Source organism: Streptomyces sp. NPDC093111 (assembly GCF_040683955.1).
Lineage (GTDB): Bacteria > Actinomycetota > Actinomycetes > Streptomycetales > Streptomycetaceae > Streptomyces.
The window spans coordinates 335,856-446,915 of the sequence record NZ_JBFBNW010000005.1 but is presented as its reverse complement, the minus strand read 5'-3'; the positions used below and the strand labels follow the sequence as shown (position 1 = coordinate 446,915).

Genomic DNA, 111,060 nt, shown 5'->3' with positions numbered 1-111,060 from the left:
AGAACTACTACGCCAAGAACTTCAACTTCAAGGCGCCGGTCGTCTACGACCGCGACGGCTACCTGTCGCACATCTACTACGGCCAGCGCAAGGACAGCATCTTCTCCGCGACCGCCCCGGCCCGCGTCGGCTTCACCGTCGCCGAGCGCTGCTACGACGTCGCGGGTGTGACCTGCACCGAGGACAACTTCAAGTCGAAGGATCCCGGGCAGTACCGGCCCTGGTTCGACACCCCGGCCGACCTCCGTTGCGAGTCCGGCAAGAAGTGCTGGAACGCGGGCCCGTCCTTCTGGACCCGCAAGCGCCTCGACAAGATCACGACCTCGGCCCAGCGCCGCACCGACACCACGGCCCGCCAGGTCGTCGACGAGTACCAGCTCAAGCAGTCCTTCGCGTCGCTGAAGACCGGCCCGAACACCGCCCTGTGGCTGGAGTCCATCCAGCGCACGGGCTACGCCCGCAACGGCTCCACCGACGCGAGCGTCGCGCTGAACCCGGTGCGCTTCGAGCCCAACGCCGAGGACATGCCGAACCGCGTCCTCGCGGTCAACCCGCAGCGCCCCGGCTTCTCGCGCCTGCGCATCGCGCGCGTGATCAACGAGTACGGCGGCGAGACCTACGTCAACTACAAGCCCGTCGAGGGCGAGTGCAAGACCGGTCCGCTGCCCGGTAAGGCCGACACGGCGGCCCTGAAGGCGAACAACCGCCTGTGCTACCCGGTCTACTGGAACCCGGACCCGGAGTTCGAGGACATCGACTGGTTCCACAAGTACGCGGTCGAGTCGATCGAGGAACTGCCGAACATCGAGGGCTCGTACGCCACGAAGACGGCGTACCAGTACAAGAACCCGGCCTGGAAGTTCGCCGACGGCGAGTTCTCCAAGAAGTCGACGCGCACCTGGTCGCAGTTCGCGGGCTTCGAGCAGACCACGGTGCTCACCGGTTCCGAGGACCCGGCGATCCACAGCAAGCAGTCCAAGGCCGTCACCCGCTACTTCCGCGGCCTGGGCGACACGGTGTCCGTCAAGGACATCACCGGCGCCGAGATAGCCAAGGACCGGCAGCCCTTCGCCGGCCGCGTCGCCGAGGAGCTCACGTACACCAACGCGACCGACGCCGACACCGACTGGCTGACCCGCGGCGTCAAGGTCCCCGAGGCCACCGAACTGGCCAAGCGCGACCGCGACGACGGCCTCGAGCCGCTGCGGGCGTGGCGGGTCACGGAGCCCGAGGAGATCGCGTACACGAAGTCCTCCGGCACCAACGAGGACGACCCGCGCACGCTGCGCTCGGTCCGCACCCTGACGACGTACGACCCGACGTACGGCCTGCCGACGCAGGTCGAGTCGTTCGGCGACACGGCCAAGCCCGGTGACGAGACCTGCACCAAGCTGGAGTACCTGCACCACCCGGGCAAGAACCTCATCGGTCTGTCCAAGCAGGTCCTCGTCTCCCCCGGCACCTGCGCCACGGCCAACTTCGCCGATCTGAAGACGCTGACCAGCGCCAACCGCACGGCGTACGACGGCACGGCCTACGGCACCGCGCTCGCGGACACCACCCGTGGTCTGGCCACCGAGTCCTGGTCCCTCAACGGTGACGGCACCGGCTTCCAGACCAACGGCACCACCGGCTTCGACGCCGTCGGCCGTGTGGTCCGGCAGACCGACCCCGAGCAGAAGTCCGCCACGATCACCTACGACCCGCCCACGGGTCAGGTCTTCAAGGTGACCGAGAAGAACGCGCTGCTGCACGAGCAGACCCGCGAGCTAGAGCCCGGTCGCGCGGTCACGCTGAAGACGACCGACCCCAACGGCTACGTGAGCGAGGCGAAGTTCGACCCGCTGGGCCGTCTCGCCGAGGCATGGTCCCCGGGCCGTACGCCGACGGCGGGCGCCGTACCGGACTTCCGCGCCGAGTACACCATCCCGGCCGAGGAGACCGACCCGAACGACCCGACCGTCAAGACCCGCAAGCCCCCGTTCGTCACGACGTACGCGCGTGGCTACGAGGACCGGATCGAGACCTCGGTGACGCTGTACGACGGCCTCGGCCGTGAGCGGCAGTCGCTGGAGGAGGCCGACAACGACGCCGGCTGGCTCGTCACGGACACCCTGTACAACAGCTCCGGCGAGGTCTGGCAGACCAACAACTCCTATCTCACCCGGGACGCCAAGCCGGGCGAGCTCTTCACCCCGCTCGCCGACACCGCGATCCCGAACATCACGCGGTACGACTACGACGGCCTCGGCCGCGTGGTCAAGGAGACCCCGTACCTCAAGAAGGTCGACGCGGCCGGTGCGGCCTCGTCCGAACCGTTCGAGGACCGGGCCACGAAGTACGAGTACGGCCAGGACTGGTCGAAGGTCGTCCAGCCGCAGGGGGCCTCCTCCTACCAGGTCTTCACCGACGCGCTCGGCCGCACCGTCCGGACGAACACCTTCAACCCCGCCGCGCCCAAGGGCTACACGTCGATGTCGTACGAGTACGACACGCGTGGCCTGATGGTGAAGGCCACCAGTTCGGCCGACAAGGACCACCCGTGGTCCTGGACCTACGACCGGCGCAACCGTCTGGAGACGGCGACCGACCCGGACTCCGGCACCACGCGCACCACGTACGACGGTCTCGGTCGGCCGCTGACCAGCACCAACGCCCGTGGCACCAAGGTCTGGAACAGCTATGACGAGCTGTCCCGGCCGAAGCAGCAGCGGCTGAACGACGCCAACGGCACCGTTCTCGCCGACTTCACGTACGACACCGTTCCCGGCGGCAAGGGCATGCCCGCCACCGCCACCCGCTACACGGACGGCCTGGCGTACACGCAGAAGGTCAACGGCTACACCGAGGACTACGACCCGACCTCCACCACGCTGTCCCTCCCGCAGTCGATCGTCGACACCTGGGGTCTGAAGAAGGACTACACCTACGGGTACTCCTACTCGGACACGGGCGCGCTGGAGGAGGCGCAGCTTCCCGCGATCGGCAAGCTGGACGCCGAGAAGCTGGTCGTCCGCTACAACAAGGACGGCAACGCTCTCTCGCTGTCCGGCAAGGACTGGTACGGCGCGGAGACCGTCTACTCGCCGTACGGCCAGGTGCTCCGTTCCACCCTCGGCTCCCAGCCGTACCGGGTGTGGACGCAGAACTCGTACGACGAGGGCAGCGGCGCGCTCCAGGAGCAGTCGGTCTACCGCGAGAAGAGCGACGCCGGCCTGGTCGGCGGCAACCTGGTGTCGAACCGGGCGTACTCCTACGACCCGGCAGGCAACGTCACCTCGATCCAGGAGAAGTCCGTCGGGATCGAGGAGCGCCAGTGCTTCTCCTACGACCCGCTGGGCCAGCTGAAGTCCGCCTGGACCGCCAAGGACCAGACGGCCTGCTCCACCCCGAAGAACACCGACGGCACGCTCAACGTGACCGCCGGCAAGGACAACTCCGGCTACTGGCAGGAGTACGAGTACGACCTGCTCGGCAACCGCACCAAGCTGACCGAGAACGACCTGACCGGCGACACCACCAAGAACGCGGTCACCACGTACGCGTACGGCAAGAACGCCGCGAAGGACCAGCCGCACACCCTGACCAAGGTCTCCAAGACCTACAAGACCCCCGCGGGGGCCCAGGTCACGGCCGAGGCGACCCGTCTGTACGAGCTAACCGGCGACACCAAGTCGATCACCTCGATCCAGAACGGTGACAAGCAGGACCTGACCTGGACGTACGACGGCAAGGTCGACCGGATCACCGGTCAGGGCTCCGGCGGCAAGACCCCGTACGTGGGTCTGGGCCAGAAGTGCGTCGACCTGAAGTCGGGTCTCGCGAGCGCGGGCAACGCCATCCAGCTCTACCAGTGCAACGGCACGGTGGCGCAGGCCTGGCACTTCGACCCGGCCCCCGGCCAGGCCGACGCCAACCTCGGCACGCTCCAGGTGTACGACACCTGGTGCGTCCAGCCGACCGCCAACACGGCCGGCTCGGCCGCGGTGCTCCAGAAGTGCAACGGCACCACCGCCCAGCAGCTCAAGCGCAACGCGGCGGGCCAGCTCACCCACGTCGCCTCCGGCCTGTGCCTCGCGGTGCAGGGCGCGGCGAACGTGAACGGCACCGCCATCGTGCTCGCCACCTGCGACGCCGCCTCCGCGGCCCAGCAGTGGCTGCCGCAGAACGACACCCGTCACATCTACGGCCCCGACGGCAACCGCCTGCTCACCATCAAGGGCAAGCAGGCCACGCTGACCCTGGGCGACTCCGAGGTCACCGTCCAGCAGGGCGGCATCCTGGTCCAGACGCAGCGCACGTACTCCGTCCCCGGCGGCGCGGTCATGCGCTACGCCAGCGGAACGGGCGGGGAGACACTGCTCGCCCAGACCTCTGACCATCAGGGCAGCGCGTACGCGGAGGTCGGCCTCTACAGCGGCATGCCGGTCCGGATCCGCAAGCAGGACCCGTTCGGCAACCAGCGCGGCGCCGACACCGCGGGCCAGAACATCCAGAACCACCGCGGGTTCCTCGGCAAGGCGCGGGACGACGCCTCCGGCTTCCAGCCGCTGGGCGCCCGTCTGTACGACCCGGCGGTCGGACGCTTCCTGTCCGTCGACCCGGTGCTCGACCTGAACGACCCGCTCCAGTCCAACGGGTACGGCTACGCGCACAACAACCCGGTGACCTTCTCGGACCCCACCGGTCTGTCGATCAGCCTGACCGCCTCCGAGCGGGCCGCGGCCCTCGCGGGCGCCGGTCTGTCGGCGGCGCAGGTCGCGCAGGCGGAGGCCATGCAGGGCAAGTCCCTGACCTCGGTCATCCTCTCGGTCGCGTGGGAGACGCTGAAGGACTTCATCGGCATCAACGACGCCATGGCCTGCTTCGGCGGTGACCTGTGGTCGTGCGGCAGTCTCATCGTCGGCGCCATTCCGTGGTCGAAGCTGGGCAAGATTCCTTCGGTCCTGAAGGCGGTCAACCGCACCATCGACGCCGTGATGGCGTTCAGGGCCGCCAAGAAGGCCGCCGAGATCGTCCTCAAGGCCGCCAAGGCCGCCGAGGAAGCAGCCTTGAAGGCAAAGACCCTGGCCATCGAGAAGGCCAAGAAGGAGGCCGCGCAGAGAGCGCAGAAGAAGGCCGCCGAGGAAGCCAAGAGAACGGCCGACAAGGCGGTCCAGCAGACCAAGAAGACCGGTAACCCGGTCCAGAAGCAGGCTCAGGCCAAGTCGGCCCCGAAGGCGTCCTCGCAGTCCAGCAAGGGCGGCGGCGCCAAGAGTGGCGGCGGCGGCAAGGTCAGCACCAGCAAGCCCGGCGGCTCCTCCGGTGGCTCTTCCCGCGGCAAGGGCGGCACCAGCGGCGGCGGCGGCTCGGGCAAGGCCGACTCGCAGCGCAGCGGAAGCGGTGGCGGCGGAGGCTGCAACAGCTTCGTGCCCGGTACCAAGGTGCTGATGGCCGACGGCTCCACCAAGCCGATCGACCAGGTCAAGGCCGGCGACCAGGTCCTCGCCACCGACGAGAAGACCGGGGAGACCCGGGTCGAGACGGTCACGGCGGAGATCAAGGGCCAGGGCCTCAAGAAGCTGGTCAAGGTCACGATCGACGTCGACGGCGCCGAGGGCACGAAGACGTCCGTGGTCACCGCGACCGACGGGCACCCCTTCTGGGTCCCCGAGCTCGGCGAGTGGATCAAGGCGACCGATCTCCGGACCGGTCAGTGGCTCCAGACCAGCAAGGGCACCTTCGTCCAGATCGCGTCGGTCCGGCGCTGGACCGCGCAGGCCGCGACCGTCTACAACCTGACGGTCTCCGACGTCCACACGTACTACGCGCTCGCGGGTGCGACGCCGGTCCTGGTCCACAACGACGGCGGCCAGGAGCCGCACGTCTGCGAGATCACCGGCGAGGTGTCGGACGAGCTGCTCGACCACGCCGACGCCAACGTGGGCAACACCAACGTGGTCGCACAGGTCTTCACCGCTGACGGTGAGGCCTTCGGTCTCGGCATCAGCACGAACCGTACGCTCGCGGACCTGACCCCGAACGTCCGGACCGCCGTGCAGCTGACCGAGCACCACGGCGGCTGCGGAGAGATCGGCGCGCTGTGCGAGCTCGAACGCCGAGGGCTGCCGATCGGCGGCGCGAGGTCACAGGCCGCCGATGTGCGAGGCGGGTCCCAGGGGTACGGATGGGACCGCCACGGCGCCCTTCGCGAGATGTGCCCCTCATGCAGGACGCTGTTCACCTACCTGCTGACCGTCAACCACTAGCCCGCCACCCCTGAAAGGAACGCCCGGGTGAAACCGACAGCCGAGTCCGTCCGGTTCCTCAACGAGCACGTACGTGCTCCTCGTGGTCTTCGCGCGCTCACCTCGATCGCCTTCCCGTCCGAGACGGGAGCCCTGATCGACGTGCTCACGGAGGAGTGGGAGGGCTGCGTCCTGCCCTGCTACGGGGGGAACTACCACGGATGGAACCGGCTCGCGGTCTCCCCGGGCGGCTGGACCTCTTCCCCTTCGGGGGACGAGTTCGTGCGCGTCGCCGAGAACCACGACCTTCCCTGCGCGATCGTGCTGCGGCGCGACGGCAGGGTCGGGGTCTCCTGGAACGGTGAGTACACGGACATGTTCGCCGGCTTCACGGAGTTCGTGGAGACGGTGGCCCTGTGGTCGACGCTGCGTGGCTGGACGGCCCTGACGGGCTTCGGCCTCCGGTACGACGACGCCGTGGAGTTCGTCTCCGAGGGAAGGAGCCGCCCGGTGACGGGTGGAAGCCTCACCCGATGGACGCGCTTCGACGACGCGGTCGTCCTGGAGGAGCCGTTCCTGACCGGCGACCCGGACCGCCCGCCACGGGTTCATCTCGTGGTGGCGGATCCCGCGCCGCTCGCCGGATCCGACCTCGTCGGATCCCTGCCGCGTCCGCTGGTCTCGACCGTCGGGCAGGAGTTCCCCGAACTCCCCGCCCGATGGGTCTGAGACCCACCCACCCTGGAAGCCCCGCCGCATCCCTTCGGCGGGGCTTCCCGCGTTTCCGGCCCCGGGCACCCCGGCGGCCGGAAGCCGCCCGGAGCGGGTCAGACGCGGTCGGCCGCGATCAGCACGTACTGGAAGGAGCCGTCCTTGTACGAGTTGATGAAGGCCTCCTCGATGCCCGTGACCAGCGACGACGTGGCGCGCAGCTCCCAGTAGGGCAGGGTCTCGGGGGTGAGGTCGATGACCGCCTGCGGGACGAGGCGGTTGTCCGCCATGGCCTTCAGGTACTCCCGGCGCGAGTGGATGTTGCACTCGAAGTGCGCGTTGATCTGGGAGACCCACTTCGACGGCTGGCCGTAACGCGGGTTCCAGCAGCCGGTGATGGTGACGTACCGGCCACCGACCGCGAGGACGCGGGAGTGCTCGGCGAACAGGTCCTCCAGGTCGACGTACATGCTCGACTCGTTGTTCCAGGAGCCGGCGGCCTGCCCGGTCTCGAAGGGCATGTCGAGCATGTTGCAGACGCGGGCGTGCACGTGGTCGTCGATGCCGAGCTCGGCGGCGCGCCGGTTGGCGAAGTCGGCCTGCTTGGCCGAGAGGGTGACGCCCTCGACCTTGGCACCGAAGCGCTGGTGGGCCATCACCATCGAACCGCCGCGGCCGCAGCCGGCGTCCACGAGCGTGTCGTCGCGCCCGATGGAACCGAGGTGGTGCAGCAGGACCTCGGCCTGGGCCGACTCCAGGCGGTGCAGCTCGGCGATCAGCTTCTTCTCGTACTCGCTGTCCTGCACGTCGCCGAGGGCGGCGTGGTCGATGTCGCCGATGCCGTAGTGGTGGTGGTAAAGGCCGTCGACATCGCCGAGCTTCAGGTTGACCGGCCGGGCCTCCGCGTCCCAGTAGCGCGCGATGTCGCCCTGGTAAGGGGAGGCCGGAGACGGGACGAACGCGGCGGAGGAGGCGCTGTCGAGGGTGGTGAACTCGGTGCTGGTCACGGATGAATCCATTCTCTCAATTACCAGAAATCGGGAAGGCTGTATCGATAGGTGTTGGTCTGGTGCCAGTAGTGGTTGCCGTCGACCCACACGGCCACCCCGCGCAGGAAGCGCAGGACGGTCGGCAGGGGGCAGGCGGCGGCCAGCTGGGCGCTCTCGGCCTCGAAGGCGCGCATCAGGTCGTTGTGGACCTCGATGGCCTTCAGGTAGGCGTCCTTCTCGGAGAGGCCCTCGCGCTCGGCGATCACCACGGGCAGGTTCAGATGCCTGCCGGGTGTCGCCAGCTCCTTGGTGTAGGAGTAGAGGTCGTTGACGATGGTGCTGGCGTTCCCGGCGAGCGCGAGCACCCGCTGCATGGCGGGCTGGGCATGCAGGTCGGCCGGCAGTTCGTAGCCGCCGACGGTGTCGGTGATGGTGGGGCAGGGCCGGAAGTTGTTGAACTGGCGCATCGCCAGGTACTCCCACACCTCGGGCATGTGGTCCGTCTCGGCCCAGGCCCCCTCCGCGAGGTATCCCAGGTGCAGTCGGGCCATGTCGTGCCGGAAGCGGTCGGCCTGGGAGGAGGTGGACCGGTCGACGAAGTACTGCATGGCGGAGCGGTAGGCGCGCCGCGGGGCGTCCGAGCCGAGCGACTCGGCCCACCCCGTGTGGTATTCGGCCGGCAGGTGCAGCGGGTCGAGCGCGGTGTGCGCGAGCAGCAGGCGTCCGCCGAGGCCGACGGGTGAGCCCCCGTGGTTCTCGCAGTACATGTCGTCGACGGCGTTCTCGGCGACCATCAGGCGCGTGGCGAGCATCAGGTGCTCGACGGTGGGCGCGTCCGGGTGGCAGGCGACCATGTAGCGCCCGACGGAGAAGCCGTCGAACTCGCCCTCCCAGTCGTCGGGGAACAGGGCGACCTCGTCGACGGCCCAGTCCTTGATCCGGCGGCTGACCTCCGCCACCCGTACGGGGTCGGGCTCGGGTACGGGGTGGTAGTACAGGCCCGGGATGTGCAGCGCGTCCACCGGCGCCGCCGGCTCGGGCGACGCGGACGGTGCGGCGGGTACGGGCACGTCCGTCGGCTCCGTGACCGCGGCCGGCTCCGGTGCCGTGACCGCGGCCGGCTCCGGGCGCCGCGCCAGGGACAGCGTGCTCGTGCCGAGGCCGCTGGGCCCGCGCAGGATCCGCTCTATGGGTGAGAGCGGGGCCGGCGGGGAGGCGGGCGGAGGGGCGGGGAGGGAGACGGGGGGAAGGGGGGAAAGCCCGGGGTCGGGCATCCGTGACTCCTTGCTGAGGTGAGTGGGCTGTCCCCGGCTCCCGGACATGCTCGCCCGGCCCGGGAAGGTCCGGGCCGGGTCGCGGACGTCGGACGGATCCTGTGGTCGCGCCCTTCGGTCGCGCGGTGCCTTCGCGCCGCTCAGTCGCGGCGGCGGGCGATCTGGACGTTCTCCAGGACACCCAGCGCGTCGGGCACCAGGACGGCGGCCGAGTAGTAGGTGGTGACCAGGTACGAGATGATCGCCTGCTCGCTGATGCCCATGAACCGCACGGACAGGCCCGGCTCGTACTCCTCCGGCAGGCCGGTCTGGCGCAGGCCGATGACGCCCTGGTTGTCCTCGCCGGTACGCATGGCGATGATCGAGCTGGTGTTGTCCTTGCTGATCGGGATCTTGCTGCAGGGCAGGATCGGCACCCCGCGCCAGGCCGGGACGGCCTGTCCGCCGAGGTCGACGTGGTCCGGGTAGAGCCCGCGGGCGTTGAACTCGCGGCCGATCGCGGCGATCGTGCGCGGGTGGGCGAGGAAGAGCCTGGTGCCGCGGCGGCGGCAGAGCAGCTCGTCCATGTCGTCCGGGGTGGGCGGTCCGGAGTGGGTCTGGATGCGCTGCTTGAAGTCGGCGTTGTGCAGCAGACCGAACTCGCGGTTGTTGATCAGCTCGTACTCCTGGCGCTCGCGCAGCGCCTCGATGGTGAGCCTGAGCTGTTCCTCCGTCTGGTTCATCGGCCCGTTGTAGAGGTCGGCGACCCTCGTGTGGACCTTCAGCACGGTCTGGGCGACGGACAGCTCGTACTCGCGCGGCTTCAGCTCGTAGTCGACGAAGGCGCCGGGCAGGTCGTACTCGCCGACGTGGCCGGCCGACATCGCGATCTCGGCTTCGCCGTGCTTGTTCTGCCGCTGGAGCGGGAGGGAGCTGAACTCCTGGATGTGGGCCTGGAGGCTCGGCGCCGAGGAGAGCACGGCGGAGAAGTCGGCCCGGGAGAGCGTGAGCAGGGTGCCGGAGGTCTCCGCGGTCGCGGTGTAGTCCCACCTGGCGTCGGCGTCCAGGAGGGCGTTCTCGCCGAACGGCTCGCCGTCCGCGAGGACCGCGACGGCGATCTCGTCGCCGTACTTGCCGGCGGAGGTCTGGCTGATCCGGCCGTGGGCGATCAGGTGGATCTTGTCGGCGGGCGCGCCGCGCTCGACCAGCACCTCGCCGGCGCGGAACTCGCGCTGCTCGCAGCGGTCGGCGAGGGCGGTCAGGACGTCCACGTCGTCGAAGTCCCGCAGCAGGGCGAGTTCGCCGAGCTCCTGGGGGATCACCCGGACGGTGGCGCCGTCCTGGACGAACTCGATGCGCCCGTCGCCGACGGTGTAGCTCAGCCGGCGGTTCACCCGGTAGGCGCCGCCCTTGGTCTCGACCCAGGGAAGCATCCGCAGCAGCCAGCGGGAGGTGATCTCCTGCATCTGCGGGGCGGACTTGGTCGTGGTGGCGAGGTTGCGGGCAGCCGCGGTGCTCAGGCTGGACTGCGGCCGGGATGGCTCCAGCTGGGCTTCCGCGCCGGTGTCAACGGTCATCGGGCGAGCTCTCCTTCACGAAGGCGGTGTTCGGCACATTCCTGTACGGATCACCGGAAGAGGGGAACAGCGGTGGAAATCTCTGGGAATCGCCCCAGATCCCGGGGAACAGTAACGGCCAGGGAGACCGCCTCACCTCGTCGGACCGGGGGCATTACCTCGAACCGGTGATCTTGTGGCGTGCGGGGTTTAATTGAGTCGATGACGACATTCCGGCCAGCCGGCCGGAGCACCGGGGCACGGACCCGCGGCATAGTCCGGAAAACACCGGAGGGCCCGCCCGGGCCCATGCGCCAGATCCGGCCAGGGAGCGCGCGCGCATGCTTCACCCCACTCGAATGGCCATGCTGTGGCGCGGAGTTGCCGGGGGGCGCGTACGAGAGGCGCGCCGTACCGGCATACGCGGGCGGCACGAGACGTTTCCCGGGCCTTCACGTGGGACACCTTCCGGCTTGGCATGGACACTTCTACCCTTCGGTTGCACCGCCCCCCAGCCGTCCCCTCAACCGGAGGTAGCCGTGTCCGGCGCGCCCAGACAACGCCGCACCGCCCTTCTTTCCGCCCTCGGTCTCGCGGCCGCCTCGCTCGGCCTGTGGGCCGGTTTCGGCGGGACGTCCTCGGCCCAGGCCGCGGCGACCGTGCCCACCCCGGACCACGTGGTGGTCGTGGTCTTCGAGAACCACGCCTACAGCCAGGTCATCGGCAGCTCCAGCGCCCCGTACATCAACTCGCTGAAGACCGGCGGCGCCAACCTCACCCAGTCGTACGGCGAGACGCACCCGAGCCAGCCCAACTACTTCGCGATGTTCTCGGGTTCCACCCAGGGCATCACGGACGACAGCTGCTACACGCCCGGCTTCTCGTCCGCGCCGAACCTGGCCTCCGAGCTGATCGCCGCGGGCAAGACCTGGGCCAGCTACAACGAGACGCTGCCCAGCCAGGGTTCGACCACGTGCAGCAGCGGCAAGTACGCCCGCAAGCACAACCCGTGGTTCGGCTTCTCCAACGTGCCGACCTCGTCGGCGTACACCTTCACGCAGTTCCCGACCGACTACACCACGCTGCCGCAGGTCTCCTTCGTCGTCCCGAACCTGTGCAGCGACATGCACGACTGCTCGGTCGGCACCGGTGACACCTGGCTGAAGAACAACCTGGGCGCCTACGCGACCTGGGCGAAGACCCACAACAGCCTGCTCGTGGTCACCTTCGACGAGGACAACCGGCTCGCCGGCAACAAGATCCCGACCGTGCTCTACGGCCAGCAGGTCACCCCGGGATCGACCTCGGCGACGACGTACAACCACTACAACCTGCTCCGCACGATCGAGGACATGTACGGCACCTCGCACGCCGGACAGGCCGCCAACGCGACCCCGATCACGGGCATCTGGACTCCGTGACGTGTACGTAGCGGACAGTCGCGGCACTCCCGCGACACCGGCGCCCGGAGCACCCGCTCCGGGCGGCGGGCCGCCGTCGCCCCCACGGTCCTCGCGCTCGGCACGGTCAGCCTCGTCACGGACGTGTCCTCGGAGATGGTCACGGCCGTGCTCCCGCTCTACCTGGTCGCCGGACTCGGCCTCTCGCCGCTCGGCTTCGGCCTGCTCGACGGCGTCTACAACGGCTTCAGCGCCCTCGTCCGGCTGGTCGGCGGGCATCTCGCCGACCGCGGCGGACGCCACAAGACGGTGGCCGTCCTCGGCTACGGCCTGTCGGCGCTGTGCAAACCCCTGCTCCTGGTGGCGGGTTCACTGCCGCTGATCGGGGCCGTGCTGGCCGCCGACCGCACCGGCAAGGGCCTGCGGACCGCGCCGCGCGACGCCCTGATCTCCCTGGCCTCCCCCGCCGAGTCCCGGGGCCGCGCGTTCGGCGTGCACCGGGCGATGGACACCGCCGGCGCCCTGATCGGACCGCTGGTCGCGTTCCTGATCCTCCGCCAGGCCGTGGACGGCTACGACGCCGTGTTCACCGTCAGCTTCTGCGTGGCCGCGCTCGGCGTCCTGGTCCTGGTGCTCTTCGTCCCGTCGCGGCGGCGCCGGCCCGCCGACGCCGCCACCGACGCCCCGCGCGCCTCCCTGACGGCGGCGCTCGCCCTGCTCCGGGTCCACGAGGTCCGCCGACTCACCCTCTGCGCGCTCCTGTTGGGCCTCGCCACGGTCAGCGACTCCTTCGTCTACCTGCTGCTCCAGCGGCGGCTCGGCGTCGCCGACCAGTGGTTCGCGCTGCTTCCCCTGGGCACCGCCGCCGCCTTCCTGCTGCTGGCCGTGCCGCTGGGGCGGCTCGCCGACCGCGTCGGGAGCCGACGCGTCTTCCTCGGCGGGCACGTCGCCCTGCTCCTGGCGTACGTCACGCTGCTCAGCGGCTGGCAGGGCACCGCGCTCCCGTACCTGGTCCTCGCCCTGCACGGCGGCTTCTACGCGGCGACCGACGGCGTCCTGATGGCCGCGGCCGCCGGGGTCGTACCGGCCGGACTGCGCTCCTCCGGGCTCGCGTTGGTCCAGACGGGCCAGGCGCTGGCCCGCTTCGGCTGCTCGATCGCCTTCGGCGCCGCCTGGAGCGCGTGGGGCGACCGCACCGCGCTCGGCACCGCGACGGGCGCGCTCGCGGTGTGCGCGGCGGCGGCCTTCGCCCTCCTCCCGACGCCCTCCCGGGGCACCGCGACGGGCCTCCCGACGGACGCGCCGCACACGACGGACGCGACGCGCTCGACGCACTCCACGGACTCCCCGGACTCCCCGGACTCCCCGGACTCCCCGGACTCGACCGAGAGGCCCGCATGACCCTGCGCATCAAACTGCTCGTCCTGCTGACGGCGCTGGCCGTGCTCGGCGGTGTGGCCGCGGCCTCGTTGCTGCACGCCTCGGACCGGGCCGCCGAGAAGGACCGCGCGCAGGCGGGCGGCCCGCCGGTCGCGTCCGGGAAGGTCGCCCTGACGCCCGACGCGACCCGCCGGATCGTGTTCCGGAACATGGCCTGGGGTCCGCACCGCGACGAGCTGGCCACCGTGCCGGCCGCCGCGCCGGGCGGCCCGCGCACGGCGTCCGGGGTGAAGTGCCTGCGCTTCCACGCCGCCGCCGGAACGGGGATCTGCCTCCAGGCCGAGCGCGGCACGGTGGAGGACGCGTACCGGGCGGTGGTCCTGGACGCGGGGCTCAAGGAGCGGGCGCGCTACGCGCTGCCCGGCATCCCGACCCGGGCCCGGGTCTCCCCGTCGGGCCGGTTCGTGGCGTGGACGGTGTTCGTCGGCGGCGACTCGTACGCGGGCACCGACTTCTCCACCCGTACCGCCGTCCTGGACACCGGGACGAACCGGCTCACGGCGTCCCTGGAGGAGTTCGCGGTGATCAAGGACGGCAAGGAGCACCACGCCGCCGACACCAATTTCTGGGGGGTCACCTTCTCCCGTGACGACCGGCACTTCTACGCGACGATGGCGACCGGCGGGAAGACCTACCTGGTGCGCGGCGACCTCCGGGCGCGCACCGTCACCGCCCTCCACCAGAACGTCGAGTGCCCGTCGCTCTCCCCCGACGAGACCCGGATCGTCTACAAGAAGCGGGTCGCCGGCGCACCGGCCGACGCGCCGTGGCGGCTGTACGCCCTGGATCTGTCCACCTTCCGCGAGACGCCCCTCGCCGACCGTCGCAGCGTCGACGACCAGGCGGTCTGGCTGGACTCCCGGACGGTCGCCTACTCACTCCCGGGCGACTTCGGCGCCGACCTGTACACGGCCCGCGCCGACGGCTCGGGCGCCCCGGCCCGTCTTCTGACGGCCGGCCTGGCACCGGTCGTGCTGGGCGGGTCGGCGGCGGTGGGCGCGGCGGCGCGGTAGGACGCGGAAGGCCGCTCTCCCGTGCGGGGAGAGCGGCCTTCCGGGGTGGCTCAGGCGCGGCTCTTGGCGGCGGCCAGGGCCTCCCTGACCTCGCGGGCCACGCGGGCCGCGTCGGCGGGGACGTTCACGACGTCGGTGCGGTTCATGTCGATGACGAGGACCTCGCTGGCCGAGTAGTGCTTGTGCACCCAGTCGTCGTAGCCGGACCACAGCACCCGGTAGTACTCGACGAGCGCCTCGTCCTGCTCGAAGTCGCGCCCGCGCAGACCGATGCGCCGCAGCACCGTCTCGAAGTCCGCCTTGAGGTAGACCATGAGGTCGGGGGCCTTGCGGTACGGCAGGCCGTCGATCTCGCGCATCATCTCGTTCAGCAGGCCCTCGTACACCCCCATCTCCAGGGAGCTGATGCGGCCCAGGTCGTGATTGACCTTGGCGAAGTACCAGTCCTCGTAGATGGAGCGGTCGAGGACGTTGTCGCCCTGCTTGTACGCCTCCTTGATGGAGGCGAACCGCGTCTGCAGGAAGTACAGCTGGAGCAGGAAGGGGTAGCGCTTCGCCTGGATCTCCTCGGCGCTCGCCGTGTAGAAGAGCGGCAGGATGGGGTTGTCGTCCACGCTCTCGTAGAAGACCTCGCTGCCGAGCTCCTTGGCCAGCAGCTCGGCCACACTCGTCTTGCCGATGCCGATCATGCCGCCGACGCAGATCACTGACATTCCTCACTTCTCCCTGGGGACCTCTGTTCGCGGGCGGGACGGGCTGCCCGCACCACGGGGACAGTCCGCGACCGGCCCACCACCGGAGAAACACGAAAGGCCGTCCTCTCGTGAACGAGAGAACGACCTCCGACTGCGTTTCCGCACAGTCGGGACGACAGGATTTGAACCTGCGACCCCTTGACCCCCAGTCAAGTGCGCTACCAAGCTGCGCCACGTCCCGGTGCCCGTCTGACCTGGGGTTTCCCCGGCCGAACGCGCATGAGAACCATACCGCACTTCCCCGGGTGGTCACGAACCAGTTCGACCCTTGACCTCAAGTGCGCTTGAGGTAGCACGGTGTACGTCATGACGAACACGACGTACACACCGTCCGCGCCGTTCCCGTCGGCCGAACCCGGGGACGCCGTCCGCGAGCTGCACCGGCTGATGTCCCTGATGACCGGGGACGAGAAGCACTCCACGGCCGCCACCTCCACCCTCGACGCGCTCTGGGTCCTCTACGACCGCGTCCTGCGGGTCTCGCCCGGAACCGTGGACGATCAGGGGCGGGACCGCTTCCTGCTGTCGAAGGGGCACGGGCCCATGGCGTACTACGCGGTGCTGGCCGCCAAGGGCTTCCTCGGCGAGGAGCTACTCGGTGGTTTCGGGGCGTACGGGTCCCCGCTCGGGTACCACCCGGACCGGACGCTCGTGCCGGGCGCCGAGATCAGCAGCGGGTCGCTCGGCCACGGGCTGCCGCTCGCGGTGGGGAGCGTGCTCGGGCTGCGGGCGCAGGGGCTCACCGACCCGCGGGTGTGGGTGCTGATCGGCGACGCGGAGCTCGACGAGGGCAGCAACCACGAGGCCATCGGCTACGCCGGGCCGGCCGGTCTCGAACAGCTGCACACGCTGGTGATCGACAACAGCTCCGCCACCTACGGCTGGCCCGGCGGCATCGCCTCGCGTTTCGAGGCGGCCGGGTGGTCCGCCGAGACCGTGGACGGGCGTGACCACGAGGCCCTGTACGCCGCCTTCACCGCCCCGCACCCGGGACGGCCGCGCGCCGTCGTCGCCCGCGTCGAGGCACAGGACGCGTGACGGCCGCCGGCCGCCCCTGACATCTCTGACACCCGTGGCACCCGTGACACCCGTGACACCCGTGCCGTCTCTGGCGTCCCCCACACTTCCAGCCCCCCAGCCCCAGCCCCAGCCCCTGAGCACCCCCGAGGAGACCCGCCCCCATGGACACCATGCGTGAACGTTTCATCGCCACCACCACCCGTCTGCTCGACGACGACCCCCGGCTCGCGGTCGTGCTCGCCGAGATCAGCTGGGCCGCGTTCCAGGAGGCCGCGCAGCGGCACCCCGACCGGGTGCTGAACGTCGGGATCCGCGAGCAGCTGCTGATCGGGGCGGGGGGCGGGATCGCGCTCACCGGGATGCGGCCGCTCATGCACACCTTCGCCAGCTTCCTGGTCGAGCGGCCCTTCGAGCAGCTGAAGCTGGACTTCGAGCACCAGGGCGTGCACGGCGTGCTGGTCAGCGCCGGCGGCTCGTACGACTCGCCGGCCGCCGGCTTCACGCACATGGCGCCCGGCGACGTGGCCCTGATGGACACCCTGGACGGCTGGACCGTGCACGTGCCGGGGCACCCCGACGAGGCGGAGGCCCTGGTGCGGGAGGCCGTGGCGGGCGAGGGGTCCGTGTACGTGCGCCTGTCGGTGCACGCCAACGCCCAGGCCCGGCCGCGCGCCCGGAGCGGGTTCAGCGTGCTGCGGGAGGGCTCGCGGGGCGTCGTCGTCGCGGTCGGGCCGATGCTCGACAACGTGCTGGCGGCGACGGAGGGGCTTGACGTGAGCGTGCTGTACGCGACGACCGTGCGCCCCTTCGACGGGGAGACGCTGCGCCGGGCGGTGGGCGCCGCCCGGCCCGACGTCGTCCTGGTGGAGCCGTATCTCGAAGGGACCTCGACGGCGGCGGCGAACGACGCCCTGGCCGAGGTGCCCCACCGGGTGCTCGGGCTCGGCATCGGGCGCCGGGAGCTGCGCCGGTACGGGACGATCGAGGAGCACCTGACCGGTCAGGGCCTCGACCCGGCCGGCCTGCGGGCCCGGATCGCCGCCTTCCTCAGGTGAGCCCGCCGTACTCGGGGTGCCGGTCGAGCAGCGCGCGGGTCGCGGCCTGGCGCCAGGAGTCGGCGAGGATCGCCCGCAGCTCCTCCTCGTCGTCGAGGGCGTCGAGCCGGACCCTGATCCAGGCGTACCCGTCGTCGTGCCCCTCGCGGAGGAAGAACTTGTCGGGTTCGGCCGCGATCAGCTCCGCCCTGTCCTCCTTCGGACACTTCACGCCCATCACTTGATCGGTGTCGTCCAGCGAGGCGAACATCCGGCCCCCTTGGCCGGCCCGGAAGGTGGGCATGCCCCAAGCCGTCTTCTCCACCGCCTCCGGCAGGGAGAGGGCGATCCTGCGCACGTCATCAGAAGTGGCCATGTCCCGACCGTACGGCCTCTCGGCGGGCGAGGGGCGCAGAGCGGCGCACGCGCCCGCGCACACTCCGTCACTGACACCCCCTACGCTCAGTGACGCGCTGCTGCGCCCGTCAATGCCTCTGTGCGCCCCTTCCGGCGTGCGCGAGACTTGCCCGGGAGCCGCGAAGGGCCCACAGGCCTTGCGGTTCCTGGCCTCACGCCCTTCGGGGGCACTTCCGGAATGCCGTCTCTTTGGTGCAGAAGTGACGCATGTGGCGATCCGAGGGGCCTCGCCGCCATATGCCCACGAAACCTTTGCCGTTGGCATGTGGCAGAAAGATGCCCTCGGGGAATGACCTTCGGGCCGGACTGAGCAGGCCAACATCGCGCACAACACAGTCGGAAACAATCGTCAACCGTTCCGGTTTCGGACAAACTTGGTGGCGATATTGATCCGCCCGAGAAAGATCAACACCATGAAGTGGTCGGCCTGCTCGGGACGGGACCACTGCCGATGCACCACCTGCTCGAACCACTAGGCGAGCAGGCGTTTCGCAGGGGAGGGACTCGTATGGACGGCTACTTCAGCAGCCGACTGCATCATCAACTCCGAGAGACGGTGCGGCACTTCGCGGAGAGTGAGGTTCGGCCACGGATACCCGAGATGGAGGCGTCACGCTCGGTCCACCACGAACTGTCCCGGCTGATCGCCGCGCAGGGCTGGCTGGGCGCGACTATCAGCCATGAGTACGGCGGGATGGGCGCGGGCCATCTGGCCAAAACCATCATCATCGAGGAGCTGTCCCGGGTCAGCGGCGCGATGGGCGCCATGGTCCAGGCCTCGCAACTCGGCACGGCGAAGATCGTGCACTTCGGCAGCGACGAGCAGCGCAAGACCTGGCTTCCGGCCATCGCGGCCGGCGAGTGCCTGCCGACCATCGCGGTCACCGAACCGGAATCCGGGGGGCACGTCCTCGGCATGTCCGCGACCGCGGAACGCGACGGAGACGACTACATCCTCAACGGCAACAAGGTGTACGTCGGCAACAGCCATGTCGGCGACCTGCACGGTGTCGTGGTCAGGACAGGTCCGGGATCGAAGGGACTCACCGCATTCCTGGTCGAGTCCGATCGCCCCGGGTTCAGGACCGGTCCCCAGCAGTCGGCCATGGGCCTGCACGGGTTCAGTTTCGGCGAGCTCATCTTCGAGAACTGCCGTGTCCCGGCCTCCAACCGGCTCGGCGACGAGGGGGACGGCCTGGCCGTCGCGTACTCCTCGAGCGTCCTCTACGGCAGGGCCAACCTGACGGCCGTGTCACTGGGCATTCATCAGGCCATTCTGGAGGAGACCACAAAGTTCGCCACCGAACGCATCCGCTACGGCAACCCCCTGTCCGAACTCCCCACCGTCAAGCTGAAGTTGGGCCAGATGCAGTCGCGTCTGATGACGGCCCGGCTCGCCGCCTACCATGCCGTACACATGCTCGACCAGGGCATGTCCTGCGACACCGAGCTGATGAACGCGAAACTGGTCAACGTCGAGTCCGCCATCGACTCCGGCCGCAACGCCATGGAGATCCACGCCGCCGCGGGCCTCTTCGCCGACCGCCCCATCGAGCGGTACCTCCGCGACGCGCACCACATCTTCGCCCCCGCCGGCACCTCCGACATCCAGCTCCTCCGTCTCGCCGAGGTCGCCCTCGGACAGGACAAGGGAAGCTGGTCGGAGCGCCTGTCCGACGTGGTCCGCATGGAACCAGCGGGCTGCTGAGGAAGTCCACCGAAGAACCGTGCCCCGGAGTCCGGCGAAGGAGCCGAACACCGGGGCACCCGTACGAGGTGACGGCGGGTGCCGTCAGATCATGCCCTCCTCACGGCGGTGGATCTGCTCCACCAGCTCGGCCGCCATCGCCTTGATCGTCTCCAGGCCGGCCCGTCCCCAGGGACGTACGTCCGTGTCGACCACGCAGATGGTGCCCAGCGCGACCCCGGTCCGGTCGATCAGCGGGGCGCCCATGTACGAGCGGATGCCGATCTCGTCCACCACCGGGTTGCCCGCGAACCGCGGGTAGTCGCAGACGTCCTCCAGGACCAGGGCCTTGCGGCGCACCACCACGTGCGGGCAGTAGCCGTGGTCGCGGGCCATGAAGCGGCCGACGCCGCCGCTGCCGGCCGCCGCCGCACCGAGGTCGGAGCCGGAGTGGGTGCCGGCCGGGGTGTGCAGTCCGGCGAAGAACTGCCGGTTCTCGTCGATGAAGTTGACCATCGAGAAGGGCGCGCCGGTCACGTCGGCGAGGCGGCGGGCGAATTCGTCGAAGGCCGGGTCGGGCTGCTCGCCGAGGCCCAGTTCACGCAGGCGGCGGACCCGGGCGGGCGCCTCGTTGTCGACGGGAGTGAGCAGCATATGACCGGTCGGGTCGTAGGTCATGTCGTGGCTCCGTAGCTCGGCACGGCGGCCGGGAAGGTGGTGAGGAGGTGCTGGACGAGGGTCAGCAGGGTACGGATGCCGGAGCTGGATATCCGGGCGTCGCAGAGCAGGACCGGCACGGTCGGCTTGAGGTCGAGGGCCGACCGGATCTCGTCGGGGTCGTAGCGGTGCGCCCCGTCGAACTCGTTGACGGCCACCACGAACCCGATGCCGCGCCGCTCGAAGAAGTCGACGGCGGAGAAGCATGCCTGGAGGCGGCGGGTGTCGGCGAGGACGACCGCGCCGAGGGCGCCCTCGGACAGCTCGTCCCACATGAACCAGAAGCGCTCCTGGCCGGGGGTGCCGAACAGGTAGAGCACGTTGCGGTCGTCGAGGGTGATCCGCCCGAAGTCCATGGCGACGGTGGTCGTGGTCTTGGACTCCACGCCCTCCAGGCTGTCGGTGGCCGCGCTGACCGAGGTCAGCAGCTCCTCGGTGCTGAGCGGTTCGATCTCGCTCACCGCGCCCACGAAGGTGGTCTTGCCCACCCCGAACCCGCCCGCCACCAGGATCTTCAGCGCGGTGGGAAAGGGGTCGCCGGCGAAGCTCTCGTGGCGCTCAGAGCCGTTGTCGTAGGCCATCGAGCACTGCCTCCAGCAAGGAACGGTCGGTTGGATTGGCGTGGAAGCGGGGCGCGCGGGCGGTGATCGCCCCGCAGTCCACGAGGTCGGAGAGCAGGACCTTGGTGACGACGGCCGGAAGCCGTAAGTGCGCCGCGATCTCCGCCACCGAGGTGGGGCCGCCGCACAGCCCGAGAGCCAGGCTGTGCTCGGGTCCCATGTGCGGCTGCGGGCTGCTGCCGGTCGCCATCACCATCGACAGCAGGTCGAGCGCGGCGGTCGGCTTCGTCCGGCCGCCGCTGACGGTGTACGGACGGATCAGCCGGCCGGCCGCGTCGTCGAGCCAGGGTCCTTCCTGGTGGGACCCCATACTCAATGTCCCGCACTGCCCGCCGCGCCGGCGGCCTGTCTGGCCGGGGTGACCAGGTACGGCCGCACGCTCTTGACGAGCATCGCCATCTCGTAGCCGAGGACGGCGGCGTCCGCCTCGCGGCCCGCCAGGACGGCGAGACAGGTGCCGGACCCGGCGGTGGAGACGAAGAGCAGGGTGGAGTCCAGCTCGACCACGACCTGGCGCACCTCGCCGCCGTCGCCGAACCGCGCGCCGGCGCTGCGCCCGAGCGAGTACAGCCCGGAGGCCAGCGCGGCCATGTGGTCGGCCGCGTCGGGGTCGAGGCCGTGGACGGACTTCACCAGGCCGTCGGAGGAGAGCAGAACGGCGTTACGGGTGTACGGGACCCGCTGGACCAGACCGCTCAGCAGCCAGTCGAGATCCGAGGAATGGCCGTTCGGCACATTGCTCGCCATGGTGCATCTACTCCTTGTGCTCGTCGCCTGGACGCAGCGGTTCACGGGGGGCGGGCTGGGATTCTGCGAGTCCGATGCCGCGCTGGAAGGCGGCCATCAGGCCCGGGTCGTGCAGGGCGTGCTCCTCGGGCTTGCGGGCCGTGGGCTCGTCGCGCAGCTGCGGGACGAGGTGTTCCTGGGCGCGCCGCTTGGGGAGGACGGGCCTGCCCGACGCTCCGGCGCGCGGGGCCGGGGGGACCTCGGACGTCGGGGCGGGGAAGGATCCGCCGGGCCGTGCGGGCTCGGCGTGGCTGGGCTGGGGCGGGACGCCGGGCAGGCCGGACGCGGCGGGGGCCGCTTCGGCGTAGACCGGGAGGGGCGGGATGTGTGCCTGCCCGTACGCCGGGCCCTGCGTGGGTGCCTGCGTCCGCGTCTGCGCGTGCACCGGTACGGGCGCCGGGGCGGGTACGTGGGCGGGCGCGGGCGCCATCGGGGCCGGGGCCTGCACGGGGGCGCGGTGGGGGGCCGGGGCGTGGAGCGGGGCCGGGGCGGGGGCCGCGGCCGGGGTGACCGCCGGGATCGGGGCGGGTGCGGGGACGGGCCGGGCCGCCGGGGGTGCGGCCTGGGCCTGCGGGACGGCGGCCGGAGCCGGTGCGGTGTTCCGGTTCTCGGTGCGGGCGAGGCCCTCGGGGTCGGCGCCGAGGAGTCCCTGCGGCAGGACGAGGACGGCCTGGACGCCGCCGTAGATGTTGGACTGGAGCCGGACGGCGATGCCGTGGCGCCGGGCGAGCGCGGAGACCACGAAGAGTCCGATGCGCCCGTCCTGGAGCAGGTGCGCGACGTTGACCTGGTCGGGGTCGGCGAGCAGGGCGTTCATCTTGTTCTGCTCGGTGACGGGCATGCCCAGGCCGCGGTCCTCGACCTCGATGGCGAGGCCGGCCGTGACGTACTGGGCGCGCAGCAGCACCGTGGTGTGCGGCGCGGAGAACACGGTGGCGTTCTCGACCAGCTCGGCGAGCAGGTGGATGACGTCGGCGACGGCATGGCCCCGGAGCGTACCGTCGATCGGCGGGACCAGCTTCACCCGCGGGTACTGCTCGACCTCGGCGATGGAGGAGCGCAGCACCTCGGTCATGGTGACCGGGTTGGACCACTGGCGACGGGAGATGGCGCCGCCGAGGACGGCGAGGTTCTCCGCGTGCCGGCGGATGCGGGTCGCGAGGTGGTCGACGTGGAACAGGCCCTTGAGAAGCTCGGGGTCCTCGACCTCGTTCTCCAGCTCGTCGAGGAGCTGGATCTCGCGGTGGACGAGGGACTGGAGCCGGCGGGCGAGGTTGACGAAGACCTCGACCTTCTGTTCGTTCCCGACGCTGCTGGAGAGCCGGGAGGCCTGCACGACGGCGCTGACGGCGGCTTCGTGAGAACGCGTCAGTTCGTGGGCGAGCAGGTCGAATTCGTCACTCGATCCGGTGCCGGCCGGGGCCGTGGTGCGGGGTTCCGGCGTCTCGCCCCTGCGCAACTGTTCGACGACCGTACGCAGTTCGCTCTGGCCGCGGGCGCTGCTGCGGCGCAGTGCGTTGGCGCGGTCGATGACCGCCTTGGCCGCCCGGTCGGCACCGAGGGCGGCGGCGGTCACCGAGGCGACCGTGAGCGCGGCGGCTCCGGTGAGCGCGGCCCAGAGGCCCGGCGTGACCTCGGCCCCGGAGGAGCGGATGGTGAAGAGCACGGCGGCGGCGCCGCCGAGCGCGACCGCGACGGCCGGGAGCACGGAGGTGCGCAGGAGTTGAGGCCGTATGCGCGCCTCGGCCGGAAGCTGCGCGGGTGTCTGTGCGGAGCCGGCGGCGGTCGGGCCGGCGGTGTTGCGGGCGCCCGACCGGCCGTGGCGCCCGCCCTCGCGGCGTTCGGACCGCGCGGCGGGTGCGCGAAGTTGAGACATGAGTGTCCTTGGTACGTGCCCAGGAATCGGCGTACTACGGGGGGTGCGCTACGAGGAGGAGAACTACGTGGGTGTGATGAGCCTACCGATGATCACCAGGCAGCCACTGTAGTGGTCAACCGTTCATGTGCGGTGCGCAGTTGGCAAACTTACCCCGTCGGGAGCCCGGGTCTGCTAGCACCCTTCACACGACAGGCCGATACCTGTCGGCCGAAACCCGTCGGAGGGGTAACGGAGGCGGGAACGGAAGGGGGCGGAGGTGTACATACACCTCCGCCCCGCGCGGAATGCGCCCCCGACCGGAATCCGATCCGGGGGGCGCGGACTAGGGAGTGGGAGCGGCCTCCTGCGCGCTCCGCCCGCTGCCCGCACGCCGCTCCTCCGCCGCGTTCACGCCGCCCGTCTTCGCGTTCGCGTTCGCGTCGGCCGTCTTCGCGTTCACGTCCGCGTCGGCCGCCCCGGTGTCCGCGCCGACCCGGGTGGCACCGTCGAGGGCGTCCCAGCCGCCCTCGGGGGCGTGCGCGACCGTCCGCCACCAGGGGGCGTCGGGCAGTGCCGCCGCGCCCGGCTCGAAGGGCTCCCCGGGCCGGGGCAGCGCGAGCCGCTGCCCGGTCTCGGCGCCGGCGGCGACGGTGCCCTCGCCCGGCTCGGCCCACGGGTGCGGGGCGAGGTTGAAGGTGCCCCAGTGGATGGGCAGCATGACGCCGTGCGGGCTGCCGCCCTGGAGGTCGAGGTGGGCGCGCACGCCCTCGGCGGGGGTCATGTGGATGTCGGGCCAGTACTCGGAGTACGCCCCGATCTGGATCATGGTGACGTCGAAGGGGCCGTGGGCGGCGCCGATGTCCTTGAAGCCGGAGAAGTAGCCGGTGTCGCCGCTGTGGTAGATCCGGTGCCCGGGCCCCTCGACGGCCCAGGAGGCCCACAGGGTGTGCTGCTGGTTGCGCAGGCCGCGCCCGCAGAAGTGGCGGGCCGGGGTCGCGGTCAGCCGCAGGTCGTGGATCTCGGTGGACTCGTTCCAGTCCAGCTCGCGCAGCCGGGAGGCGGGCACGCCCCAGCGCTCCAGGTGGGCGCCGACGCCCAGCGGCACCGCGAAGTGGGTGTCCGTGCCGGCCAGCGCCTTGATCGTCGGCAGGTCCAGGTGGTCGTAGTGGTCGTGGGAGATCACCACGACGTCGACCGGACCGAGCGCCGCCAGCGGTACGGGCACCGGATGCAGGCGCTTGGGCCCGGCGAAGGCGAAGGGCGAGCAGCGGTCGCCCCAGACCGGGTCGAAGAGGACCCGGCGGCCGTCGATCTCGGCGAGGACGCTGGAGTGCCCCATCCAGGTGATCCGGAGCCCGGAGGCGGGCGGGCGGGCCAGGTCGGCGAGGGTGGTCGGGTGGACGGGGATCGTGCCGGTGGGGGCTCGGCGCGCCCGCGCCTCCTTCTCGAAGTAGATCTTCGCGAACTCGACCGTCGAGCCGGTCGGCCGGTGCCGGGCCTCCTCCGGGTTCCGGAAGACGCCGTCCGCGAAGTTCGGGGAACGGCGGATGCGCGCCAGGCGCTCCCCCGTGGGGTCGGCGCCGAATGCCTCGGGGCGCAGCGCGCGCAACCGTGCCCGCAGTGAGTGGTCGGGGCCAGTGCCGGTCACAGGACCTCCTGAAAGTCGAGGATCTTTTCATTATGGGCGGCCCGCGGGGTCCGGCGCCCGGACGATCGGTGATACTGAACCATCATTCAGTAGGACCGGAAGTACCGAGGAGTACGCCGATGAGCACCGCCCCGCTGTTGAGCGTCGGATGGACCGACCACGTGACGGGCCGCCGCGGCCATCTGGTCGTGGACCGGCTGGTGCGCGGGGTGGCCAGCGGCGGTCTGCGGATGCGCGAGGGGTGCACGGCCGAGGAGGTCGCCGGCCTGGCCCGCGGGATGACCATGAAGGAGGCCCTGCACTACGACCCGTCGGCGCGCTACGTGCCGCTGGGCGGCGCCAAGGGCGGCATCGACTGCGATCCGCGGTCCCCCGAGGCGTACGGGGTGCTCGTGCGCTACCTGCGGGCGATGCGGCCGTACATCGAGCGCTTCTGGACCACCGGCGAGGACCTGGGTCTCACCCAGGACCTGGTGGACCGGGCGGCGGCGGAGGCGGGGCTGGTCTCCTCGATCCAGGCGGTGTACCCGCTGCTCGACGACGAGGCGGCGGCCCGCGCGCGGCTCGCCGACGCGTTCGCCCTGGAGGTGGACGGGATCGGTCTGGACGAGCTGGTCGGCGGCTGCGGGGTGGCCGAGGCGGCCCTGGCGGCCCTCGACCGGGCGGGGACCCCGTACGCGGGAGCCCGCGTCTCGGTGCAGGGCTTCGGGACGATGGGCGGGGCCACCGCGCGCTTCCTGGCCCGGGCGGGGCTGCGGGTGGTCGCCGTGGCCGACGTGCGGGGCACGATCGTGAACCCGGACGGCCTGGACGTCGAGGCGCTGCTCGCGGCGCGGGACGCGCACGGCGCGGTGGACCGGGTGGTGCTGCGGCCCGGGGACCGCGAGGAGGCCGGGGACGCGTGGCTGGCGGTGGACGCGGAGGTGCTGGTGCCGGCCGCCGTGTCGTACGCCGTGGACACGGGGAACCAGCAGCGGGTGCGGGCCCGGCTGATCGTCGAGGCGGCCAACATGCCGGTGCTCCCGGAGGCCGAGCGGCTGCTCGCGGCGCGCGGGACCGTCGTCCTGCCGGACGTCGTGGTCAATTCGGGCACGAACGCCTGGTGGTGGTGGACCCTCTTCGGCGATGTGAAGGCGGACGCGGAGGCGGCTTTCGCGCAGGTCAGGCGGGCCATGCGAGAACTGGTGGGCCGGATGCTCGACCGGGCGGAGGCGGACGGCACCACCCCGCGCGCGGCGGCGCACGCGCTGGTGGAGGAACGGCTGCCGGAGATCGCCCAGCGGTACGGCTGGTACTGACGGGACGGGTGGGTACGGAGCATGGCGCGTGTGAGGCTGGATGCGGCGGAGCGGCGCGAGGCGCTGCTCCGGGCGGCCGTCGGCCGGATCGAGGCGAAGGGCGTCGCGGCGGTCCGGATCGCGGACGTGGCGGCGGAGCTCGGGGTCAGCAACGCGCTGGTCCTGTACCACTTCGCGACCAAGGAACAGCTGGTCGCGGCGGCCTTCGCGCACGCGGCCGAGGAGGACCTGGCCCGGCTGCGGCGGGTGCTGGGCCGCCGGACCACGGCGCTGCGCCGGCTGCGGGCGGCAGTCCGCTGGTACGCGCCGACCGGCCAGGCCAAGGGCTGGCGCCTGTGGATCGAGGGCTGGGCGGCGTCCCTGCGCGAACCCGCGCTGCGCGAGGTCGCCGGGGCGCTGGACCGGGAGTGGAAGGCCGCCCTGACCCGGGTGATCGCCGAGGGCGTGGCGGCCGGGGAGTTCGGCTGCCCCGACCCGGCCGCCTCGGCCTGGCGGCTCACCGCCTTCCTGGACGGCCTGGCCGTCCAGACGACCGCGTACGCGGGCGCACTCCCCCGCGCCACGCTGCTGGAGTGGGCGGACGGGGCGCTCGCCCGGGAGCTGGGAGTGGCCTCGTTCGAGGCCGCGGGGGCGGGCGCGGGGGCGCCCTCGGAGGCGGCCGAGGACGCGGTGGAGGGGGCGGCGCCCGGCCCTGAGGCCGGTTCCGCCCCGCCGTCGTCGCCTCAGACCAGCTCGTAGACGGCCGAGACCGTCACGTGCTCCTCGATCTCGCCGGGGGCGAGGGGGACGCTCGCGCCGCCGTCGGCGGGGGCGCTCGGGAGTGCGCCGGGGGTCGGGCGGACGCTGTCGCCCTCGGTGAGCGAGACCAGCCGGCCCAGGCGGTGACCGCTGAGTTCGGCGTACCGGGCGGCCTTGGCGCGCGCGTCGCGGAAGGCGGCGTCGCGGGCCTGGGCGCGCAGCGCGGTCGGGTCGGAGACGTCGAAGGAGACGCCGTTGACGCGGCCCGCGTCCCCGGTGGCGTCGCCGACCGCGCCGACGACCTGTCCGGCCTTGTCGATGTCACGGACCTTCACGGAGAAGCTCTGCCCGGCCTGATAGCCCGTCACCTTGCTCTCGCCCTCGGCGGTCTGGGTGTAGACGGGCGAGAGGGACAGGCTCTCGGTGCGGATGTCCCGGTCGGCGACGCCCTGCCGCTTCAGGGCGTCGAGGAGGGCCGTGGCCGCCGCGCTCTGGGCGGCCATCGCCTCCTTGGCGGTCTTGCGGGTGGCCTCGACGCCGACCGAGACCACGGCGATGTCGGGCGCGGCGGACGCCCGGCCGCTGCCGCTGACCGAGACGGTGGTGGGCGCGGCGGCCCGTACGGCGGCGTGGCGGGCCGTCCCCCCGGACCCGGCGGCGACGGCGGGGGCCGCGGCGCCGAGCAGCACGCCGCCGAGGGCGGCGCCGACGGCGAGCGCGCGCACGGTGCGGACGGGGGTGCGGGCGGTCTTGGTTCCGGGGCGACGGGGCGTCATGGGTGGTCCCTTCGGGGATGGTGGTCGGCGCGCACATCCCACCAGGCGGCGCCCTCACCGGCGCAGCGCCACTCCTGGGACGCCCGTGTCCTTCACCTCTCCGGACGCCTGCCGCCGGGTCAGCAGGCGAGCGCGAGCGGCGGACGCCACACCTGGCCGTCGCCGGCGACGCCCGGCGTGGGGGTGTAGGACAGCGGGACGAGGTGGGTGGCGGCGGCCGTCTCGTTGCGGGTGCCGAGCCAGAGGTCGATGATCTGCCAGGGCTGTCCGTCGAGGACGGTCACGGTGCGCGGCTGGCCGCCGCAGCTGGTGCCGTCGAAGACGCGGCGTCCGTTCGGGGGCGCGCTCCAGCCGACGTTGCCGGGGGCGGTCCACCCGGAGTACAGCGAGGGGGCGGTGGCGTAGCCGATCGAGGTGCCCGCGCAGTAGCCGCAGGCGCGGTCGGCGTAGGTGAGGACGTAGCGGCGCGCGACGGGGTCCCACCAGCCGCCGGGGCCCTCGACGTCGCCCAGTCCGGCGACCTTGCGGACGCCGACGCCCCGGCCACCGCTGCCCCACTGGTCGAGTTCCTCGATGTTGAGCTGGGCGGCTCCGGGGAGGGTGCAGACGACGGCGGGGCGGCCGCCGGGGCTGCCGGACTGGATGAAGCCGAAGTCGCCGTTGCCGGCGCAGATCTTGAGGGTGGGTTTGTTGTACGAGCCGTTGGGGGTGACGCCGGGGCCGCAGGGCCCGGCCGCGGAGGCGCAGCCCATCGCGTTGTAGGCGTTCGTCCGGTTGTCGACGGAGTAGTGCCGGGGGCTGTTGAACCAGAGGATGAAGACGCCGTCGTCGCGGCCCCATCCGGAGCGGCGGATCATGCGCGGGTTGAAGCAGCCCTGGCCGGTGCCGCCGCAGGTGACCTGCCAGGAGTCGTCGCTCCAGGGGTCGACGGTGGTCGGGTCGAAGAGAGCCTTGGGGGTGCTCCACGGCCCTTGGGGCGTGGGGGCGGTGGAGACGCCGAAGCCGCACCAGGGGGTGTTGGCGACGTACCACTCGTAGCCGCAGGCGTACATGGAGCCGTACATGTAGTAAGTGTCGCCGAAGCGGGTGATCTGCGTGTCGTGGAGGTCGAGCCCCGTGATGGTGAACGAGGGCGGGAGCGGCGCGCGCGCCGTCGCGGCACCGGCGGCGTGGGCCGGGGCGAACAGCGCGGCGACAGCGCACAACAGGGCGGTGAGGACGCGGCGGACGGGCACGCGTGCCCCCTCCTCTCGGGCCGGGGACACCGGCCGACGCTCGGCGGGACCCGGCGGGACCCAGCGGAACTCAGCGGGACTCAGCGGGCCCTGGCGATCCCTTCGGTCAATTCCGAGGATTATCTGATGAATCATTGGATATCCGGCTCTGACACGCGCGAGCCCGCCCCGTCGGGCAGATGCCGACCCGCCCCCTCGCCTTGTCAGTGCCCCTTGGTAGAACTTCTGCCATCAGCCGATCAACGCCGTTTGGTGTCCGGAGTACGGGAGCGCTCATGACCATTGGGGTTCACCTGCAGGAGTTCCACGGCCTGCCCGTGTTCGAGTTCCCGGCGCCGGGCGCCGCGGTCCAGCTGCCCGACCCGGCCTCGGTGGCGTGGCGGCTCTCCGCGCCGACGTACGCGGATCCCGGGGACGAGGAGTGGGGGCCCCTGTTCGAGCGCTTCCTGGCGACGGTGGAGACCGGCCGGGTGCGGGCCGTCGTGGTCGGCGGCTGGGAGGAGGCGTACGACACCTCCTCCGCCGGGATCGTGACGGCGCTCATGGGCGCGAACGACCGGCTCACCGGCCTGGAGGCGCTGTTCCTCGGCGACATGACCGTCGAGGAGTGCGAGATCTCCTGGATCGTCCAGTCCGACGTCGGCCCGCTGCTCGCCGCCTACCCGCGGCTGCGGGAGCTCGGGGTACGCGGCGGCAACGGGCTCGCGTTCCCGCCCGTGCGGCACACCGCGCTGCGCACCCTGGTCCTGGAGAGCGGCGGCCTGGGCGCCGACGTCGTGCGGGGCGTCGCGGCCAGCGAGCTGCCCGCCCTGGAGCGGCTGGAGCTGTGGCTCGGCACCGAGGAGTACGGGGCGGACGCGACGCCCGCCGACCTGGCGCCGCTGCTGGCCGGGGACCGGCTGCCCGCGCTGCGACGGCTCGGGCTGCGCAACAGCCACCTCCAGGACGAGGTCGCCGCCGCCGTGGCCGCCGCGCCGGTCGTCGCCCGGCTGGAGGAGCTCGACCTGTCCATGGGCGTGCTCACCGACAAGGGTGCGGAGGCACTGCTCGCCGGGCGGTCGCTGACCCATCTGCGCCGGCTCGGGCTCGCCCACCACTACCTGTCGGCACAGACCGCCGAGCGGGTGACGGCGGCCCTCGCGCCCCATGGGGTGACGGTCGACCTCGACGACGCGCAGGTGCCCGAGGACGACGGCGACGGCGAGTTCTACCGGTACGTGGCGGTCGCCGAGTGAGCGGCGCCCCGCCCCTCGCCGTCGTCGGCAACCCGGAGGGCCGCCGGGTGCGGCTCTTCCAGGACGCGGCGCTCGCCGCCGGGCTGCCCCGGCCGCGGGTCGTGCCGTGGCTCGACGTGCTGCGGGGCGGGGCCCGCTTCCACCCGGGCGAGCTCGTGCGGCTCGACTCCCCCGGCGAGGAGCCGGAGGTCGACCGGCTGCTGCGGGGCGTGCCGGAGCCGACCCGGGTCGAGGGCACCGCACGCTGGTACGCGCGCTTCACGGCGGCGGTGCACGGGCTCGCCGCCGAGGTGCGGACGGCCGGCGCGGTGCTGCTCGGCGACCCGGACGAGCTCGCCGTCCTCTTCGACAAGCGGCTCGGGCACGGCCGGCTCCTCGCGGCCGGGGTTCCCGTGCCGCACGCGCCGACCTCGGGCCCGGCCGCCCCGCCCGTACGCGGCTGGGACGACGTGCGCGCGCTCACGGCCGGCCCGGGGATGCGCCGGGTCTTCGTGAAACCGGCGCACGGCTCCTCCGCCTCCGGGGTGCTCGCCCTGGAGACCGCCGCCTCGGGCCGCGCGCAGGCCACCACCTCGGTCGAGCGGGACGAGGCCGGGCGGCTGCACAACTCGCTGCGGGTGCGCCGCTACACGACCGAGCGCGAGGTCGCGGCCCTCGTGGACGCGCTCGCCCCGGACGGCCTGCACGTCGAGCGCTGGCTCCCCAAGGCCGCGCTCGGCGGGCGCTCGGCCGACCTGCGGGTGGTCGTCGTCGACGGCCGGGCCACCCACGCCGTCGTGCGCACCAGCCGCTCGCCCCTGACCAACCTGCACCTGGGCGGCGCCCGGGGCGACCTGGACGCGGCGCGCGCCGCGATCGGCGCCGCGGGCGGGCGGTTCGCCGACGCCCTGGACGTCTGCGAGCGGGCCGCCGCGGCCTTCCCCGGCACCCGCTGCGTCGGCGTGGACCTGCTGCCCGCCACCGGCTGGCGCCGCTTCGCGGTGGGCGAGGTCAACGCCTTCGGCGACCTGCTGCCCGGCCTCACCGGTCTGCCGGGGAGCGGGGCCGAGGGCCTGGACACCTACGCGGCGCAGCTCGCCGGCTACCTCCGCACGCACCGACCGACAGGAACGAGCAGCTCGTGACCCCGCCCGCCCTGGACATGAACCGGATCGTCGGCAGCCACGACCTGCTGCTCGTCACCCTGGACACCCTGCGGTACGACGTGGCCGCCGAGCTCGCCGCCGAGGGCCGCATCCCGAACCTGGCCCGCCATCTGCCCGGCGGCGCCTGGGAGCTCCGGCACGCGCCCGGCAGCTTCACCTACGCCTCCCACCAGGCGATCTTCGCCGGCTTCCTGCCCACCCCGGCCACCCCGGGACCGCACCCGAGGCTCTTCGCCGCCTCCTTCGCGGGCAGCGAGACCACCGCCGACGGGACCTACGTCTTCCACGAGACGCCCGACCTGGTGTCGGCGCTCGCGCACGAGGGCTACCGGACCGTGTGCGTCGGCGGGGTCGGCTTCTTCAACCGGCGGCCCCCGCTCGGCACGGTCCTGCCCGGCCTGTTCCAGGAGAGCCACTGGGAGCCCTCGTTCGGGGTCGCCTCGCCGACCTCCTTCGAGTCGCAGGTGGAGCGCGCCGAGGAGGTCGTCGCCGCCCTCCCCCGCGACCGGCGCCTCTTCCTGTTCGTGAACGTGTCCGCCCTGCACCAGCCCAACTGGTTCCACCGGCCGGGCGCGACCCGGGAGGCGGGCGACTCGCGGGCCACCCACGCCGCCGCCCTGGAGTACGTCGACCGGCACATCGGGCGCCTGTTCGCGGCCATGAGCAGCCGCCGCGCCTGCTTCGCGGTCGTCTGCTCCGACCACGGCACCGCCTACGGGGACGACGGGTTCACCGGGCACCGGCTCGGCCATGAGAGCGTATGGAATGTGCCGTATGCACACTTCGTCCTGCCTGGCCCGGACAGCATGGAGAACGCCGCATGACCCGCTCGACCGAGACGCCCCGCCCGTACCGCAGCTACGTCTACGCCTACCCGCACAAGACCGCGTACCGCCCGCTCGACGAGCGGCCCCCGCTCGACGCGCTCTGGGCGGACGAGCCGAAGGACGCGCTCTCCCTCTACGCCCACATACCCTTCTGCGAGGTCCGCTGCGGCTTCTGCAACCTGTTCACCCGGATCGGCGCCCCCGACGAGCTGACCACCCGCTACCTCGACGCGCTGGACCGGCAGGCGGTGGCGGTGCGCGAGGCGCTCGGGGACGCGGCGCCGGTGCGGTTCGCCACGGCCGCGTTCGGCGGCGGCACGCCCACCTACCTGTCCGCCGCCGAGCTGGAGCGGCTCTGCGACATCGCCGAGCTGCGGATGGGGGCCGACCTGCGGGCGGTGCCGCTGTCCGTGGAGACCTCCCCGGCCACGGCGACCGCCGACCGGCTCGCGGTCCTCGCCGAGCGGGGCGCGACCCGGCTGAGCATCGGCGTGCAGAGCTTCGTCGAGGCCGAGGCCCGGGCCGCCGTGCGCCCGCAGCGCCGCGCCGACGTCGAGGCCGCCCTCGGACGCATCCGGGACACCGGCGTCCCGGTCCTCAACATCGACCTCATCTACGGCATCGACGGCCAGACCGAGGCGTCCTGGCGCCGGTCGCTCGACGCCGCGCTCCAGTGGCGGCCCGAGGAGCTCTACCTCTACCCGCTGTACGTCCGCCCGCTCACCGGTCTCGGCCGGCACACCGGCGGGCAGGACGCCGACCGGGAGTGGGACGAGCAGCGGCTGCGGCTGTACCGGCACGGCCGGGACCACCTCCTCGCCCGCGGCTACCGGCAGGTGTCGATGCGCATGTTCCGGCGCGCGGACGCGCCCGCGCTCGGCCCCGACGACCACGCCTGCCAGACCGACGGCATGATCGGCCTGGGCTGCGGCGCCCGCTCCTACACCTCGCGGCTGCACTACTCCTTCGACTACGCGGTGGGCACGCGCGAGATCCGTTCGATCATCGACGCGTACACGGACACGGCCGACTTCTCCCGGGCCGAGGTGGGCCGCCCGACCGACCCGGACGAGGCCCGCCGCCGCCATCTGCTCCAGTCGCTGCTCCAGGCCGAGGGCATGGAGACGGGCGACTACACGGCCCGCTTCGGCGCCTCGCCCTTCGCGGACTTCCCGGCCGAGCTCGCCCGCTTCGAGGAGCTGGGCTGGCTGGACGGGGACGCGCCCGGCGGGCTGCTCCGGCTCTCCCCGGAGGGCCTCGCGCACTCGGACGGGCTCGGCCCCGAGCTGTTCTCCCCGGCGGTGCGGGCGGCGATGGCCGCGTACGAGGCGAAGTAGCGGGGCCCGGCATGGATCTGACCCTGCTGTACCGGGGCCCGCTGGCCTCCTGCGACTACGACTGCCCGTACTGCCCGTTCGCCAAGCGCCGCGACAGCCGCGCGGCCCTCACGGCCGACCGGGCGGCCCTGGAACGCTTCGCGGGCTGGGCGGCGGAACGGCGGGAGGACCGGCTGCGCGTCCTGTTCACCCCGTGGGGCGAGGGCCTGACGCGGTCCTGGTACCGGCGCGCGCTGGTCGAGCTCTCCCGGCTGCCGCACGTGGAGCGGGTGGCGATCCAGACCAACCTGAGCTGCCGTACGGAGTGGCTCGACGAGGCCGACCCGGACACGGTGGCCCTCTGGTGCACCTACCACCCGGGCCAGACCCCGTACGAGCGGTTCCTCGGCAAGTGCCACGCGCTCGCCGGGCGCGGCATCCGCTTCAGCGTGGGGATCGTCGGCCTGCCGGAGCACCTGGCCGCCGCGCGCCGGCTGCGCGCCGAGCTGCCGGCCGGCGTCTACCTGTGGGTGAACGCGGCCGAGGGCCACGCGTACACCGACGAGGAGGCCGAGGACTGGACGCTCCTCGACCCCCTCTTCCCGTACAGCCGGCATCCGCACCGCTCGGCCGGGCTGCCGTGCCGCACCGGCGAGTCGGTCGTCTCGGTGGACGGCGACGGGACGGTGCGGCGCTGCCACTTCGTCAGGGCCGAACTGGGCAACCTGTACGACGGCTCGTACCGGGCCGCGCTGCGCCCGCGGCCCTGTCCGCTCGCCGTCTGCGACTGCCACATCGGCTACGTCCACCTGGAGACGCTGCCGCTGTACGACGTGTTCGCCGGCGGTGTCCTGGAGCGGATACCGGCCGGCCTGCCGGGGGCGCCTAGAGGGGCATGAGGTCGGGGCGCTTGGCCTCGACGTGGTCCCCGGAGCTCTCGCCGCGCAGGCGGCGCCCGATCCAGGGGACCAGGTACTCCTTCGCCCAGTGGATGTCGTCCTTGCGGACCTCCAGGGTGCCGCGCGGAGGCCGCGGCGGCCACGGCTGGTCCGGGTCGGCCGGCACCGGCAGACCGAGGACCTGGGCGGCGCGCAGCGCGACCCGGGTGTGCCCCTCGGCCGACAGGTGGAGCCGGTCGTCGTCCCAGGCCCGTCGGTCCTGGACCGACTTCAGCGACCACAGGTCGAGCACCGGGCAGTCGTAGCGGTCGGCGATGCTCCGGACGTGGGCGGTGTAGGTGGCGATCTTCCCGCGCAGGTGCTTCAGGACGGGTACGTCGCGCGTGTCGAAGCCGGTCGTCACCATGACGGTGCCCACGGCGGAGGTCAGGTCGGCGACCGCGCGCTCGAAGCGCTCGGCCACGTCGTCGGGGTCGGTGCCGGGGCGGATGATGTCGTTGCCGCCGGCGCAGAAGGTCACCAGGTCGGGGGCGAGCTCCTTCGCCCGCGGGACCTGCTCCGCGACGATCTGGTCGAGAAGGCGCCCCCGCACCGCCAGGTTGGCGTAGCGGAAGGCGTCGTTCTCCGGCAGCTGGTCGGCGAGCAGGACCGCGAACCGGTCCGCCCATCCGACGTACGTCCCGTCGGGGCCGGGGTCGCCGACGCCCTCCGTGAAGCTGTCACCGATCGCCGCGTACGACCCGAATGCGTTCTTGTCTCTTGTTCTCGAATCGTCTGCCACGGGAACACATCTTTCCCTTATGGATGTGACCTACGCGACCGTAAGGAGGGGTTGACGGCGGGTGACATATGCCACCGATAAAGATTCCGCCAAGCCGGAATACACCACGGGCCCGGCACGTGGGTGCCGGGCCCGCGGGGTGAACCCGTGGAGTTCGCGGGGTCAGCCTCCTCAGATGCTGACGCCGTGCTGGCGCAGGACGGCCAGCGGGTCGATGTCGGAGCCGTACTCCGGCCCGGTGCGCATCTCGAAGTGCAGGTGGGGTCCGGTGACGTTGCCGGTCGCGCCGGAGAGGCCGATCTGCTGGCCGCCGCTGACCGTCTGGCCGGCGGAGACGGAGAGCGAGGAGAGGTGGCCGTACTGCGAGAAGGTGCCGTCGGCGTGCTGGATGACGACCTGGTTGCCGTACGCGCCGCCCCAGCCGGCCGAGTAGACGGTGCCCGGTCCGACCGCGCGGACGGTGGTGCCGGTGGAGGCGATGAAGTCGACACCGGTGTGGTAGCCGGAGGACCACATCGAGCCGGAGGCCCGGTACGGGGTGGAGACGGCGCCGCCGGCGATGGGGGTGACCCAGCCGGAGGAGGAGGTCTGCCCGGCCGAGGAGGACGCGGCGGAGGAAGAGGAAGAGGTCGACGCGGAGGACGACGAGTCCGTCGAGGCGGCGGCCGAGGAACGCGCGTCGCCACGGGAGGCGCGGGTGCCGTCGCCGGCGCTCTGCGCGGTGCGCTCGGGGGCGGCGGCCTTCGGCGCCTGGGCCTTGGCGGTGCTCTTGGCGCCGAGGGTGAGCTTCATGCCGGGGAGGATCAGCGAGGGGTTCTCGCCGACGACCTGGCGGTTGTCGCGGTAGAGCTTCTGCCAGCCGCCGGCCAGGTGGTGCTCACCGGCGATCTTGGACAGGTAGTCGCCTCGGACGACGGTGTACGCCTTGGGGGCGGCGGCGGGCGCGGCGGCCGGGGCCTGGGCGGGGGCCGCGGCGGCGACGGCCTGCGGGGCCTTCGCGACCGGGGCGGCCTGCTCGGCGGCGTGCGCGCCGGTCGCGCCGATGAGCGGCAGGGCGACGACGGCGCCACCGGTGCCGGCGGCGACGAACCCGCGGGTGATCGGGTTGACCTTGGGACGGCGGTGCTTACCCTTCGCGGGCATGGTGAATTCCTCTCCGTCGCCTGCGAGGTGAGCTGTCGGGTTCGGACTGGAGATGTCCGGCCGCGCTCACGCGCGGCTTCACCCCGAGCCGTCCTTGTTCGAGGGATCGGCGTAGTACCTGGGTCCCCCGCTCCTGCCTTGTACGGGTGGTGTGCGGATTCCGGGCGGCGGCAGGATTAGGCGGTCCGTCCGGATTGAGCGCGACGCTAGACGAGGCGGGTGGGCGGGAACAAGCCACCGATTTTCCGACAGTGACTCAGGCGCGATTTCCGGCCGGAATTACGGTCACCCTGCGTGGATGACGGTCCCTCGATTTCCCTTTCCGGAAGGGAATTTGGAAAAGACGATCAGGCACGGTCCGTCACGTCTATGACCCTGCTCACGCACCGGATCTCATCTCCCCCGGTATCAGGGCGCGTTACCCCTAACGGTTCAATTCGGGCAGAACGCCCATTCCAGCCCGAGGGGGTGCGGTCGGGGCTCCTCACCTGGATGATTGCCTCAGGAACCCATCGCGAGACCAGGAGCATCCGTGACGCAGACGACGACCGAACCCGAGCTGACCGGCGTTCGCAACTTCCGCGACCTCGGCGGGCTGCCGACGGTGGACGGACGGAGCGTGCGCGCCGGACGCCTCTTCCGCAGCGGCCATCTGGCGCACGCCACGGCGGAGGACGCGACGTTTCTCGCCACCCTCGCCTTGCACACCGTCTTCGACTTCCGCAACGAGGCCGACCGGCGCATGGAGGGGGCGGACGTGGAGCTGCCCGGCGTGCGGAACGTGAACATACCCCTCAACGACCCCGCCGACGGAAAGGAGTTCTGGAAGCTGGTGCGCTCGGGCGACCTGACGCAGCTGCGCGAGATCCTGGGCGACGGCAAGGCCGCGGCCCGGATGTCCGAGTCGTACCAGAAGATGATCGTGGAGCGGACGGCCGACCACAGCCGCATCCTGCACGCGATGGCCGAGGAGAGCGTCCCGGCCCTGATGCACTGTGCCGCCGGCAAGGACCGCGCCGGTCTGTCCATCGCGATCACGCTGCTCGCCCTCGGCGTCGAGCGCGAGGCGATCGAGGCGGACTACGTGAAGTCGAACGAGCCGCACCGCCGGTACAAGGTGCAGCGCAGCTCCACCGCCGAGGACGCCATGACGCCCGAGGTGATGGAGCTGCTGAGCCCGCTCTTCGACGCGCGGGTGGAGTACCTGCGGGCCGCCTTCACGACCATCGAGGAGACCTGGGGCTCGGTCGACGCCTACCTGACGGAGGGCCTGGGGCTCGCCCCGGAGACCCGGGAGCGGCTGCGCGAGCGGCTGCTCGTCGAGGCGTAGCCCGCGCGCGCCCTCCCGGTCGCTACTGCCCGCCGCCCATCGCGAACAGCAGGTAGAGGAAGCCGGCGAAGAGGTGCCCGGCGATCAGGTAGGCGAAGAGGCGGAGCACCAGCCCCTTGGGGAACTTGCCGTTGCCACGCTCTTCGCCGGTGTCCGGTACGGAGTTCTGGGACATGTCGGTCCTTTCCACGGTCGGGGGACTCGGAGGGTCAGCGCCGGTGCGGGGTTCCGTCACCGAGGCACAGCTCGGCGACGGGACTCTGCATCAGGGTGTGGACGAAGAGCAGCTCGGCCCCGGCCCGGGTGGCGGCGCCGATGCGGTGCGGGGTGAGCGAGTCGAAGTGCGCGCTGTCCCCGGGATCGAGGACGTGCACCGCGTCGCCGAGGGCGAGCCGCACGCGGCCCTCCAGGACGTGGATCCACTCCTCGCCGGGGTGGACCCGCACGATGTCGGCGCGGGTGGCGTAGGGCACGTGCACGCGCAGGCACTGCAGGGCGCGCCCGGCGCCGCCGGCCTGGCGGTAGATCCAGCCGTCGGCCTCGACCGGTTCGGAGCGCCCGGCCCGGACGACCGGGTCGTGCTCGGGCGGGGTCTCGCCCAGCAGCTCGGAGACCGTCGTACCGTAGATACGGGACAGGGCGAGCAGCATCGGCAGCGAGGGCTGCCGGTTCCCCGTCTCCAGGCGGGACAGGTGGGCGGGCGAGAGCCCGGCCCGCTGGGCGGCGGCCTCCAGGGTGAGCCCGCGGCGGCGGCGCAGGGCCCGCAGCTGCGGGGCGACGTCCGGCAGGACGTCGGGCGCGCCGGGGGCGGCAGGGTCCGGGGAGGATTCCCCGGAGACGTGGTCCATGCGTCCATTCCGCCAGGTTCGTGCCTCTGAGGCAAGTTTCTTGCCCCAGAGGCAAAAGACCGGAGCTCCGGCCCTCCCCCGGGTGCCCTCCGCGGCGGTCAGCGCTGCGCGACCGCCTGTTTGACCAGCGTCTTCCCGAAGTCCCACATCAGTCCGCCGCCGCCGTGGGCGTCGTCCATGACCGCCGTGAAGGCGGTCACGAAGCGGTCCACGTCCGCCTCGTCGACGACGAGCGGCGGGATCAGCTTGATCACTTCCAGGTGGTCGCCCGACACCTGGGTGAGGATCCGGTGCCGCTGGAGCAGCGGGACCACGACCATCTGGGCGAAGAGGCCCTTGCGGGCCGCCTGGAGCATCGTCCAGCGGCTGCGCAGCCCCAGGGAGGACGGGCGGCCGAACTCGATGCCGATCATCAGCCCGCGGCCCCGGACCTCCTTGAGCAGCTCGTAGCGCGGCACGAGCTCCCGCAGCCGCGAGCCCAGCAGGTCGCCGATCCGCCGGACGTGGGCGACGGTGCCCTCCGTCTCCATGACCGACAGCACCGCGAGCCCGGCCGCCATGGCCTGCGCGTTGGCCCCGAAGCTGGCCGAGTGAACCAGGACCCGGTCCATCGACGAGTAGACCTTCTTGAAGATCCAGTCCTTGCCGAGGGTGGCGCCGACCGGCACGTAGCCGCCGGAGAGCGCCTTGGCGACGCAGACCAGGTCCGGCTCGACCCCTTCCTCGTGCTGGTACGCGTAGAAGTCGCCGGTCCGGCCGAGGCCGGTCTGCACCTCGTCGGCGATCAGCAGCGCGCCGTGCCGGTGCAACAGCTCCTGGGCGGCGCGGAGGAAGCCCGGCGGGGACTCCAGGACGCCCTTGCCCTGGATCGGCTCCACGACGAACGCGGCCACGTCCCCCTTTCCCAGCTCCCGCTCCAGGGCGTCGAGGTCGCCGAGGCCGATCGCGGTGTCCGGCAGCAGCGGGCCGAAGCCGTCCCGGAAGCCGTCCTCGCCGTTGACCGAGAGCGAGCCCGTGGTCAGCCCGTGGAAGGCGTGGGAGCAGTAGAGGACCCTCGGCCGCCCGGTGGCGCGGCGGGCGAACTTGAGGGCGGTCTCCACGGCCTCGGTGCCGCTGTTGCCGAAGAAGACCCGGTCGAGGTGGGGGCTGTGGGCCAGCAGCCGCTCGGCGAGCAGGCCGGGCAGCGGCTGGCAGTCGAAGCGGGTGAGGTCGGCGAGCTGGGCGTCGAGGACGTCGTGCAGCGCCTTGCGGACGACGGGGTGGTGCCGGCCCAGGCCCATGACGCCGAAGCCGGCCAGCATGTCCAGGTAGTCCGCCCCGTCGGCGTCCCAGAAGTGGGCACCCTCGGCCCGCTCGTACACCTTGTCGAAACCGAGGGTGTGGAGCATGCGCGGGAGCTGGTGGTTGAGGTGCCGGGCGTGCAGCTCGTACCGCTCGCCGCCGCGCTCGGCGAGCAGCGCCCGCAGGTCGAAGTCGCCCGTCACGGCCGGCTCACCCGTTGTTCCCGTGGACGGTCTCCCGTACCGCGCGCAGCGACTCCTTGAGCGAGCCCATGGTGGCGAGGACGGCGGTGGGCTCGTAGCCGCAGTGCGCCATGCAGTTGGCGCAGCGGGGGTCCTTGCCGCGGCCGTACGCGTCCCAGTCGGTCTCCTCGATGAGCTCGCGGTACGTGGGGACGTAGCCGTCGCTCATCAGATAGCAGGGGCGCTGCCACCCGAAGAGCGAGTAGTTCGGGATCGCCCACGCGGTGCAGGGGAAATCGGCCTTGCCCTCCAGGAAATCGAGGAAGAGCGGCGAGTGGTTGAGCCGCCAGCGGCGCCGGTTTCCGCCTGCGAATGCCTTCTTGAAGAGTTCCCTGGTCTGCTCGACGCCCAGGAAGTGCTCCTGGTCGGGCGCCTTTTCGTAGGCATACGCGGGCGAGATCATCATTTCGTCGACCTGGAGGTCGTCGTTGAGGAAGTTCAGCACCTCGATGATGGTCTGCGGGGTGTCGGTGTTGAAGAACGTGGAATTGGTGGTGACCCGGAAGCCGCGCCGCTTGGCCTCCTTGATCGCCGCCACCGCCTCGTCGAACACACCCTCCTTGGCGACCGACTCGTCGTGCCGCTCGCGCAGTCCGTCGATGTGGACGGCGAAGGCGAAGTACGGGGAGGGGGTGAAGTCCTCCAGCTTCTTGCGCAGCAGCATCGCGTTGGTGCAGAGGAAGACGTACTTGCGCTTGGCGACCAACTGGCGCACGATCTCGTGGATCTGAGGGTGCATCAGCGGTTCGCCGCCGGCGATGGAGACCATCGGCGCGCCGGACTCCAGGACGGCGCCGACCGCCTGGGCGACCGGCATGCGCTGCTTGAGCACGCCCGCCGGATGCTGGATCTTGCCGCAGCCCTCGCACTTGAGGTTGCAGGCGAACAGCGGCTCCAGCTCGACGATCAGCGGGAACTTGTCCCGCTTGCGGAGCTTCTGTTCGAAGAGGTAGGTCCCGACCCTGATGGACTGACGGAGCGGCATGGCCATAACTCGCTCACCTCCTGGGGAGCAGCAAAGAACGGTGCCATTCGAAGAATGCGGGAAGGACGGCACGAAGAACGCGGAAAGCCGATATTCCACCGCGCACCGTGCCGATCCGGACCAGTTCATGTTCTGGAGCGTCCACGACCACCCGGACGGCCGCAACCGGGCGGGGGCCGGCCGCCACCGCCGTACGGAGGGTGGCGGCGGACTCCATGTCGACGGCGACGGCTCCGCCGGCCCTCAGCGCGGCCCGCTCCGGGCCGCGCACCACGTGGTCGGAGCCGGTCAGCGGGCCGGTGTGGACGGTGCGCCCGGGCACCGCCCTGGCGAGCGCCTTGACCAGCAGCTCGGTGCCCGTGCAGGGGGTCACCCCGTCGGGGCCGTGGGTCTCGTCGGCGACGATCAGGTCGCCGGGGTGCATCCCGGGGGCGAGCCCGGCGCAGAAGCCGGAGGCGATGACGGCCGCGTCCCGCCACTCCTCGGCCGCCAGGGCCCGGGAGACGGCCCGGCGGGCGTGCGCCGGGCCCATGCCGGTCCGCAGCACGGTCACCGGCGCGGGCGCCCCGGCCCGCGCGGCGGCGCGCGCGCCGCCGCGCAGCGCCAGCCGTTCGATGCCGAGCGCGCAGGCGATCAGCAGCGGCGGGCCGACGGCGCCGGCGCCCGCCGGCCCGGGCCCGCCGGACGCGACGGGCCCTTCGGGGGCGCCGGGGTCCCGGGCCATCAGGCGCCCCCGGGGCCGTGGAGCACCGGCTCCCCGTTCACGTACCGGCCCAGCGCCGTGAGCGGGAAGACCTGCCGGTACAGGTGGTAGTTGATCGAGAAGTCCCAGGGGAAGCCGGTGCCGGTGAAGTACGGCTCGTCCCAGGAGCCGTCCTCCCGCTGGGCCGCGACCAGCCAGGCGACGCCCCGCCGGACCGCCTCGGACTCCCGCTCGCCCGCCGCGAGCAGGGCGATCAGCGCCCAGGCGGTCTGCGAGGCGGTGGAGGTGCCGTGGCCGACCCACTGGCGCTCCGAGTAGGAGCGCAGGTCCTCGCCCCAGCCGCCGTCCTCGTTCTGCACGGACTCCAGCCAGCCGACGGCCCGCCGGATCGCGGGATGGGTGCCGGGCAGGCCCGCGGCGGTCAGGGCCGGCACCACCGAGCCCGTGCCGTAGACGTAGTTGACGCCCCAGCGGCCGAACCAGGCCCCGTCCGGCTCCTGTTCGGAGAGCAGCCACTCGATGCCCCGGCGGGTGCGCGGATGGCCGGCCTTCCCCTCGTACGCCAGCATCTCCACCACGTGGGCGGTGACGTCGGCGGAGGGCGGGTCGATGACCTCGCCGAAGTCGCAGAATGGCAGCCGGTTGGGGAAGGCGCTGGTGTTGTCGGCGTCGAAGGCGCCCCACGCGCCGTTCCTCGACTGCATCCCGCCGGTCCAGCGGGCGGCCCGGGCGATGGCCGCGTCGACCCGCGGCTGGTCGGGGTGCTTGACCCGGCGCAGCGCGAGGATCACCTCGGCGGTGTCGTCGATGTCCGGGTAGTTGTCGTTGTGGAACTCGAACGCCCAGCCGCCCGGCGGGAGTCCGGGGCGCCGCACCGCCCAGTCGCCGGTGCGGACGATCTCCTCGCCGAGCATCCAGTCGGCGGCCTTCACCAGCGCCGGGTCGTCCGGGCGTACCCCCGCGTCGGCGAGGGCGATGGTGGCGAGACAGGTGTCCCAGACGGGCGACTGGCAGGCCTCGATCATCCGGGCGCCGTCCTCGCGCCACACCGCGAACCGGTCGAGGGACTCCATGCCGGCCCGCATCACGGGGTGGTCCAGGTCGTATCCGAGGAGGTGGAGGGCGATCACCGAGTAGACGGCGGGCGGCTGGATGCCGCCCCAGCAGCCGTCGTTCTCCTGCCGTTCGATGATCCAGCGGGCCGCGGTGTCCATCGCGGTCTTCCGCAGCCGGCGCGGGGCCAGCCTGCGGTATAGGTGCAGTCCCTTGTCGACCCGCTGGAAGAAGCCGTCCCAACTGGCGACGGAGGGAAGACGTTTCGCCGGGTTGGGCCGGGCCGGGTCGGTGTGCAGCTCGTCCAGCGGGAAGGGCGCGGGCCGCACCGGGCGCTTGGCCGAGACGATGGTGAGCGGCACGATCGTCTGCCGGGCCCAGCAGCCGAAGTCGTAGATGTTCAGCGGGAACCACGAGGGCAGGAAGATCAGTTCGGGCGGCAGTTCGGGCAGGTCGTCCCAGCGCCACCAGCCGAACAGCGCGAGCCAGATCCGGGTGAAGACCCGGGCCGCGGCGATGCCGCCCCGCTCACGGATCCAGGCGGCGGCGCGCGCCATGTGCGGCGCCTCGGGGAGGTCTCCGGCCAGCCGCAGGGCGACGTATGCCTCGATGGTGACGGAGAGCTCGCCGGGCCCGCCGTAGAAGGTGGCCCAGGTGCCGTCCTCGCGCTGCTCGCCCCGGATGAAGAGGGCGGCGGCGCGGGTGGTCTCCGGGTCCAGGACGCCCAGGAACTGGCGCAGCAGGAGGTCTTCGGCGTCCATGGTGACGTTGGTCTCCAGGTCGCCCTTCCACCAGCCCTCGGCGTCCTGGCGGCCGAGGAGGTGGCGTACGGAGCGCTCCGCGGCCTGGGCGGCGGATGCGTCGAGCGCCGCCTCCTCGATGTCGGTGCGGTCTGTCGTGTCGCTGGCCGCGGCTGCTCGGGGTCCCACGGCCCCGGCGCTTCCGTCGGTCGTCGCTGTCATGGCTTCCCCTTCGTGCAGTCGGTGTACTTCGGAGTACTTCCGCGTTGATCTGCTTCTTCGGGTCTGCCGTCGGCCGGTGCCGGGAGGCACCGGCCGGCGACTGCGCACTCATATCAGAGTGATGGTGATCATCTCTTCCGTACGACGACGAAATCGGCCAGCGCGGTGAGCTGGGCGCGGACGTGGGCCGGCAGCTCCACGTCGTGGAGGGCCTCGATGGCGACGGCGTGCTGGCGGCGGGCCTCCTGGGAGGTCCACTCTCGCCCGCCGGCCTCCTCGATGAGGGCGGCGCGGGTGGCGAACTCCTCCTCGGAGAAGGTGTCGAAGTCGCTGCTCTTGGCGTCGGCGGCGAGCAGTTCGCCGAGCCGCTCGGAGGCGGGGCCGCCGGCCGCGAGGGCGGCGACCACCGGCAGGGACTTCTTGCGCTGGCGCAGGTCGGACCAGGTCTGCTTGCCGGTGGACTCCGGGTCGCCCCAGATGCCGAGCAGGTCGTCGACGGCCTGGAAGGCGAGGCCGAGGTGGTAGCCGTACTCCTCCAGCTTGTCGGCGGTGCGGTCGTCCGCGCCGCCGAGGACGGCGCCGATGGAGACGGCGCAGGCGAGCAGGGCGCCGGTCTTGTTGCCCTCCATCTCCAGGCACTCCTCGACGGTGACCCGCTCGCGGTGCTCGTAGGAGATGTCCTGGGCCTGCCCGTCGATCAGCTTGCGGGTGGCCGTGGTCAGCCGGCGGGTGGCCCGGCCGGCCTCGACGGTGCCGAGTTCGAGGAGCAGCTCGTTGGCGAGGGCGAAGAGGGCGTCGCCGACCAGGATGGCCTGGGCGGGGCCGTGCACCTTCCACACCGTGTCGCGGTGCCTGCGCTGCTCGTCGCCGTCCATCAGGTCGTCGTGGAGCAGCGAGAAGTTGTGCACCAGCTCCACGGCGACGGCGCCGGGGATGCCGACCTCGGGACCGGCGCCCGCGGCCTCGGCGGAGATCAGGGCCAGCGCGGGGCGGACGGCCTTGCCGCTGTCGCCCTCGGTGGGGTTGCCGTGGGCGTCGATCCAGCCGAAGTGGTACGCGGCCACGGTGTCCATGGGCGACGCGAGACGGTCGACGGCCGCCCGCATGACGGGTGTGGACAGGGCGCGGCCGCGTTCCAGCAGCGCGGCGACGTCCGCGGTGTCGACCGCCGGATTCCCCGGGGGCACAGTCGGCACGGTTTCTCCTCTAGTTCCGGTACTCACACTCATGCCGCCTCCTGCAGCGGATGGTCGTAGCGGCGGCCGAGGGCGGAGAGCGCGGCACCCGCGGCGCTGAAGCCGCTGCGGACGGCGCTCTCCATGGTCGCGGGCCAGCCGGTCGCGGTCCACGAGCCGGCCAGGTACAGGCCCGGGGCGTGGGTGCGGGCGCCCGGGCGGAGCCGCCCGACGCCGGGGGTCGGGGCGAAGGTGGCGGTGCGCTCCCGGGTGACGAAGAAGTCGCGGATCCCGGCGCCGCGGGCCGCGGGCAGCAGCCGCTCCAGCTCGGGCAGGTACCGCTCGCGCAGGACGGCGACGGGCTCGTCGATGTCGTCCTGGGCGGCGGACTGGGAGACCGCGAGGTACTGGCCGCCGCCGGTGAGGCCGGAGGACGCGGTGCGGTCGAAGACCCACTGGACCGGGGAGCCGAGCGCGGTGAAGAAGGGCTGCCGCAGCACCTTGCGGTCGTAGACGACGTGCAGGTTGAGGATGGGCGCGGTGCCGATGTCGAGCAGCCGGTCGGGGTCGTCGAGCGCCCCGTCGGGCAGCAGCTCGCGCGTCTCGCGCTGCGGGACGGCGAGGACGACGGTGTCGGCCTCCAGGACCTCCCCGGCGGTGTGGACGCTCCAGCCGCCGCCCTCCCGGCGCTGGATCCGCTCGGCCTTGGCGCGCACCTCGGTGCGCACGCCGGCCGCGTCCAGGGCCTTGCGGGCGAGGGTGTCGTGCAGGTCGCCGAGCGGGACGTGCGCCCAGCCGATGTCGGCGGCGCCGGGCTCGGAGAGCAGGCCGGTCTTGAAGACCATCGCGGCGAGTCCCATGGAGGCGTGCGGCGCGGTGGCGTTGAGGGTGGCGACGCCGACCAGGTCCCACAGGGCCTCGACGGTGCGCGGGGACTGGCCGTGCCGGCCGAGCCAGCCGGCGAAGTCGATGTCGTCGAGGGCGGGGTCGGCCGGGTCCAGCTTCTTCAGGGCGAGCGCGGCCCGTCCGACGCTCGCCCGCTCGGCGAGCGAGAGGTGCGGGTAGGTGGCGAGGCTCCTGGCGAGGTGCAGCGGCACCGGCAGGGCCGAACGCCGCAGCCGCCCGAGCCGGGGCCCGGCCGGGTGGCCGACGTCGAGCACGGGCACGTCGAGGCGGTCCTGCACGGGCGCGAGGTGCGCCCCCCCGACCCGGTCGAGGAACCAGCGGTACGCGGTGCAGCAGCGCAGGTAGACGTGCTGGCCGTTGTCGACGCTGAGCTCGCCGCGCAGGAACGAGAAGGCGAGGCCGCCGAGCCGGGGCCGGCCTTCGAGCAGGGTGACCCGGACTCCGGCGTCGGCCAGCTGGAGCGCGCTGGTGACGCCGGCGAGGCCGCCGCCGACGACGACGGCGTGCGGTCGCGAGCCGCCGTGGCGGGTGATGTCCCCGGTCGTGGCGCAGCGCTCGTCGGCGGTCATGCGGCGGCCTCCCCTGTGGACCTCGTGATCAAGGACGCGGAACCGGCGGCGGGGGTTGCCTGCGCGCGGCCCCGGACGGGCTTCACGCCGGCCTCCGCAGCGTGCGCCGGGAGATGGTGCGGGCGTCGAGGCCGGAGAGTCCCCGTACGGCGACGTAGGCCTTCTCGTGCCCGGGCAGCGAGACCCGGCCGCGCAGCACGGCGGAGGGGTCGCGCTCGATCCGGTCGAGCAGCCGGCGGTAGATCCCGGCCATGGCGGCGACGCAGGCGCCGCTGCGCCGGTCCAGCATGGGCAGCAGCCGGTAGCCCTCGGCGAACAGCGCGCGGGCGCGCCGCACTTCGAAGTGGACGAGACCGTCGAAGTCGCCTCCGGCGGGCGGGGTGTCGCCGCCGAAGCCGTCGGAGCAGCCGAACTTGGCGAGGTCGTCGGCGGGCAGGTAGGTGCGCCCGTTGCCGGCGTCCTCGCGGACGTCGCGGAGGATGTTGGTCAGCTGGAGGGCGAGCCCCAGGGTGTCGGCGTACTCGCCGGCGCGGTCGACGCCGGGGGCGCCGGGCTGGGTGCCGAAGACGCCGAGCGAGAGCCGGCCGATGGCCCCGGCGACGCAGCGGCAGTAGACCTTGAGGTCGTCCCAGGTCTCGTAGGTCTCGCCGCGCACGTCCATGAGGACGCCGTCGATGAGTTCGTCGAGCCCGCCGAGCGGGATCGGGAAGCGGCGGGCGGCGTCGGCGAGGGCGACGGCGACCGGGTCGGTGTCGTCCTCCTCGATCTCGCCGGCCCGCACCTTGGCGAGCAGGGCCCGGGTGGCCTCCAGGCGCCGGTCCTTGTCCTCGGGCGCGAGCGGTCCGTCGCCGATGTCGTCGACGCGGCGCGAGAACGCGTAGAGCGCCGACATGGCCTGCCGCTTCTCGACCGGCAGGAGTCGGATCCCGTACGCGAAGTTGCGCGCCTGCTGTCCGGTCACGGCCTCGCAGTAGCTGTACGCGGCCTGTACCGGTGCGGACGGCTGCGGCTGTTCCTCCACGGTCCGGCTCACCCCTCTCTCCGCGCCGTGAGCAGGACGGCGCCCGCCCGGCGCATCAGACTCGGTTTGTCGGCCTTGGGCGGCCCGGGCAGGACGTCGAAGCCGGCGTCCGCGATCGCGTCGAGCGCCGCGTACCCGCCGGCGGTGAAGCCGGCCAGCAGCAGCCGCAACCGCCCCCGGACGCTGCCGACCAGCGGGGCGCCGGCGTCGAGCAGGGCGCGGGTCCGGTCGGCCTCGAAGGCGATCAGGGCGCGCACGGAGGCGCCGGCGGTGGGCCGGGCCAGGTCGTCCTCGGTGACGTGGAAACGCTTCATGTCCTCGGCGGGCAGATAGATCCGGTCGCGCGCCAGGTCCTCGGCGACGTCCTGGAGGTGCTCGACGACCTGCAGCGCGGTGCAGATCTCGTCGGAGCGGCGCAGGCGTTCGGGGGTGGCGGTGCCGGTGATGGCCAGCACGAGCCGGCCGACGGGGTTGGCGGAGAGCTCGCAGTAGGCGAGGAGCTCCTCGTAGGTCGCGTAGCGACGGACCAGCTGGTCCTGCCGGTTGGCGGCGACCAGGCCGAGGAAGGGCTCGGGGGTGAGCCCGCAGCGCTCGACGGCGGGGCGCAGCGCGCGCAGCAGCGGGTGGCGGGGTTCGCCGTCGGCGGGGTCGAAGACGCGCAGCAGGTCGGCCTCGAAGGCGTCGAGCATCGCGAGCCGGTCGTCGGCCCGCTCGGGGTCGACGCCGAGGTGGCGGGCGTCGGCGCCGCCGGGCGCGAGGTCGCCGTCGCCGATGTCGTCGACGAGACGGGCGAAGCCGTAGACGCGCATCAGGTCGTCGCGCCAGGCGCGCGGCAGGAAGAAGGGGGCCACGGGGAAGTTCTCGTCCGCGGCCTTGCCGAGAGTGGTGCGCGAGGAGGCGTCGGGGCGCGCCTGCCGGGTTCCCGTCACCGGCCGCTGCCCGACGCGAGGACGGCGACACCCTCGTGGAGCTGGAGATTCTGCGTCATGGCCGTCACATCTCCCGTTCTACACTGCGGATCCAATCCATCCTATTTCGGACACGCCGCCGACCCCTGCCCGTGGCTCACCGCCCGGCGGTCGGGGCGCCGAGGGGTATCACCCCACTTGCCGCGAAACAGACCGGTACAGCTTACGCCGTAAGGGACTCCGGGCCGCGCCCGGGGGCGGGCCGGTACGCGACAACGCGCGGGGTTCCGTCAACCTTCCCGTACACAACGGTAGTTGACGCAATCTCGACCCTCACGGGGCGCGGGTCCCGGAGACCACCATGGCGAGGGTGGACTCGACGACGTCGGCTCGGCGCTGGGCCGGGAGCCGGCGCAGCGGGCCGTCGAGGAGCAGGAGTGACAGTCCGTGCACGGCCGACCACGCGGCGGCCTCGGCGGCGGGGCGGGGCGGCCGAGGCGGGCGGGCGGTCGCCCCGAGGGCGTCGAGGGCGTCGGCGAGCAGCGTGAAGGCGCGCACCTCGACACAGCCGGTGTCGGCCTCGGGGCCGGCGTCGCCGGAGGCGGTACGGGGGGTGCTGAAGGCCGACCGGTAGAGGCCGGGCTGGTCGACGGCGAAGCCCACGTAGCCGCGGCAGAGGGCGGCGAGGCGGCCCTCCGCGGCGAGCGCCGGAGTGTCGGCGCCGGGGGCGCGGACGGCGGTCCGCTCCATGGAGTCGGCGAGGGCGCGGCGGGCGTGGTCCCGGACCGCGGCGAGGAGCTCGCCACGGCCCTCGAAGTGCCGGTAGGCGGCGGTGGGCGAGACGCCGACCCGTCGGGCCGCCTCACGCAGCACGACCGCCTCGGGGCCTCCTTCGGTGGCGAGGTCGACTGCGGCGCAGATGAGGGCGTTGCGCAGGTCGCCGTGGTGGTAGGTCTTGCCTCCCGAGATCGCTGGCATGCGCTCATCCTGCCCGATGTTGACCGCATGAACATTCCGGGCGGTCCCGCCACGCGCAAAAAGCGTCAGCCGCCCCGACCGGTCATACCGGTGGTGGCGGCTGAGGCGTGTCCCCTGGTCGGGGGTGGTTACTTGCCGGTCTCCCGCTCGTAGGCGGCGATGACCTCGTCGGTCGGGCCGTCCATGAGGAGCTCGCCCTTCTCCAGCCAGAGCACCCGGTCGCAGGTGTCCCTGATCGACTTGTTGCTGTGGCTGACCAGGAAGACCGTGCCCGCCTCCTTGCGCAGCTCGCGGATGCGCTGCTCGGAGCGGATCTGGAACTTGCGGTCGCCGGTGGCCAGCGCCTCGTCGATCATCAGGACGTCGTGGTCCTTGGCGGCGGCGATGGCGAAGCGGAGCCGGGCGCCCATGCCGGACGAGTAGGTCCGCATCGGCAGCGAGATGAAGTCGCCCTTCTCGTTGATCCCGGAGAAGTCGACGATGTCCTGATATCGGCTCTTGATCTCCTCGCGGCTCATGCCCATGGCGAGGCCGCCGAGGATCACGTTGCGCTCGCCGGTCAGGTCGCTCATCAGCGCCGCGTTGACGCCGAGCAGCGAGGGCTGGCCGTCGGTGTAGACCTTGCCGCTCTCGGTGGGGAGCAGCCCCGCGATGGCGCGCAGCAGGGTCGACTTGCCGGAGCCGTTGGTGCCGATGAGGCCGATGGCCTCGCCCCGGTACGCGGTGAAGGACACGCCGCGCACCGCGTGCACCTTGCGCACCCCGCGCTCGGTGTCGCCCTTCTTGCGCTTGATGATGCGGCTCAGCGCGGCGGTGGCGCTGCCCTTGCCGCCGCCCGCGCCGTTGACGCGGTAGACGATGTGGACGTTGTCCGCGATGACGGTGGGCACCCGGCCCTCGGTGTGGTCAGCCACGGCCGTACCTCTCCTCGGCCTTCCAGAAGTAGACGAAGCCCCCCACGCCGATCACGACGGACCAGGCGAGGGTCACGAACCAGACGTGCGGCGGAAGGTTGGACCCACCGTAGCCGTCGATCAGCGCGAACCGGACCAGGTCCATGTGCAGGGCGGCCGGGTTGTACTGGAGCAGGTCGGCCAGCCAGGCCGGCTTGTCCTCCAGCATCACCGGGATGGAGAACATGACGCCGGAGGCGTACATCCAGGTGCGCATGATGAAGGGCATCAGCTGCGCCAGGTCCGGGGTCTTGGCGCCCATCCGCGCCACGATCATGGCGAGGCCGGCGTTGAAGACGAACTGGAGCGCCAGGGCCGGCAGGAGCAGCAGCCAGGACGCCGACGGGTAGCTGCCGAACGCGACCGCGATGAGGACCAGCACGATCATCGAGAACAGCAGCTGCTGGAGCTGCTGGAGGCAGAAGGAGATCGGCAGCGAGGCCCGCGGGAAGTGCAGCGCCCGCACCAGGCCGAGGTTGCCGGCGATCGCGCGGACGCCGGCCATCACGGAGCTCTGGGTGAACGTGAACACGAACACGCCCGTCACCAGGAACGGGATGTACACGGACCGTGACATGCCCCGGTCCGCGTTCAGGATCAGGCCGAAGATCAGGAAGTAGACCATCGCGTTGAGCAGGGGGGTGACCACCTGCCACACCTGGCCCAGCTTCGCCTGGCTGTACTGCGCGGTGAGCTTCGCCTGGGAGAAGGCCAGGATGAAGTGGCGGCGGCCCCACAGCTGGCGGACGTACTCCGCGAGCCCCGGCCGGGCCCCGCTGACCGAGAGGCCGTGCTTGGCGGCCAGCTCGGCCGCGCTCAGGCCGTCGTCTGCGGACGGCCGGGTGCTCGTCACGACCCCACCGTCCTGGGATGTGTCACTCACAAGTCGAAAACTTTCGTGTTCAAGATGCGCGGCAAGTCGGGTACCACGATGTCAGACCACGGGCGGGCGACCCAGTCGGGTCAGCCGCCACACCGTACGCCACCTCATGGGGTGCCGGGGCCCGCAGGGGGCCGTCCAGCCCTCCCGGAAACCGCCGAACCACGCCTTGAGGGCGGATACGGAGGGTCGCCGTGCCAGGGTGAGCAGCAGCCAGACGCCGAGATAGACCGGCACCAGGGGCGCGGGCAGATTGCGACGGGCCAGCCACACGCGGTTGCGGGCCACGTTGAAGTGGTACGTCGCGTGCCGGGACGGCGGGGTGGTGGGGTGCAGCAGCACCATGTCGGAACGGTAGTCGATCATCCAGTCGGCGTCGAGCGCCCGCCAGGCGAGATCCGTCTCCTCGTGCGCGTAGAAGAAGGCGTCCGGAAGACCGCCCACCTCCGCGAAGACCTTGGTCCGCACCGCGTTGGCGCCGCCGAGGAAGGTGGTCACCCGCGAGGAGCGCATCGGGTCCGAGGCCCGCAGCCGCGGCACGTGCCGGCGCTGGGTCAGCCCGGTCTCCGGGTCTGCGATCCGGAAGCTGATGATGCCCAGCTTCGGGTCGGCCGTGAAGGCCTGGCGGACCAGCTCCGCGGTGTCGCCGTTGGCGAGCAGCCCGTCGTCGTCGAGGAAGAGCAGCGCGTCGACGTCGGTGCCGCCGGGGCCGAAGGCCTCGATGCCGACGTTGCGGCCGGCCGGGATGCCCACGTTCTCCGGCAGGGAGACCGTGCGGACGCCCTCCGGGAGGCCGGTGATCTCGACGCCCTGGCCGACGACCACGACCTCGACCCGCTCGCCGTCCTGCCGCGCGACCGAGTCGAGCAGGGCGCGCAGGTCGTCGGGCCGGTTACCCATCGTGATCACGACGGCGCCCAGCTTCATCGGCTCGGCCATCACCGCGGCCCTCACTTCAGCCTGCTGGAGGCCAGGATCGACACCAGGTGCAGCACGGTCTGGAGCACCGCGATGCCGGCCAGGACGGCCACGCCGAGCCGCGAGAAGAACAGGTCGCCCCGGACCTGGTCCGCGATCGCGAGCGCCAGGATCAGCAGGGAGGCCTCGATCCCGAGGATCAGACGGTGGAACTTGAGCGCTCCGGCGGCCCTGCGGGCCAGCGCCATGCCGGAGGAGCGCGGCTCGGAGGCCGCCTCCTTGACCGGCGGGAGTCCGCCCTGGTGCCGGGCGACGCCGACGAGGTCGGTCTCGGCCTTGATCAGGATGGCGCCGAGCGCGGCGAGCGTGCCGAGGAAGGCCCACAGCCAGTCGATCCGGCCGCTGCCCCACAGGTCGGCGGCGCGCAGGCCGAAACCGACCAGGACGGCCGCGTCGCACAGGTAGGCGCCGACCCGGTCGAGGTACACGCCGGCCAGCGAGAACTGCTTCTTCCAGCGGGCCACCTCGCCGTCGACGCAGTCGAGCAGCAGGTAGAGCTGGACCATGAGCACGCCGAGCAGCGCCCCGGGGATCCCGGGGATCAGCAGGGCGGGAGCGGCGAGGACGCCGGCCAGCGTCATCACGTAGGTGAGCTGGTTCGGCGTCACCCGGGTGGTCACCAGGTGCCGGGTGATCCGCAGCGAGATCTCCCGCATGTAGAGGCGGCCGCCCCAGTGTTCGCCGCTCCGCCGGTCCTTCACACCCGGGGGGTGGACGACCGGGCGGAGCTCAGCTACCGATGGCTTTTGCATAGTCGGCGTACGCGTCCCTGATCTGGTCTGTGGACAGGTCGAGGTGTTCGAGGATGGTGAACCGGCCGGGCCGGGTCTGCGGGGCGAACTCCACTGCCCGGACGAACTCGTCCACGCCGAAGCCCATCTCCTCCGGGAGCACGGGCAGGCCGTGCCGCCGCAGGGTGGCGACCATCTGCGCGGACTCCTCGGCGGCGCCGCGCAGGTGCATGGCGAAGGCGGCGCCGAGGCCGCACTGCTCGCCGTGGCTGGCCGCGCGGGTCGGGTAGAGCAGGTCGAAGGCGTGGCTGATCTCGTGGCAGGCGCCCGAGGAGGGGCGGCTGTCGCCGCTGATCGACATCGCGATGCCGGACATCACCAGGCCCTCGGAGAGGGTGACCAGGAAGTCGTCGTCGCCGACGCCGCCGGGGTGCCGGAGCACGGCCTCGCCGGCGCTGCGGGCCATGGCGGCGGCCAGGCCGTCGACCTTCTCGCCGGTCTCGCGGTGGGAGAGCTCCCAGTCGGCGATGGCGGAGAGGTTGGAGATCGCGTCGCCGATGCCGGAGCGCACGAAGCGCGCCGGGGCGTCGCGGATCACGTCGAGGTCGATGACCAGCGCGATCGGGGTCGGCACACCGTAGGAGCCCCGGCCGTTGTCGTTGTCCAGGGTGGAGATCGGCGAGCAGATCCCGTCGTGCGACAGGTTGGTCGCGATCGCGACGAGCGGCAGGCCCACCCGGGCCGCCGCGTACTTCGTCACGTCGATGATCTTGCCGCCGCCCAGGGCCACGACCGCGTCGTACCGCTTGCCGCGCATGGCGTCGGCCAGCTTGACCGCCTCGTCGATGGTGCCGCCCGCGACCGGGTACCAGTCGGCGTCCGGGAGCTCGGGGGCGAAGCGGTCACGCAGCTTCAGGCCGGAGCCGCCGCTGATGGCGACGGCGATCCGGCCGTTGCTGGAGATCCGCTGGTCCGCGAGGAGCGCGGACAGGTCCTCCAGCGCTCCTCCGCGGATGTCGACGACGACCGGCGAGGGGATGAGCCGGGTCAGTACTGGCACGCGATGTCACGGCCCTTCGCCAGGTCGTCGTGGTTGTCGATCTCGACCCACTTGATGTCGCCGATCGGCGCCACGTCGACGGCGAAGCCGCGGTTGACGAGCTCCTGGTAGCCGTCCTCGTAGTACAGGTCGGGGTCGCGCTCGAAGGTGGTCTTCAGGGCGTCGGCCAGCTCCTCGGCGGCCTCGGCCTCGATGAGGGTGACACCGATGTACTCGCCGGTCGCGTCGGCCGGGTCCATCAGCTTCGTGATCTTCTGGACGCCCTTGCCCTCGGCGGTGACGACCTTCATCTCCTCGTCGGCGAGGTTCTTCACCGTGTCGAGGGCGAGGATGATCTTCTGGCCCTGGCCGCGGGCGGCGAGCAGGGTCTGCTCGACGGAGACCGGGTGGACGGTGTCGCCGTTGGCGAGGATGACGCCCTTCTTCAGGACGTCACGGGCGCACCACAGGGAGTAGGCGTTGTTCCACTCCTCGGCCTTGTCGTTGTCGATCAGCGTGATCGAGACGCCGTACTTCGCCTCCAGGGCCTCCTTGCGCGCGTACACGGCCTCCTTGCGGTAGCCGACGACGATCGCGACCTCGGTGAGGCCGACCTCGGCGAAGTTCTTCAGCGTGAGGTCGAGGACGGTCAGCGAACCGTCGCCCTCGCGGTCCACGGGCACGAGGGCCTTCGGAAGGGTGTCGGTGTAGGGGCGCAGACGCCGTCCGGCACCGGCTGCCAGTACGAGGCCAATCATGCTGTCTCTCCTTCGTCGTGTACGGCGGGTGCTCCGGAGGAGACCCAGAAGCGGATGGACTCCACGAGGACCACGAGGCCGATGGCGACCGCGAGTGCGGTGAGCGCCGAGGTGAAGTCGTTGCCGCGGTTCGCCAGCAGGGCGGCGAGGACGACCACCACGAGCGTGCGTCCCTCGTGGCCGCCGACGGTGCGCACCAGCCACGCGGGCGGCGCGCCGGTGCCGCCGCGGATGCGGTACACCGTGTCGTAGTGATGGTAGGCGACCGCCGCGACCAGCCCGAATGCGGCGGGGAGCGCCTGGGCGGAGTCCGAGCGGGCGGCGAGCACGAGGACGGTGGTGTACTCGGCGGCGCGGAAGAGGGGCGGTACGAGCCAGTCGAGGGCGCCCTTGAGGGGGCGGGCGACGGCCGCGCCGGCGAACACCACGTACAGCACGGCGGCGACGACGGTCCCCCGGTCCCCGAAGGGGCGGCCGAGGACCCCGGCGAGCAGCACGCCCGTGGCGACCAGCGCGAGGACGAGCGTGGGCATCGCGAGGAGGCCGGTGCGGCGGGCGAGCCGGCCCGCGATCCCGGCGAGCGGGCCGGAGTCCGCGAGGTCGGCCAGGGCCTGGGCGGCCCGGTCGGTGCGGGTGGCCCGGCGGGTCAGCGAGCGCAGCACGCGGCCCGCCGTGGTGTAGGTGGCGCCGAAGGCGCAGCCGACGATCAGCGCCCAGAAGACGATCCGGGGGCTGGTGACGGCGGTGAGGACGGCGATCATCGCCCAGCGCTCGCCGATCGGCAGGATGATCATGCGGCGGGCCCAGACGGTCCAGCCGACGCCGTCGAGCCGGCTGGAGAGGGCCGCGGTGGGGCTGGTGTTGGCGGTGGCGTCGTGGTTGGCCTCGTTGAACGAGAAGTCCACCACGTGCCGGCAGGTCATCAGGACCATCGCGCCGAGCGCGAGGGCCCACACGTCGTCGCCGTTCCGGGCCGCGCCGAGGGCGAGGCCCGCGTAGAAGGCGTACTCCTTGGCGCGGTCGAAGGTGGCGTCGAGCCAGGCGCCCATCGTCGAGTACTTGAGCGCGTAGCGGGCGAGCTGCCCGTCGGTGCAGTCGAGGACGAAGGAGACCAGGAGCAGGACGCCCGCGGCGACGTACCCGGTGCGCTCGCCGGTGGCGGCGCAGCCGGCCGCGAACAGCGCGGTGAGCAGCGAGGCGGTGGTGACCTGGTTGGGGGTCAGTCCGCGGCGCGCGCACCAGCGGGCGATGTAGCGCGAGTACGGGCTGATGAAGAAGGTGGTGAAGAAGCCGTCGTGGGCCTTCACGGCGGAGCGCAGCCGGACGGCCTCGTCGTCGACGGCCGCCACGCCGGCCCGCGCCCGGTGGCGGGCCTCGGCGTCCTCGGGCACGGCGGCGACGAGGGTGCCGAGCGCCGGGCGGTGCACGGCGACGCCGTCGGCGTCGAGCGCGGTGGCGAGGGCGTCGGGGAGGTTGTCCACGACGTCGTACGGGGCGGGGGCCGGGGCCGTCGCCGCGGGGGCGTCGGTCCGGACCGCGGCCGCGGTCGGCCCGTCGGGCGCGGTGGCCGCCAGCGCGCGGGCCAGGGCCGGGCGGGCCTCGGGCTGCGCGGTCAGGGCGCCGGGCGCGGCGGCGGCCGGGAAGCGGGGGTCGGTGAGGGCCAGCCGCAGGGCGTGCTGGTGCCCGACGAAGCGGGGGTCCACGACGGCGACGCGCTGTCCGGCGGGTACGGCGGCGACCAGGCCGCTCATCTCGTGCGGACCGGAGGCGACCTCGACGTGGAAGCCGAGGGACCTCAGATCGGCGTCGAGCGACGATCCGGGTACCGGCGGACCGGTGAGGATGGCGGTCGACAGGACGAACTCACTCCTTGGAGCTGACGGACGGGCCGGCGGGGCCCACGGCACGGCCTCGGGCGCGGCGATGCGGCCCGGCACCGGGCGCGGCACGTCGGCTGAGGCTATCGGATGAACGGAAGCGCGAGTTCACCGAGGTTTCGCGGTGCGGACTCCCCCGGGCCCACCCGCGTCCCCGCGCGTGCGCCCCGTCCTGCGGAGATCATCATGGGCGATCGGCCGCCCGGCTCACAAACCGCGTCCGGGCGGAGCCGCGCGCACGTTTTGGGACACTCGGCGGCTGATATGCATAACCGCAGGTCAGAGCATATGACAACGGTGTTCAGTACCGTGTTGCACATACCCCCCACCCGTAGTTCACTTGCGAATCGGAGCACCTGAACCGGGCTCGCTCAGGGCTCACTCCGGGCTCGCTCAGGGCTCATCCGACGCTTACGGACGACACGACCGGGAGGCCTTGTCATGGGGGCTGGACACGACCACGGACACAGCCACGGCGGCCCGCCGCCGACGGGTACGGCGGCGGCGGCCTACAAGAGCCGACTGCGGATCGCACTCGGCATCACGCTCTCCGTGATGGTCGTCGAGATCATCGGTGGTGTGCTGTCCGACTCCCTCGCGCTGATCGCCGACGCGGCCCACATGGCCACCGACGCCCTCGGCCTCGGGATGGCGCTGCTCGCGATCCACTTCGCCAACCGGCCGCCGTCGGTCAACCGCACCTACGGCTACGCCCGCGCCGAGATCCTGGCCGCGCTCGCCAACTGTCTCCTGCTGCTCGGCGTCGGCGGCTACGTGCTGTACGAGGCGATCCAGCGGTTCATGGAGCCGGCCGCGACCAAGGGCGGTCTCACCATCGTCTTCGCGCTGATCGGCCTGGTCGCCAACATCATCTCGCTGTCGCTGCTCATGCGCGGCCAGAAGGAGAGCCTGAACGTCCGGGGCGCCTACCTGGAGGTGCTGGCCGACGCCCTCGGCTCGGTGACCGTGCTGGTCGCGGCGGGCATCATCCTGGCCACCGGCTGGTCCTACGCGGACCCGATCGCCTCGATCCTCATCGGCCTGATGATCGTGCCGCGCACGGTCAAGCTGCTGCGGGAGACCCTGGACGTGCTTCTGGAGGCGGCGCCCAAGGGCGTCGACATGGCGGAGGTGCGGGCGCACATCCTGGCACTGCCGGGCGTCGAGGACGTGCACGACCTGCACGCCTGGACGATCACCTCGGGCATGCCGGTGCTGTCGGCGCACGTGGTCGTGAGCCAGGACACGCTGGACGCGATCGGCCACGAGAAGATGCTGCACGACCTCCAGGGCTGCCTGGGCTCGCACTTCGACGTGGAGCACTGCACCTTCCAGCTGGAGCCGGCCGGGCACGCCGAGCACGAGGCCAAGCTCTGCCTCTGACTGTTAGCCTGGAGCGGTCCGAACGTGAGTGTGGAGAGGAGCTGAGGTTGATGACCGTCGCGATGGAGGCTGCCCGCAGCGGCAGCGCCCGGTCGTCCCTCAGCCTCCGGGTCTCCGGCTGACCTGATCCACTCGTCGGCCGGGACCCTCTCACCCAAGGGTTCCCCTACGTTGTCCGACAACATCAGCACCACCCCCGACGTCACCGACATCACCGACGCCCCCTCCGACGGCGACGCCCTGCGCGACGCCTTCTTCGCCCTGCACCACGGTCTGCCGCGGCAGGGCCCGGGCTCCGACACCACCACCCGCCGTCTGCTCTCCCTGGCCGGCCCGCTGCCCGAGCGCCCGCGCGTGCTCGACCTGGGCTGCGGCCCCGGCCGCTCCGCGCTGCTGCTCGCCGCGGAGGCGGGTGCCGAGGTGACCGCCGTCGACCTGCACGAGCCGTTCCTGGCCGAGCTGCGCCGCACGGCCGCCACCCGCGGTCTCGACGACCGGATCCACACCCTGCGCGCCGACATGGGCGCGCTGGAGGAGCTGCCCGACGGCTCCTTCGACCTCGTCTGGGCCGAGAGCTCGGCCTGGGTGATCGGCTTCGACCGGGCGCTCGCCGAGTGGCGCCGGCTCCTCGCACCCGGAGGAACCCTGGTGCTCACCGAGTGCGTCTGGACCACCGACGAGCCGGGCGGCCCGGCCCGGGCCTTCTGGGAGGAGCACTACCGGCTCCGCACCGTCGCCGGGAACGCGGCGGCGGCCGTCGGGGCCGGCTTCCACGTCCTGGGCACGTACCTCCAGCCGGAGGGCGACTGGGACGCCTACTACGGTCCGCTCGCCGCGCACGCCGACGCGGCGGACCTCTCGGTGCCCGGCATGGCCGAGGCCGTGGCCGGGGCCCGCGCCGAGATCGCGCTGCGCCGCGAGCACGGCGCCGACTACGGCTACGCCGGGTTCGTGCTGCGGTCCGCCGACCCGAGGTGGCGGACCCGGCCGGAGACCGAGGCCGACGTCCCCCGCGTACGGGAGATCAACGCGGCGGCCTTCCCCACGCCGGACGAGGCCGGCCTGGTCGACGCCCTGCGCGCGGACCGGGAGGCCTGGCTGCCCGGGCTGAGTTACGTGGCCGAGGCGCCGGACGGCACCGTCGCCGCGTACGCGCTGATCACCCGCTGCCGGGTGGACGGCGTCCCGGCCGCGGCCCTGGCGCCGGTCGCGGTGGCCCCCGCGTACCAGCGCACCGGTGCCGGCCAGGCCGTGGTGCGGGCGGTGCTCGACGCGGCGCGGCTGCGCGGGGAGCGGCTCGTCCTGGTGCTGGGCCATCCGGAGTACTACCCGCGGTTCGGGTTCGTACGTGCGTCCGAGTATGGAATCCGGCCGACCTTCGAGGTTCCGGACGAAGCGATGATGGCTCTGGATCTCGACGGTTCCGGGGCCGTGACCAGGGGCACGATCACCTATCCGTCGGCTTTCGGCGTCTGACACACCGGCCGCTCCCGCCGCACCGGCCGCTCCCGCCGCACCGGGCCCGCCCGGTGCGGCGGGAGCGGCCATGTCAGGCCCCGGAAGTACGGACAAGCCGCTTTTGTACGGCAGACTGAGGACGCCCCGCGAGGGCGAGGACCGAAGCGAAGGATGGGTATGCCGACCACACCAGCCACCGTGGACCACAGCGCGTCGAACGGAGTCCAGCCGACCGCGGCCGACGCGTCGATCATGCTCGAACTGGTCGACGAGGACGGCGTCACGATCGGCACGGCGGAGAAGCTGGCCGCGCACCAGGCGCCGGGGCAGCTGCACCGTGCCTTCTCGGTCTTCCTCTTCGACGAGTCGGGCCGGCTGCTGCTCCAGCGCCGCGCGCTGGGCAAGTACCACTCCCCCGGCGTCTGGTCGAACACCTGCTGCGGGCACCCGTACCCGGGCGAGGCGCCGTTCGCGGCGGCGGCCCGGCGCACCTTCGAGGAGCTGGGCGTCTCGCCCTCGCTGATGGCCGAGGCGGGCACGGTCCGCTACAACCACCCGGACCCGGCCTCGGGTCTGGTGGAGCAGGAGTTCAACCACCTGTTCGTCGGGCTGGTGCAGGCCGGGCCGCGGCCGGACCCGGAGGAGGTCGGCGAGACCGCCTTCGTGACCGCGGAGGAGCTGGCCGAGCGCCACGCGTCCGCGCCGTTCTCCGCCTGGTTCATGACGGTGCTCGACGCGGCGCGTCCGGCGATCAGGGAGCTGACGGGTCCGGCCGGGGGCTGGTGATCCCGACCCCCGGGAGGTGTCCCGGGACTCCCTGAGCGGGTCCCGGGATTCCCTGAGCGGGTCCCGGGATTCCCTGGGCGGAGCCGGGCAGCGCGCCCGGCGCCGCCGTACCGTGTGCCGCCGTACCGTGTCCCGCCGGTCCCGCCGGTGCCCGGCCGGGCACGAACGGGTTGAGCGGCAGCGCGGCCCAGATGATCTTCCCGCCGGTCGCGGTGTGCTCGACGTCGCAGGCACCGCCCGCCTCCAGGGCGATCTCCCGCACCAGCAGCAGCCCGCGTCCGCCGGTCTGGCCCCACTCGGCCTCCAGCGCCTTGGGGCGGTAGGGGTGGTTGTCCTCCACGGACACCCGGATCCACTCCGCCCCGATCGCCACCTCCACCGCTATCTGCGGGGAGAGCAACGCGGCGTGCTTCACCGCGTTGGTGACCAGCTCGGAGACGATGAGGAGCAGCCCCTGGAGGATGTCCTCGTGGACCGGTACGGCCTGGCGGGCCAGGAGGTCGCGGACCGCGTGCCGGGCCTGCGGCACGGAGACGTCGACCGCGGGAGCGGTGAAGCGCCAGACCCCTTCGTAGGACGGTGGCCGGGCGGGGACGCTCCCGCGGCTCTCCATCATCCGACTCCCGCCCTCGTGCTCGATTGTCGCCACGAGGTCGAGTCTTGGTAATCCACCGGCGCGCACCGGGCCACTGACCAGAAGTCGACGCCTATCGACCGGGTTCTGATCGGGTGAGTATGCCAACGTCAGTTGTTCGACTGCTCTTGATCCGACCGCTGACACCTTCGGAGGGTGCGCCGGTGTGACGATACGGCCGCCCGGATAGCATCCGGCGCATGGAGCCCCAGCTGACCGTCACCGTCGCCGACGAGGTCGCCACCGTCGTCATCGCGAACCCGGCCAAGCGCAACGCCATGACCGCCGGGATGTGGCGGGCGCTGCCGGAGCTGCTCGCCCCGCTCGCCGTCGACCCCGCCGTCCGCGCGCTGGTCCTGACCGGCGCGGGCGACACCTTCTGCGCCGGGGCCGACATCTCCGCGCTGCGCGAGCCGGGCGACGAGCAGCAGGCCCTCGCGGTACGGGCCGAGGAGGCGCTCGCCGCCTTCCCCAAGCCGACCCTCGCGGCCGTCCGCGGCTTCTGCGTGGGCGGCGGCAGCCAGCTCGCCGCCGCCTGCGACCTGCGCTTCGCCGAGGAGGGCGCCCGCTTCGGGGTGACCCCGGCGAAGCTGGGCATCGTCTACCCGTCCTCCTCCACCCGGCGGCTCGCCGCCCTGGTCGGCCCCTCGGCCGCCAAGCACCTGCTGTTCTCCGGCGAGTTGATCGACACCGAGCGGGCCCTGCGGACCGGCCTCGTCGACGAGGTGCACCCGGTGGGCGCCCTCGACAAGCGGGTGGCCGAGTTCACCCGGACCCTCGTCTCCCGCTCCCTGCTCACCCAGGCCGCCGCGAAGGAGTTCGCCGACGGGCGGACCGACCGGGACGCGCACTGGACGGAGCAGGCGCGCGGCAGCGGCGACACCGCCGAGGGGGTCGCCGCCTTCCTGGAGCGCCGCGCGGCCCGCTTCACGTACGGACTCTGACGCCCCGTCCGGTCACTCCTGGACCAGGACCTCCTCCGCCTGGCCGCGCCAGTGGGCGACGATCGAGGCCGGGGCCTTCTCCGGGGAACCCGCGTCGTACGGCGGCTGCGGGTCGTACTCGGTGAGCAGCTGGATCGTCTGGGCGGTCTCGTCGCCCGCGATCCGGCCGAGCAGGTGCAGCGCCATGTCGATGCCGGAGGAGACCCCGGCGGCCGTCACGTACTTGCCGTCGAAGACCACCCGCTCGCCGGTCGGCTCGGCGCCGAGCGGCTTCAGGTCGTCGAGGGCGAGCCAGTGGCTGGTGGCCCGGCGCCCCTCCAGGAGCCCCGCCCCGGCGAGGACCAGTGAGCCGGTGCACACCGAGGTGGTCCAGGTGCTGGTCGCGTCGGCGGTGCGCAGCCAGGCGAGGAGCTCCGGGTCGTCCATGGCCTCGCGGGAGCCGGGGCCGCCCGGCACCAGGACGATGTCGGGGCGGGGCACCTCGGCGAGCGTCTTGTCCGCGACGAGCGCGAGGCTGCCCTGGTCGTTCCTGACCGGCCCGGCCTCCTTGGCGACGAAGACGGTCTCGGCTCCGGGCAGCCGGGCGAGCAGCTCGTAGGGACCGATGGCGTCGAGGGTGGTGAAGCGGTCGTAGAGGACGACGGCGATCTGCACGGCGGTTCCTTTCGGTGGCGGGGTGCGTTACGGGGTCGGGGTCCCGGTGCGGGACGGGGGGCGGTCGACCTGGGCCGTCCCGGTACGGGGCCGGGGCCGGTCGACCGGGGCGTGGAAGCGGCGGCGGTACTCCGCCGGGGCGGTGCCCAGGGCCTTGAGGAAGGCGCGGCGCATGGCCTCGGGGGTGCCGTAGCCGGCCGCGCGGGAGACCTCCTCGACGCCCCGGCCGGAGTCCTCCAGGAGCCGGCGGGCGTGTTCGAGGCGTACGCGGTCCACGTAGCGTCCGGGGGTCGTGCCGGTCTCGGCCAGGAAGGCGCGCGCGAAGTGACGGGGCGACAGCCGGGCGCGGGCGGCGAGCGCCTCGACCGACAGGTCGCCGTCGAGGTGCTCGGTGATCCAGTGCTGGAGCTCGCGCAACGGTTCCCTGCGGGCGGTCTGGGCGGACAACTGCACGCTGAACTGGGCCTGGTTGCCGGGCCTGCGCAGGAAGACGACGAGGTGGCGGGCGACGGTCAGGGCGACGTCGCGGCCCAGGTCCTCCTCGACCAGGGCGAGCGCGAGGTCGATGCCCGCGGTGACCCCGGCGGAGGTGGCGAGCCGCCCGTCCCGTACGAAGATCGGGTCCGGGTCCACCTCCACGGCGGGGAAGCGGCGGGCGAGCTGCGCGCAGGCGAGCCAGTGGGTGGTGACCCGGTGCCCGTCGAGCAGCCCCGCCTCGGCGAGCAGCAGCGCGCCGGTGCACACGGAGACCAGCCGCTCGGCCCGGGGGCCGTGGGCGCGCAGCCACGCGACGAGGGCGGGGTCCGGATGGCGGGTGCCCTCGCCGCCCGGGACGAGGAGGGTGTGCGGGGGCCCGTCGGCGACGGCCTCGGCGAGGCTGGTGTCGGGGAGCAGCCGCAGCCCGCTGTGGGTGCGGACCGGGCCGCCGTCGAGCGAGGCGGTGCGGACGGGATAGGCGTCCGGGAGGCCCGCCGCCCGGCCGGCCCCGGCGAAGACCTCCACCGGGCCGGTGACGTCGAGGCTCTGCACGGCGTCGAAGAGCACGACGAGAACGGGTCGCTGCGGCATGGCCCCATCCTTCGCCCGGCCCCTGGTGGCCGCAAGGACGGATACCCCACCTTTCCTGCCTTCGCGGATACGGCGGGAGGCGCGCGGCCTCGGGCGCTTCGGCCCCTCCGTGTTTCGGCCGCGCGCACCCCGGCGGACCGCCCTCCGAACGCCCGCGCATGCGGGCGCGGACCGTGGCCGGTCCCGGCGTTCCCTCCGTACCGACCGGTAGGTAAGGTGCGCGGCATGACGAACCTGCCGCCCCTCGCCGGCCGCCGCTGCGCCCACCGGATGAACATGCTGCACGCGACGCTGTTCTTCTCGCCCGACCTGGACACCGAGTGCAAGGAGCTCGGCATCGAGGACCCGGCCGCGATGCGGCTGGCCGCGCGCAGCGCCCCGCTCGGGGCCGTGGGCGCCGGGACCGTCGCCGCGACCTTCTACAACTACCACCACGGGCTGCTCGCCCGGCACCTGCCGGGCGTGTGGGAGTCCGCCTCCCCCGCCGCCGTGCTCGACGCCCGGCTGCGGGCGGCCGACACCACCCTGAACCGGCTGCTCGGCGCCGAGGCCCTCGCCTCGCCGGAGATGGCCGAGGCGGCCGAGCTCGCGCTGGACGCCGCCGAGGGGTGCACCCGGCACGCCCGCCCGCTGTACGCCGGCAACGCCGACCTGCCCGTCCCGGACGCCCCGCACCTGCGCCTGTGGCACGCGACGACGCTGCTGCGCGAGCACCGCGGCGACGGGCACATGGCGTCCCTGCTGAGCGCGGGGCTCGACCCGGTGGAGGCGCTCGTCAGCCACACGGCCTCCGGCCAGGGCATGAACCCGCGCTGGATCCTCAGCACCCGGGGCTGGCGGCGCGCCGACTGGGACGCGGCCGCGGAGCGGCTGCGCGGGCGCGGGCTGCTCGACGCCGAGGGCGGGCTCACCGGCGCGGGCACGGCCCTGCGCGAGGCCCTGGAGGACGAGACAGACCGCCTGGACGCGGCCCCGTACGAGCGCCTGGGCGCGGAGGGGGTCGCCCGGCTCACCGCGCTGGCGAAGGGCTTCCTGGTGACGGCGGTGGGCGCCGGCGCGTTCCCGGCGGACCTGATGGGGAGGGCCTGACCGGAAGGGCCTGACCGGCCTCGGCGGGCACTGCCGGGCGCTGCCGGACACTGCCGGACACCGCTCGACGCCGTCCGGGGCGGGTCGGTTGCCGCGTACGGGTGAGCGACCGGGCAGAATGCATGCGCAACCCAGAGGCACGAGAAGGCGGGTCGGACATCGTGACGACGTCCATCGAGGCAAGGATCGCCGAGGAGCTCGGCGTACGCGAGCGACAGGTGAGGGCGGCCGTCGAACTACTGGACGGCGGCTCGACCGTGCCGTTCATCGCGCGCTACCGCAAGGAAGCGACCGAGCTGCTCGACGACGCGCAGCTGCGCACCCTGGAGGAGCGGCTGCGGTACCTGCGGGAGCTGGAGGACCGGCGCGCCGCCGTCCTCGACTCCGTGCGGGAGCAGGGCAAGCTCACCCCGGAGCTGGAGGCGCGGCTGCTGGCCGCCGACACCAAGGCGCGGCTGGAGGACATCTACCTGCCGTTCAAGCCGAAGCGGCGGACCAAGGCGCAGATCGCCCGCGAGGCCGGTCTGACGCCGCTCGCCGAGGGGCTGCTCGGCGACCCGTCGGTGGACCCGCTCGCGGCGGCCGCCGCGTTCGTCGACGCGGACAAGGGCGTCGCCGACCCGGCGGCGGCCCTGGAGGGCGCGCGGGCGATCCTCACGGAGCGGTTCTCGGAGGACGCCGACCTGATCGGCGAGCTGCGCGAGCGGATGTGGGGCCGGGGCCGGCTGGTCGCCAAGGTGCGGGCGGGCAACGAGGAGGCGGGCGCGAAGTTCGCCGACTACTTCGACTTCGCCGAGCCGTTCACGGCGCTGCCCTCGCACCGGATCCTCGCGATGCTGCGCGGCGAGAAGGAGGACGTGCTCAGCCTGGAGCTCGAACCGGAGGAGCCGTCGGAGGCCGCCACGGCGACCGCGACCTCCTCCTACGAGCCGATCGTCGCGCACCGCTTCGGCGTCGCCGACCGGGGCCGCCCCGGCGACAAGTGGCTCCTGGACACGGTCCGCTGGGCCTGGCGGACGCGGATCCTGGTCCACCTCGGCATCGACCTGCGGCTGCGGCTGCGGACGGCCGCCGAGGACGAGGCGGTGCGGGTGTTCGCGGCGAACCTGCGCGACCTGCTGCTCGCCGCGCCGGCCGGCACCCGCGCGACGCTCGGCCTCGACCCCGGCTTCCGTACCGGGGTGAAGGTGGCCGTGGTCGACGGGACCGGCAAGGTGGTCGCCACCGACGTGATCTACCCGCACGTGCCGGCGAACAAGTGGGACGAGTCGCTCGCGAAGCTGGCCCGGCTCGCCAAGGAGCACGCGGTCGAGCTGGTCGCCATCGGCAACGGCACGGCGTCCCGCGAGACGGACCGGCTGGCGACCGAACTCATCGCCAAGCACCCGGAGTTGAACCTCACCAAGGTGATGGTGTCGGAGGCCGGCGCCTCGGTGTACTCGGCGTCCGCGTTCGCCTCGCAGGAACTCCCGGATCTGGACGTGTCGTTGCGCGGCGCGGTGTCGATCGCGCGGCGGCTCCAGGACCCGCTGGCCGAGCTCGTGAAGATCGACCCGAAGTCGATCGGCGTCGGCCAGTACCAGCACGACCTGTCCGAGGTGAAGCTCTCGCGTTCCCTGGACGCGGTGGTCGAGGACTGTGTGAACGGCGTCGGCGTCGACGTCAACACGGCGTCCGCGCCGCTGCTTTCGCGGGTCTCGGGCATCGGCGCGGGCCTCGCGGAGAACATCGTGGCGCACCGCGACGCCAACGGCCCGTTCCGCTCCCGGCGCGCGCTGAAGGACGTGTCGCGGCTCGGCCCGAAGGCGTACGAGCAGTGCGCCGGCTTCCTGCGCATCCGCGGCGGCGACGACCCGCTGGACGCGTCGGCCGTGCACCCCGAGGCGTACCCCGTGGTGCGGCGGATGGTGAAGACGGCGGGCGGCGAGGTCGGCGCGCTGATCGGCAACACGGGCGTGCTGCGCTCGCTGCGGGCCGACACGTTCGTGGACGCGACCTTCGGTCTGCCCACGGTCAACGACATCCTGCGGGAGCTGGAGAAGCCGGGCCGCGACCCGCGTCCCGCGTTCCGCACGGCCACGTTCAAGGAGGGCGTCGAGAAGATCGGCGACCTGGTGTCCGGGATGGTCCTGGAGGGCGTCGTCACCAACGTGGCCGCCTTCGGCGCGTTCGTGGACGTCGGTGTGCACCAGGACGGTCTCGTGCACGTCTCCGCCATGTCCAAGACCTTCGTCAAGGACCCGCGGGACGTGGTGAAGCCGGGTGACGTGGTCCGGGTGAAGGTCCTGGACGTCGACATCCCGCGCAAGCGCATCTCGCTGACCCTCCGCCTGGACGACGAGGCGACGACGGCGGAGCCCGCCGCGTCCGCCCCGAGGCGGGACCGCGGCGAGCGCCGCGACCGGGGCGGCGAGCGCGGTGGCGACCGGGGCGGCGACCGGGGTGGGCGTCCCCCGCAGCAGCGGCGCGGCCAGGCGCAGGGTGCGGCCCCGGCCGCGGCCCCCTCCAACAGCGCGATGGCCGACGCCCTGCGCAAGGCGGGGCTGCTCGGCGAGAACGGCGGCGGGAAGCGGCGCGGCCGGTGAGGTGAACGCCGAGGGGGCCCGGCCGTGTGGCCGGGCCCCCTCGGCGTATCCGCTCGGCGTATCCGCTCGCCGTATCCCCTCGGCAGGGCTACGGCACGAAGCGCAGCGCCCAGTCCGCCCGGTTCGCGACCGTCAGGTCGTCGTCCTCCGTCAGCGGCCGGAGCAGCTTGCGGGCGGTGTCCGGGTCGGCCTGGACCAGATCGACGATCTCGGCGGCCAGGCCGTCCTGGTCATCGCCGAGGTCGACGGCGGAGGCCCGGATCAGGACCGGGAGGCGGTCGGCGCCGCCGAGGGCCGCGATGACGCCGCCGAGGAGCTCGCGGGCGTAGGCGTTGCGGTCGGCGAGCGCGCGGTCGAGCTCGGACTCCAGGCGCGGGAGCAGGCCGAGGTCGCCGGAGGCCGCGAGGGCGTCGGCGAGGTCGATGGTCTCGTCGATGTCGGCTTCGAGGTCGTCGAGCATCCCGATCAAGCGGGTCACGCGGGCGTCGTCGGTCATGGTGCCTCCTGGAATGCGCCGTCCACCAGGACGGGGACGGTGGCGGAGGAGTCGATCTCGGCGGCCACCTCCACGTCCTGCGGACAGCCGTACGCGTACAGTTCACGGCCCGAGTCGCAGCCCCGCAAGGCGGCGGCCGGGTCCTCCGTGGCGTCCCACAGCGTGGCCGCCGCGGTCGCCTCGGGCGTCAGGGTGTGCGGCCCGGCGGCGCGCAGCGCGGCGAGGACCGCGCCCGCGCCCAGCAGGTCCTCCAGGGCGGGGCGCAGCGAGCCGTCCGGCCACCGTTCGCCGGAGGCCACGACCGCGAGGGGGCGCTCGGCGGAGCCGTAGCCGCGCGCGGCGAGCCAGTGGGCGACGGCGGTGCAGTTGCGCAGCGAGGCGGCGACCACGGTGGCCCGGCCGGCCGCGGCCTCCACCGCGATGGTGGAGCCGTTCGGGGAGGGCAGCACCAGCCGGGCGGGGGCGGGCGCGGCCCGCAGCCCGGCCGGGGACAGCGACCACGGGTGGGCCTCGGTGGTCTCGCGCCGTCCGACGGCGAGGACGGCGTCCCGTTCCCGCGCGTACGCGGCGGCGCGCGCGTCCCGCCACCGGTACGGGTGGACGGCCGTGCCCGCCTCGACGGCGACGCCGACGGCGGTCGTGAACGACAGCACGTCCACGACGACCACGCAGGCGGCGGCCGGGGCCAGCGCCCGGGCCTCGACGGGCCCCCAGCCGAAGGAGACCCCCTGCCCGGCGGCCGGCCACCCGAAGGAGGCCGTCATCAGAGCTCCGTCACCTTGCCGTCGGCGACCTCGACGCGCCGGGTGGTGCGGACCGCGTCCAGCATCCGCCGGTCGTGGGTGACGAGGAGCAGGGTGCCGTCGTACGAGTCGAGGGCGGACTCCAGCTGCTCGATCGCGGGCAGGTCCAGGTGGTTGGTCGGCTCGTCGAGGACGAGCAGGTTGACCCCGCGGCCCTGGAGCAGCGCGAGCCCGGCCCGGGTGCGCTCGCCGGGCGACAGCGTGGTCGCGGGCCGCAGCACGTGCTCCGCCTTGAGGCCGAACTTGGCGAGCAGCGTGCGGACCTCGGCCGGCTCCGTCTCGGGGACGGCGGCGCAGAACGCCTCCAGCAGGGTCTCCGTGCCGTAGAACAGCTTGCGGGCCTGGTCGACCTCGCCGACCACGACGCCCGGGCCGAGAGACGCGTCGCCGGAGTCCAGCGGCAGCCGGCCGAGCAGCGCGGCGAGCAGGGTCGACTTGCCGGCCCCGTTGGCGCCGGTGATCGCGACCCGGTCGGCCCAGTCGACCTGGAGGGAGACCGGCCCGAAGGAGAAGTCGCCGCGGCGCACCGCGGCCTCCCGCAGGGTGGCCACGACCGCGCCGGAACGCGGGGCCGCCGCGATCTCCATGCGCAGCTCCCACTCCTTGCGGGGCTCGTCGACGACGTCCAGGCGCTCGATCATGCGCTGCGTCTGGCGGGCCTTCGCGGCCTGCTTCTCGCTGGACTCGCCGCGCAGCTTGCGTCCGATCTTGTCGTTGTCGGAGGACTTGCGGCGCGCGTTGCGGACGCCCTTGTCCATCCAGTTGCGCTGCATGAGGGCGCGCCCCTCCAGGGCGGCCTTCTTGTCGGCGTACTCCTCGAAGTCCTCGCGGGCGTGCCGCCGCGCGGTGTCCCGCTCCTCCAGGTAGGCCTCGTAGCCACCGCCGTAGAGCGTGATCTGCTGCTGGGCGAGGTCGAGTTCGAGGACCTTGGTGACCGTGCGGGTGAGGAACTCGCGGTCGTGGCTGATGACGACGGTGCCCGCGCGCAGCCCCTGCACGAAGCCTTCGAGGCGCTCCAGGCCCTCCAGGTCGAGGTCGTTGGTGGGCTCGTCGAGGAGGAAGACGTCGTAGCGGGAGAGCAGGAGGGAGGCGAGGCCGGCACGGGCGGCCTGGCCGCCGGAGAGGCCGGTCATCGGCTGGTCGAGCCCGACGGTGAGGCCGAGGGAGCCGGCGACCTCCTCGGCCCGCTCGTCGAGGTCGGCGCCGCCGAGGTCGAGCCAGCGCTCCAGGCTCACGGCGTACGCGTCGTCGGCACCGGGCGTGCCGTCGACGAGGCCCTGGGTGGCCTCGTCCATCGCGGTCTGCGCCGCGGCGACCCCGGTGCGGCGGGCCAGGAACGCGCGCACGGTCTCGCCCTCGCGCCGCTCCGGCTCCTGCGGGAGGTGCCCGACGGCGGCGGTGGGCGGCGAGAGGCGCAGCTCACCGTCCTCGGGGGTGTCGAGGCCCGCGAGCAGGCGCAGCAGGGTGGACTTCCCGGCCCCGTTGACCCCGACGAGGCCGATGACGTCCCCGGGGGCGACGACGAGGTCGAGCCCGGAGAAGAGGGAGCGGTCGCCGTGGCCGGCGGCGAGGTTCTTGGCGACGAGGGTGGCAGTCATCAGGGAATGAATCCTAGGTGAGGGCGGGAGTGGGGGTGGCACGAGCGTCCGGCGGGGATTCCGTCGCCGTTCCGTACGCGCGGGCCTTCCCCGGTCGGTACGGTCCCGCCATGGACAGTGACAGGGGCGGGGCCGGCGCCAGGACCGGCGACGGGGACAGCGGTGTGGTCGTGGTCGGCGGCGGGGTCGTCGGGCTGACGACGGCGATCCGGCTCGCGGAGCGGGGGCTGCGGGTCCGGGTCTGGTCCCGGGACGCGGTGACGGCGACGACCTCGGCGGTGGCGGGCGCGTTGTGGTGGCCGTACCGGATCGAGCCGGAGGCGGAGGTCGGCGCCTGGTCGCTCGCCTCGCTGCGCCGGTACGAGGAGCTGGCCGCCGACGCGTCGGCGACGGGGGTGCGCCTGGTGGCGGGCGTGCACGCGGACACCGTCCTCGACGGGCTCGGGGCCTGGGCGAAGGAGGTCGAGGGGCTGCGGCAGCTGCCGCCGGACGAGGTGCCGGGGCCGTACGCGGTGGGGCTGGCCGCCCGCCTGCCGCTGATCGACATGCCGGTGCACCTGGCCTGGCTGCGGACCCGGTTCGAGGAGCTGGGCGGCTCCTTCGAGCGGCGCGTGGTGACGGGGAGCGGCTTCGCGGAGGCCGCCGCCGAGGCGCGGGTGGTGGTGGACTGCACGGGGCTCGCGGCGCGGGAGCTGGTCCCGGACCCGCGGCTGCGGCCGGTGCGGGGGCAGCTGGTGCTGGTGGAGAACCCGGGCGTGGACACCTGGTTCACGGCCGCCGACGGGGCGGCCGACGAGACGACGTACTTCTTCCCGCAGCCGGGGCGGCTGATCCTGGGTGGCACCGCGCAGGAGGACACGGCGAGCCTGGAGCCCGACCCGGCGACCGCGGCGCGGATCGTGGCGCGGTGCGCCCGGATCCGGCCCGAGATCGCGGGCGCCCGGATCCTGGGTCACCGCGTGGGGCTGCGGCCCGCGCGGGCAGGCGGGGTGCGCATCGAGGCGGAGGCGCTGCCGGGCGGCGGGCTGCTGGTGCACAACTACGGGCACGGCGGGGCGGGGGTCACCGTCGCCTGGGGGTGCGCGGAGCGGGCGGCGGAGCTGGTCGCCGGGGGGTGAGGGGCGGCGACAGCGGCCGTGCCCGCCCGTTCCGAGGGAACGGGCGGGCACGGCCGGGCAGGTCCCGGCACGACCACGCAGGTCCCGGCACGACCACGCAGGGCCGGGCACGACCAGGCAGGTCCCGGCACGACCGGGCACGGGACCGGGCAGGGCGTCGGGTCAGCCCGGGGCGATCGTCGGGTCAGCCCGCGGCCATCTTCGGGTCACCCCGGGCCGATCGTCACGTCAGCCCGGGGCGATCGAGGGATCCGGCCGCGACGCCGCCCGTCACCGCTTCCTCAACAGCTCTCCATCGGCTCTCCCCGAGTCAGCCCGTACGCGGCGCCCGGGTCGAGCAGCAGCGCCACCAGCGCGCGCCGCGACTGGCGGAGCGGAACGACCGCGCCGCCGTCGCCGCGCTCCCGTACGACGATGCCGTGCAGCGCCAACTCGTCCTTGAACTCGCCGTACTGAGTGGGCGTCAGGCGGTAGGCGCAGGGCGGGTCGCGGAGGATCTCGGAGGGTTCGGCGGGGTCGTTGTCGGCGCCGCCGAGGAGGACGGGGCCCCGGTCGGCGAAGCCGGTGAGGCGGGCCAGGGCGGTGGCCGTGGCGAGTGGGGCGCGGCGGCCGTCCAGGTAGCCGAACAGGCCCTTGAGGGCGGCCTTCTGGGTGGTGACCCGGCGGCGGTGGTTCAGCGCCGGGTCGTCCCGCTCGGCCTGGTCGCGGGCGTCCTCGCGGGTCTCCACGAGCAGCCCCACGGCGTGCTTGAGGCCCGCCGTGTTGCGCAGGATGCGCTCCTGTCCGTCGCCCGCCACCTGCTTGACCGGCTCGCCGGTGAGCGGGTCGGTCCAGATGCCGTAGATGCCGGTGCCGAAGCCGGCACGGACGCCGGCGGGGCGCACGTACGTCTCGGACAGGGTGCGGGACTCGGCGTGGACGCGCGGGTCGGTGTTGAGGTTGCGCGGCCAGAGGGCCAGCAGGTCCTTGTCGTAGTAGGGCGGGGTGGCCCCGTACTCGTGGAGGTCGTAGACCAGTTCGGGGCGCCGGTCCCGCAGGACGGTGGCCAGCGCCCGTGTCTCGGCGGTGCGCAGGGCCAGGTGGTCGCGGTTGATGTCGACGCCGTCGGCGTTGCCCCGGGTGTCGGCCTGCCGGCCGTCGGGGTTGGCGGTGGGGACGACGAGGAGCGTCGTCCGGGCGAGGAAGCGGCGGGTCGCCGCGTCCCGGGCGTACGCGAGGTCCCGCACGGTGCTCAGGCAGGTCTCCCGGCCGGCGGGCTCGTCGCCGTGCTGGGAGCAGATGAGCAGCACGGTCGTGGCGCCGGTGCCGAGGGTGGCGAGGTGCAGCGGGCGGTCCTGCTTCGTGGTGCCGATCACGCGGACCGACAGGCGGGGGCTGCCCCGGTCCACGGCGGCGAGGAAGGAGCGCTCCTCCGCCTCGCCGGTCCACCGGGCGCCGTCGCTGGTCTCGAACCCGGTCCTGGGGGGCGGCGGCGGGGGCGTGCCGCCCGCGGCCTCGGTCGGGGTGGCGAGCAGGGGCAGGGCCAGGGCGGCGGCGCCCACCGCGAGGGTGAGCGCGCGCCGTCGGGTGCGGGAGGTGCGGGTCATCGGGCCTCACGGGGGATCGGGGCGCCGGTCCGCGCGGGGGCGGCGGGGCCGGCCGGGGCGTCACCGGGCTGAACGCGGCCGGTCCGCGCGAGGTCACCGGCGGTCGCCCGGTCGAAGGCCCCGGCTCCGCCGAGCAGCGGCACCCGGGCCCAGGTGCGGGCCAGGTCGAGGGTGAGGGTGGGCCGCGTCGACGGCGGGTCGAGGAGGTCCTTGTCGGTGCCCGCGACGATGAGGGCGAGGCGGTGTCCGGCCGGGACGACGTGGTCCGTGGGCGCCAGCTTCAGCGTCATGGTGTACGCGCGTCCCGGGGTGAGCGGTCGGCCCTGGCGGGGGTCGGCCCAGGTGCCGAGGTCGGCCCAGCCGCGGCTGATCACCGTGTATCCGACGTCCGCCGTGCGCGCCTTCGTCTCCTTGAAGCAGGCGCTGTCGCCCGGGGTGCTCGCGCCCCAGCAGCTGGTGTCGGTGAGGGTGCTGATGCCTTCGCCGGACTCCGCGTAGGCCCGGATGGTGTCGGGTCCGAGGTCGACGAGGACGGCGCTCAGGTGGGCGCTGGACGTCGTCGGGGTGGCCGTGACGGTGACCGTGGAGGATCCGGAGACGCGCAGGTCACGGGCGAGCGGGGCGGTGCTGAACCCGGCCTTGGCGGGGGTGGTGCGGTCGATGTCGGCGGCCCAGTCGAGCTCGCTCAGGGCCGGGTCGTCGGTGAAGGTCTCGGTGGCGCCGCGCGGGGCGGGGACGCGGTCGAGGCCGCCGACGCCGGGGGCGTCGCCCGAGGTGGGGCGCAGCACGGTGGTCGCGGTGCCGCGGGCCGGCCAGACGCGGTCGGTGGTCCAGCGGTCGGGGGCGCGCTCGACGTCGGCCATCGGTTCGCGGTCGATGCCGTTGTCGTAGCCGAGGAGGTAGTGGTCGAACCAGCGGTGCAGGGTGCGGACCCAGTCGGCGCGCCGGAAGTCGAAGGGGTCGACGTGGCCGGTCTGGGAGAGCCAGATCTTGCGCTCGACGCCGTTCGCGGCGAGGGCGTCCCACCACTGGCCGAACTGGTTGGCGCGCACGTTGAGGTCCTGCTGTCCGTGCACGACGAAGACGCTGGCCTTCACCTTCCGGGCGTCGGCGACGTAGTTCCGCTCGCTCCAGGCCGGGGTCCAGTCGCCGCTGTACGGGGTGGCCTTCGCGATCCGCTCCTGGACGGCGCCGCAACGGGCCTGGGCGTCGGGGCTGTTGACGTAGTCGGCGAGCCAGGTGGGGTTGGCGTCGTAGAGCGGGGCGCCCTGGGAGTGGAAGTAGTCGTACCAGGACGAGATCGAGCCGATGGGGACGATGGTGCGCAGGCCCTCGACCCCGGTGGCGGCCACGCCGTTGGCGATGGTGCCGTCCCAGCTCTTGCCGATCATGCCGACCTTGCCGGTGGACCAGGTGGTGGCGCGGGCCCGGTCGGTGCCGGTGCGGGTGGTGTAGCCGCGGGCGCGGCCGTTGAGCCAGTCGACGACGGCCTTGGCGGACTGGACGTCGGAGCGTCCGCCGACGTCGTCGCAGCCGTCGGAGCGGCTGGTGCCGGCGAGGTCGACGGCGACGAACGCGTACCCGCGCGGGACGAAGTAGTTGTCGTAGAACAGCGGGAACTGGACGGGGTTGCCGTCGGCGTCGTAGGTCTTGCGCTGGCCCTCGTTGCCCCGGCCGCAGCAGGCGTAGTAGGGGCTGGCGTCCATGATGACCGGGATCCTCCGGCCGGCCGCGGCCGGTTCGCGGGGCCGGACGATGTCCACGGCCACCCGGTCGGCGCTTCCGTCGGCGTCCGCGTCGAGGCCGGTGTCGACCCAGACGGACTCGCGGACGGCGTCGGCGTAGGAGTAGACGGGCGCGGACTCCCGTACGCCGGCGGCACCTTGGGCGCCGGCCGGCTGGGCCCCGGCGGCCGGGGCGAAGGCGGCCAGCAGGGCCGCCGCGGCGGCGACGGCCAGTGTTCTGCACGACAGACGAGCTCGACGGGTTCTCCGCACACGTATCGGCATGGGGCGGAAGGTACCGTCCGCCGGCCACCCAGCAAAAGAGTGCCGCACGGGGCATCAGGTGCGGGGGGTTCATGTCGGCCGAATGGCGATCATGTGACGGGGGGTGCTCTGGACGTGACGGCCCGTGGGGAGGCTGAATAGGGTCGCTAAGGACCGACGACCACCCGCGCGTCTTACGATTCTTACGACTTGGGGAGCACCCGTGCACCGCAGAATCATCGTTCCGAGCGCCCTCGCGGCCGGCCTGCTGCTGGCGATCCCGGCATCGGCCGCCGACTTCACCCCGGGCGCCCCGGGCATCGGCGACTCCTACTACCCCGCCAGCGGCAACGGCGGCTACGACGTCTCCCACTACGACCTGCGGCTGAAGTACCAGCCGGCGACGGACCTGTTGGAGGGCACGGCGACGCTGGTGGCCACCACCAAGCAGAACCTGTCCCGTTTCAACCTCGACCTCGGCCTGAAGGTCAGCGAGGTGCGGGTGAACGGGCGCGTCGCGAAGTTCGCCACCTCCGGCGACCACGAGCTGGAGGTCACTCCGGCCACGCCGCTGGAGAAGAACAAGTCGGTCTCGATCGTGGTCCGTTACGCGGGCAAGCCCTCCGAGGTGAAGATAGGCGGCTGGTCCGCCTGGGCCCGCACCCCGGACGGCGGCGTCGCCGCGCAGGAGCCGGATTCGGCCGTCTGGTGGTTCCCGTCCAACGACCACCCGCGCGACAAGGCGACCTTCGACGTCTCCGTGCTGGTGCCGGACGGCCACCAGGCCATCAGCAACGGCGTGCTGCAGTCGCAGTCCTCGAAGCTGGGCTGGACGCGCTTCAACTGGCGCTCCAACAAGCCGCAGGCCACGTACCTCGCCACGCTGGCGGTCGGCAAGTTCGACATCACGACGGACCGGACGGCGAACGGCCTGCCGGTCCTCAACGCGTACAGCAAGGACCTCGGCGACAACGCCGGCGCGGCCCGCGCCTCCGTCGAGCGCACCACCGAGGTCGCGGAGTGGCTGGAGTCGGTCTTCGGCCCGTACCCCTTCAACTCCCTCGGCGGCTACGTCCCGAATGTGACGAGCGGCTTCGCCCTGGAGACGCAGACCCGCCCGTTCTACAGCCCGCGTCAGTTCGCCAACGGCGCGAACGTCTCGGTGGTCGTCCACGAGCTGGCCCACCAGTGGTACGGCGACAGCGTCTCCGTCGCCGACTGGAAGGACATCTGGATCAACGAGGGCTTCGCCCGCTACAGCCAGTGGCTGTGGTCGGAGAAGGAGGGCGAGGGCACCGCGCAGGAGCTCGCGGACTACGTGTACGGGACGCGCGCGGCCGACGACCCGTTCTGGACCGTGAAGCCGGGCGACCCGGGCGCCGACGACCAGTTCCACGCCGCCGTGTACGACCGGGGCGCGCTGGCCCTGCAGGCGCTGCGCAACGAGGTCGGCGACGAGGACTTCTTCGCGATCCTCAAGGGCTGGCCGCAGGAGCACGCGTACGGCAACGCCAAGGTCGCCGACTTCGTGAAGTACGCGGAGAAGGTCTCCGGCAAGCCGCTGGCGGGCCTCTTCGACACCTGGCTCTACCAGCCGGTGAAGCCGGCGGCCCCGGCGGCGGCCGAGGCGGGCCTGAAGGCTCCCGCGGCGGCCCCGGCGGCGCGTTCGGCGAAGGGCGCGGCGGCGAAGCCCGCGCAGCCCAGGTCGTGGAAGAAGATCGCGGAGACGAACACGATCCACGAGAACGACCGGCACTGAGCCGAGTGCCCGGCCGACGGCTCGCCGTGTCCTTCCCCGCGCCGGCGGGAAGGGCACGGCGGGCGTGCGGGGCCGACCGGTTACCCTCGTGGCGTCAGTACCGAAACGCCGTGACGCCCCGAGGAGCCGGCCTTGAGCGAAACCGTGCCCGGTGGGCGCCCCACCCTGGAAGAGGTCGCGGCGCGGGCGGGCGTCTCCCGGGCGACCGTGTCCCGGGTGGTGAACGGCGGCGCGGGCGTGCGCGACGCGCTGGTGGAGAAGGTCCGCAAGGCCGTCGACGAGCTCGGGTACATCCCGAACCACGCCGCGCGCACCCTGGTGACCCGGCGCAACGGGGCCGTCGCGGTGATCATCGCCGAGCCGGAGTTCCGGATCTTCTCGGACCCGTTCTTCGAGCGTCAGGTACGCGGTATCAGCCGCGAACTGAGCGCCCACGACACCCAGTTGGTGCTGCTGTGGGTGGAGGACTCCGGCGACCACGAGCGCATCGCGCGCTATCTGGGCGGCGGGCACGTGGACGGCGCGCTCGCCTTCTCGCTCCACGACGACGACGAACTGCCCGCGATCATCCGCCGGGCCCACCTCCCGACGGTCTTCGGCGGCCGGCCCGGCTGGACCGGCCCCGACGGCCGGCCCGAGGTGCCGTACGTCGACTGCGACAACCGGGGCGGCGCCCGCGCCGCCGTCCGCCATCTGCGCTCCCTCGGCCGCGACCGCATCGCCCACATCGCCGGCCCGCGCGACCAGACCTCGGCCCTGGACCGCCTCCACGGCTACCGCGACGAACTCCCGCACACCGACCCGGCGCTGATCGCGGACGGCGACTTCACCCGGGAGAGCGGCGCCCGGGCGATGGCGGCGCTCCTGGACGGCCGGACGGACCTCGACGCGGTCTTCGCCGCCAACGACCTGATGGCGGCGGGCGCCCTGGAGGTCCTGCGGGAGCGCGGCGCGCGGGTCCCGGAGGACGTGGCCGTCGTCGGCTTCGACGACATGCCCGCGGTGGCGGAGACGACCTCCCCTCCATTGACGACGATCCGTCAGGACATCGAGGGCATGGGGCGTTTGATGGTCCGTCAGCTCATGCGCACGCTGGACGGCGAGCGCGTCGAGGCCCTCGTCACCCCGACGGACCTGGTCCGGCGCGCCTCGGCCTGAGCCGCCGCCAGGGGCCCACCCCGGGACGCCCGGTCCGCTCCGGGCCGAGCTCCAACTCGCCTCCTCCTCCCACCCGTTACGCGTTCGACTCTTGACGGGAACCCGACCGGACGGGCACGCTCCTCACGCGTCCTGAGAGCGCTCTCAAGACGGAGGAGCCAAGGGAGGCCCCCTTATGCGCACGGTCCGGGTTCATCGAGCCGCCGCCGCGGCCGTTCTCGTCGGGGCGCTGGTCGCCGGGTGTTCGTCCGGCGGGGGCGGCGGGGCGGACTCCGCCGGGGGCGAGGTGGAGATCACCGTCGACCTCTTCGGGTCCTTCGGCTACCAGGAGGCCAGGCTCTACGCGGAGTACGAGAAGGCCCACCCCGGGATCGTCATCAAGCAGACCGACACCGAGGACGAGCAGGACTACTGGAAGTCGCTCCAGACCCGGCTCGCCGGCGGCGGCGGGCTCGCCGACGTGCAGGCCGTCGAGGTGGGACGGATCGCCTCCGTCACCCAGCAGCAGGGCGACCGCTTCGAGGACCTGCGGAAGTACGGGGCCCAGGCCCTGAAGGGCGAGTTCGCCGGCGCCACCTGGGCCGCCGGGACCGCCCCGGACGGAGCCGTGCTCGGCCTCGGCACCGACGTCGGGCCCGAGGCCATGTGCTACCGGACGGACCTGCTCCGGCAGGCCGGACTGCCCACCGACCGCACCGAGCTCGCCGCGAAGTGGTCCACCTGGGACGGGTACCTGGAGCTCGGCCGCCGGTACCAGGCGAAGGCACCCGGCAAGAGCGCCTGGATCGACAGCGTCGGCAGTCTCTACACCGTCATGGTCGGCCAGGAGAAGGAGCGCTACTACGACGCCTCCGGCAAGCTGGTCTACGCCGAGAGCCCCGCCGTCCGCAACGCCTGGAACTCCTCGGTGAAGGCCGCCGAGGACGGGCTCAGCGCCAAGCTGGACCAGTGGTCCCCGCAGTGGAACCAGGCCTTCTCCGCCGGCTCCTTCGCCACCCTGCCCTGTCCCGCGTGGATGCTCGGCTACATCAAGGGGCAGGCCGGCGAGGCCGGCAAGGGCACGTGGGACATCGCGAAGCTGCCCGGCGGCGCCGGGAACTGGGGCGGCTCCTTCCTCGCCGTGCCGCGCGCGGCCACGCACAAGAAGGAGGCGTACGAGCTGATCCGCTGGCTCACCGCCCCCGCCCAGCAGGCCCGGCTCTTCCGCGAGCGGGGCAACTTCCCGTCCTCCACCGGGGCCATCGCCCAGGTCGCCGACGCCACCGACCCGTACTTCTCGGGCGCCCCGATCGGCCGCCTCTTCGGCGAGGCGGCGAAGGCCGCGCCCGTGCAGGTGCTCGGCGTGCACGACAAGAACGTGGCCGACCAGATCACCAACGCGCTGAGCGAGGTCGAGCGGAAGGGCACGGCACCCGAGGATGCCTGGTCGCACGCCCGCAAGGGGGTCGAGAACGCCATCGGGTGAGCCGGGGCGCCCACGCGGCGCCCCCGGCCGTGGCCCGGGCGCCGCTCCCCCGGCGCCCGTCCCGGCGCCCGTCCCGGTGCGCCTCGGGCGCCGCCCCCTCGCCCGCGCCCGGCACCCTCCCGCGCCCCTCCCCGCGCCCCTCCCCGAGTCCCGCCACCCACCCCGTCGAAGGGCCCGCCCCGTGACCCTCACCCGGCTGTGGCGCAGGGTGTCCCCGTACACCTTCCTCGCGCCGTTCTTCACCCTCTTCGCCGCCTTCGGGCTCTTCCCGCTCCTCTACACCGCCTTCGTCTCCCTCCACCGCGTCGAACTCCAGACGCCCGGCACGATGGAGTGGCGCGGCTTCGGGAACTACACGGCCCTGCTCACCGACGAGTTCTTCTGGCGGGCGCTGCGCAACACGGTCGTCATCGGCGCCCTGTCCACGGTGCCGCAGCTCCTGATGGCGCTCGGGCTCGCGCACCTGCTCAACTACCGGCTCCGCGGGCGGACGTTCTTCCGCACGGCGATGCTGCTGCCGTACGCGACCTCCGTCGCCGCCGCCACGCTCGTCTTCGCCCAGCTCTTCGGGCGGGACTTCGGCCTGGTCAACTACCTGCTGTCGACGGCCGGCCTGGGGCCGGTGGACTGGCAGGACGGCACCTTCGCCTCACAGGTGGCGGTCTCCTCGATCGTCGTGTGGCGCTGGACCGGGTACAACGCCCTGATCTACCTGGCGGGGATGCAGTCGATCCCCGCCGAGCTGTACGAGGCCGCCGAGATGGACGGCGCCTCGCGCCTGCGCCAGTTCGTGCACGTCACCCTGCCGGGGCTGCGGCCGACCATCGTGTTCACGGTGGTCGTCTCGACGATCGGCGCGACCCAGCTCTTCGGCGAGCCGCTGCTCTTCGAGGGATCGGTCTCGGGCGGCATCTCGCACCAGTACCAGACCCTCGGGCTCTACCTGTACGAGCAGGGCTGGGGCTTCTTCCACCTGGGCCGGGCGGCGGCCGTCGCCTGGCTGATGTTCCTGCTGATCCTGCTGCTCGTCGGGGCCAACGCCCTGATCGCGCGCCGCCGTTCGCGCGCCGATGCGACCTCGGGGGTGACGGCGTGAGGGCCCGGTCCGGTCGTGGCGGGCCCGTCACGTACGCCGTCCTCGTGCTCGCCCTCCTCGTGTCGGCCTTCCCCTTCTACTGGACCGTGGTGGCGGCGAGCCGCTCCAACGCCGACCTGGCGAAGGTGCCGCCGAGCCTGCTGCCGGGGCCGCGCCTCATCCCCAACTTCGCGGCCGTCCTCGACGAGGCCGACATCGGCAGGGCGCTGCTCAACTCGCTCCTGGTGTCCGGCTCGATCACCGTCGGCACGGTGCTGTGCTGCACCCTCGCCGGGTTCGCCTTCGCCAAGCTGCGCTTCCGCGGCCGGGGCGCGCTGCTCGCGCTGACCGTGGGCACCATGATGATCCCGCCGCAGCTCGGGGTGATCCCGCTGTTCATGCTGATCGCCGAGCTGGGCTGGGTGAACCAGCTCCAGTCGGTGATCCTGCCGGGGCTCGTGTCCGCCTTCGGGGTCTTCTTCATGCGCCAGTTCCTGGTGCAGTCGCTGCCGGACGAGCTGATCGAGGCGGCCCGGGTCGACGGGGCGTCCACCGCCCGGATCTTCTGGGCGATCGTGCTGCCGGTGGCCCGCCCCGGGATGGCGGTGCTGGGGCTGCTCACCTTCATGAGCGCCTGGAACGACTTCTTCTGGCCGATCGTCGCGCTCTCCTCGCAGCAGCCGACCGTGCAGGTCGCGCTGCGCCAGCTCGGCGGCGGCTACGTCCACGACCAGTCCGTGGTCATGGCGGGCACCCTGCTCGGCACCCTTCCCGTCCTGCTGGTCTTCGGGCTGCTCGGCCGGCAGATCGTCGGCGGCATCATGCAGGGCGCCGTCAAGGGCTGAGCCGCGCGGGCCGCCTTCCGTGCCCTTCCTCCGATACCGGGAGTACTCCGCTCATGAACGCTCATTTCCCCGCCGGCTTCCGCTGGGGCTCGGCCACCGCCGCCTACCAGATCGAGGGGGCCGCGGCCGAGGACGGCCGCACCCCGTCGATCTGGGACACCTTCAGCCGCACCCCGGGCAAGGTGCGCAACGGCGACACCGGCGACACCGCCACCGACCACTACCACCGGTCGCGCGAGGACATCGCCCTGATGACCCGGCTCGGCCTCACCGACTACCGCTTCTCGGTCTCCTGGTCGCGGGTCCTGCCGGGCGGCCGGGGGCCGCTCTCGCAGAAGGGTCTCGACTTCTACCGGCAGCTGGCCGACGAGCTCCTCGACGCCGGGATCCGGCCGGTCGCCACGCTCTACCACTGGGACCTGCCGCAGGAGCTGGAGGACGCGGGCGGTTGGCCGGAGCGCGAGACGGCCGAGCGGTTCGCCGCGTACGCGGGGCGCACGGCGGAGGCGCTGGGCGACCGGGTGTCCACCTGGACCACGCTCAACGAGCCGTGGTGCGCGGCCTTCCTCGGGTACGGCTCCGGGGAGCACGCCCCGGGCCGCACCGACGACCGGGCCGCACTGCGCGCCGCCCACCACCTGAACCTGGCGCACGGTCTCGGGGTGCGGGCGCTGCGGGCGGCGCTGCCGGCCTCCGCCGAGGTGTCGCTGACCCTCAACCTGCACGCGCTGCGTCCGGCCACGGACTCCCCGGAGGACCGGGACGCGGTCCGGCGGATCGACGCCGTCGGCAACCGGATCTTCCTGGATCCCGTCTTCCACGGGCGGCTCCCCGCCGACCTGGTGGCCGACACGGCCTCCCTCACGGACTGGTCCTTCGTGCGCGACGGCGACCTCGACGCGATCGCCGCGCCGATCGACGCGCTGGGCGTCAACTACTACGCCCCGGCCGTGGTCGCGGCGGGCACCTCCGCGACGCCGTCGCCGTGGCCGGGCGCCGCCGGGCACGTGCGCTTCGTGCCGCTGCCGGGTCCGCGCACGGCGATGGACTGGCCGGTGGACGCGGACGGGCTGTACGAGCTGCTGGTCCGGCTGCGGGACGAGCTACCGGACGTACCGCTGCTGATCACGGAGAACGGGGCCGCGTACGACGACTACGCGGATCCGGAGGGCCGGGTGCGCGACCCCGAGCGCGTCGCCTACCTTGCGGCGCACCTGGCGGCGGCGCGGCGGGCACTGGCCGACGGGGTGGACCTGCGCGGGTACTTCCTGTGGTCGCTGCTGGACAACTTCGAGTGGGCCCACGGCTACGGCAGGCGGTTCGGGATCGTCCACGTGGACTTCCCGACCGGCCGCCGCACGCCGAAGGACAGTTTCCGCTGGTACGGGGAGGTCATCGCCCGGAGCGGGCTGCCGTCCCGGTGAGCCGGGCCGCACGGCGCGCCTCCCGGGCCATCGGCAGGTAGCGCAGCCGCTCGGGGAGTACGGGCACCACGGCCCGTACGACCCGGGCGAGGCGGCGCAGGCGCCGCTCCTGGTCGTCCGTCCACGCGAGACCGATCGCCTCGCGCGCGTCCGGCGGCATGAGACCGACGGTGAGGAAGGCCCGGGCCCGCAGGAACGGTCCGCGGAGCAGTGGCCACAGCGCCTTCAGGACGAGCCGTACGGGCAGCGGGCCGCGGTCGGGGGCCGGGACGGGCAGGTCGGTGGCGAGGAGCTCGCGGACGACGACGGTGGCCTCCAGCTCCTCGGCGAGGACCCGGCGGTAGTACGGCCAGAACTCCTCGATCGTCCGGGGCATGTCCCGGTCGTGGATGCCGAGCACCCGGCCGACCCGGAGCCACTCGGCGTACAGCGCCCGGTCCTGGGCCTCGGTGAGGGGGCGGGCCAGGTAGCGCAGGCCGTGGCGGTAGACGGGGTAGCCGGTCGCGTGCACCCACGCGTAGTAGGCGGGGTTCAGCGCGTGGTAGCGGCGCCCGTGGGCGTCGGTGCCCTGGATGTCCTTGTGCAGCGCGCGCAGCCGGCGCCCCTCCTCGGCGGCGGCCTCCCCGCCGTAGATCCAGAGCTGGAGCGAGCGCAGGGAGCGCTCGCCGCGGCCCCAGGGGTCGGTGCGGAAGACCGAGTGGGCGTCGACACCGGCGCCGATGGCGGGGTGCGCCACCTGCATGGTGAGCGCGGCGGGCAGCATGAGCAGGGCGCGGACGTCTCCGGCGACGGTCCACAGGACGCCGCCGACGGGGGGCGGGGCGGGGTCGGTCCGCCGCTCCCTCTCCTGCTGCGGCTCGGTTCGCTGGGGCACGCGTACGTCCTCTCGCTCTCGCTTCTCAGGCTGCCCGGGTCCGCTCGCGCGGGCAAGGGCGGGCGGGGCGCACATGACGCGGGGCCGCGTCCCGGGCGGGTGGGCCCGGGGCGCGGCCCCGTACGGGCGTGCGCGTGGTGCGTCAGGCGCGGTCGGCGCCGACCGGCTCGCCGACGATGCGGCCGGCCAGGGCGTGGGCCCAGGCGTCGACGTCGGAGGTGAGCTCGCGCTCGGCGGCGGCGCGCTCCGTGGCGATGCGCTCGGAGCCGGCGGTCAGGATGGCCTCGCGCTCGCGCAGGCCCTCGGCGCGGGCGGCGGCGATGGCGGCGGCACCCTCCTCGGTGGCCTGGGCGCGGATGCGGGCGGCGTCGTGGCGGGCCTCGGCCAGCTCGGCCTCGTACTGCTCGCGGATCGCGGTGGCCTCGCCGCGCAGGTCGTCGGCGCGCTCGGTGCCGCCTTCGATGGCGTCCTCACGCTCGGTGAGCGTGCGGTTGATCTTCGGGAGGATCCCCTTGGCGAGGATCAGGAAGGTGATGCCGAAGATCACGAAGCCGATGATGAGCTCGGCCCACACCGGGTTGAGCGGACCGAGGTCCATGTCGAAGATCTGCGAGTTCTGCGCGAGGGTCATGGGCGCATCCTACCTAATCGCGAAAGCGGCAATTCGGGCTATTGACCGAGAGTTGGCGCGTTCGTGCGAGTCACGCAAGATTCGCGGCATCCAACGGCTACCGGAAGGTAACTACGGCTGCTTTGATGTGCGGCGCCGGTCCTCCAGCCCCCATACTTTCACGGGAGTTCCCAGTGCCGTTCTCCTCGCTCCGCCGGATCCCCGGCGCGGCCCTGTCCGTCGCGCTCGCCGCCGCCACCCTCACCGCGGTCGCGCCGGCCGCCTCGGCGGCCGACACCGCCGCGACGACCCCGCGGCTGAAGGTGCTGACGTACAACACCTTCCTGATGTCGAAGAACCTCTACCCGAACTGGGGCCAGGACCACCGGGCCGCCGCGATCCCCGCCGCGCCCTTCTTCCAGGGCAACGACGTCGTGGTGCTCCAGGAGGCCTTCGACAACTCCGCCTCGGACGCGCTCAAGGCGAACGCCGCCGGGCAGTACCCGTACCAGACCCCCGTCGTGGGCCGCTCGAAGTCGGGCTGGGACGCCACCGGCGGCTCCTACTCCGCCACCACCCCCGAGGACGGCGGGGTGACGCTGCTCAGCAAGTGGCCGGTGGTCCGCAAGGAGCAGTACGTCTACAAGGACGCGTGCGGCGCGGACTGGTGGTCGAACAAGGGCTTCGTCTACGCGGTCCTCGACGTGAACGGCACGAAGGTGCACGTCGTCGGCACCCACGCGCAGTCGACCGACCCGGGCTGCTCGGCGGGCGAGGCGGCGCAGATGCGCAGCCGCCAGTTCAGGACCATCGACGCGTTCCTCGACGCCAAGAACATCCCGGCGGACGAGGAGGTGATCGTCGCGGGCGACATGAACGTGGACTCGCACACGCCCGAGTACGCGACCATGCTCACCGACGCGGGCCTGGTCGGCGCGGACGCCCGCACCGGCCACCCGTACTCCTTCGACACGGCGCAGAACTCGATCGCCAACTACCGCTACCCGACCGACCCGCGCGAGGACCTCGACTACGTCCTGTACCGCGCCGGGAACGCCCGCCCGGCCGGCTGGACGAACAACGTGGTCCTGGAGCGGAGCGCGCCCTGGACCGTCTCCAGCTGGGGCCAGAGCTACACGTACAGCAACCTGTCCGACCACTACCCGGTGACGGCGTACGCGGCGAACTGACCGCCCGGGCGCGCGACCGCCGGAAGCCCGGCCCCCGTTCGTCGGGGGGCCGGGCTTCCGGTTCGGACGGGCGCCGGGTCTCAGCTCACCTGGATCGACACGTCGTCCAGGACGAACGAGGTCTGGAGGGACTGGTCCTCCACCGACGTGAACCCGAGGGTGACGGTCTGGCCGGCGAAGGACGAGAGGTCGTACGACTTCTCGACGTAGCCGGTGGCCGCGTCCAGGTTGGAGTAGGACGCCACCTGCTGGCCGCCCACCTTGACCGTGGCCACGTCGTAGGCCACGCTCTCGGTCTCGTCCGTGTCGATGTGCACGAAGAACGAGAGCCGGTACGAGGCGCATCCCGAGGGGATGGACACGGACTGCGCGGCGTTCTCGGTGTAGCTGGAACCCCTTCCGCCCAGCCACGCCTTGTAGCTGCCGCCGTGCGCCGCCTGCCGCGAGTCGTTGGTGATCACGCCGGCGCTCGCGCTCCACGGACCGCTGCCGCTCTCGAAGCCGCCGTTGACCACGAGCTGGCGCGGCGTGCAGGAGCCGCCACCGCCCGTGACGGTCAGCGTGTACGTGGTGGTGTGGCTGACGGTGCCCGAGCCGGTGACCGTCAGGGTGTAGGTGCCGGGCGTGGTGCTCGCGCCGACCTGGACGGACAGGGCCGAGGAGCCCCCGGACTGGACGGACGTCGGGCTGAGCGTGGCGGTCACGCCGGCCGGCGCGCCGGAGACGGAGAGGCCCACGGTCTGGGCGGCGCCGCTCACCGTGGCGGTGTTCACCGTCGCCGAGACGGACCCGCCGGGGGCCGTGCTGCCCGCGGACGGGCTGACGCCGACGGAGAAGTCCTGGGCCGGGGCGGTGCCGCCGACGGCCTGCTTCCAGAGGGCGTAGGCGATCCCGTCGGAGCTGCGGTTCAGCACCGTCGCGTTGATGTTGCCCGTGGTGTCACAGGCGCTGTGGTAGCAGGAGTCGTACGCGGTGTTGGCGGAGCCGCCCCACTTCTGGGCCTGCGCCGCGGTCTTGCGGGCGCTCGCGCCGGCCGCGTATCCGGAGGTCGCGACGCCACCCTGCTGGAAGGAGTAGTCGTCGCTGCGGCCCTGGCCCTCGGTGTTCTCCTCGGGCGCCAGGTTCAGCGAGGTCCAGTACGCCTTGAGGGGCGCGGCGGCGGTGGAGTTGAGGTTGTTGATGAAGTAGCCGCCGTTGGTGGAGCCGACCATGTCGAAGTTGTAGTAGGCCTTGATGGTCGCGCGCTGCGCGGCGGTGAGCCGGTTGACGTAGAACGCGGAGCCGTTGAGCCCCTGCTCCTCGTCGGTCCACCAGGCGAAGCGCACGTGCTTGGTCATCGTCGGGTTCTTCTGGGCGAGGACGAGCGCGTTCTCCAGCAGGGCCGCGGAGCCGGAGCCGTTGTCGTTGATGCCGGGGCCCGCCGAGACGCCGTCCAGGTGCGCGCCGAACATGACGACCTGGTCGGCGGGGCCGCCCGGCCAGTCGGCGATCAGGTTGTTCGACGGGTAGGTGCAGGAGGTGCAGTTCTGCTCGGTCACCGTGTATCCGGCGGCCTGCAGCTTGCCCTTCACGTAGGCCAGCGACTGGGTGTATCCGGCGCTGCCCGCGCGGCGGTGGCCGCCGTTCTGGGCGGCGATGGTGCCGAACTGGGCCAGGTGCGCCTGCACGTTGGCGACGTCGACGTCCGGCGGGTCGTTGCCGGGCTGGGTTCCGCCGACGTTGAGCGTGTAGTCGGTGGTGTGCGACAGCGTGGTGCCCTGGCCCTTGACGACGACCGTGGACGTGCCGGGTGCCGCGTTGGAGGTGGCGGTCAGGGTCAGCACCGAGGACTGGCCGGACTGCACCGTCGCGGGGTTGAAGGAGGCGGTCACCCCGGCGGGCAGGCCGGTGGCGCTCAGCGTCACCGACTGCGCGACGCCGGTCGTGACGGCGGTGCCGACGGTGGTGGTCGCGGAGCCGCCCTGCTGGACGGTGCCGGAGGAGGGGTTCAGCGACATCGAGAAGTCGTCGTTCTGACCGCTCGGGGTGCAGGTCGGGTCGGCCGTCTGCGCGGGCACGCTGATCGCGTCCCAGGCCGCCTTCGTCTTGAGGAAGAGGCCGCAGGTCGCGTCGAGCGACTTGGCGGAGCTGAGCGTCGCCGTGCGGTACTTCTTGTAGCTCATGCTGCTGGTCTTGAGCAGCATGCCGCCGTAGAAGATCTTGCCGGCGGACTGTATCCCGACGCCCGTCAGGGTGCTCTGGTTGCAGGTGGTGCTGCTGGGCTTGCCGCCGCCGGGGTTGGTGCCCTCGGCCAGCAGGTAGAACCAGTGGTTCAGCGGGCCCGCGGCGGCGTGCACCTCGGTGCCGGGGATCGCCGAGCTGTAGCAGGCCGGGTCGTTGTTGACGGCCGGCGGGTTGTACATGTTGCGGATCGGGCCCCTGCCCTGGAGGTTGATGACCTCGCCCACCGTGTAGTCGGGGACGTCGTAGGGGGCCGGCTGGTTGATGTACGCCTCGGTCAGCGCGCCGAAGATGTCACCGGTGCCCTCGCCGAGCCCGGCCTCCTGGCCGCTGGTGCCGCCGGGGGTGTTGGTGTCGATGGCGTGCCCGTACTCGTGGGCCACCACGTCCACGCCGGCGATCCACTCGTTGGCGCTGTTGCGCCCGATGGTCACCGAGCTGCCGTCCCAGTAGGCGTTGAGGTCGTTGAGCCCGACCTTGCCGGGGAAGCTGCGGCCGTTGCCGTTGACGCCGTTGCGGCCCAGCCACTGGCCGAGCATGTCCCACTGCTTCTGCGCGGCGAACATCAGGTCGACGCAGCCGGTCTCCTTGCTCGTGGGGTTGCCGGTGCCCCAGGCGTCGGAGGACTTCGAGAAGACCGCGTTGGTGCTGTAGTCGGCGCAGCTCAGACCGGTCCGGTTCGGGTCGCGCAGGGAGTAGGTGGAGCCCGAGGCGGTGGTGTCGAGGGCGACCGGGCCGGGCCCGTTCCACTTGCTGTTGCCGGTGCCCGCCACCACGTCGTCGTAGCTGTCGACGACGGCACCGGTCCGGGCGTCGACGAAGACGTGCAGCTTGCTGGGCGCGGTCCGGGTACGGCCGCGGAGCACGGTCTCCCAGGCCAGCACCGGCTTGTCGTCCTTGAGGCGGACGACCAGTCGGCTGCTCTCGACCTCGTCGACCGAGGCCAGTCTCTTCCGCGAGGCCGTCTCGGCCCGCTTCGCGGTGACCGACGGGCGGGTCGCCACGTCGATGCGCGCGGAGGAGGCGGACTGGAGGGCGCGGATCCTGCCGGAACCGTCGGCGAGGACCACGGCGTCGCCGCCGACGACCGGCAGGCCGCGATAGCTGCGCTCGTACGAGACCGAGTAGAGGTCCTTCACCCAAGGGGTGACGAGCCGTCGCTCGTACTGTTCCTGGGCCGAGTTGACCAGCGTGTCGAGACCGCTGTCGACTGCCAGGTCCGCGGCCGCGACCGCGCGGGTCACGGGGCTGTCCTTCTGGGCCGGTGCCGGCCGGGCCGCCGACGCCGTTCCGGCGAGGGCACCGACGAGGCTCGCGGACAGCGCCATCGCTGTCACGGCCGCCGTCCATCTGGTGGGCTGCAACGTGCACTCCGATCGTGGGGGTTCGGGTGTCATCGCCGCCGAGTATGGGCGTGGACATGACGAGATGGGGTCATCCCTACGGGCATAAGACCCGCGTTATGACCCGCCGACCGCACCCCTCGCGCCACCGGAAACGGCCGGTTCCGGTCCGCCCCCACCAGCCCGGACGGAGCCGGCGGACCCGTTCATCCGCACGACCGCCCCCGCCCGGGCCCCGGATCCCCCGGGATCCGGGGTCTCCGGGATCCGGGGCCTCCGTCCGCGCCACGCGCCTAGTAGAGCGAACCGAAGACGCTGTAGGCCCAGAAGGCCACGACGCCCGCGACGCAGAGCAGCGCCACCCAGGAGCCGAAGCCGGTGTGCCGGCCCTTGCGCGGGCGCGGCGCCCTCGCCGCGCGGGCCCGACGGGCGGTGGCGGGCGCGGACGGCCCGGTTTCGGCGGCCGTCTCGGCGAGCAGCCGGCGGCAGACCGCGGCCAGCTCGAACGTCCCCGCCGACAGGTCCACGACGGCCTCCAGCCGCGCGGGCGCGGTCGTCCCCCCGTCCAGGATCCGCCCGGCCCGCACCAGCGCCTGGTCCTTGCCGCCGGTCGGCGCCAGACTGATCCACCGCCGGACGTGCTCACCCCGGATGACCACCCCGCCCCCGCGCTCGCGGTAGACGGTGTGCTCCTTCCACAGCACCGCGGCCAACTCGGCGGCCTTCTCCCTGAGTTGCGCCTGCATCCTCTTCCCCCCACCAGCCAAGCGAATTCGAACAGCCGCCTGACTCTAGCGGCAGCCCGCCCCTCTCCCCCGCCGGGGTACCCGCACCGCCGCTGACAACGGAAGGCCGACGGCGGAAGGCCGTCAGAAGTCGTACGGCTTCTCGGTGTTCCAGTTCAGTACGTCGGCCTCGTTCCAGCTGAACTGCGGCTTCTCGCCCTTGGGGTCGACGGAGTAGAAGGGGCCCTCGCGCCCGTCCGCGCCGCGCAGCGCGAGGGCGAAGGACTGGGCCGTGTGGTGCTTGGAGCCGTAGTCGAAGAGGTTGACCGCGCTGTAGATCTTGCCGCCGGGCCGGAGCGTGAGGCGCTTGTCGCCGCCCGGGTTGTCCTTCTTGGAGTGCGGCAGCGAGGCGGTGTCGACGTCGCCGCCCAGCTTCACGGCCGGGTACGAGGTGACCCAGCAGGGCTTGCTGCCCGCGTTCGAGGCGGTGACGAGCAGGTGGTCACCCTGCTGCCCGGCGAACCGGTGCACCGCGGTGACCAGCAGTTCGTCCCCGCGGCAGGCCTGGACGTCGGCCGTGGTGCCCTTGCCCGCGGCCTCGCTCCTCGCGCCCGAGGGGGTCACCGAGGCCGATCCCTTCGCGGGGCCGGCGCCGTTGTCGGCCCGCTCCGTGCTTCCCGTGCCGCTCGCGTCGGACGCGGGCCGGCTCTGCGTGCCACCCGTGGCGCGGTCGCCGCCCGGCGTCTTCGCGTCGGCGTCGCCGCCGCCACAGGCGGCGAGTCCCAGGGCCAGCGCGGCGGCGGCGGCGGCCAGGGCGGCGGAACGGGCGGTACGGCGGGAAAGGTGCGTGGTCATGATGGAGCTCTCCCATGGTCGGTGAGGACACGGCGCCTCCCCCGTCCCCGCGGGGGAACCGACCGCGTCGGCTGTTTCGCTGCACCCCATGAGAGGGCGCGAGGGAGGGCCGCGTTCACTCCGTTCTGTCCGCATTCGGTAACAGGGAGGTCGGATCCTTCCGCTCAGGCCGCGATGACGCCCGTGCCGAGGAGGCCGAGCAGGAGCAGGCCGACGGCCACGCGGTAGACGACGAAGGCGTTGAAGGAGTGCCGGGCGACGTACTTGAGCAGCCAGGCGATGGAGGCGTACGCGACGGCGAAGGAGACCGCGGTGCCGACGGCGAGCGGGGCGGCGCCGACACCCGCGCCGACGGCGTCCTTGAGCTCGTAGACGCCGGCGCCGGTGAGGGCGGGGATGCCGAGGTAGAAGGAGAGGCGGGTGGCGGCGACGCGGTCGAGGTCCAGCAGGAGGGCGGTGGACATGGTGGCGCCGGAGCGGGAGAAGCCGGGGAAGAGCAGGGCGAGGATCTGCGAGCAGCCGACGAGCATCGTGTCCTTGAAGCCGGTGTCGTCCTCGCCGCGCTTGTGGCGGCCCAGCCGGTCGGCCGCCCACATCACGCCGCTGCCGGCGATCAGCGAGCCCGCGACCACCCACAGGGAGGCCAGCGGCCCGTCGATGAGCGGCTTGGCCGCCAGGCCCACGAGCACGATGGGGACGGTCGCGAAGATGATCCACCAGGCGAACTTGTAGTCGTGGTGGTAGCGCTCCTCCTTGTCGGCCAGGCCGCGCCCCCAGGCGGTGACGATGCGGACGATGTCCTTGAAGAAGTAGACGAGGACGGCGGCGATGGCGCCGACCTGGATGACGGCGGAGAAGCCGACCACGGAGGGGTCGTCGACCGGAATGCCCATCAGCCCCTCGGTGATCTTGAGGTGGCCGGTGGAGGAGACGGGCAGGAATTCGGTGACGCCCTCGACGATGCCGAGGATGGTGGCCTGACCGAGGCTGATGGCGCTCATCAAGGTCCTGTCTGAGGTGGGGACGGGGTGGGGGCGGGCGGGGTGAGGGTGGGCGGGACGCGGTGCGGTGTCAGTGACCGGTGCCCGCGCGGCGGGCGGTGCGGCGGGCGCGCAGGAACTCCACGGCGAGCGGGAGCAGGGAGAGGGCGACGATCGCCGCGATCACGGGGAGGAGGTAGTGGTCGACGTTCGGGATGCTGGAGCCGAGGGCGTAGCCGCCGAGGACCAGGCCGGTCGTCCACACCAGGCCGCCCGCGATCTGCCAGAGGGCGAAGGTGCGGGCGGGGACGCCGACCATGCCCGCGAGCGGGTTGAGCACGGTGCGGACCACGGGCAGGAACCGCGCCAGGACGACGGCCTTGCCGTGGCCGTAGCGGGCGAGCAGGTCCTCGGCGCGGGCGGCGCCGTCGCGCAGGTGGCGGTTGCGGGTGCGTTCGAGCAGGGCGCGGCCGGCCCGGGCGCCGATCAGGTAGCCGGTCTGGGCTCCGAGGAGGGCGCCGGCGGCGGCCGCCACGAGGACGCCGGGCAGCGAGAGGTGGGCGCCCGTCGAGCCGGAGGCGCCGGTGGTGCACAGCAGGCCCGCGGTGAACAGCAGGGAGTCGCCGGGCAGGAAGAACCCGATCAGCAGGCCGGTCTCGGCGTACAGGACGAGGAAGACGCCGACCGTGCCGAAGGCGGTCAGCAGGGATGTGGCGTCCAAAGGGTTGAGGGCCTGGAGCACCCGGGGTTCCTTCCTGCCGTGCGCGGGCGCGGGCGACTGTCGCCGGGGCATGGGCGCATGGCACACTCGTGGAACAGCATTTACGCGTGCGTAGAACTTCTACGCGACTGTAGAAGACGGTCGGGAGAACCACAAACCCCATGGACGGAAACACGCGCGATCAGGCACCCAGGCGGCCCAACGGCGCCCGCGAGACGCAGATCCTCGACCTGCTCCAGCGGGCCGACGGCGCCCTCACCCCCGGCGAGGTCGCCGAGCGGCTCGACGGCGAGCTCACGTACAGCACCGTCGTGACGATCCTGACCCGCATGCACGCCAAGCAGGTGCTGCACCGCTCGCCGCGCGGCCGGGCCTACGCGTACGCGCCGGTCACCGACGAGGCCGGGTTCGCCGCCCGCCGGATGCGCTCCGTCCTGGACGACCGGCCCGACCGCGAGGCCGTCCTCGCCCGCTTCGCCGACGAACTCTCCGACACCGACGCCGACCTCCTGCGCCAGATGCTCGGCGACACCGGCGACGGCGACCCACGCTGAGGAACCCCGCCGATGCACTTCGCCGTCTACCTGCCGCTGCTGCTGCCCCTGCTGGCCCCGCTCGGCGCCCGCCTGATCGCCGAACGCTGCGAGCCCCGCCTGGCCACCTGGCTGCTCGCCGCCTCCGCGCTCGTCCTGGGCGCCGCGAGCACCCTCAGCCTCGGCCTGCTCGCGCTCACCGGCCTCGCCCGCGTCCCCCGGCTCGCCGCACTCGGCCACTGGGCCCCGCTCACCGCGCACGACGACCCGGCCGCCCTCCCCGTCGCGCTGGCCGCCGGCCTGCTCCTGGGCGGCGCCACCGTCATGGCCGTACGGTTCCTGCTCCGACGCGTCCGCACGCTCGCCGCGGCAGCCCTGGACGCGGCATGCATGCCCGCCCGGGACGGCCTCGTCGTCGTCGAGGACGAGGCACCCGACGCCTTCGCCCTGCCCGGCCTGCCCGGCCGGGTCGTGGTGTCCACCGGCATGCTGCGGACCCTCGACGGCGACGAGCACGGCATCCTGCTGGCGCACGAACGCGCCCACCTCACCGCCCACCACTACGCCTTCGTCGCCACCGCCCAACTCGGCGCCGCCGCCAACCCGCTGCTCCGCCCCCTCGCCCGAGCGGTCACCTACACCATCGAACGCTGGGCCGACGAGAACGCCGCCACGGCCACCGGCGACCGCCGCAAGGTCGCCCGTACGGTCGGCAAGGCCGCACTCGCGGCCCGGCACCACCCCGGCCGCACCCCCGGCGGCGCCCTCGGGTTCCTCGGATTCCTCGGCCTCCTCGGCCGCCGCGAGCGGCGCCGCACGATCGGCCCCGTGCCGCGCCGCGTCGCCGCCCTCCTCGCCCCGCCCCTCACCCTGCGCCCCGCCCTCGCGGCCGGCACGCTCGCCGTACTGGCCACCGCCACCCTCGCCTCGGCCGAGGCGACCCACGACCTGCACGCGCTGCTGCGGGCCGTCGGCACCTGGTGAGGCCGGGGCGGCCGGCCCGGCACAGGGCCCGCTGACGCTGTCCGCGCTCTTTTACACAGCTGGTGAGACAGCAATACTGTTGAACCATGGAGCAGGCCAGCGACGAGCACCAGGGTGACGGGCCCGTGTACACCGTCGACGAGTTGGCCGCGCGGGCCGGGGTGACCGTGCGGACCGTGCGGTTCTACGGGACGCGGGGGCTGTTGCCGCCACCCGTGATCGGGGCGCGGCGGGTCGGGTGGTACGGGGCCGGGCATCTGTCGCGGCTCGCGTTGATCGAGGAGCTTCGGCGGCAGGGGATGACGCTCGCGGCGATCGAGCGGTATCTGGAGCAGCTGCCGGCCGATCTCAGCGCGCGGGACCTGGCCGTGCACCGGGCGCTCGTCGCCGCCTGGGCGCCCGAGTCGGCCGAGGAGATCACCCGGCGGGAGCTGGAGCGGCGGGCCGGGCGGGCGCTCGCGGACCGGGACCTCGACCGGCTGGCCGCCCTGGGGGTGCTGGACGGGGGGCCGGACGTGTTCCGGCTGGACGGGTCGCTGCTGCGGCTCGGGGTGGAGCTGCTGGACGTGCCGATCGGGCACGAGACGATCCTCGCCTCGCGGACCGTGCTCCTCGCGCACGCGCGCGCGGCCGCGCAGGAGCTGGCCCGGCTCTTCCAGGAGCAGGTGTGGAACCCGTACCGGGAGAGCGGCGAGGACCCGGATCACCTGACCGCGATGAAGTCGTTGTCGGCGCACATGCAGCCGATGGTGATCCAGGCCCTCGTCACGGCCTTTCAGCGCTCGCTGAGCGAGGAGCTCAGGACGGCCTTCAGGACGCCGAGTCCGTGAAGACCTCGCCCCGCTCGGCCTTCTCCACCAGGAGGGCCGGCGGGGTGAAGCGCTCGCCGTAGGTGGCCGCCAGCTCGCGGGCGCGCGCCACGAAGCCGGCGACGCCTCCCTCGTAACCGTTGACGTACTGGAGCACGCCACCGGTCCAGGCGGGGAAGCCGATGCCGAGGATGGAGCCGATGTTGGCGTCGGCGACGGAGGTCAGGACGCCCTCCTCGACGAGGCGGACGGTGTCCAGGGCCTCCGCGAAGAGCATGCGCTCCTGCATGTCCCGGAAGGGGATGTCGGTCCCGGGCTTGGTGAAGTGCTCGCGCAGACCGGGCCAGAGCCTGCCGCGCCTGCCGTCCTCGGCGTAGTCGTAGAAGCCCGCGCCGCCGCTGCGGCCGGTGCGCCCGAACTCGTCGACCATGCGGTCGATGACGAGCTCGCCGGGGTGGGAGGTCCAGGTGCCGCCGGCCTCCTCGACGGCCCTGCGCGTCTCGTTGCGGATCTTGCGGGGCAGCGTGAGGGTCAGCTCGTCCATGAGGGAGAGGACCTTCGCCGGGTAGCCGGCCTGGGCGGCGGCCTGCTCGACGGAGGCGGGCTCGGCGCCCTCGCCGATCATGGCGACGCCCTCGTTGATGAAGTGGCCGATCACCCGCGAGGTGAAGAAGCCGCGCGAGTCGTTCACCACGATCGGGGTCTTGTTGATCTGGCGGACCAGGTCGAAGGCGCGGGCCAGGGCCTCGTCGCCGGTGCGCGCGCCCTTGATGATCTCGACCAGCGGCATCTTGTCGACGGGCGAGAAGAAGTGCAGGCCGATGAAGTCCTCCTGGCGCTCCACGCCCTCCGCGAGGTCGGTGATGGGGAGCGTGGAGGTGTTGGAGCAGAGCAGCGCGTCGGGCTCGACGACGTGCTGGATCTCCTGGAACACCTTGTGCTTGAGCGCCGTGTCCTCGAAGACCGCCTCGATGACGGCGTCGCAGCCGGCCAGGTCGGCGACGTCGCCGGTCGGGGTGATCAGGGCGAGCAGCGCGTCGGCCTTCTCCTGGGTGGTGCGCCCCTTGGCGACGGCCTTGGCGCAGAGCTTCTCGGAGTACGCCCTGCCCTTGGCGGCGGATTCCGTCGAGACGTCCTTGAGGACGACCTGGATCCCGGCGCGGGCGCAGGAGTACGCGATGCCGGCGCCCATCATGCCGGCGCCGAGGACGGCGACCTTGCGGACCTTGCGGGGCTCGACGCCCCGGGGCCGGTTGGCGCCCGAGTTGACGGCCTGGAGGTCGAAGAAGAACGCCTGGATCATGTTCTTCGCGGTCTGGCCGACGACCAGCTCGGTGAAGTAGCGGCTCTCGATGGTGAGCGCGGTCTCGAAGTCGACCTGCGAGCCCTCGACGGCCGCCGCCATGATGTTGCGGGGCGCCGGGTACGGGGCGCCGTTGAGCTGCTTGCGCAGGTTGGCGGGGAAGGCGGGCAGGTTGGCGGCGAACCGCGGGTTCGACGGGGTGCCGCCGGGGATCTTGTAGCCGGGGACGTCCCAGGGCTGGTGCGACTCGGGGTGGGCGTCGATGAAGGCGCGGGCCTTGGCCAGCATCTCCTCGGGGGTGGCGGCCAGCTCGTGTACCAGGCCGTTGTCGAGCGCGCGCGCCGGGTTGTACTGGGTGCCCTGGAGCAGCACCTTGAGCAGCGCGTCCGTGATGCCCATGAGGCGTACGGTGCGGGCGACCCCGCCGCCGCCGGGCAGCAGGCCCAGGGTGACCTCGGGCAGGCCGATCTTGGAGCCGGGGGCGTCGAGGGCGACGCGGTGGTGGGAGGCGAGCGCGATCTCGTAGCCGCCGCCGAGCGCGGCGCCGTTGATCGCGGCGACGACCGGCTTGCCGAGGGTCTCGATGCGGCGCAGCGCGGTCTTGATCTCGATGGCGGTGTCGAAGATCGCCTCGGCGTCCTCGGGACCGGCCTTGATCATGTCCTTGAGGTCGCCGCCCGCGAAGAAGGTCTTCTTCGCGGAGGTGTAGACGATGCCCCGGATGGAGTCCTTCTCGGCCACCGCGCGTTCGGCGATCGCCGTGATGGAGGCCCGGAAGGCCTGGTTCATGGTGTTCGCGGACTGGTTCGGGTCGTCGAGGACGAGGGTGACCACACCGGTCTCGTCCTGCTCCCAGCGGATCGTGGTGCTCTCGCTCATGGCTGCTGCTTCTCCGTAAGGGGGTTCGGACCGGGCGGTCAGACGCGCTCGACGATGGTGGCGATGCCCATGCCGCCGCCGACGCAGAGGGTGGCGAGGCCGTAGCGCTTGTCCTGGCGCTCCAGCTCGTCGACGAGGGTGCCGAGGATCATCGCGCCGGTGGCACCGAGCGGGTGGCCCAGCGCGATGGCGCCGCCGTTGACGTTGACCTTGTCGAGGGAGACGCCCATGTCCTTGACGAAGCGCAGGACGACCGCGGCGAAGGCCTCGTTGATCTCGATGAGGTCGATGTCCTCGATGGTGAGTCCGGCCTTGGCGAGCGCCTTGCGGGCGGCGGGGGCGGGTCCGGTGAGCATGATGGTCGGCTCGGAGCCGGAGACGGCGGCGGCGACGATCCGGGCGCGGGGCGTCAGCCCGTAGCGCTCTCCGACCTCCTTCGAGCCGATGGCGACGAGGGAGGCGCCGTCGACGATGCCGGAGGAGTTGCCCGCGTGGTGGACGTGGTCGATCTCCTCGACCCAGTGGTACTTCTGCAGCGCGACGGCGTCGAAGCCGCCGAGCTCGCCGATGTCGGCGAAGGAGGGCTTGAGCCGGGCGAGGGAGTCGGCGGTGGTGCCGGGGCGCAGGAACTCGTCGTGGTCGAGGACGGTGAGCCCGGCCCGGTCCTTGACGGGGACGACGGAGCGGTCGAAGCGCCCGGCCTTGACGGCCGCGGCGGCGCGCTCCTGGGAGAGGGCGGCGTACTCGTCGACGTCGCGGCGGCTGAAGCCCTCGATGGTGGCGATGAGGTCGGCGCCGATGCCCTGGGGGACGAAGTTGGTGGCGAGGTTGGTCATCGGGTCGGCGAACCAGGCGCCGCCGTCGGAGGCCATCGGCACCCGGGACATGGACTCGACGCCGCCGGCCAGGACGAGGTCCTCCCAGCCGGAGCGGACCTTCATCGCGGCCATGTTGACGGCTTCGAGGCCGGAGGCGCAGAAGCGGTTCTCCTGGACGCCGGCGACGGTGTCGGGCAGTCCGGCGGCGATGGCGGCGATCCGGGCGATGTCGGAGCCCTGGTCGCCGACCGGACCGACGACGCCGAGGACGATGTCGTCGATCGCGGCGGGGTCGAGGCCGGGGAAGCGGGAGCGGATCTCGTGGATGAGGCCGACGACGAGGTCGATCGGCTTGGTGCCGTGCAGGGACCCGTTGGCCTTGCCTCGGCCGCGGGGGGTGCGGATAGCGTCGTAGACGTACGCTTCGGTGGTCACGATGTTGCCTTTCGCATGAGGGTCAGGCGAGCAGGGAACGGCCGATGATCTCCTTCATGATCTCGGTCGTCCCGCCGTAGATGGTCTGGATGCGGCCGTCCGTGAAGGCCCTGGCCACCGGAAATTCGCTCATGTAGCCGTATCCGCCGTGCAGTTGCAGGCAGCGGTCGGCGACGCGCTTCTGCAGTTCGGTGGCCCACCACTTGGCCATGGAGGCGTGTACGGCGTCGAGGCCGGGCCCGCCGGGCGCGGTGTGCTCCTCGACGCAGCGGTCGACGAAGGTGCGGGTGACGGCGCACTCGGTGGCCATCTCGGCGATCTCGAAGCGGACGTGCTGCAGCTTGGCCAGCGGCCGTCCGAAGGCCTCGCGCTCCTTGACGTACGTGGTGGTCAGCTCCAGGAGGTGTTCCGCGCCGGCGATCGCGGCGACGGCGATGGCGAGCCGTTCCTGGGCGAGGTTGGTCATCAGGTGGAGGAAGGCGCCGTTCAGCTCGCCGAGCAGGTTCTCCTTGGGGACGCGGACGTCGGTGAAGAAGAGCTCGGCGGTGTCCTGGGACTTCTGGCCGATCTTGTCGAGGTTGCGGCCGCGCTCGAAGCCCGCCGCGCCGCGTTCGACGACGAGGAGGGAGAGGCCGTGGGCGCCGCCCTCGGGGGTGGTCTTCGCGACGACGACGACCAGGTCGGCGAGGATGCCGTTGGAGATGAAGGTCTTGGAGCCGTTGAGGATCCAGTGGTCGCCGTGGTCCTCGGCGCTGGTGCGGATGGCCTGGAGGTCCGAGCCGGCGCCGGGCTCGGTCATGGCGATGGCGGTGACCAGCTCGCCGCTGCAGAAGCCGGGCAGCCAGCGCCGCTTCTGCTCCTCGGTGGCGAGCGAGGTGAGGTAGGGGCCGATGATGTCGTTGTGCAGCCCGATGGCGAGGCCGGGGGTGCCGGCGCGGGTGAACTCCTCGGCGAGGACGACGCTGTAGCGGAAGTCGGGGTTGCCGCCGCCTCCGTGCTCCTCGTCGACGGCGAGGCCGAGCAGGCCCTGCCGGCCGGCGGCCCGCCAGACCTCGCGGGAGACGATGCCGTCCTTCTCCCACCGCGCGTAGTGCGGCAGCACCTCCTTGGCGAGGAAGGTGCGGACGGTCTCGCGGAAGGCCTCGTGGTCGGCGGTGTAGAGCTGGCGCTTCATGCGGAGGGCTCCTTGGCGGCTGCGTCGGGGGGCGGGGTGGCGCCGGTGAGCGAGGGTACGGACCAGTCGCGGGCGACCTCGTCGGTGTCGGCGCCGGGCCCGGCGGGTCCGGTGCGGACCGCGCCGGGGGTGGCGGAGAAGCGGGGCGCGGGGGCGGGCTGGACGAGGCCCTCGTGGGTGACGAAGGTGCCGCGGGCGGCGAGGTGCGGGTGGCCGGGTGCCTCGCGCATCGAGAGCACGGGGGCCACGCAGGCGTCGGTGCCCTCGAAGACGGCCGTCCACGCGTCCCGGGTGCGGGTGCGGAAGCGCGCGGCGACGGCGGCGCGGAGCTCGGGCCAGCGGGCGAGGTCGTCGCGGGCCGGGCCGGCGTCCTGGAGGCCGAGCAGGCGGGCGAACTCGGCGTAGAAGCGCTGTTCCAGGGCGCCGACCGCCATGTGTCCGCCGTCGGAGGTCTCGTAGACGCCGTAGAAGGGGCAGCCGCCGTCGAGGAGGTTGACGCCGCGCCGGTCCTGCCAGGCTCCGGCGCCGAGCATGCCGTGGATCATCATGGCGAGGTGGGCGGCGCCGTCGACGATGGCGGCGTCGACGACCTGGCCCTCGCCGTGCTCGCGGGCGTGCCGGAGGGCGGCGAGGACGCCGATGACGAGGTAGAGGGAGCCGCCCGCGTAGTCGCCGACCAGGTTGGCGGGGATGGTGGGCGGGCCGTCCGGGTCGGGGCCGATCATGCCGAGGGTGCCGGTGACGGCGATGTACGTGAGGTCGTGCCCTGCGGTGGCGGCGAGCGGCCCGGTCTGGCCCCAGCCGGTCATCCGGCCGTAGACGAGCCGGGGGTTGCGGGCGAGGCAGGGCTCGGGTCCGATGCCGAGGCGTTCGGCGACGCCGGGCCGGTAGCCCTCGATCAGGATGTCGGCGCGGGCCACCAGGTCGAGCACGGTCTCGGCGCCGCCCTCGGCCTTGAGGTCGACGAGGACGGAGCGCTTGTTGCGGTTGGTGAGGTCGTGGGCGGGGTCGATGCCGAGGGCGGCGCCGCCGGGCCGGTCGACGCGGACGACGTCGGCGCCGAGGTCGGCGAGGTGCATGGCCGCGAAGGGTCCGGGGCCGATGCCCGCGAGTTCCACCACCCGGACTCCGGAGAGCGGGCCTGGGCGGGCGTGGCGCGGTGTGCTCATCGAGCCCCCAGAGGTGTGTGACAGTGATGATGTAACACCGGAGATGCTAGGAACGTGTTCCACTCGGCACAAGCCCCCGAGCCGAGCAAGCGCTTGGAAATTGCCCCGGCGGCGACTTCCGCTAGAGTCCGCCGACGACATCCGCGCCGGGGGACGGCGCGGGCGCAGACCGAGGGGCTGGGCTGGGATGGAGACAGGGGCGGCCGGACGGCCGTACGACGTGGTTCTCTTCGGGGCGACCGGGTTCGCGGGCGAGCTCACCGCGGAGTACCTGGCCGCGCACGCCCCGGCCGGCTGCCGCTGGGCGCTGGCCGGGCGCAGCCGGGCCAGGCTGTCGGCCCTGCGCGACCGGCTCGCGAGCCGGTGGCCGCACTGCGCCGGGCTGCCGCTGCTCGTCGCGGACTCCGAGGACCCGCACGCGCTGCGCGGACTGGCGGGATCCGCCCGGGTGGTGGCGAGCACCGTCGGCCCCTACGTCTGGTACGGCGAGGGCCTGGTCGCGGCCTGCGCGGAGGCCGGCACCGACTACGTGGACCTGACCGGCGAGGCGGAGTTCGTCGACCGGATGTACGTGCGGTACGACGCCCGCGCCCGGGAGACCGGGGCCCGGCTGGTGCACGCGTGCGGCTTCGACTCCGTCCCGCACGACCTGGGCGTCTGGTTCACCGTGGGGCAGCTGCCCGAGGGGGTACCGCTGCGGATCGACGGGTTCGTGCGGGCCGGCGCGGTCTTCTCGGGCGGCACCCTGGCCTCGGCCCTGACCGCCTTCGGCCGCGGCCGGCAGATCCTGGACGCCGCGCGGGAGCGGCGGCTGCACGAGCCGCGTCTGGTGACCCGGCGGGCCCGCGCGCCGCTGGGCGGGCCGCGCTTCAGCCGCGAGACCGGCACCTGGGCGCTGCCGCTGCCCACCCTGGACCCGCAGGTGGTCAAGCGCTCCGCGGCGGCCCTGGAGCGGTACGGGCCGGACTTCCGCTACCGGCACTACGCCTCGGTGAAGACCCTGCCGATGGCGCTCGGCGGCGCCGCGCTCGTCGGCACCGGCGTCCTCGCGGCCCAACTGCCCGCCGTACGGAACTGGCTGATGGACCGTTACGAACCGGGCCAGGGCCCGGACGCCGAGCGGCGGGCCCGTAGCTGGTTCTCCGTGCGCTTCGTCGGCGAGGGCGGCGGGCGGCGCGTGTTCACCGAGGTGTCGGGCGGCGACCCGGGGTACGACGAGACCGCGAAGATGCTCGCCGAGTCGGCGCTCTGCCTGGCCCACGACACCCTGCCGAAGACCTCCGGGCAGGTCACGACGGCGGTGGCGATGGGCGACGCGCTGCTCACCCGGCTGCGGGCGGCCGGGCTGCGCTTCCGGGTGGCGCACTCGGGCTGACCCGCCGGTCGGTCAGTGGCGCACCAGGCAGAACGGGTGGCCGGCCGGGTCGGCGTAGATCCGCCAGCCCCGGTCGCCCTCACCGGAGTCGAGCCGCCAGGCGCCGAGCGCGAGCACCGCCTCGTGGGCGGCGTCCAGGTCCTGGACCCGTACGTCGAGGTGGAACTGCTGCTCGGGCGCCCCCCAGACCGGCGGCCGGTGGTCGGCCACGCCCTGGAAGGCGAGCACGGGCGCGCCGGAGGCGCCGTGGAGCGTGGCCCAGGCGTCGCCGACCGCCCACTGGGGGTCGGGGCGGTTGATCTCGCCGCCGACCAACGCCTGGTAGAACTCGGCGAGTTCCATGACGTCGGGACAGTCGAGGACCACGCACTGCAGGGTGCCGATCGCACCGGGGCTTGTCATGCCCCACACTGTGCCGTCCGCGCAACCGGCCCGGTATCCGTACTCGTACTCAGGCGCCCCGGGTGTCACGGGGTCCTCGTGCTCATTCCGCCGCGCGGGCCTCCGCGAGGGCCCGGCGGCACAGGGAGTCGGCGTGGCGGGTGGTCTCGGGCAGCCGGAACCGGGGGGTGAGGTGCAGCGTGTGGGCGCAGGCGCTCTCCAGCGAGACCCGGTGGCCGACGGAGACGAAGACCGGCTTCACCCCGGCGCGGGTGCGCAGCGCGCGGCCGACGGTCTCGCCCTCGGCGATCAGGTCGGTGGCCGCGCCCCGGGCGGTGCCGGGCTGCTCGTAGGTGAAGGTGAACGGGTTCTTGGCGACGCCGATCGAGGGCCGGCCCGTGACCACGCCGAGGTGACTGGCGAGGCCGAAGCGGCGGGGGTGGGCGAGGCCGTAGCCGTCGCAGACGAGCAGCCCCGGGTCGGTGGTGAGGCGCCCGAGGGCGGCGAGCACGGTCGGGATCTCGCGGAAGGCGAGCAGCCCCGGCACATAGGGGAAGGACACCCGCCCGACGGCGGTGGTCTCCTCCACCACCTCCAGGGTGCGCCCGTCGAGCACGACGGCGGCCGCGGCGACCAGGTCGCGCGCGTCGTCGTAGGCGACGTCGAGGCCGGTGACGTTCCCCGTCCCGGGGCGGGGGCCCTCGTCGGCCGTCACGAGCCGCCCGCGCAGGTCCTCCTGCACGGCGCGCGCCGCGGCCTCGTCGGCGGGCCATCCCTCGGGAATCTCGATGATCGTCATGAGTCGGCACCCTACGGCCGGCCGGGCGCGCGCGGGCGCGTAGCCTGGCACTCATGTTCGTACTGGAACTCTCCTACACCGCGCCCGTCGAGCAGGTGGACGCGCTCCTCGACGCGCACGTCGAGTGGCTCGACGCGCAGTACGCCGCCGGGGTCTTCCTCGCGTCCGGGCGGAAGAACCCGCGCGACGGCGGCGTGATCCTGGCCGCCGGGGTCGACCGCGCGGAGATCGAGAAGATCGCGGCGGCCGACCCGTTCACCGTCGGGGGCGTCTGCGCGTACCGGATCACCGAGTTCTACGCGACCAAGACGGTCGCCGGACTGGCCCCGTTCCGCGAGGAGCTGCCCGCCGGGTGAGGGCCCGCTAGCGGGCGAGGCGGGCGATCCTGCCCTTCTCCCCCGAGGCCCAGCAGGCTCCGTCGGCGGTGCAGTCGACGGTGTCGTACGAGCCGGTGTCGACCGTGCGCCAGGTGCGGCCGCCGTCCGTGGTGAGGTCCGTGCCGGTGGGGCCGACCGCGAGGGCCGCCGCCTTGTGGCGCGGGAGCCAGGCGACGCCGGAGCGGTAGGCGGGCGGCGGGGTGGCGGACGCCGTCCAGCCGCGGCCGCCGTCACCGGTGACGGCGGCGGCGCGCGGCGAGGGCTGGTCCTTGCGGTAGTCGCCGCCGACGGCGATGCCGTGCGCGCGGTCCCGGAAGGCGAGGCCGAAGACGCCCTTGGCGCCCTCCCCTGCGGGGACGGTGGTGTCGGTGGCGGTCCAGGTCAGACCGCGGTCCGCGGAGTGCAGGACCCGGCCGGTGGCGCCGCCGCCGGTCGCCAGCCACACGTCCTTCGGCCCCGCGGAGACCAGGCACTGGCCGCTGGCCGCGAACCCGGCCTCACCGGGCAGCGCGGCCGGCATGCCCGCGTTCGGCAGGACCCGCCAGGACCGGCCGCCGTCGGCGGTGGACAGGATGCGGTACCTGCCGTCGACGGGGTCGCTCATCGCCAGGCCGTGCCGCCGGTCGAAGAAGGTCATGCAGTCGTAGAAGGCGCGCGGGTCGGTGTTGCGGAAGGACTCGGTCCAGGTCGCCCCGCCGTCCTCCGTGCGCAGCACCCGGGACGCCTCTCCCTCGCCGATCGCGAGGACCACGGCCCGGCGGGCGTCGAAGGCCTCCACGTCGCGGAACTCCAGTTCGGCCGCCCCCGTCGGGGAGACGTTCCGCCAGCTCCTGCCCCCGTCGGTGGTGCGCAGCACCGTGCCCTGGGAGCCGGCCGCCCAGGCGGTGGAGCGGTCCACCGCCGCGAGGCCGCGGAAGCGGGCGTCGGTGTCGGTGCGGGTGAGCCGCCACCCGGCGGGCTCGTGGCCGGGCGCGGCCTGCGCCGGGGCCCCCAGGGCCATGGCCAGGGCCGCCCCCGCCAGTCCCACCGCTGTCATTCGTCTCGTGTTCCCCATGGACGTCATGGCGCCGGAAGCTAGCCCACCCCGCAGATCCCGTCCAGGGTGCGTACCCCGCCGCCCCTTCCTAGGCTGGGCACATGACCGAACCCACGGCCGAGGAAGAGCCGAGGATCAAGGAGTACGACGGCGGCGGCATCACCGTCACGTACGAACCGCGCCGCTGTCTGCACGCGGCCGAGTGCCTGCACGGCCTGCCGAGCGTGTTCGACCTGGCCAAGCGTCCCTGGGTGCAGCCCGACCAGGCCGCCGCCGGCCTGGTCGCCGAGGTCGTCCGCCGCTGCCCGTCCGGGGCGCTCCAGTACCGCCCGGCCGACGGCCCGGCCGAGGCCGGGGACGTCCCCACCACCGTGCGGCGCATGCCGGACGGCCGGCTGGTGGTCCGCGGCGACCTCCTGCTCCGCGACGACCAGGGCGGCGGGCGGCACGAGACCCGTGCGGTGCTGTGCGGCTGCGGCGCCTCCGGCAACCAGCCGTACTGCGACCACTCCGGTCCGTGCGCGGGCGGCGCGTTCGAGCCCTTCGAACCGGCGGAGAAGACCTAGGAACAGGCCCTTCAGGGGCCTCCGGGCGCGGCGGTGACACAGCTCACGTACCCCCGCGGTGCACGATCCGGCCCCGCGGTTCGTCTCTTCTTGTGTCAAAGGAGACCAGGAGAACGTAGCCGCGCAACAGGAGGCTGGCCTTGTCCACCGTCATCGAGCAGGCCGTCCAGGCCCGGCTGGTCGCGTCCGTCCCACGGATGGAGACCGTGTCCGCCACCCTCCGGTACGACCGTGAGGACCCGTTCGCGGTCCGCATGGCCTTCCCGCCGCCCGCGACCCTGGAGGGCGTGGAGGTGTCCTGGGCCTTCGCGCGCGAGCTGCTCGCGCAGGGGGTCGAGGAGCCCGCGGGCCTCGGGGACGTACGGCTGCGGCCCTACGGCTACGACCGGACCGTGGTGGAGTTCCACGCGCCCGAGGGCGTCGCCATGGTGCACCTGCGCACGTCCGAGCTGCGCCGCTTCCTGAAGGCCTCGCAGGTCCTGGTGCCGCCGGGACGTGAGCACCGGTACCTCGACTGGGACGGGAACCTCACCCAGCTCCTGGAGGAGCGCCCGTAGGACCGCGCGAGGTGGGCCGTTATTCGATTGCGGTCCTCGCCGGCCGCTGCGTACCGTCCTGACGCGGCCTTGTCCGCCGCCTTGTTGCTCACCCTGTTCGTCGCCCGATCGGAGAAGGCCGTTGCTCGTCTGAGGTTGCGAGACACCGTGCCGCGCGTGCCGCCCCGCCGCCGCGTGTGCCGTCCTCGACCTCGGCGTACGAGCGCTGCTCCGCTCTTCCTCTCCCGCCCGCGCCCCGGTGTCTCCCGCGTAGTCCTCATCCACGCCCCTGCCACCGGGAGGCTCTCATGGCGCCCCGCCCCACCTTCGTCACCTGCACGTCGCTCTCCTTCTCCTGGCCCGACGGGACCCGGGTCCTCGACGACTTCCGGCTCGCCGTGGGGGCCGGCCGGACCGGCCTGGTCGGCCTGAACGGTTCGGGGAAGTCCACCCTGCTCAAGCTGATCGCCGGCGAGCTCGCCCCGACGTCCGGCACCGTCCAGGTCGCGGGCGAGGTCGGGTACCTCCCGCAGGGCCTGGTCCTCGACACCGGGCTGCGGGTCGACCGGGCCCTCGGCATCGACCGCGCCCGGGCCGCGCTGCACGCCATCGAGGCGGGCGACACGGCCGCCGAGCACTTCGCGGCCGTCGGCGAGGACTGGGACGTCGAGGAGCGGGCCCGCGCCGTGCTCGACCGGCTCGGTCTCGGGCACGTCGGGCTCGACCGCACGATCGGCGAGGTCTCGGGCGGCGAGTCGGTCCTGCTCCGGCTGGCCGCGCTCCAGCTCGCCGGACCCGAGGTGCTGCTGCTCGACGAGCCGACCAACAACCTGGACCTCTTCGCCCGCCGCAGGCTGTACGAGGCGGTGGACGCCTGGCCCGGAGTGCTGATCGTGGTGAGCCACGACCGCGATCTCCTGGAGCGGGTGGACCAGATCGCCGACCTGCGGGACGGCGAGGTCGCCTGGTACGGCGGCGCCTGGTCGGACTACCGGGCGGCGCTCGCCGCCGAACAGGAGGCGGCCGAGCGCATGGTCCGGGTCGCCGAGGCCGATGTCCAACGGCAGAAGCGGGAACTGTCGGACGCGCAGGCCAAGTTGGCCCGGCGCAAGCGCTACGCGCAGAAGAGCGCGGAGAACAAGGTCGTGCCGAAGGTCGTGGCGAACACCCGCAAGGCGCAGGCCGAGGTGTCGGCGGGCAAGCACCGCAGGCTGCACGCGGACCGGCTCGCCGAGGCGCGCTCGCGGCTCGGCGCGGCGGTGGAGGCGGTGCGGGACGACGACGAGATCCGGATCGAGCTGCCGTACACGACGGTCCCGCTGGGCCGGGAGGTGCTGCTGCTGCGCGATCTGGAGCTGCGGTACGGGGCACGGGTCGCCGGGGAGTTCGAGCTGCGGGGTCCGGAGCGGGTGGCGCTGGTCGGCCGGAACGGGGCCGGCAAGACGACCCTGCTGCGGACGCTCGCGGGCGGGCTCGCTCCGGTCGCGGGCGAGGCGGTGGCGCGGGTTCCGCTGCGCTTCCTTCCGCAGCGGCTCGATGTGCTGGACGACGGGCTGAGCGTGGTGGAGAACGTGGCCCGGCTGGCGCCGGGCGCGACGCCCCAGGCGATCAGGGCGCGGCTGGCCCGGTTCCTCTTCCGGGGCGCCCGGGCCGATCGGCCGGTGGGAACGCTGTCCGGCGGGGAGCGGTTCCGCGCGACGCTGGCGGCGCTGCTGCTCGCCGAGCCGGCGCCGCAGCTGCTGTTGCTCGACGAGCCGACCAACAATCTGGACCTGGCGTCGGTACGGAGCCTGACGGCCGCGCTCGACGCGTACGAGGGGGCGCTGGTCGTGGTGAGTCACGACGTGCCGTTCCTGGAGTCGCTGGGGATCACCCGCTGGCTGGAGCTCGACGGCGAGCTGCGGCCCACGTCGGCCGAGGCGGTGCGGGAGGGGCTGCTAACGGTGGAGTAACGCCCAGGACTTGGTGCCGCCGCCCGGGGTGAGGACGGGGGCGAGCCCCCAGTCCCCGCCGTGCGCCTCGACCGCCGCGGTCAGCAGCCACATGCTGCGACTGCGGCGGTCGCGGCACGCGTCGGCCTCGTCCGGCTCGGTGTGGGCCGGATGCTGGTCGTAGAGGACGATCCGCAGCGCGTCGAACTGCCAGCGCACCCGCAGGACCATCTCGCGGTCCGGTGTGAAGCGGTAGGCGGCGGAGACGAGTTCGGAGGCGGCGAGGACCGCGGTCTCGGTGAGTTCGGTGAGGCCGTGGCGGTCGACCAGGGTGCGGATGGAGTCGCGGGCCAGTCCCGCGCAGTAGGCGCCCCCGGGGAGGAGCATCGAGTAGCTGAGGTTCTCGGTGGCGGGGGGTATGGGGCCGGCCGCGACGGCGGACGGGAGGCAACGCAGTGCGCCCTTCATCGGTTTTGCTCACATTTCCTGTGCGTGTGGGGGTGCTCACACGTCGAACACGATTGCCCCGTGTGAGACTTGCGCTACCGACCGTAGCCTAGAACCGGAGCACGGTGCTACTACTTGGCAGTAGACACTCGCACTTGTGCCGAACCGGGCATTTTCTCCGGACCGCGAGCCCGGAACCGAAGGGGAGAACGAGCGTGCCGCCAAGGAGCACCCCGACCGCGCGCCAGCAGCGACTCGGACACGAGTTGCGCAAACTGCGCGAGCAGTCGGGCATGTCGGTCCAGCAGGCCGCCGCCCTCCTGGGCGTCGACCGCACCCGCATCCCCAACATCGAGTCGGGGCGCTTCGGCATCAGCGCCGAGCGGTTGCGCACGCTCGCCTTCAACTACGGCTGCCCCGACACCCGCCTCGTCGACCTGCTCGCCGCCATGACCCAGGAACGCGACCGCGGCTGGTGGGAGCAGCACCGGGGGCTGCTGCCGCCGGGGCTGATCGACATCGCCGAACTGGAGTTCCACGCCTCGGAGTTGCACACGGCCGTCACGACGCACCTCCCCGGCCTGCTGCAGACCGAGGAGCACGCCCGGGCCGTCTTCGACACCGCCGACCCGCCGCTGCCCGGGCCCGACCTGGAGGCCCGGGTGGACCTGCGGCTGCGACGCCAGGAAGTGCTCGACCGGGACCGGCCGACGCTGTACGGGGCGGTGATCCACGAGGCCGCGCTGCGCATGCAGTTCGGCGGCCCGAAGGTCGCGAGGGCGCAGCTGGAGTACATCCTGGAGCGCTCCGAGCGGGACACCATCTCCGTGCGGGTCATCCCGTTCACCGCCGGGGGTTTCCCCGGGGCGGGTCAGTCGTTCACCTGTGTGTCCGCACCGGTGTCGCAGCTCGACACGGTGCAGCTCGACTCCTCGCACGGCTCCATACTTCTCGACACCGACATGCAACTGCGGCGCTATCGCGGCCTGTTGGATCGGCTGAGCGGACTGGCACTGTCCCCGTCCGCCTCCCGCGACTTCATCCGCGCCATCGCCCAGGACCTCTGAAGGACCCTCCGCCATGAACCAAACCGACCACCCCGCCGCCGTCCGGGAGATCGCCTGGAACCAGGCCTTCTGCAGCGAGGGCGCCAACTGCTTCCGCTTCGGCCTGGACGACTCCGGCCGCGCCTACATCGGCTCCACCCTCGCCCCCGACGCGTACGTCAGCGATTCGGTCGAGGCGCTGCGGGCGCTGATCTCGGCCGTGAAGGCCGGCGCCGCCGATCATCTGCTCTGAGTAGCCGCGCCGGGGTCGGCGGCGGGCCCGGAATCCCGTGACCTGGGTCTCCCGCGACACGCGGGAGCTGGGGGCATGACGGAACGTGACCGGTCGTCTCCGGTACGGGCTTGGCCACCCCCTTATGAGGGCTTTAACCTACGGTCTCGTAACCTACGAGTCCGTAGGTAGTTCCGTATGCCCCCTCTCCGTCCCCAGGAGTTCCCGTGACGCTCACCTCTCCCCACCTCGGCAGCTCCGCGGAGTGGACCGACGCGCGGCTCCTGTTCGCCCTGGAAGAGGTCGTGGAGCAGGAGCTCAACCGGCACCTGAAGGTCACCAAGGACTGGATGCCGCACGACTACGTGCCGTGGTCCGACGCCCGGAACTTCCCGGCCTTCTTCGAGGACGGCGAGGAGTGGGACCGCTCGCAGTCCAAGGTCACGGACATCGGCCGGATCGCCCTCGTGGTGAACCTGCTCACCGAGGACAACCTGCCGAGCTACCACCACGAGATCGCCAGCCTCTTCGGCCGCGACGGCGCCTGGGGCACCTGGGTGCACCGCTGGACCGCGGAGGAGGGCCGGCACGGCATCGTGATGCGCGACTACCTGCTGGCCTCGCGGGCGGTCGACCCGGACGAGCTGGAGCGCTTCCGCATGGCGCACATGAGCGAGGGCTTCGAGTCGGACAACCGGCACTCGATGCTGCACTCGGTCGCGTACGTGGCCTTCCAGGAGCTCGCCACCCGCATCTCGCACCGCAACACCGGCCACCAGTCCGGCGACCCCGTCTGCGACCGGATGCTGGCCCGCATCGCGCTCGACGAGAACCTGCACATGGTCTTCTACCGCAACCTGCTGGGCGCGGCCTTCGAGATCGCCCCCGACCTCACCATGCAGGCCGTGCGGGACGTCGTCGTCGGCTTCCGCATGCCCGGTCACGGCATGCCCGGCTTCGAGCGCGCCGCCGCCCAGATGGCGATCGGCGAGATCTACAACCTGCGCATCCACCACGACGACGTGCTGCAGCCGGTGCTGCGCTTCCTCAAGGTCCTCCAGATCGACGGCCTCGGCCCCGACGGGCTGCGGGCCCAGGAGGAGCTCGGCCTCTACATGAACGGCCTGGACAGCGAGGCGGCCAAGTTCGACGAGCGGCTCGCGGCGCGCAAGGCGCGCATGGCGGCCCGCGCGGCGGGCTGAGCCCACCCGCGAGGCGCCGGCGGCGATCAGCCCCGGCGCCGCTTGAGGGTGATCCGCTCCTTCTCCGAGAGCCCGCCCCACACGCCGAAGCGCTCGTCGTGCGTCAGCGCGTACTCCAGGCACGCCGCGCGTCCCGGGCACGCCCCGCACAGCTGCTTGGCCTCGCGGGTCGAGGAGCCGGGCGCCGGGAAGAAGAACTCCGGCCCCGCCTGGGCGCACAGGGCGTCCTCCTGCCAGGAGAGGTCCGGTGCCCCGAGCGTCTGCGGGGCGAAGAGCATCGTGTCGGTCTGCATGGGAAGAGACTCGCGCGGCCGCCTAAACGGGCCATCAACGTCCGATCAACGCGGCGCGCCGAGCGCGGGCAGCACCGTTTCGGCGACCCGGTAGGCCTCTTCGAGCAGCGGATTGCCCGACAGGATGAAGGTGTCCACTCCGAGCGCCTGGTATTCGCGCAATCGCTCGACGATCTGCTCCGCGGCCCCGACCAGGGCGGTGCCGGGCCCCGGGCGGAACAGGCTCATGCCCGGCCACAGGTTCGGATGGGTCTCCAGTTCCCGGGCCCGCGCCGGGACGCGCCCGCCGTGCTGCCGGAACTGGCGCTGCCAGCCCACCCCGTCCTCGCCCACGCGCTCACCGAGCTGCCGTGCGTAGGTCGCCTCGCTGGTGACGTCCAGGAGCCGGTCCGCCGCCGCCCACGCCTCCTGCTCCGTGTCGCGGACGATCACGTGGAGCCGCAGACCGATCCGCAGCGTGCGGCCGTACGCGGCGGCGCGGGCGCGGACGTGGTCCAGCTTCTCCTTCAACAGGTGCGGCGGCTCGCCCCAGGTGAGGTACACGTCCACGTGCTCGGCGGCCATCTCGATGCCCGCCGCCGAGGAGCCGCCGAACCAGAG

At 72.8% G+C, this 111,060-nt stretch carries 97 protein-coding genes, 1 tRNA gene, 2 pseudogenes and 1 riboswitch (1 of these 101 cut by a window edge); of the genes and pseudogenes, 41 read left to right on the top strand and 59 right to left on the bottom strand.

What is annotated here, in order from left to right; all coding sequences use genetic code 11:
* Both AB0Q96_RS11390 and AB0Q96_RS11385 read left to right on the top strand, forming a co-directional pair.
* A partial coding sequence (locus AB0Q96_RS11390; protein WP_365324030.1) for a ricin-type beta-trefoil lectin domain protein occupies positions 1-6,248 on the top strand: 6,248 nt, incomplete at its 5' end.
* A 27-nt stretch (positions 6,249-6,275) separates the two neighbouring features.
* A complete protein-coding gene (locus AB0Q96_RS11385; RefSeq protein WP_365324028.1) occupies positions 6,276-6,956 on the top strand; it encodes a hypothetical protein in 681 nt (226 codons plus the stop codon).
* A gap of 98 nt (positions 6,957-7,054) precedes the next feature.
* Here AB0Q96_RS11385 and AB0Q96_RS11380 read toward each other — a convergent pair whose 3' ends face one another.
* The 3 genes from AB0Q96_RS11380 to AB0Q96_RS11370 all read right to left on the bottom strand — a co-directional run bounded on the left by AB0Q96_RS11380 (position 7,055) and on the right by AB0Q96_RS11370 (position 10,757).
* A complete protein-coding gene (locus AB0Q96_RS11380) occupies positions 7,055-7,945 on the bottom strand; it encodes a geranyl diphosphate 2-C-methyltransferase (RefSeq protein ID WP_365324026.1) in 891 nt (296 codons plus the stop codon).
* A gap of 20 nt (positions 7,946-7,965) precedes the next feature.
* Complete coding sequence (locus tag AB0Q96_RS11375) at positions 7,966-9,201, bottom strand: family 2 encapsulin nanocompartment cargo protein terpene cyclase (RefSeq protein ID WP_365324024.1); 1,236 nt, start codon at positions 9,199-9,201, stop codon at positions 7,966-7,968.
* A 140-nt stretch (positions 9,202-9,341) separates the two neighbouring features.
* On the bottom strand, positions 9,342-10,757 hold the full coding sequence (locus tag AB0Q96_RS11370; RefSeq protein ID WP_365324022.1) for a family 2B encapsulin nanocompartment shell protein: 1,416 nt from the start codon (positions 10,755-10,757) through the stop codon (positions 9,342-9,344).
* Between the two features lie 518 nt (positions 10,758-11,275).
* Between AB0Q96_RS11370 and AB0Q96_RS11365 the strand changes: the two genes are divergently transcribed.
* From AB0Q96_RS11365 to AB0Q96_RS11355, 3 genes and pseudogenes are all read left to right on the top strand, one after another.
* A complete protein-coding gene (locus AB0Q96_RS11365) occupies positions 11,276-12,157 on the top strand; it encodes an alkaline phosphatase family protein (protein ID WP_365324020.1) in 882 nt (293 codons plus the stop codon).
* A 1-nt stretch (position 12,158) separates the two neighbouring features.
* Positions 12,159-13,537, top strand: a pseudogene (locus AB0Q96_RS11360) (MFS transporter).
* Positions 13,534-14,589, top strand: a complete 1,056-nt coding sequence (locus AB0Q96_RS11355; RefSeq protein WP_365324018.1) for a TolB-like translocation protein — start codon at positions 13,534-13,536, stop codon at positions 14,587-14,589. Before AB0Q96_RS11360 ends, AB0Q96_RS11355 begins: the two are co-directional and overlap by 4 nt.
* Before the next feature lie 50 nt (positions 14,590-14,639).
* Here the strand turns inward: AB0Q96_RS11355 and AB0Q96_RS11350 are convergent, their stop codons facing one another.
* Positions 14,640-15,302 (bottom strand): deoxynucleoside kinase, encoded by a 663-nt coding sequence (locus AB0Q96_RS11350; RefSeq protein ID WP_365324016.1) that lies wholly within the window; start codon positions 15,300-15,302, stop codon positions 14,640-14,642.
* A gap of 149 nt (positions 15,303-15,451) precedes the next feature.
* Positions 15,452-15,525 (bottom strand) — tRNA-Pro (locus AB0Q96_RS11345).
* A gap of 125 nt (positions 15,526-15,650) precedes the next feature.
* Here AB0Q96_RS11345 and AB0Q96_RS11340 point away from each other — a divergent pair.
* Positions 15,651-16,382 carry a transketolase gene (locus AB0Q96_RS11340; protein ID WP_365324014.1) on the top strand — a complete coding sequence of 244 codons (732 nt, stop codon included), beginning with the start codon at positions 15,651-15,653 and terminating at the stop codon, positions 16,380-16,382.
* A gap of 143 nt (positions 16,383-16,525) precedes the next feature.
* Positions 16,526-17,419: a transketolase C-terminal domain-containing protein gene (locus AB0Q96_RS11335; protein ID WP_365324012.1), complete on the top strand. Its 894-nt coding sequence runs from the start codon at positions 16,526-16,528 to the stop codon at positions 17,417-17,419.
* Here the strand turns inward: AB0Q96_RS11335 and AB0Q96_RS11330 are convergent.
* Positions 17,412-17,774, bottom strand: a complete 363-nt coding sequence (locus tag AB0Q96_RS11330) for an MmcQ/YjbR family DNA-binding protein (RefSeq protein ID WP_365324011.1) — start codon at positions 17,772-17,774, stop codon at positions 17,412-17,414. The genes AB0Q96_RS11335 and AB0Q96_RS11330 overlap by 8 nt on opposite strands.
* Before the next feature lie 549 nt (positions 17,775-18,323).
* Here AB0Q96_RS11330 and AB0Q96_RS11325 point away from each other — a divergent pair.
* Positions 18,324-19,523, top strand: a complete 1,200-nt coding sequence (locus AB0Q96_RS11325) for an acyl-CoA dehydrogenase family protein (protein WP_365324009.1) — start codon at positions 18,324-18,326, stop codon at positions 19,521-19,523.
* 84 nt (positions 19,524-19,607) lie between these two features.
* Here AB0Q96_RS11325 and AB0Q96_RS11320 read toward each other — a convergent pair whose 3' ends face one another.
* The 6 genes from AB0Q96_RS11320 to AB0Q96_RS11295 form a co-directional block, all read right to left on the bottom strand.
* Positions 19,608-20,180 carry a GAF domain-containing protein gene (locus AB0Q96_RS11320; RefSeq protein ID WP_365324007.1) on the bottom strand — a complete coding sequence of 191 codons (573 nt, stop codon included), beginning with the start codon at positions 20,178-20,180 and terminating at the stop codon, positions 19,608-19,610.
* Positions 20,177-20,800: an ATP/GTP-binding protein gene (locus tag AB0Q96_RS11315; RefSeq protein ID WP_365324005.1), complete on the bottom strand. Its 624-nt coding sequence runs from the start codon at positions 20,798-20,800 to the stop codon at positions 20,177-20,179. Before AB0Q96_RS11315 ends, AB0Q96_RS11320 begins: the two co-directional genes overlap by 4 nt.
* Complete coding sequence (locus AB0Q96_RS11310) at positions 20,778-21,149, bottom strand: DUF742 domain-containing protein (RefSeq protein ID WP_046911061.1); 372 nt, start codon at positions 21,147-21,149, stop codon at positions 20,778-20,780. Before AB0Q96_RS11310 ends, AB0Q96_RS11315 begins: the two co-directional genes overlap by 23 nt.
* Before the next feature lie 2 nt (positions 21,150-21,151).
* A complete protein-coding gene (locus tag AB0Q96_RS11305) occupies positions 21,152-21,586 on the bottom strand; it encodes a roadblock/LC7 domain-containing protein (protein ID WP_365324003.1) in 435 nt (144 codons plus the stop codon).
* A gap of 7 nt (positions 21,587-21,593) precedes the next feature.
* Positions 21,594-23,501 carry an ATP-binding protein gene (locus AB0Q96_RS11300; RefSeq protein WP_365324001.1) on the bottom strand — a complete coding sequence of 636 codons (1,908 nt, stop codon included), beginning with the start codon at positions 23,499-23,501 and terminating at the stop codon, positions 21,594-21,596.
* Positions 23,502-23,826: 325 nt separating this feature from the next.
* Positions 23,827-25,131 carry an MBL fold metallo-hydrolase gene (locus AB0Q96_RS11295; protein WP_365323999.1) on the bottom strand — a complete coding sequence of 435 codons (1,305 nt, stop codon included), beginning with the start codon at positions 25,129-25,131 and terminating at the stop codon, positions 23,827-23,829.
* Positions 25,132-25,250: 119 nt separating this feature from the next.
* Here AB0Q96_RS11295 and AB0Q96_RS11290 point away from each other — a divergent pair, with 119 nt between their 5' ends.
* Together AB0Q96_RS11290 and AB0Q96_RS11285 are read left to right on the top strand one after the other, a co-directional pair.
* Complete coding sequence (locus AB0Q96_RS11290) at positions 25,251-26,429, top strand: Glu/Leu/Phe/Val dehydrogenase dimerization domain-containing protein (RefSeq protein ID WP_365323997.1); 1,179 nt, start codon at positions 25,251-25,253, stop codon at positions 26,427-26,429.
* 21 nt (positions 26,430-26,450) lie between these two features.
* A complete protein-coding gene (locus AB0Q96_RS11285; RefSeq protein WP_365323996.1) occupies positions 26,451-27,167 on the top strand; it encodes a TetR family transcriptional regulator C-terminal domain-containing protein in 717 nt (238 codons plus the stop codon).
* Here the strand turns inward: AB0Q96_RS11285 and AB0Q96_RS11280 are convergent.
* Positions 27,152-27,943 (bottom strand): SIMPL domain-containing protein, encoded by a 792-nt coding sequence (locus AB0Q96_RS11280; RefSeq protein ID WP_365323994.1) that lies wholly within the window; start codon positions 27,941-27,943, stop codon positions 27,152-27,154. The two genes, AB0Q96_RS11285 and AB0Q96_RS11280, sit on opposite strands and share 16 nt — an antisense overlap.
* Before the next feature lie 119 nt (positions 27,944-28,062).
* A complete protein-coding gene (locus tag AB0Q96_RS11275) occupies positions 28,063-29,178 on the bottom strand; it encodes a hypothetical protein (RefSeq protein WP_365323992.1) in 1,116 nt (371 codons plus the stop codon).
* A gap of 275 nt (positions 29,179-29,453) precedes the next feature.
* On the opposite strand from AB0Q96_RS11275, the gene AB0Q96_RS11270 reads away from it, so the two are divergent.
* Genes AB0Q96_RS11270 through AB0Q96_RS11250 form a run of 5 tightly spaced genes read left to right on the top strand, consistent with a single transcriptional unit; the run spans position 29,454 to position 34,600 of the window.
* Positions 29,454-30,413 carry an STM4015 family protein gene (locus AB0Q96_RS11270; RefSeq protein ID WP_365323990.1) on the top strand — a complete coding sequence of 320 codons (960 nt, stop codon included), beginning with the start codon at positions 29,454-29,456 and terminating at the stop codon, positions 30,411-30,413.
* Positions 30,410-31,537, top strand: coding sequence for an STM4014 family protein (locus AB0Q96_RS11265; protein ID WP_365323988.1), 1,128 nt, complete (start codon positions 30,410-30,412; stop codon positions 31,535-31,537). The genes AB0Q96_RS11270 and AB0Q96_RS11265 overlap by 4 nt, the downstream gene beginning before the upstream one ends.
* A gap of 17 nt (positions 31,538-31,554) precedes the next feature.
* The gene (locus AB0Q96_RS11260) at positions 31,555-32,382 is read left to right on the top strand and encodes an STM4013/SEN3800 family hydrolase (RefSeq protein WP_365324073.1); all 828 of its coding nucleotides are present in this window, start codon (positions 31,555-31,557) and stop codon (positions 32,380-32,382) included.
* On the top strand, positions 32,379-33,722 hold the full coding sequence (locus AB0Q96_RS11255; protein ID WP_365323986.1) for an STM4012 family radical SAM protein: 1,344 nt from the start codon (positions 32,379-32,381) through the stop codon (positions 33,720-33,722). Before AB0Q96_RS11260 ends, AB0Q96_RS11255 begins: the two co-directional genes overlap by 4 nt.
* Positions 33,723-33,733: 11 nt before the next feature.
* Positions 33,734-34,600 carry an STM4011 family radical SAM protein gene (locus tag AB0Q96_RS11250; protein ID WP_365323984.1) on the top strand — a complete coding sequence of 289 codons (867 nt, stop codon included), beginning with the start codon at positions 33,734-33,736 and terminating at the stop codon, positions 34,598-34,600.
* On the opposite strand, the gene AB0Q96_RS11245 is transcribed toward AB0Q96_RS11250, so the two are convergent.
* Together AB0Q96_RS11245 and AB0Q96_RS11240 are read right to left on the bottom strand one after the other, a co-directional pair.
* Positions 34,587-35,381 carry an SGNH/GDSL hydrolase family protein gene (locus AB0Q96_RS11245; protein ID WP_365323982.1) on the bottom strand — a complete coding sequence of 265 codons (795 nt, stop codon included), beginning with the start codon at positions 35,379-35,381 and terminating at the stop codon, positions 34,587-34,589. The genes AB0Q96_RS11250 and AB0Q96_RS11245 overlap by 14 nt on opposite strands.
* A gap of 171 nt (positions 35,382-35,552) precedes the next feature.
* Positions 35,553-36,524: a LysM peptidoglycan-binding domain-containing M23 family metallopeptidase gene (locus AB0Q96_RS11240; RefSeq protein WP_365323980.1), complete on the bottom strand. Its 972-nt coding sequence runs from the start codon at positions 36,522-36,524 to the stop codon at positions 35,553-35,555.
* 4 nt (positions 36,525-36,528) lie between these two features.
* Positions 36,529-36,683: riboswitch (cyclic di-AMP (ydaO/yuaA leader) on the bottom strand.
* A gap of 373 nt (positions 36,684-37,056) precedes the next feature.
* Between AB0Q96_RS11240 and AB0Q96_RS11235 the strand changes: the two genes are divergently transcribed.
* On the top strand, positions 37,057-37,854 hold the full coding sequence (locus tag AB0Q96_RS11235; RefSeq protein WP_365323978.1) for a tyrosine-protein phosphatase: 798 nt from the start codon (positions 37,057-37,059) through the stop codon (positions 37,852-37,854).
* Between the two features lie 22 nt (positions 37,855-37,876).
* On the opposite strand, the gene AB0Q96_RS11230 is transcribed toward AB0Q96_RS11235, so the two are convergent.
* The 18 genes from AB0Q96_RS11230 to AB0Q96_RS11145 form a co-directional block, all read right to left on the bottom strand.
* A complete protein-coding gene (locus AB0Q96_RS11230; RefSeq protein ID WP_329426014.1) occupies positions 37,877-38,029 on the bottom strand; it encodes a DUF6126 family protein in 153 nt (50 codons plus the stop codon).
* Between the two features lie 34 nt (positions 38,030-38,063).
* Complete coding sequence (locus tag AB0Q96_RS11225; protein ID WP_365323976.1) at positions 38,064-38,702, bottom strand: helix-turn-helix domain-containing protein; 639 nt, start codon at positions 38,700-38,702, stop codon at positions 38,064-38,066.
* A gap of 98 nt (positions 38,703-38,800) precedes the next feature.
* Positions 38,801-40,186 carry an aspartate aminotransferase family protein gene (locus tag AB0Q96_RS11220; RefSeq protein ID WP_365323974.1) on the bottom strand — a complete coding sequence of 462 codons (1,386 nt, stop codon included), beginning with the start codon at positions 40,184-40,186 and terminating at the stop codon, positions 38,801-38,803.
* A gap of 7 nt (positions 40,187-40,193) precedes the next feature.
* A complete protein-coding gene (gene hpnH / locus AB0Q96_RS11215) occupies positions 40,194-41,216 on the bottom strand; it encodes an adenosyl-hopene transferase HpnH (protein ID WP_365323972.1) in 1,023 nt (340 codons plus the stop codon).
* A gap of 7 nt (positions 41,217-41,223) precedes the next feature.
* On the bottom strand, positions 41,224-41,934 hold the full coding sequence (locus AB0Q96_RS11210) for a 1-hydroxy-2-methyl-2-butenyl 4-diphosphate reductase (protein WP_365323970.1): 711 nt from the start codon (positions 41,932-41,934) through the stop codon (positions 41,224-41,226).
* The gene (gene shc, locus AB0Q96_RS11205; RefSeq protein WP_365323968.1) at positions 41,934-43,928 is read right to left on the bottom strand and encodes a squalene--hopene cyclase; all 1,995 of its coding nucleotides are present in this window, start codon (positions 43,926-43,928) and stop codon (positions 41,934-41,936) included. Before shc ends, AB0Q96_RS11210 begins: the two co-directional genes overlap by 1 nt.
* 128 nt (positions 43,929-44,056) lie before the next feature.
* Entirely contained in the window at positions 44,057-45,157 is a 1,101-nt protein-coding gene (locus tag AB0Q96_RS11200; protein WP_365323966.1) for a polyprenyl synthetase family protein, read from the bottom strand.
* Positions 45,154-46,578 carry a hydroxysqualene dehydroxylase HpnE gene (gene hpnE, locus AB0Q96_RS11195; RefSeq protein WP_365323964.1) on the bottom strand — a complete coding sequence of 475 codons (1,425 nt, stop codon included), beginning with the start codon at positions 46,576-46,578 and terminating at the stop codon, positions 45,154-45,156. Before hpnE ends, AB0Q96_RS11200 begins: the two co-directional genes overlap by 4 nt.
* 82 nt (positions 46,579-46,660) lie before the next feature.
* A complete protein-coding gene (hpnD, locus tag AB0Q96_RS11190) occupies positions 46,661-47,611 on the bottom strand; it encodes a presqualene diphosphate synthase HpnD (protein ID WP_365323962.1) in 951 nt (316 codons plus the stop codon).
* Positions 47,608-48,528 (bottom strand): squalene synthase HpnC, encoded by a 921-nt coding sequence (hpnC, locus tag AB0Q96_RS11185; RefSeq protein WP_365323960.1) that lies wholly within the window; start codon positions 48,526-48,528, stop codon positions 47,608-47,610. Before hpnC ends, hpnD begins: the two co-directional genes overlap by 4 nt.
* A 312-nt stretch (positions 48,529-48,840) precedes the next feature.
* Positions 48,841-49,485, bottom strand: a complete 645-nt coding sequence (locus AB0Q96_RS11180) for a TetR/AcrR family transcriptional regulator (RefSeq protein ID WP_365323958.1) — start codon at positions 49,483-49,485, stop codon at positions 48,841-48,843.
* Positions 49,486-49,613: 128 nt separating this feature from the next.
* Entirely contained in the window at positions 49,614-50,399 is a 786-nt protein-coding gene (locus AB0Q96_RS11175; RefSeq protein ID WP_365323956.1) for an ABC transporter ATP-binding protein, read from the bottom strand.
* On the bottom strand, positions 50,392-51,321 hold the full coding sequence (locus AB0Q96_RS11170; protein ID WP_365323954.1) for an ABC transporter permease: 930 nt from the start codon (positions 51,319-51,321) through the stop codon (positions 50,392-50,394). The genes AB0Q96_RS11175 and AB0Q96_RS11170 overlap by 8 nt, the downstream gene beginning before the upstream one ends.
* A 51-nt stretch (positions 51,322-51,372) precedes the next feature.
* A complete protein-coding gene (locus tag AB0Q96_RS11165) occupies positions 51,373-52,257 on the bottom strand; it encodes a glycosyltransferase (RefSeq protein WP_365323952.1) in 885 nt (294 codons plus the stop codon).
* Positions 52,258-52,268: 11 nt separating this feature from the next.
* Positions 52,269-53,048, bottom strand: coding sequence for a CDP-alcohol phosphatidyltransferase family protein (locus tag AB0Q96_RS11160; RefSeq protein ID WP_365323950.1), 780 nt, complete (start codon positions 53,046-53,048; stop codon positions 52,269-52,271).
* Positions 53,026-54,087 carry an iron-containing alcohol dehydrogenase family protein gene (locus tag AB0Q96_RS11155; RefSeq protein ID WP_365323948.1) on the bottom strand — a complete coding sequence of 354 codons (1,062 nt, stop codon included), beginning with the start codon at positions 54,085-54,087 and terminating at the stop codon, positions 53,026-53,028. The genes AB0Q96_RS11160 and AB0Q96_RS11155 overlap by 23 nt, the downstream gene beginning before the upstream one ends.
* Complete coding sequence (locus tag AB0Q96_RS11150) at positions 54,075-54,824, bottom strand: phosphocholine cytidylyltransferase family protein (RefSeq protein WP_365323946.1); 750 nt, start codon at positions 54,822-54,824, stop codon at positions 54,075-54,077. The genes AB0Q96_RS11155 and AB0Q96_RS11150 overlap by 13 nt, the downstream gene beginning before the upstream one ends.
* Positions 54,821-56,680: a DUF5941 domain-containing protein gene (locus AB0Q96_RS11145; RefSeq protein WP_365324072.1), complete on the bottom strand. Its 1,860-nt coding sequence runs from the start codon at positions 56,678-56,680 to the stop codon at positions 54,821-54,823. Before AB0Q96_RS11145 ends, AB0Q96_RS11150 begins: the two co-directional genes overlap by 4 nt.
* 462 nt (positions 56,681-57,142) lie before the next feature.
* Here AB0Q96_RS11145 and AB0Q96_RS11140 point away from each other — a divergent pair, with 462 nt between their 5' ends.
* The 3 genes from AB0Q96_RS11140 to idi all read left to right on the top strand — a co-directional run bounded on the left by AB0Q96_RS11140 (position 57,143) and on the right by idi (position 60,328).
* Positions 57,143-58,084 carry a cation diffusion facilitator family transporter gene (locus tag AB0Q96_RS11140; protein WP_365323945.1) on the top strand — a complete coding sequence of 314 codons (942 nt, stop codon included), beginning with the start codon at positions 57,143-57,145 and terminating at the stop codon, positions 58,082-58,084.
* A 210-nt stretch (positions 58,085-58,294) separates the two neighbouring features.
* Complete coding sequence (locus AB0Q96_RS11135; protein ID WP_365324070.1) at positions 58,295-59,560, top strand: bifunctional class I SAM-dependent methyltransferase/N-acetyltransferase; 1,266 nt, start codon at positions 58,295-58,297, stop codon at positions 59,558-59,560.
* Between the two features lie 159 nt (positions 59,561-59,719).
* On the top strand, positions 59,720-60,328 hold the full coding sequence (idi, locus tag AB0Q96_RS11130) for an isopentenyl-diphosphate Delta-isomerase (protein WP_365323943.1): 609 nt from the start codon (positions 59,720-59,722) through the stop codon (positions 60,326-60,328).
* Positions 60,329-60,494: 166 nt separating this feature from the next.
* On the opposite strand, the pseudogene AB0Q96_RS11125 reads toward idi, so the two are convergent.
* Positions 60,495-60,941, bottom strand: a pseudogene (locus AB0Q96_RS11125) (ATP-binding protein); the annotation flags it as partial.
* 221 nt (positions 60,942-61,162) lie between these two features.
* Here AB0Q96_RS11125 and AB0Q96_RS11120 point away from each other — a divergent pair.
* The gene (locus AB0Q96_RS11120) at positions 61,163-61,906 is read left to right on the top strand and encodes an enoyl-CoA hydratase/isomerase family protein (protein WP_365323941.1); all 744 of its coding nucleotides are present in this window, start codon (positions 61,163-61,165) and stop codon (positions 61,904-61,906) included.
* 12 nt (positions 61,907-61,918) lie between these two features.
* Here AB0Q96_RS11120 and AB0Q96_RS11115 read toward each other — a convergent pair whose 3' ends face one another.
* Together AB0Q96_RS11115 and AB0Q96_RS11110 are read right to left on the bottom strand one after the other, a co-directional pair.
* The gene (locus AB0Q96_RS11115) at positions 61,919-62,560 is read right to left on the bottom strand and encodes a DJ-1/PfpI family protein (RefSeq protein WP_365323939.1); all 642 of its coding nucleotides are present in this window, start codon (positions 62,558-62,560) and stop codon (positions 61,919-61,921) included.
* Between the two features lie 27 nt (positions 62,561-62,587).
* A complete protein-coding gene (locus tag AB0Q96_RS11110; protein ID WP_365323937.1) occupies positions 62,588-63,628 on the bottom strand; it encodes a GlxA family transcriptional regulator in 1,041 nt (346 codons plus the stop codon).
* Positions 63,629-63,853: 225 nt separating this feature from the next.
* On the opposite strand from AB0Q96_RS11110, the gene AB0Q96_RS11105 reads away from it, so the two are divergent.
* Both AB0Q96_RS11105 and AB0Q96_RS11100 read left to right on the top strand, forming a co-directional pair.
* Complete coding sequence (locus AB0Q96_RS11105; RefSeq protein WP_365323935.1) at positions 63,854-64,717, top strand: hypothetical protein; 864 nt, start codon at positions 63,854-63,856, stop codon at positions 64,715-64,717.
* Between the two features lie 161 nt (positions 64,718-64,878).
* Entirely contained in the window at positions 64,879-67,302 is a 2,424-nt protein-coding gene (locus AB0Q96_RS11100; RefSeq protein WP_365323933.1) for a Tex family protein, read from the top strand.
* An 88-nt stretch (positions 67,303-67,390) separates the two neighbouring features.
* On the opposite strand, the gene AB0Q96_RS11095 is transcribed toward AB0Q96_RS11100, so the two are convergent.
* Genes AB0Q96_RS11095 through AB0Q96_RS11085 form a run of 3 tightly spaced genes read right to left on the bottom strand, consistent with a single transcriptional unit; the run spans position 67,391 to position 70,199 of the window.
* Complete coding sequence (locus AB0Q96_RS11095; protein ID WP_365323932.1) at positions 67,391-67,798, bottom strand: hypothetical protein; 408 nt, start codon at positions 67,796-67,798, stop codon at positions 67,391-67,393.
* Entirely contained in the window at positions 67,795-68,562 is a 768-nt protein-coding gene (locus AB0Q96_RS11090; protein WP_365323930.1) for a 2-phosphosulfolactate phosphatase, read from the bottom strand. Before AB0Q96_RS11090 ends, AB0Q96_RS11095 begins: the two co-directional genes overlap by 4 nt.
* Entirely contained in the window at positions 68,562-70,199 is a 1,638-nt protein-coding gene (locus tag AB0Q96_RS11085) for an ABC-F family ATP-binding cassette domain-containing protein (RefSeq protein ID WP_365323928.1), read from the bottom strand. The genes AB0Q96_RS11090 and AB0Q96_RS11085 overlap by 1 nt, the downstream gene beginning before the upstream one ends.
* 110 nt (positions 70,200-70,309) lie before the next feature.
* Here AB0Q96_RS11085 and AB0Q96_RS11080 point away from each other — a divergent pair, with 110 nt between their 5' ends.
* Entirely contained in the window at positions 70,310-71,317 is a 1,008-nt protein-coding gene (locus AB0Q96_RS11080; RefSeq protein ID WP_365323926.1) for an FAD-dependent oxidoreductase, read from the top strand.
* Positions 71,318-71,598: 281 nt separating this feature from the next.
* On the opposite strand, the gene AB0Q96_RS11075 is transcribed toward AB0Q96_RS11080, so the two are convergent.
* A complete protein-coding gene (locus AB0Q96_RS11075; RefSeq protein ID WP_365323924.1) occupies positions 71,599-72,903 on the bottom strand; it encodes a M14 family metallocarboxypeptidase in 1,305 nt (434 codons plus the stop codon).
* The gene (locus AB0Q96_RS11070; RefSeq protein WP_365323922.1) at positions 72,900-74,912 is read right to left on the bottom strand and encodes a Xaa-Pro dipeptidyl-peptidase; all 2,013 of its coding nucleotides are present in this window, start codon (positions 74,910-74,912) and stop codon (positions 72,900-72,902) included. Before AB0Q96_RS11070 ends, AB0Q96_RS11075 begins: the two co-directional genes overlap by 4 nt.
* Before the next feature lie 202 nt (positions 74,913-75,114).
* Between AB0Q96_RS11070 and AB0Q96_RS11065 the strand changes: the two genes are divergently transcribed.
* The 6 genes from AB0Q96_RS11065 to AB0Q96_RS11040 all read left to right on the top strand — a co-directional run bounded on the left by AB0Q96_RS11065 (position 75,115) and on the right by AB0Q96_RS11040 (position 82,617).
* Positions 75,115-76,650, top strand: a complete 1,536-nt coding sequence (locus tag AB0Q96_RS11065) for a M1 family metallopeptidase (protein ID WP_365323920.1) — start codon at positions 75,115-75,117, stop codon at positions 76,648-76,650.
* Positions 76,651-76,782: 132 nt separating this feature from the next.
* A complete protein-coding gene (locus AB0Q96_RS11060; protein WP_365323919.1) occupies positions 76,783-77,808 on the top strand; it encodes a LacI family DNA-binding transcriptional regulator in 1,026 nt (341 codons plus the stop codon).
* A 175-nt stretch (positions 77,809-77,983) separates the two neighbouring features.
* A complete protein-coding gene (locus AB0Q96_RS11055) occupies positions 77,984-79,273 on the top strand; it encodes an extracellular solute-binding protein (RefSeq protein ID WP_365323917.1) in 1,290 nt (429 codons plus the stop codon).
* Positions 79,274-79,454: 181 nt separating this feature from the next.
* Positions 79,455-80,369, top strand: a complete 915-nt coding sequence (locus tag AB0Q96_RS11050) for a sugar ABC transporter permease (RefSeq protein ID WP_365323915.1) — start codon at positions 79,455-79,457, stop codon at positions 80,367-80,369.
* Positions 80,366-81,193: a carbohydrate ABC transporter permease gene (locus AB0Q96_RS11045; protein ID WP_365323913.1), complete on the top strand. Its 828-nt coding sequence runs from the start codon at positions 80,366-80,368 to the stop codon at positions 81,191-81,193. Before AB0Q96_RS11050 ends, AB0Q96_RS11045 begins: the two co-directional genes overlap by 4 nt.
* Positions 81,194-81,246: 53 nt before the next feature.
* Positions 81,247-82,617 carry a GH1 family beta-glucosidase gene (locus tag AB0Q96_RS11040; RefSeq protein WP_365323911.1) on the top strand — a complete coding sequence of 457 codons (1,371 nt, stop codon included), beginning with the start codon at positions 81,247-81,249 and terminating at the stop codon, positions 82,615-82,617.
* Here the strand turns inward: AB0Q96_RS11040 and AB0Q96_RS11035 are convergent.
* Together AB0Q96_RS11035 and AB0Q96_RS11030 are read right to left on the bottom strand one after the other, a co-directional pair.
* Positions 82,586-83,491: an oxygenase MpaB family protein gene (locus AB0Q96_RS11035; RefSeq protein WP_365323909.1), complete on the bottom strand. Its 906-nt coding sequence runs from the start codon at positions 83,489-83,491 to the stop codon at positions 82,586-82,588. The two genes, AB0Q96_RS11040 and AB0Q96_RS11035, sit on opposite strands and share 32 nt — an antisense overlap.
* Before the next feature lie 142 nt (positions 83,492-83,633).
* Entirely contained in the window at positions 83,634-84,122 is a 489-nt protein-coding gene (locus AB0Q96_RS11030; RefSeq protein ID WP_365323908.1) for a hypothetical protein, read from the bottom strand.
* Between the two features lie 173 nt (positions 84,123-84,295).
* Between AB0Q96_RS11030 and sph the strand changes: the two genes are divergently transcribed.
* Positions 84,296-85,291: a sphingomyelin phosphodiesterase gene (gene sph, locus AB0Q96_RS11025; protein ID WP_365323906.1), complete on the top strand. Its 996-nt coding sequence runs from the start codon at positions 84,296-84,298 to the stop codon at positions 85,289-85,291.
* Positions 85,292-85,371: 80 nt separating this feature from the next.
* On the opposite strand, the gene AB0Q96_RS11020 is transcribed toward sph, so the two are convergent.
* The 5 genes from AB0Q96_RS11020 to AB0Q96_RS11000 form a co-directional block, all read right to left on the bottom strand.
* Positions 85,372-88,839 carry a M28 family peptidase gene (locus tag AB0Q96_RS11020; protein WP_365324068.1) on the bottom strand — a complete coding sequence of 1,156 codons (3,468 nt, stop codon included), beginning with the start codon at positions 88,837-88,839 and terminating at the stop codon, positions 85,372-85,374.
* 308 nt (positions 88,840-89,147) lie between these two features.
* The gene (locus AB0Q96_RS11015; RefSeq protein WP_365323904.1) at positions 89,148-89,600 is read right to left on the bottom strand and encodes a hypothetical protein; all 453 of its coding nucleotides are present in this window, start codon (positions 89,598-89,600) and stop codon (positions 89,148-89,150) included.
* Positions 89,601-89,723: 123 nt separating this feature from the next.
* Positions 89,724-90,434, bottom strand: a complete 711-nt coding sequence (locus AB0Q96_RS11010) for a DUF4232 domain-containing protein (RefSeq protein WP_365323902.1) — start codon at positions 90,432-90,434, stop codon at positions 89,724-89,726.
* Between the two features lie 164 nt (positions 90,435-90,598).
* Positions 90,599-91,435 (bottom strand): undecaprenyl-diphosphate phosphatase, encoded by an 837-nt coding sequence (locus tag AB0Q96_RS11005; RefSeq protein WP_365323900.1) that lies wholly within the window; start codon positions 91,433-91,435, stop codon positions 90,599-90,601.
* A gap of 70 nt (positions 91,436-91,505) precedes the next feature.
* The gene (locus AB0Q96_RS11000; protein ID WP_365323898.1) at positions 91,506-92,207 is read right to left on the bottom strand and encodes a DedA family protein; all 702 of its coding nucleotides are present in this window, start codon (positions 92,205-92,207) and stop codon (positions 91,506-91,508) included.
* A gap of 89 nt (positions 92,208-92,296) precedes the next feature.
* Between AB0Q96_RS11000 and AB0Q96_RS10995 the strand changes: the two genes are divergently transcribed.
* From AB0Q96_RS10995 to AB0Q96_RS10985, 3 genes are all read left to right on the top strand, one after another.
* Complete coding sequence (locus AB0Q96_RS10995; RefSeq protein WP_365323896.1) at positions 92,297-92,689, top strand: BlaI/MecI/CopY family transcriptional regulator; 393 nt, start codon at positions 92,297-92,299, stop codon at positions 92,687-92,689.
* A 12-nt stretch (positions 92,690-92,701) separates the two neighbouring features.
* Positions 92,702-93,652: a M56 family metallopeptidase gene (locus AB0Q96_RS10990; RefSeq protein ID WP_365323894.1), complete on the top strand. Its 951-nt coding sequence runs from the start codon at positions 92,702-92,704 to the stop codon at positions 93,650-93,652.
* 86 nt (positions 93,653-93,738) lie between these two features.
* Entirely contained in the window at positions 93,739-94,482 is a 744-nt protein-coding gene (locus AB0Q96_RS10985) for a MerR family transcriptional regulator (RefSeq protein ID WP_365323893.1), read from the top strand.
* Here AB0Q96_RS10985 and AB0Q96_RS10980 read toward each other — a convergent pair.
* The 4 genes from AB0Q96_RS10980 to AB0Q96_RS10965 are packed head-to-tail and all read right to left on the bottom strand — an operon-like array spanning position 94,463 to position 100,239.
* Positions 94,463-96,643 carry a 3-hydroxyacyl-CoA dehydrogenase NAD-binding domain-containing protein gene (locus AB0Q96_RS10980; RefSeq protein ID WP_365323891.1) on the bottom strand — a complete coding sequence of 727 codons (2,181 nt, stop codon included), beginning with the start codon at positions 96,641-96,643 and terminating at the stop codon, positions 94,463-94,465. The two genes, AB0Q96_RS10985 and AB0Q96_RS10980, sit on opposite strands and share 20 nt — an antisense overlap.
* A 38-nt stretch (positions 96,644-96,681) precedes the next feature.
* Positions 96,682-97,896: an acetyl-CoA C-acetyltransferase gene (locus tag AB0Q96_RS10975; protein ID WP_365323889.1), complete on the bottom strand. Its 1,215-nt coding sequence runs from the start codon at positions 97,894-97,896 to the stop codon at positions 96,682-96,684.
* A 22-nt stretch (positions 97,897-97,918) separates the two neighbouring features.
* Positions 97,919-99,070: an acyl-CoA dehydrogenase family protein gene (locus tag AB0Q96_RS10970; RefSeq protein ID WP_365323887.1), complete on the bottom strand. Its 1,152-nt coding sequence runs from the start codon at positions 99,068-99,070 to the stop codon at positions 97,919-97,921.
* Positions 99,067-100,239 carry a CaiB/BaiF CoA-transferase family protein gene (locus tag AB0Q96_RS10965; RefSeq protein WP_365323885.1) on the bottom strand — a complete coding sequence of 391 codons (1,173 nt, stop codon included), beginning with the start codon at positions 100,237-100,239 and terminating at the stop codon, positions 99,067-99,069. The genes AB0Q96_RS10970 and AB0Q96_RS10965 overlap by 4 nt, the downstream gene beginning before the upstream one ends.
* Positions 100,240-100,426: 187 nt before the next feature.
* Here AB0Q96_RS10965 and AB0Q96_RS10960 point away from each other — a divergent pair, with 187 nt between their 5' ends.
* Entirely contained in the window at positions 100,427-101,614 is a 1,188-nt protein-coding gene (locus AB0Q96_RS10960) for a saccharopine dehydrogenase NADP-binding domain-containing protein (protein ID WP_365323883.1), read from the top strand.
* Between the two features lie 12 nt (positions 101,615-101,626).
* Here the strand turns inward: AB0Q96_RS10960 and AB0Q96_RS10955 are convergent, their stop codons facing one another.
* Together AB0Q96_RS10955 and AB0Q96_RS10950 are read right to left on the bottom strand one after the other, a co-directional pair.
* Positions 101,627-102,016: a VOC family protein gene (locus AB0Q96_RS10955; protein WP_365323881.1), complete on the bottom strand. Its 390-nt coding sequence runs from the start codon at positions 102,014-102,016 to the stop codon at positions 101,627-101,629.
* 82 nt (positions 102,017-102,098) lie between these two features.
* On the bottom strand, positions 102,099-102,794 hold the full coding sequence (locus tag AB0Q96_RS10950) for an endonuclease V (RefSeq protein WP_365323879.1): 696 nt from the start codon (positions 102,792-102,794) through the stop codon (positions 102,099-102,101).
* A gap of 53 nt (positions 102,795-102,847) precedes the next feature.
* Between AB0Q96_RS10950 and AB0Q96_RS10945 the strand changes: the two genes are divergently transcribed.
* Complete coding sequence (locus AB0Q96_RS10945) at positions 102,848-103,150, top strand: YciI family protein (RefSeq protein ID WP_365323877.1); 303 nt, start codon at positions 102,848-102,850, stop codon at positions 103,148-103,150.
* A 7-nt stretch (positions 103,151-103,157) separates the two neighbouring features.
* On the opposite strand, the gene AB0Q96_RS10940 is transcribed toward AB0Q96_RS10945, so the two are convergent.
* The gene (locus AB0Q96_RS10940; RefSeq protein ID WP_365323875.1) at positions 103,158-104,234 is read right to left on the bottom strand and encodes an oxidoreductase; all 1,077 of its coding nucleotides are present in this window, start codon (positions 104,232-104,234) and stop codon (positions 103,158-103,160) included.
* Between the two features lie 74 nt (positions 104,235-104,308).
* On the opposite strand from AB0Q96_RS10940, the gene AB0Q96_RS10935 reads away from it, so the two are divergent.
* From AB0Q96_RS10935 to AB0Q96_RS10925, 3 genes are all read left to right on the top strand, one after another.
* On the top strand, positions 104,309-104,773 hold the full coding sequence (locus AB0Q96_RS10935) for a (4Fe-4S)-binding protein (protein WP_365323873.1): 465 nt from the start codon (positions 104,309-104,311) through the stop codon (positions 104,771-104,773).
* 140 nt (positions 104,774-104,913) lie between these two features.
* The gene (locus AB0Q96_RS10930) at positions 104,914-105,330 is read left to right on the top strand and encodes an SsgA family sporulation/cell division regulator (RefSeq protein ID WP_365323872.1); all 417 of its coding nucleotides are present in this window, start codon (positions 104,914-104,916) and stop codon (positions 105,328-105,330) included.
* Positions 105,331-105,617: 287 nt separating this feature from the next.
* Positions 105,618-107,261, top strand: coding sequence for an ABC-F family ATP-binding cassette domain-containing protein (locus AB0Q96_RS10925; protein WP_365323870.1), 1,644 nt, complete (start codon positions 105,618-105,620; stop codon positions 107,259-107,261).
* Here the strand turns inward: AB0Q96_RS10925 and AB0Q96_RS10920 are convergent.
* Complete coding sequence (locus AB0Q96_RS10920; RefSeq protein ID WP_365323868.1) at positions 107,247-107,708, bottom strand: ATP-binding protein; 462 nt, start codon at positions 107,706-107,708, stop codon at positions 107,247-107,249. The genes AB0Q96_RS10925 and AB0Q96_RS10920 overlap by 15 nt on opposite strands.
* Before the next feature lie 194 nt (positions 107,709-107,902).
* Here AB0Q96_RS10920 and AB0Q96_RS10915 point away from each other — a divergent pair, with 194 nt between their 5' ends.
* The 3 genes from AB0Q96_RS10915 (at position 107,903) to AB0Q96_RS10905 (ending at position 110,167) form a co-directional block, all read left to right on the top strand.
* On the top strand, positions 107,903-108,754 hold the full coding sequence (locus AB0Q96_RS10915) for a helix-turn-helix transcriptional regulator (RefSeq protein WP_365323866.1): 852 nt from the start codon (positions 107,903-107,905) through the stop codon (positions 108,752-108,754).
* Positions 108,755-108,767: 13 nt separating this feature from the next.
* Positions 108,768-108,986 (top strand): hypothetical protein, encoded by a 219-nt coding sequence (locus tag AB0Q96_RS10910; protein ID WP_365323864.1) that lies wholly within the window; start codon positions 108,768-108,770, stop codon positions 108,984-108,986.
* Between the two features lie 206 nt (positions 108,987-109,192).
* The gene (locus AB0Q96_RS10905; RefSeq protein ID WP_365323862.1) at positions 109,193-110,167 is read left to right on the top strand and encodes an acyl-ACP desaturase; all 975 of its coding nucleotides are present in this window, start codon (positions 109,193-109,195) and stop codon (positions 110,165-110,167) included.
* Between the two features lie 26 nt (positions 110,168-110,193).
* On the opposite strand, the gene AB0Q96_RS10900 is transcribed toward AB0Q96_RS10905, so the two are convergent.
* Positions 110,194-110,460 carry a WhiB family transcriptional regulator gene (locus tag AB0Q96_RS10900; RefSeq protein ID WP_365323860.1) on the bottom strand — a complete coding sequence of 89 codons (267 nt, stop codon included), beginning with the start codon at positions 110,458-110,460 and terminating at the stop codon, positions 110,194-110,196.
* 45 nt (positions 110,461-110,505) lie between these two features.
* Positions 110,506-111,060 carry the 3' portion of an LLM class flavin-dependent oxidoreductase gene (locus AB0Q96_RS10895; protein ID WP_365323858.1) on the bottom strand. The gene runs 531 nt beyond the window's last position, so only the last 555 of its 1,086 coding nucleotides appear in the window; its start codon lies beyond the right edge, outside the window — the gene reads right to left on this strand; the stop codon is at positions 110,506-110,508.

Coding starts and splice junctions, on each gene's coding strand:
- AB0Q96_RS11160 (WP_365323950.1), bottom strand. CDS start 53,048: ATGCAAAAGCCATCGGTAGCTGAGCTCCGCCCGGTCGTCCACCCCCCG.
- AB0Q96_RS10900 (WP_365323860.1), bottom strand. CDS start 110,460: ATGCAGACCGACACGATGCTCTTCGCCCCGCAGACGCTCGGGGCACCG.
- AB0Q96_RS11325 (WP_365324009.1), top strand. CDS start 18,324: ATGGACGGCTACTTCAGCAGCCGACTGCATCATCAACTCCGAGAGACG.
- hpnH (WP_365323972.1), bottom strand. CDS start 41,216: ATGGCCATGCCGCTCCGTCAGTCCATCAGGGTCGGGACCTACCTCTTC.
- AB0Q96_RS10955 (WP_365323881.1), bottom strand. CDS start 102,016: ATGACAAGCCCCGGTGCGATCGGCACCCTGCAGTGCGTGGTCCTCGAC.
- AB0Q96_RS10960 (WP_365323883.1), top strand. CDS start 100,427: ATGGAGACAGGGGCGGCCGGACGGCCGTACGACGTGGTTCTCTTCGGG.
- idi (WP_365323943.1), top strand. CDS start 59,720: ATGCCGACCACACCAGCCACCGTGGACCACAGCGCGTCGAACGGAGTC.
- AB0Q96_RS11290 (WP_365323997.1), top strand. CDS start 25,251: ATGAGCACCGCCCCGCTGTTGAGCGTCGGATGGACCGACCACGTGACG.
- AB0Q96_RS10935 (WP_365323873.1), top strand. CDS start 104,309: ATGACCGAACCCACGGCCGAGGAAGAGCCGAGGATCAAGGAGTACGAC.
- AB0Q96_RS10995 (WP_365323896.1), top strand. CDS start 92,297: ATGGACGGAAACACGCGCGATCAGGCACCCAGGCGGCCCAACGGCGCC.
- AB0Q96_RS11105 (WP_365323935.1), top strand. CDS start 63,854: ATGACGAACCTGCCGCCCCTCGCCGGCCGCCGCTGCGCCCACCGGATG.
- AB0Q96_RS11305 (WP_365324003.1), bottom strand. CDS start 21,586: ATGGCGAGCAATGTGCCGAACGGCCATTCCTCGGATCTCGACTGGCTG.
- AB0Q96_RS10925 (WP_365323870.1), top strand. CDS start 105,618: ATGGCGCCCCGCCCCACCTTCGTCACCTGCACGTCGCTCTCCTTCTCC.
- AB0Q96_RS11350 (WP_365324016.1), bottom strand. CDS start 15,302: ATGTCAGTGATCTGCGTCGGCGGCATGATCGGCATCGGCAAGACGAGT.
- AB0Q96_RS11030 (WP_365323908.1), bottom strand. CDS start 84,122: ATGACCCTCGCGCAGAACTCGCAGATCTTCGACATGGACCTCGGTCCG.
- AB0Q96_RS11330 (WP_365324011.1), bottom strand. CDS start 17,774: ATGGCCACTTCTGATGACGTGCGCAGGATCGCCCTCTCCCTGCCGGAG.
- AB0Q96_RS11255 (WP_365323986.1), top strand. CDS start 32,379: ATGACCCGCTCGACCGAGACGCCCCGCCCGTACCGCAGCTACGTCTAC.
- AB0Q96_RS10985 (WP_365323893.1), top strand. CDS start 93,739: ATGGAGCAGGCCAGCGACGAGCACCAGGGTGACGGGCCCGTGTACACC.
- AB0Q96_RS11080 (WP_365323926.1), top strand. CDS start 70,310: ATGGACAGTGACAGGGGCGGGGCCGGCGCCAGGACCGGCGACGGGGAC.
- AB0Q96_RS11090 (WP_365323930.1), bottom strand. CDS start 68,562: ATGACGGCCTCCTTCGGGTGGCCGGCCGCCGGGCAGGGGGTCTCCTTC.
- AB0Q96_RS11040 (WP_365323911.1), top strand. CDS start 81,247: ATGAACGCTCATTTCCCCGCCGGCTTCCGCTGGGGCTCGGCCACCGCC.
- AB0Q96_RS11250 (WP_365323984.1), top strand. CDS start 33,734: ATGGATCTGACCCTGCTGTACCGGGGCCCGCTGGCCTCCTGCGACTAC.
- AB0Q96_RS11375 (WP_365324024.1), bottom strand. CDS start 9,201: ATGCCCGACCCCGGGCTTTCCCCCCTTCCCCCCGTCTCCCTCCCCGCC.
- AB0Q96_RS11310 (WP_046911061.1), bottom strand. CDS start 21,149: ATGGGGTCCCACCAGGAAGGACCCTGGCTCGACGACGCGGCCGGCCGG.
- AB0Q96_RS10910 (WP_365323864.1), top strand. CDS start 108,768: ATGAACCAAACCGACCACCCCGCCGCCGTCCGGGAGATCGCCTGGAAC.
- AB0Q96_RS11320 (WP_365324007.1), bottom strand. CDS start 20,180: ATGACCTACGACCCGACCGGTCATATGCTGCTCACTCCCGTCGACAAC.
- AB0Q96_RS11280 (WP_365323994.1), bottom strand. CDS start 27,943: ATGACGCCCCGTCGCCCCGGAACCAAGACCGCCCGCACCCCCGTCCGC.
- AB0Q96_RS10940 (WP_365323875.1), bottom strand. CDS start 104,234: ATGACGTCCATGGGGAACACGAGACGAATGACAGCGGTGGGACTGGCG.
- AB0Q96_RS11335 (WP_365324012.1), top strand. CDS start 16,526: ATGGACACCATGCGTGAACGTTTCATCGCCACCACCACCCGTCTGCTC.
- AB0Q96_RS11315 (WP_365324005.1), bottom strand. CDS start 20,800: ATGGCCTACGACAACGGCTCTGAGCGCCACGAGAGCTTCGCCGGCGAC.
- AB0Q96_RS11200 (WP_365323966.1), bottom strand. CDS start 45,157: ATGAGTGTGAGTACCGGAACTAGAGGAGAAACCGTGCCGACTGTGCCC.
- AB0Q96_RS11140 (WP_365323945.1), top strand. CDS start 57,143: ATGGGGGCTGGACACGACCACGGACACAGCCACGGCGGCCCGCCGCCG.
- AB0Q96_RS11055 (WP_365323917.1), top strand. CDS start 77,984: ATGCGCACGGTCCGGGTTCATCGAGCCGCCGCCGCGGCCGTTCTCGTC.
- AB0Q96_RS11010 (WP_365323902.1), bottom strand. CDS start 90,434: ATGACCACGCACCTTTCCCGCCGTACCGCCCGTTCCGCCGCCCTGGCC.
- AB0Q96_RS11000 (WP_365323898.1), bottom strand. CDS start 92,207: ATGCCCCGGCGACAGTCGCCCGCGCCCGCGCACGGCAGGAAGGAACCC.
- AB0Q96_RS10980 (WP_365323891.1), bottom strand. CDS start 96,643: ATGAGCGAGAGCACCACGATCCGCTGGGAGCAGGACGAGACCGGTGTG.
- AB0Q96_RS11150 (WP_365323946.1), bottom strand. CDS start 54,824: ATGATTGGCCTCGTACTGGCAGCCGGTGCCGGACGGCGTCTGCGCCCC.
- AB0Q96_RS11070 (WP_365323922.1), bottom strand. CDS start 74,912: ATGCCGATACGTGTGCGGAGAACCCGTCGAGCTCGTCTGTCGTGCAGA.
- AB0Q96_RS11165 (WP_365323952.1), bottom strand. CDS start 52,257: ATGGCCGAGCCGATGAAGCTGGGCGCCGTCGTGATCACGATGGGTAAC.
- AB0Q96_RS11230 (WP_329426014.1), bottom strand. CDS start 38,029: ATGTCCCAGAACTCCGTACCGGACACCGGCGAAGAGCGTGGCAACGGC.
- AB0Q96_RS10965 (WP_365323885.1), bottom strand. CDS start 100,239: ATGAGCACACCGCGCCACGCCCGCCCAGGCCCGCTCTCCGGAGTCCGG.
- AB0Q96_RS11015 (WP_365323904.1), bottom strand. CDS start 89,600: ATGCAGGCGCAACTCAGGGAGAAGGCCGCCGAGTTGGCCGCGGTGCTG.
- AB0Q96_RS11285 (WP_365323996.1), top strand. CDS start 26,451: ATGGCGCGTGTGAGGCTGGATGCGGCGGAGCGGCGCGAGGCGCTGCTC.
- AB0Q96_RS11340 (WP_365324014.1), top strand. CDS start 15,651: ATGACGAACACGACGTACACACCGTCCGCGCCGTTCCCGTCGGCCGAA.
- AB0Q96_RS11240 (WP_365323980.1), bottom strand. CDS start 36,524: ATGCCCGCGAAGGGTAAGCACCGCCGTCCCAAGGTCAACCCGATCACC.
- AB0Q96_RS11370 (WP_365324022.1), bottom strand. CDS start 10,757: ATGACCGTTGACACCGGCGCGGAAGCCCAGCTGGAGCCATCCCGGCCG.
- AB0Q96_RS10945 (WP_365323877.1), top strand. CDS start 102,848: ATGTTCGTACTGGAACTCTCCTACACCGCGCCCGTCGAGCAGGTGGAC.
- AB0Q96_RS10970 (WP_365323887.1), bottom strand. CDS start 99,070: ATGAAGCGCCAGCTCTACACCGCCGACCACGAGGCCTTCCGCGAGACC.
- AB0Q96_RS11180 (WP_365323958.1), bottom strand. CDS start 49,485: ATGCCAGCGATCTCGGGAGGCAAGACCTACCACCACGGCGACCTGCGC.
- AB0Q96_RS11225 (WP_365323976.1), bottom strand. CDS start 38,702: ATGGACCACGTCTCCGGGGAATCCTCCCCGGACCCTGCCGCCCCCGGC.
- AB0Q96_RS11110 (WP_365323937.1), bottom strand. CDS start 63,628: ATGCCGCAGCGACCCGTTCTCGTCGTGCTCTTCGACGCCGTGCAGAGC.
- AB0Q96_RS10950 (WP_365323879.1), bottom strand. CDS start 102,794: ATGACGATCATCGAGATTCCCGAGGGATGGCCCGCCGACGAGGCCGCG.
- AB0Q96_RS10920 (WP_365323868.1), bottom strand. CDS start 107,708: ATGAAGGGCGCACTGCGTTGCCTCCCGTCCGCCGTCGCGGCCGGCCCC.
- AB0Q96_RS11095 (WP_365323932.1), bottom strand. CDS start 67,798: ATGACCGACGACGCCCGCGTGACCCGCTTGATCGGGATGCTCGACGAC.
- hpnE (WP_365323964.1), bottom strand. CDS start 46,578: ATGACCGCCGACGAGCGCTGCGCCACGACCGGGGACATCACCCGCCAC.
- AB0Q96_RS11005 (WP_365323900.1), bottom strand. CDS start 91,435: ATGAGCGCCATCAGCCTCGGTCAGGCCACCATCCTCGGCATCGTCGAG.
- AB0Q96_RS11300 (WP_365324001.1), bottom strand. CDS start 23,501: ATGTCTCAACTTCGCGCACCCGCCGCGCGGTCCGAACGCCGCGAGGGC.
- AB0Q96_RS11120 (WP_365323941.1), top strand. CDS start 61,163: ATGGAGCCCCAGCTGACCGTCACCGTCGCCGACGAGGTCGCCACCGTC.
- shc (WP_365323968.1), bottom strand. CDS start 43,928: ATGACAGCGACGACCGACGGAAGCGCCGGGGCCGTGGGACCCCGAGCA.
- AB0Q96_RS11260 (WP_365324073.1), top strand. CDS start 31,555: ATGAACCGGATCGTCGGCAGCCACGACCTGCTGCTCGTCACCCTGGAC.
- AB0Q96_RS11210 (WP_365323970.1), bottom strand. CDS start 41,934: ATGGCCCGGGACCCCGGCGCCCCCGAAGGGCCCGTCGCGTCCGGCGGG.
- AB0Q96_RS11355 (WP_365324018.1), top strand. CDS start 13,534: ATGACCCTGCGCATCAAACTGCTCGTCCTGCTGACGGCGCTGGCCGTG.
- AB0Q96_RS11020 (WP_365324068.1), bottom strand. CDS start 88,839: ATGGCGCTGTCCGCGAGCCTCGTCGGTGCCCTCGCCGGAACGGCGTCG.
- AB0Q96_RS11075 (WP_365323924.1), bottom strand. CDS start 72,903: ATGACCCGCACCTCCCGCACCCGACGGCGCGCGCTCACCCTCGCGGTG.
- AB0Q96_RS10990 (WP_365323894.1), top strand. CDS start 92,702: ATGCACTTCGCCGTCTACCTGCCGCTGCTGCTGCCCCTGCTGGCCCCG.
- AB0Q96_RS11270 (WP_365323990.1), top strand. CDS start 29,454: ATGACCATTGGGGTTCACCTGCAGGAGTTCCACGGCCTGCCCGTGTTC.
- AB0Q96_RS11085 (WP_365323928.1), bottom strand. CDS start 70,199: ATGACTGCCACCCTCGTCGCCAAGAACCTCGCCGCCGGCCACGGCGAC.